Annotated in this window: 94 protein-coding genes, 6 tRNA genes and 2 riboswitches (2 of these 102 cut by a window edge); of the genes, 36 read left to right on the top strand and 64 right to left on the bottom strand. The window is 30.5% G+C overall.

Translation table 11 applies throughout. From position 1 onward, the window contains the following. The 3 genes in view from BLU40_RS03710 to rfbB are tightly spaced (at most 18 nt apart) and all read right to left on the bottom strand, a layout consistent with a single transcriptional unit that may run on beyond the window. Positions 1-133, bottom strand: partial view of a Gfo/Idh/MocA family protein gene (locus tag BLU40_RS03710; protein WP_090119850.1) — the start only. Its footprint begins 836 nt before the window's first position; the window shows 133 of its 969 coding nt (coding positions 1-133); the start codon lies at positions 131-133; the stop codon falls past the left edge of the window. An 18-nt stretch (positions 134-151) separates the two neighbouring features. After that, positions 152-1,432, bottom strand: a complete 1,281-nt coding sequence (locus BLU40_RS03705; protein WP_090119848.1) for a nucleotide sugar dehydrogenase — start codon at positions 1,430-1,432, stop codon at positions 152-154. A gap of 6 nt (positions 1,433-1,438) precedes the next feature. After that, positions 1,439-2,455 (bottom strand): dTDP-glucose 4,6-dehydratase, encoded by a 1,017-nt coding sequence (gene rfbB, locus BLU40_RS03700; RefSeq protein ID WP_090119846.1) that lies wholly within the window; start codon positions 2,453-2,455, stop codon positions 1,439-1,441. Between the two features lie 248 nt (positions 2,456-2,703). On the opposite strand from rfbB, the gene BLU40_RS17515 reads away from it, so the two are divergent. Then, positions 2,704-2,853 (top strand): hypothetical protein, encoded by a 150-nt coding sequence (locus BLU40_RS17515; RefSeq protein ID WP_175454737.1) that lies wholly within the window; start codon positions 2,704-2,706, stop codon positions 2,851-2,853. Positions 2,854-2,919: 66 nt separating this feature from the next. Here the strand turns inward: BLU40_RS17515 and BLU40_RS03695 are convergent. Both BLU40_RS03695 and BLU40_RS03690 read right to left on the bottom strand, forming a co-directional pair. Next, positions 2,920-2,993: transfer RNA gene (locus tag BLU40_RS03695), tRNA-Asp, on the bottom strand. 106 nt (positions 2,994-3,099) lie between these two features. After that, positions 3,100-3,173 (bottom strand) — tRNA-Asp (locus BLU40_RS03690). A 229-nt stretch (positions 3,174-3,402) separates the two neighbouring features. On the opposite strand from BLU40_RS03690, the gene BLU40_RS03685 reads away from it, so the two are divergent. After that, complete coding sequence (locus BLU40_RS03685; RefSeq protein WP_090119844.1) at positions 3,403-6,237, top strand: T9SS type A sorting domain-containing protein; 2,835 nt, start codon at positions 3,403-3,405, stop codon at positions 6,235-6,237. Between the two features lie 206 nt (positions 6,238-6,443). Here the strand turns inward: BLU40_RS03685 and BLU40_RS03680 are convergent. From BLU40_RS03680 to BLU40_RS03670, 3 genes are all read right to left on the bottom strand, one after another. Continuing rightward, a tRNA-Asp gene (locus BLU40_RS03680) sits at positions 6,444-6,517 on the bottom strand. Positions 6,518-6,623: 106 nt separating this feature from the next. Beyond that, positions 6,624-6,697 (bottom strand) — tRNA-Asp (locus tag BLU40_RS03675). 106 nt (positions 6,698-6,803) lie between these two features. Beyond that, positions 6,804-6,877, bottom strand: a tRNA-Asp gene (locus BLU40_RS03670). 229 nt (positions 6,878-7,106) lie between these two features. On the opposite strand from BLU40_RS03670, the gene BLU40_RS03665 reads away from it, so the two are divergent. After that, positions 7,107-9,941, top strand: a complete 2,835-nt coding sequence (locus BLU40_RS03665; RefSeq protein ID WP_090119844.1) for a T9SS type A sorting domain-containing protein — start codon at positions 7,107-7,109, stop codon at positions 9,939-9,941. 206 nt (positions 9,942-10,147) lie between these two features. Here BLU40_RS03665 and BLU40_RS03660 read toward each other — a convergent pair. The 10 genes from BLU40_RS03660 to nirB form a co-directional block, all read right to left on the bottom strand. After that, positions 10,148-10,221 (bottom strand) — tRNA-Asp (locus BLU40_RS03660). A gap of 64 nt (positions 10,222-10,285) precedes the next feature. Continuing rightward, positions 10,286-11,209: a DUF58 domain-containing protein gene (locus BLU40_RS03655; RefSeq protein ID WP_090119841.1), complete on the bottom strand. Its 924-nt coding sequence runs from the start codon at positions 11,207-11,209 to the stop codon at positions 10,286-10,288. Between the two features lie 94 nt (positions 11,210-11,303). Continuing rightward, on the bottom strand, positions 11,304-11,621 hold the full coding sequence (trxA, locus tag BLU40_RS03650) for a thioredoxin (RefSeq protein WP_090119839.1): 318 nt from the start codon (positions 11,619-11,621) through the stop codon (positions 11,304-11,306). 133 nt (positions 11,622-11,754) lie between these two features. After that, the gene (metF, locus tag BLU40_RS03645; protein WP_090119836.1) at positions 11,755-12,711 is read right to left on the bottom strand and encodes a methylenetetrahydrofolate reductase [NAD(P)H]; all 957 of its coding nucleotides are present in this window, start codon (positions 12,709-12,711) and stop codon (positions 11,755-11,757) included. 169 nt (positions 12,712-12,880) lie between these two features. Continuing rightward, complete coding sequence (metH, locus tag BLU40_RS03640; RefSeq protein ID WP_449405319.1) at positions 12,881-15,604, bottom strand: methionine synthase; 2,724 nt, start codon at positions 15,602-15,604, stop codon at positions 12,881-12,883. Between the two features lie 8 nt (positions 15,605-15,612). Next, positions 15,613-16,605, bottom strand: coding sequence for a homocysteine S-methyltransferase family protein (locus tag BLU40_RS03635; RefSeq protein ID WP_090119832.1), 993 nt, complete (start codon positions 16,603-16,605; stop codon positions 15,613-15,615). Positions 16,606-16,648: 43 nt separating this feature from the next. Continuing rightward, positions 16,649-16,752, bottom strand: a riboswitch (SAM riboswitch). 71 nt (positions 16,753-16,823) lie between these two features. Beyond that, the gene (locus BLU40_RS03630; protein WP_090119830.1) at positions 16,824-18,647 is read right to left on the bottom strand and encodes an ATP-binding protein; all 1,824 of its coding nucleotides are present in this window, start codon (positions 18,645-18,647) and stop codon (positions 16,824-16,826) included. A 14-nt stretch (positions 18,648-18,661) separates the two neighbouring features. Beyond that, the gene (locus BLU40_RS03625; protein WP_090119827.1) at positions 18,662-19,246 is read right to left on the bottom strand and encodes a DUF4202 domain-containing protein; all 585 of its coding nucleotides are present in this window, start codon (positions 19,244-19,246) and stop codon (positions 18,662-18,664) included. 24 nt (positions 19,247-19,270) lie between these two features. Then, positions 19,271-19,648 carry a nitrite reductase small subunit NirD gene (nirD, locus tag BLU40_RS03620; RefSeq protein ID WP_090119826.1) on the bottom strand — a complete coding sequence of 126 codons (378 nt, stop codon included), beginning with the start codon at positions 19,646-19,648 and terminating at the stop codon, positions 19,271-19,273. Between the two features lie 19 nt (positions 19,649-19,667). After that, complete coding sequence (nirB, locus tag BLU40_RS03615; protein ID WP_090119823.1) at positions 19,668-22,184, bottom strand: nitrite reductase large subunit NirB; 2,517 nt, start codon at positions 22,182-22,184, stop codon at positions 19,668-19,670. A gap of 125 nt (positions 22,185-22,309) precedes the next feature. Between nirB and cobA (BLU40_RS03610) the strand changes: the two genes are divergently transcribed. The 11 genes from cobA (BLU40_RS03610) (at position 22,310) to BLU40_RS03560 (ending at position 37,235) form a co-directional block, all read left to right on the top strand. Next, complete coding sequence (cobA, locus tag BLU40_RS03610) at positions 22,310-23,086, top strand: uroporphyrinogen-III C-methyltransferase (RefSeq protein WP_090119821.1); 777 nt, start codon at positions 22,310-22,312, stop codon at positions 23,084-23,086. Between the two features lie 54 nt (positions 23,087-23,140). Continuing rightward, positions 23,141-23,854 carry a Crp/Fnr family transcriptional regulator gene (locus BLU40_RS03605; RefSeq protein ID WP_090119819.1) on the top strand — a complete coding sequence of 238 codons (714 nt, stop codon included), beginning with the start codon at positions 23,141-23,143 and terminating at the stop codon, positions 23,852-23,854. A 228-nt stretch (positions 23,855-24,082) separates the two neighbouring features. Continuing rightward, positions 24,083-25,498: an MFS transporter gene (locus BLU40_RS03600; protein ID WP_090119816.1), complete on the top strand. Its 1,416-nt coding sequence runs from the start codon at positions 24,083-24,085 to the stop codon at positions 25,496-25,498. 239 nt (positions 25,499-25,737) lie between these two features. Then, positions 25,738-27,120 (top strand): CmpA/NrtA family ABC transporter substrate-binding protein, encoded by a 1,383-nt coding sequence (locus tag BLU40_RS03595; RefSeq protein WP_090119814.1) that lies wholly within the window; start codon positions 25,738-25,740, stop codon positions 27,118-27,120. A gap of 68 nt (positions 27,121-27,188) precedes the next feature. After that, complete coding sequence (locus BLU40_RS03590) at positions 27,189-28,289, top strand: ABC transporter permease (protein WP_090119812.1); 1,101 nt, start codon at positions 27,189-27,191, stop codon at positions 28,287-28,289. Between the two features lie 10 nt (positions 28,290-28,299). Then, on the top strand, positions 28,300-29,139 hold the full coding sequence (locus tag BLU40_RS03585; RefSeq protein WP_090119809.1) for an ABC transporter ATP-binding protein: 840 nt from the start codon (positions 28,300-28,302) through the stop codon (positions 29,137-29,139). Between the two features lie 32 nt (positions 29,140-29,171). Beyond that, on the top strand, positions 29,172-30,002 hold the full coding sequence (locus tag BLU40_RS03580; protein WP_090119807.1) for an ABC transporter ATP-binding protein: 831 nt from the start codon (positions 29,172-29,174) through the stop codon (positions 30,000-30,002). A 31-nt stretch (positions 30,003-30,033) separates the two neighbouring features. Further along, positions 30,034-31,281, top strand: a complete 1,248-nt coding sequence (locus BLU40_RS03575) for an alginate export family protein (protein WP_090119805.1) — start codon at positions 30,034-30,036, stop codon at positions 31,279-31,281. A gap of 211 nt (positions 31,282-31,492) precedes the next feature. Continuing rightward, positions 31,493-32,173 (top strand): response regulator transcription factor, encoded by a 681-nt coding sequence (locus BLU40_RS03570; RefSeq protein WP_090119802.1) that lies wholly within the window; start codon positions 31,493-31,495, stop codon positions 32,171-32,173. Positions 32,174-32,285: 112 nt separating this feature from the next. After that, the gene (locus tag BLU40_RS03565; protein WP_090119800.1) at positions 32,286-35,804 is read left to right on the top strand and encodes a nitrate reductase; all 3,519 of its coding nucleotides are present in this window, start codon (positions 32,286-32,288) and stop codon (positions 35,802-35,804) included. 9 nt (positions 35,805-35,813) lie between these two features. After that, positions 35,814-37,235, top strand: a complete 1,422-nt coding sequence (locus BLU40_RS03560; protein ID WP_090119798.1) for a rubredoxin domain-containing protein — start codon at positions 35,814-35,816, stop codon at positions 37,233-37,235. A 17-nt stretch (positions 37,236-37,252) separates the two neighbouring features. On the opposite strand, the gene BLU40_RS03555 is transcribed toward BLU40_RS03560, so the two are convergent. The 10 genes from BLU40_RS03555 to BLU40_RS03510 form a co-directional block, all read right to left on the bottom strand. Next, on the bottom strand, positions 37,253-37,831 hold the full coding sequence (locus BLU40_RS03555) for a precorrin-2 dehydrogenase/sirohydrochlorin ferrochelatase family protein (protein ID WP_090119796.1): 579 nt from the start codon (positions 37,829-37,831) through the stop codon (positions 37,253-37,255). Between the two features lie 50 nt (positions 37,832-37,881). Continuing rightward, on the bottom strand, positions 37,882-38,652 hold the full coding sequence (gene cobA, locus BLU40_RS03550; protein ID WP_090119793.1) for a uroporphyrinogen-III C-methyltransferase: 771 nt from the start codon (positions 38,650-38,652) through the stop codon (positions 37,882-37,884). Continuing rightward, entirely contained in the window at positions 38,642-40,732 is a 2,091-nt protein-coding gene (locus BLU40_RS03545; RefSeq protein ID WP_090119790.1) for a HEPN domain-containing protein, read from the bottom strand. Before BLU40_RS03545 ends, cobA (BLU40_RS03550) begins: the two co-directional genes overlap by 11 nt. Positions 40,733-40,829: 97 nt before the next feature. After that, positions 40,830-42,077, bottom strand: a complete 1,248-nt coding sequence (locus BLU40_RS03540; RefSeq protein WP_090119788.1) for a sulfate adenylyltransferase subunit 1 — start codon at positions 42,075-42,077, stop codon at positions 40,830-40,832. 128 nt (positions 42,078-42,205) lie between these two features. Further along, the gene (gene cysD / locus BLU40_RS03535; RefSeq protein WP_090119786.1) at positions 42,206-43,105 is read right to left on the bottom strand and encodes a sulfate adenylyltransferase subunit CysD; all 900 of its coding nucleotides are present in this window, start codon (positions 43,103-43,105) and stop codon (positions 42,206-42,208) included. A gap of 10 nt (positions 43,106-43,115) precedes the next feature. Next, positions 43,116-43,733: a phosphoadenosine phosphosulfate reductase domain-containing protein gene (locus BLU40_RS03530; RefSeq protein WP_245729889.1), complete on the bottom strand. Its 618-nt coding sequence runs from the start codon at positions 43,731-43,733 to the stop codon at positions 43,116-43,118. Continuing rightward, entirely contained in the window at positions 43,733-43,999 is a 267-nt protein-coding gene (locus BLU40_RS03525; protein ID WP_090119782.1) for a DUF2061 domain-containing protein, read from the bottom strand. The genes BLU40_RS03530 and BLU40_RS03525 overlap by 1 nt, the downstream gene beginning before the upstream one ends. Positions 44,000-44,129: 130 nt before the next feature. Continuing rightward, positions 44,130-45,299: a trans-sulfuration enzyme family protein gene (locus BLU40_RS03520; RefSeq protein ID WP_090119780.1), complete on the bottom strand. Its 1,170-nt coding sequence runs from the start codon at positions 45,297-45,299 to the stop codon at positions 44,130-44,132. A 168-nt stretch (positions 45,300-45,467) separates the two neighbouring features. Then, the gene (gene thrA / locus BLU40_RS03515) at positions 45,468-48,860 is read right to left on the bottom strand and encodes a bifunctional aspartate kinase/homoserine dehydrogenase I (protein WP_090119777.1); all 3,393 of its coding nucleotides are present in this window, start codon (positions 48,858-48,860) and stop codon (positions 45,468-45,470) included. A gap of 85 nt (positions 48,861-48,945) precedes the next feature. Further along, positions 48,946-49,046: riboswitch (SAM riboswitch) on the bottom strand. 74 nt (positions 49,047-49,120) lie between these two features. Continuing rightward, the gene (locus BLU40_RS03510; protein WP_090120353.1) at positions 49,121-50,398 is read right to left on the bottom strand and encodes an O-acetylhomoserine aminocarboxypropyltransferase/cysteine synthase family protein; all 1,278 of its coding nucleotides are present in this window, start codon (positions 50,396-50,398) and stop codon (positions 49,121-49,123) included. A gap of 568 nt (positions 50,399-50,966) precedes the next feature. On the opposite strand from BLU40_RS03510, the gene metK reads away from it, so the two are divergent. Continuing rightward, complete coding sequence (metK, locus tag BLU40_RS03505) at positions 50,967-52,226, top strand: methionine adenosyltransferase (RefSeq protein WP_090119775.1); 1,260 nt, start codon at positions 50,967-50,969, stop codon at positions 52,224-52,226. A gap of 57 nt (positions 52,227-52,283) precedes the next feature. Here the strand turns inward: metK and murI are convergent, their stop codons facing one another. From murI to BLU40_RS03465, 8 genes are all read right to left on the bottom strand, one after another. Beyond that, the gene (gene murI / locus BLU40_RS03500; protein WP_090119773.1) at positions 52,284-53,075 is read right to left on the bottom strand and encodes a glutamate racemase; all 792 of its coding nucleotides are present in this window, start codon (positions 53,073-53,075) and stop codon (positions 52,284-52,286) included. A 75-nt stretch (positions 53,076-53,150) separates the two neighbouring features. Next, a complete protein-coding gene (locus BLU40_RS03495) occupies positions 53,151-53,651 on the bottom strand; it encodes an OmpH/Skp family outer membrane protein (RefSeq protein ID WP_090119771.1) in 501 nt (166 codons plus the stop codon). Between the two features lie 24 nt (positions 53,652-53,675). Then, complete coding sequence (locus tag BLU40_RS03490; RefSeq protein WP_090119768.1) at positions 53,676-54,497, bottom strand: OmpH/Skp family outer membrane protein; 822 nt, start codon at positions 54,495-54,497, stop codon at positions 53,676-53,678. A gap of 65 nt (positions 54,498-54,562) precedes the next feature. After that, the gene (bamA, locus tag BLU40_RS03485; protein ID WP_175454736.1) at positions 54,563-57,100 is read right to left on the bottom strand and encodes an outer membrane protein assembly factor BamA; all 2,538 of its coding nucleotides are present in this window, start codon (positions 57,098-57,100) and stop codon (positions 54,563-54,565) included. After that, positions 57,093-57,848: an isoprenyl transferase gene (locus tag BLU40_RS03480; protein ID WP_245729888.1), complete on the bottom strand. Its 756-nt coding sequence runs from the start codon at positions 57,846-57,848 to the stop codon at positions 57,093-57,095. Before BLU40_RS03480 ends, bamA begins: the two co-directional genes overlap by 8 nt. After that, positions 57,848-58,528 carry a type IX secretion system protein PorG gene (gene porG / locus BLU40_RS03475; protein WP_090119759.1) on the bottom strand — a complete coding sequence of 227 codons (681 nt, stop codon included), beginning with the start codon at positions 58,526-58,528 and terminating at the stop codon, positions 57,848-57,850. The genes BLU40_RS03480 and porG overlap by 1 nt, the downstream gene beginning before the upstream one ends. A gap of 113 nt (positions 58,529-58,641) precedes the next feature. Further along, the gene (locus BLU40_RS03470) at positions 58,642-59,523 is read right to left on the bottom strand and encodes an NAD kinase (protein ID WP_090119757.1); all 882 of its coding nucleotides are present in this window, start codon (positions 59,521-59,523) and stop codon (positions 58,642-58,644) included. A gap of 2 nt (positions 59,524-59,525) precedes the next feature. Then, a complete protein-coding gene (locus tag BLU40_RS03465) occupies positions 59,526-60,185 on the bottom strand; it encodes a CBS domain-containing protein (RefSeq protein ID WP_175454735.1) in 660 nt (219 codons plus the stop codon). Between the two features lie 99 nt (positions 60,186-60,284). Between BLU40_RS03465 and BLU40_RS03460 the strand changes: the two genes are divergently transcribed. The 4 genes from BLU40_RS03460 (at position 60,285) to tig (ending at position 63,623) form a co-directional block, all read left to right on the top strand. Beyond that, complete coding sequence (locus tag BLU40_RS03460; protein WP_090119752.1) at positions 60,285-61,016, top strand: pyridoxine 5'-phosphate synthase; 732 nt, start codon at positions 60,285-60,287, stop codon at positions 61,014-61,016. Between the two features lie 16 nt (positions 61,017-61,032). Further along, a complete protein-coding gene (locus tag BLU40_RS03455; RefSeq protein ID WP_090119750.1) occupies positions 61,033-61,797 on the top strand; it encodes an alpha/beta fold hydrolase in 765 nt (254 codons plus the stop codon). Positions 61,798-61,853: 56 nt separating this feature from the next. Continuing rightward, positions 61,854-62,207 (top strand): phage holin family protein, encoded by a 354-nt coding sequence (locus BLU40_RS03450; RefSeq protein ID WP_090119747.1) that lies wholly within the window; start codon positions 61,854-61,856, stop codon positions 62,205-62,207. Between the two features lie 93 nt (positions 62,208-62,300). Then, positions 62,301-63,623, top strand: coding sequence for a trigger factor (gene tig, locus BLU40_RS03445; protein ID WP_090119745.1), 1,323 nt, complete (start codon positions 62,301-62,303; stop codon positions 63,621-63,623). Positions 63,624-63,704: 81 nt separating this feature from the next. Here the strand turns inward: tig and BLU40_RS03440 are convergent, their stop codons facing one another. The 5 genes from BLU40_RS03440 to BLU40_RS03420 all read right to left on the bottom strand — a co-directional run bounded on the left by BLU40_RS03440 (position 63,705) and on the right by BLU40_RS03420 (position 69,859). Next, positions 63,705-64,034 carry a hypothetical protein gene (locus BLU40_RS03440; protein ID WP_090119743.1) on the bottom strand — a complete coding sequence of 110 codons (330 nt, stop codon included), beginning with the start codon at positions 64,032-64,034 and terminating at the stop codon, positions 63,705-63,707. A gap of 276 nt (positions 64,035-64,310) precedes the next feature. Next, complete coding sequence (locus tag BLU40_RS03435) at positions 64,311-66,146, bottom strand: pyruvate kinase (protein ID WP_090119741.1); 1,836 nt, start codon at positions 66,144-66,146, stop codon at positions 64,311-64,313. 66 nt (positions 66,147-66,212) lie between these two features. Then, positions 66,213-67,544, bottom strand: coding sequence for a DEAD/DEAH box helicase (locus BLU40_RS03430; RefSeq protein ID WP_090119739.1), 1,332 nt, complete (start codon positions 67,542-67,544; stop codon positions 66,213-66,215). 149 nt (positions 67,545-67,693) lie between these two features. Then, positions 67,694-68,230: a hypothetical protein gene (locus tag BLU40_RS03425; protein WP_090119737.1), complete on the bottom strand. Its 537-nt coding sequence runs from the start codon at positions 68,228-68,230 to the stop codon at positions 67,694-67,696. 36 nt (positions 68,231-68,266) lie between these two features. Next, positions 68,267-69,859, bottom strand: coding sequence for a M1 family metallopeptidase (locus BLU40_RS03420; RefSeq protein WP_090120350.1), 1,593 nt, complete (start codon positions 69,857-69,859; stop codon positions 68,267-68,269). A gap of 181 nt (positions 69,860-70,040) precedes the next feature. Here BLU40_RS03420 and clpP point away from each other — a divergent pair, with 181 nt between their 5' ends. From clpP to dnaG, 3 genes are all read left to right on the top strand, one after another. Beyond that, entirely contained in the window at positions 70,041-70,700 is a 660-nt protein-coding gene (gene clpP, locus BLU40_RS03415) for an ATP-dependent Clp endopeptidase proteolytic subunit ClpP (RefSeq protein WP_090119734.1), read from the top strand. 33 nt (positions 70,701-70,733) lie between these two features. Further along, positions 70,734-71,975, top strand: coding sequence for an ATP-dependent Clp protease ATP-binding subunit ClpX (gene clpX / locus BLU40_RS03410; protein WP_090119731.1), 1,242 nt, complete (start codon positions 70,734-70,736; stop codon positions 71,973-71,975). A gap of 93 nt (positions 71,976-72,068) precedes the next feature. Next, a complete protein-coding gene (gene dnaG, locus BLU40_RS03405) occupies positions 72,069-74,108 on the top strand; it encodes a DNA primase (protein ID WP_090119729.1) in 2,040 nt (679 codons plus the stop codon). 2 nt (positions 74,109-74,110) lie between these two features. On the opposite strand, the gene nadE is transcribed toward dnaG, so the two are convergent. After that, entirely contained in the window at positions 74,111-74,899 is a 789-nt protein-coding gene (gene nadE / locus BLU40_RS03400) for an NAD(+) synthase (protein ID WP_090119727.1), read from the bottom strand. 59 nt (positions 74,900-74,958) lie between these two features. Between nadE and gldB the strand changes: the two genes are divergently transcribed. Beyond that, on the top strand, positions 74,959-75,912 hold the full coding sequence (gene gldB / locus BLU40_RS03395) for a gliding motility lipoprotein GldB (RefSeq protein WP_090119725.1): 954 nt from the start codon (positions 74,959-74,961) through the stop codon (positions 75,910-75,912). Beyond that, on the top strand, positions 75,912-76,250 hold the full coding sequence (gene gldC, locus BLU40_RS03390) for a gliding motility protein GldC (RefSeq protein WP_090119722.1): 339 nt from the start codon (positions 75,912-75,914) through the stop codon (positions 76,248-76,250). Before gldB ends, gldC begins: the two co-directional genes overlap by 1 nt. Here the strand turns inward: gldC and folK are convergent, their stop codons facing one another. After that, on the bottom strand, positions 76,251-77,375 hold the full coding sequence (gene folK / locus BLU40_RS03385; RefSeq protein ID WP_090119720.1) for a 2-amino-4-hydroxy-6-hydroxymethyldihydropteridine diphosphokinase: 1,125 nt from the start codon (positions 77,373-77,375) through the stop codon (positions 76,251-76,253). Positions 77,376-77,480: 105 nt separating this feature from the next. Here folK and sppA point away from each other — a divergent pair, with 105 nt between their 5' ends. Then, positions 77,481-79,235, top strand: coding sequence for a signal peptide peptidase SppA (gene sppA / locus BLU40_RS03380; protein ID WP_090119718.1), 1,755 nt, complete (start codon positions 77,481-77,483; stop codon positions 79,233-79,235). 261 nt (positions 79,236-79,496) lie between these two features. Here the strand turns inward: sppA and BLU40_RS03375 are convergent, their stop codons facing one another. Then, positions 79,497-80,375, bottom strand: coding sequence for an AraC family transcriptional regulator (locus tag BLU40_RS03375; protein WP_090119715.1), 879 nt, complete (start codon positions 80,373-80,375; stop codon positions 79,497-79,499). A 200-nt stretch (positions 80,376-80,575) separates the two neighbouring features. On the opposite strand from BLU40_RS03375, the gene BLU40_RS03370 reads away from it, so the two are divergent. Continuing rightward, positions 80,576-81,166 carry a hypothetical protein gene (locus BLU40_RS03370; protein ID WP_090119712.1) on the top strand — a complete coding sequence of 197 codons (591 nt, stop codon included), beginning with the start codon at positions 80,576-80,578 and terminating at the stop codon, positions 81,164-81,166. A gap of 41 nt (positions 81,167-81,207) precedes the next feature. Here the strand turns inward: BLU40_RS03370 and BLU40_RS03365 are convergent, their stop codons facing one another. The 8 genes from BLU40_RS03365 to BLU40_RS03330 form a co-directional block, all read right to left on the bottom strand. After that, positions 81,208-81,702, bottom strand: coding sequence for a dihydrofolate reductase (locus BLU40_RS03365; protein ID WP_090119710.1), 495 nt, complete (start codon positions 81,700-81,702; stop codon positions 81,208-81,210). Beyond that, positions 81,702-82,112, bottom strand: coding sequence for a 2TM domain-containing protein (locus tag BLU40_RS03360; RefSeq protein WP_090119708.1), 411 nt, complete (start codon positions 82,110-82,112; stop codon positions 81,702-81,704). The genes BLU40_RS03365 and BLU40_RS03360 overlap by 1 nt, the downstream gene beginning before the upstream one ends. Positions 82,113-82,144: 32 nt before the next feature. Continuing rightward, positions 82,145-83,698 carry a hypothetical protein gene (locus tag BLU40_RS03355; RefSeq protein ID WP_090119705.1) on the bottom strand — a complete coding sequence of 518 codons (1,554 nt, stop codon included), beginning with the start codon at positions 83,696-83,698 and terminating at the stop codon, positions 82,145-82,147. Positions 83,699-83,725: 27 nt separating this feature from the next. After that, on the bottom strand, positions 83,726-84,550 hold the full coding sequence (locus BLU40_RS03350) for a thymidylate synthase (protein ID WP_090119703.1): 825 nt from the start codon (positions 84,548-84,550) through the stop codon (positions 83,726-83,728). 32 nt (positions 84,551-84,582) lie between these two features. Next, positions 84,583-85,977 carry a NupC/NupG family nucleoside CNT transporter gene (locus BLU40_RS03345; RefSeq protein ID WP_090119700.1) on the bottom strand — a complete coding sequence of 465 codons (1,395 nt, stop codon included), beginning with the start codon at positions 85,975-85,977 and terminating at the stop codon, positions 84,583-84,585. Position 85,978: 1 nt separating this feature from the next. Continuing rightward, on the bottom strand, positions 85,979-86,590 hold the full coding sequence (locus BLU40_RS03340; RefSeq protein WP_090119698.1) for a bifunctional nuclease family protein: 612 nt from the start codon (positions 86,588-86,590) through the stop codon (positions 85,979-85,981). 85 nt (positions 86,591-86,675) lie between these two features. Continuing rightward, a complete protein-coding gene (locus BLU40_RS03335) occupies positions 86,676-87,638 on the bottom strand; it encodes an electron transfer flavoprotein subunit alpha/FixB family protein (protein WP_090119695.1) in 963 nt (320 codons plus the stop codon). A 30-nt stretch (positions 87,639-87,668) separates the two neighbouring features. Beyond that, positions 87,669-88,415 (bottom strand): electron transfer flavoprotein subunit beta/FixA family protein, encoded by a 747-nt coding sequence (locus BLU40_RS03330; protein WP_090119693.1) that lies wholly within the window; start codon positions 88,413-88,415, stop codon positions 87,669-87,671. A gap of 180 nt (positions 88,416-88,595) precedes the next feature. On the opposite strand from BLU40_RS03330, the gene BLU40_RS03325 reads away from it, so the two are divergent. The 4 genes from BLU40_RS03325 (at position 88,596) to BLU40_RS03310 (ending at position 95,282) form a co-directional block, all read left to right on the top strand. After that, entirely contained in the window at positions 88,596-89,576 is a 981-nt protein-coding gene (locus BLU40_RS03325) for a pyruvate dehydrogenase complex E1 component subunit beta (protein WP_090119690.1), read from the top strand. Between the two features lie 71 nt (positions 89,577-89,647). Further along, positions 89,648-92,146, top strand: a complete 2,499-nt coding sequence (locus tag BLU40_RS03320) for a DUF5686 and carboxypeptidase-like regulatory domain-containing protein (RefSeq protein WP_090120348.1) — start codon at positions 89,648-89,650, stop codon at positions 92,144-92,146. A gap of 70 nt (positions 92,147-92,216) precedes the next feature. Then, positions 92,217-92,771 carry an inorganic diphosphatase gene (locus BLU40_RS03315; protein ID WP_090119687.1) on the top strand — a complete coding sequence of 185 codons (555 nt, stop codon included), beginning with the start codon at positions 92,217-92,219 and terminating at the stop codon, positions 92,769-92,771. Positions 92,772-92,888: 117 nt separating this feature from the next. Next, positions 92,889-95,282 (top strand): sodium-translocating pyrophosphatase, encoded by a 2,394-nt coding sequence (locus BLU40_RS03310; protein WP_090119685.1) that lies wholly within the window; start codon positions 92,889-92,891, stop codon positions 95,280-95,282. A 74-nt stretch (positions 95,283-95,356) separates the two neighbouring features. Here the strand turns inward: BLU40_RS03310 and BLU40_RS03305 are convergent, their stop codons facing one another. The 3 genes from BLU40_RS03305 to BLU40_RS03295 form a co-directional block, all read right to left on the bottom strand. After that, positions 95,357-95,971, bottom strand: coding sequence for a deoxynucleoside kinase (locus BLU40_RS03305; protein WP_090119682.1), 615 nt, complete (start codon positions 95,969-95,971; stop codon positions 95,357-95,359). A gap of 77 nt (positions 95,972-96,048) precedes the next feature. After that, positions 96,049-96,732 (bottom strand): response regulator transcription factor, encoded by a 684-nt coding sequence (locus tag BLU40_RS03300; RefSeq protein WP_090119680.1) that lies wholly within the window; start codon positions 96,730-96,732, stop codon positions 96,049-96,051. After that, positions 96,725-98,212 (bottom strand): sensor histidine kinase, encoded by a 1,488-nt coding sequence (locus tag BLU40_RS03295; RefSeq protein ID WP_090119677.1) that lies wholly within the window; start codon positions 98,210-98,212, stop codon positions 96,725-96,727. The genes BLU40_RS03300 and BLU40_RS03295 overlap by 8 nt, the downstream gene beginning before the upstream one ends. A gap of 119 nt (positions 98,213-98,331) precedes the next feature. On the opposite strand from BLU40_RS03295, the gene BLU40_RS03290 reads away from it, so the two are divergent. Genes BLU40_RS03290 through BLU40_RS03280 form a run of 3 tightly spaced genes read left to right on the top strand, consistent with a single transcriptional unit; the run spans position 98,332 to position 102,472 of the window. Then, positions 98,332-99,216, top strand: a complete 885-nt coding sequence (locus tag BLU40_RS03290; RefSeq protein ID WP_090119675.1) for a GLPGLI family protein — start codon at positions 98,332-98,334, stop codon at positions 99,214-99,216. 53 nt (positions 99,217-99,269) lie between these two features. Then, entirely contained in the window at positions 99,270-101,945 is a 2,676-nt protein-coding gene (locus BLU40_RS03285) for a TonB-dependent receptor (protein WP_090119672.1), read from the top strand. A gap of 11 nt (positions 101,946-101,956) precedes the next feature. Then, on the top strand, positions 101,957-102,472 hold the full coding sequence (locus tag BLU40_RS03280; protein ID WP_090119670.1) for a PepSY domain-containing protein: 516 nt from the start codon (positions 101,957-101,959) through the stop codon (positions 102,470-102,472). A 152-nt stretch (positions 102,473-102,624) separates the two neighbouring features. On the opposite strand, the gene BLU40_RS03275 is transcribed toward BLU40_RS03280, so the two are convergent. The 4 genes from BLU40_RS03275 to BLU40_RS03260 form a co-directional block, all read right to left on the bottom strand. Further along, positions 102,625-102,876, bottom strand: coding sequence for a hypothetical protein (locus tag BLU40_RS03275; RefSeq protein WP_090119667.1), 252 nt, complete (start codon positions 102,874-102,876; stop codon positions 102,625-102,627). 42 nt (positions 102,877-102,918) lie between these two features. After that, positions 102,919-103,428 (bottom strand): gamma carbonic anhydrase family protein, encoded by a 510-nt coding sequence (locus BLU40_RS03270; protein ID WP_090119663.1) that lies wholly within the window; start codon positions 103,426-103,428, stop codon positions 102,919-102,921. 8 nt (positions 103,429-103,436) lie between these two features. Continuing rightward, positions 103,437-104,171 (bottom strand): LytR/AlgR family response regulator transcription factor, encoded by a 735-nt coding sequence (locus tag BLU40_RS03265; RefSeq protein ID WP_090119661.1) that lies wholly within the window; start codon positions 104,169-104,171, stop codon positions 103,437-103,439. 87 nt (positions 104,172-104,258) lie between these two features. Next, positions 104,259-106,448: a histidine kinase gene (locus tag BLU40_RS03260; RefSeq protein WP_090119659.1), complete on the bottom strand. Its 2,190-nt coding sequence runs from the start codon at positions 106,446-106,448 to the stop codon at positions 104,259-104,261. Between the two features lie 216 nt (positions 106,449-106,664). Here BLU40_RS03260 and BLU40_RS03255 point away from each other — a divergent pair, with 216 nt between their 5' ends. Next, positions 106,665-107,369: an SIMPL domain-containing protein gene (locus tag BLU40_RS03255; RefSeq protein ID WP_090119657.1), complete on the top strand. Its 705-nt coding sequence runs from the start codon at positions 106,665-106,667 to the stop codon at positions 107,367-107,369. A 22-nt stretch (positions 107,370-107,391) separates the two neighbouring features. Further along, complete coding sequence (locus tag BLU40_RS03250; RefSeq protein ID WP_090119655.1) at positions 107,392-108,504, top strand: vWA domain-containing protein; 1,113 nt, start codon at positions 107,392-107,394, stop codon at positions 108,502-108,504. Between the two features lie 66 nt (positions 108,505-108,570). On the opposite strand, the gene BLU40_RS03245 is transcribed toward BLU40_RS03250, so the two are convergent. The 5 genes from BLU40_RS03245 to leuC form a co-directional block, all read right to left on the bottom strand. Continuing rightward, positions 108,571-109,542 (bottom strand): PorP/SprF family type IX secretion system membrane protein, encoded by a 972-nt coding sequence (locus BLU40_RS03245; protein WP_090119652.1) that lies wholly within the window; start codon positions 109,540-109,542, stop codon positions 108,571-108,573. A gap of 165 nt (positions 109,543-109,707) precedes the next feature. Then, positions 109,708-110,763, bottom strand: a complete 1,056-nt coding sequence (gene leuB / locus BLU40_RS03240) for a 3-isopropylmalate dehydrogenase (RefSeq protein ID WP_090119649.1) — start codon at positions 110,761-110,763, stop codon at positions 109,708-109,710. Between the two features lie 102 nt (positions 110,764-110,865). After that, entirely contained in the window at positions 110,866-112,386 is a 1,521-nt protein-coding gene (locus BLU40_RS03235) for an alpha-isopropylmalate synthase regulatory domain-containing protein (RefSeq protein WP_090119647.1), read from the bottom strand. 169 nt (positions 112,387-112,555) lie between these two features. Next, complete coding sequence (leuD, locus tag BLU40_RS03230) at positions 112,556-113,152, bottom strand: 3-isopropylmalate dehydratase small subunit (RefSeq protein WP_090119645.1); 597 nt, start codon at positions 113,150-113,152, stop codon at positions 112,556-112,558. Positions 113,153-113,244: 92 nt separating this feature from the next. Then, complete coding sequence (leuC, locus tag BLU40_RS03225; RefSeq protein WP_090119642.1) at positions 113,245-114,639, bottom strand: 3-isopropylmalate dehydratase large subunit; 1,395 nt, start codon at positions 114,637-114,639, stop codon at positions 113,245-113,247. A 622-nt stretch (positions 114,640-115,261) separates the two neighbouring features. On the opposite strand from leuC, the gene BLU40_RS03220 reads away from it, so the two are divergent. Continuing rightward, positions 115,262-115,343: the 5' end (the start) of a tRNA-dihydrouridine synthase family protein gene (locus BLU40_RS03220; protein ID WP_090119639.1), read on the top strand. Its footprint extends 869 nt past the window's final position; 82 of the gene's 951 nt are visible here — the first part of the coding sequence; its start codon is at positions 115,262-115,264; the stop codon falls past the right edge of the window.

Genomic DNA, 115,343 nt, shown 5'->3' with positions numbered 1-115,343 from the left:
AATAACTATCTATAATTCCGACACTATCATTTTTATCTAAAGCAGCTAACAAATTATTATCGGTTTCTTTAATAGCTTTCATATGTCTTGGCGCTATATAACCACTTGCTCCTATTAAAGCGAAATTTTTCATTTTTTTTCTCTTTCTTTATTATAGTTTTCCTTGCACTTCACAATTTAGAAAACCCTTTACATCATAAATTATACCACTTTTATTTAAAAATTTAGAAAAATCTATTTCTAAATATTCTTTGTGTGAAACTGCCAATACAATTCCATCAAATTTATTTTGAGGCATATTTCTATGTGTTTCTATTTGATACTCTTCAAACACTTCTTTTGGGTTTGCCCAAGGATCAAAAACAGTAACATCAGTACCAAAATCTTTTAAATTATTAATAACATCAACTACTTTTGTATTTCTAACATCTGGACAATTTTCTTTAAACGTAATTCCTAGCACAAGTACTCTTGCATTTTTAATTTCAATATTATTTTTTATAAATAATTTAATTACTTCTGAAGCAACATAATTACCCATACTATCATTCATTCTTCTACCTGCTAAAATAATTTCGGGGTGATAACCAACTTCTTGAGCTTTTTGAGCTAAATAATATGGATCTACACCAATACAATGTCCACCAACTAACCCTGGCTTAAACGGTAAAAAATTCCATTTAGTGCCTGCCGCCTCCAAAACAGCTTCTGTATCTATTTCTAATTTATTAAATATTTTAGCCAACTCATTTACAAAAGCAATATTTATATCTCTTTGCGAGTTCTCTATAACCTTAGCAGCTTCAGCAACTTTAATTGTTGGTGCCAAATGTGTTCCTGCAGAAATAACCGACGCATATAAAGCATCAACGTCTTTTCCTATTTCTATAGTTGAACCAGATGTTACTTTCAATATTTTATCTACTGTATGTTCCTTATCTCCAGGATTTATTCGTTCTGGTGAATAACCAACATAAAAATCTTTATTAAAAACTAAACCAGATTCTTTTTCTAGAATAGGCACACACACTTCTTCTGTAGCTCCTGGATAAACAGTAGATTCATATATTACAATATCTCCTATTTTTAACACACTACCAACAGTTTCGCTTGCTTTTACTAATGGTGTTAGATTCGGTTTATGATTTTTATCTACAGGAGTTGGAACAGTAATTACAAAATAATTACAACTCTCCAATTCTTTTTTTTCTGAAGTTAGAAATAACCCTTTATCATTCAAATCTTTTACAAGAACTTCATTTAATATTTCCTCATCTATTTCTAAAGTACTATCAATCCCTTTATTTAATTCTGAAATTCTATTTTTATCAATATCAAACCCAACAACTGGATATTTTGTTGCAAATAATCTAGCTAACGGTAAACCCACATAGCCTAAACCTATAATTGCTACTTTAATATTTTTTTTCATCTAATATTATTCTTCTACTTTATACTTTTTCAAATACCAATCAATGGTTTTTATAATTCCTGTTTCAAAATTTTCATTGGGCTTCCAATTTAATTTTGATTTAATTTTTGTTGCATCTATAGCATATCTATAATCGTGCCCTGCTCTATCTTCAACAAATATTATTTGGCTTTTATAACTGTTACTTTTATTTAAGCGCTCATCTAATAATTCACAAATTAAATTTACAATATCATTATTATTATGTTCATTTTCTCCTCCTATATTATAGGTTTCTCCTAACTTTCCGTTATGAAATACATTATCTAAACCTAAACAATGATCCATAACAAAAAGCCAATCTCTTACATTGCTTCCATCTCCATAAATTGGTATACTTTCACCTTTTATAGCTTTTCTTACTATTGTTGGAATTAATTTTTCATCATGTTGAAATGGCCCATAATTATTTGAACAATTAGTTATCACTGTATTCAACCCATAAGTATGATGGTAACTTCTCACAATCATATCACTACTTGCTTTTGAAGCACTGTATGGCGAATTTGGAGCATAAGGAGTCTCTTCAGTAAACAAACCTGTTTCACCCAAACTCCCATAAACCTCATCAGTAGACACATGTAAAAATCTAGAATCTTCAAAACCCTGTTTAAATGTAAACGGCTTAGTCATCCAATACTTATAAGCAACATCTAATAAAGTAAAAGTACCTTTTACATTAGTTTCAATAAAAATATCTGGGTTTGTAATTGAATTATCCACATGAGATTCCGCAGCTAAATGCACAACCCCGCTTATATAATAATGTTGAAATATTCTTTCGACCAAACTCCTATCACAAATACTACCTTTTACAAACGTAAAATTTTTAGCGTTTTTAACTGAATTTAAATTTTCTACATTCCCTGCATAGGTCAGTAAATCTAAACATACAAATTTATAATCTGGATACTTTTCTACTAACAACTCCAACAAATTTGAACCTATAAATCCAGCTCCTCCAGTTACTAAAATCGATTTCATAAATATTCTAAATTTAAATTAATCAAATATATTCCCAAAAAACATTCCTTTAAAAAATCACATTTTTTAAACTAATAAAAAAACTTGATTGCTTCTTGCGAATTTAACTATTTAATATTGATTATTCTTTGTTCTAAAAAACATTTAAGACCTCAATATCCTTCATTTGTTTTTTTACAATTTGTTTTGTAAATTTACAGCTATATAACCAATTAAATATCAACCACATAGTTAACCCCAATAGAATTATGAAAACCCTAACGTTAAAAATTCCAGAAACAGCCACCAAAGCTATAAATAAATTTGCGCTAAAAAATTACAAAACATATGTAGCGCATTATGAGTCTCGAAAATTAAAACCAATGTCGCTAGAAGACTTTCTTCAAAACTACAGTTAACAATACCCTCAAAAACACAAAATTTTATACATAAAAAAAAGCATCTCAAAATTGAGATGCTTTTTGCGGTCTGGACGGGACTCGAACCCGCGACCCCCTGCGTGACAGGCAGGTATTCTAACCAGCTGAACTACCAGACCGTTGCTCTTAGCGAATGCAAATATACAAAATGAATTTACATATACACTAAATATTTTATAAATTATTTAAAATAAAAAAAGCATCTCAAAATTGAGATGCTTTTTGCGGTCTGGACGGGACTCGAACCCGCGACCCCCTGCGTGACAGGCAGGTATTCTAACCAGCTGAACTACCAGACCGTTGCTCTTAGCGGATGCTAAATATATAAAATTAACACTAGTATTTTAAAACAACTTTAAACTATTACTCTAAAACTTGAGATATTAAAAATTAAGAAAAACTTGTATAACAAACTTTAAACAAATAACCATTATTAATATTGCTTTACATTTTTTGTGAAATTACCACAAACCTTTTATTAAAAATTACTATCTTTCTGATTCTTATATTTATAATAAACCCCCAATTATGAAAAAGAGCTACATATTTATTTTATCCCTATTCAGTTTCCTTTTTGCGAATTCACAGAATCAAAATTTCATTATAGATAATAGTTATCCATTTGAAATTAATGAAGAATCGCTTGGTAATGCAACCATAGGTGGTGATACTATTTTTGTTTCTTCTACTAGAACAAAACCAATTAAATTTAAATCCTTAACGGGAGATGAAGGCAGTCCAATTGTTATTATAAATAAAGGAGGACAAGTAAAAATTGAAGATTCTGATAGCTATAATTGGGGAGCTATAACTTTTGAAAACTGCAAATACATTAAAATAAGTGGTGCAGGTCATTCTAATTACAAATATGGCTTTGAATTAGTTGCTGATCAATGTGGACTTGCATTTACTGAATTAAGTTCAGATTGTGAAGCTGAATTTATAAAAGTAAATCACGATGGATTTTTCGGAATTTATGCTAAAAAAGATTATAGTGGTGATCCTCCAACTCCACACCCTGTATTTGAGAATCTTGTAATTCACGATTGTTTTATTGAAAATGTTTCTGAAGGAATGTATTTAGGAGAAACTAAGACTCCAGGAATGGAGTTTAAACATGTTAAAATTTACAATAATATTGTAAAGAATACTTTAAGAGAATGTATTCAAATAGCTAACATGGTTGAAGATGTAGAAATTTATAACAATACACTTATAAATGCTGGTTTAGATAATCTTTACGCTCATACTAATGTACTTCAAATAGGTGATAATAGTGTTGTAAATGCTTACAATAATATACTTGTAAATGCACCTTCAAATGGTATAATTGTGTTTGGAAAAGGAGATTGTATATTTACTAATAACTATATTTCATCAACCTCAGGAGTTTTTATAGATGATCGTACTGTAAGTGATACTTTATCTCCTATAACTTTTAATCAAAATTATTTTAAAGCTACAATTGGCAACCAGGTTATAAAAAATTACAATGAAAATAATTTCATAACTGCAAAAGACAATATCTATGATACAGATATTACATTTTTTCTAAATGAATCTGGTAATACTGAGAATATTTCAGTTACAAACAATGCATTGGAGAGTATTCAAGAAATAGAATTTACAGATCCTGATAATAATGATTATTCACTTACAAGTGCAAACCCAATTGAATATGAAAACATAGGTGCTCCAGGCGGCCCTGAGTATATTGAATCAACTCCTAGTCAAATAATAATTACTAGTGATATGGTCACTGATTTGGTTAGTGGAGGAAGTGTTAATTCACCTTTATTGTTATTTGATGAACAAGATACCTCTATTGAAAATGACGAACACCCTACCAGTGCTTCTTGGAAACCGGCATATACAATGAACAGTTCATCGTATCATGTAGTTGTGGATTTAGGTGCTGAATATTATATATCTGAAATAGATTTACACGATATGCATGATGTTCATAATTTTACAGTCGAATATGTTCAAGATGAAAATTGGACAACTCTTTTTGTAGACCCTTGTGATTCTTATATTACTTGGAGTAAAAACGAAGCAGATATTACAACTCGATACCTTCGATTTTCAATGTATGATAATGTATATGCCGCAGTAAACGAAATTTTTATTTATGGCTATTTAAAAGAAACAACAGCAGACAGTCAAATTGTAATAAATTCTGAGATGGTTGTAGATATGGTTGATGGAGGAAGTGTAAATTCTCCAATATTGCTTTTTGATGAACAGGATATTGATATTGATTCTGGCGAAAAACCAACAAGTGACCCTTGGAAACCTTATTATACGAATGCAAATGCACCATATTATGCTATTATAGATTTGGGTAAAGAATATTCTATTTCTGAGATTGACTTACATGATATGAACGACGTGCATGATTTTACAGTAGAATATGGAGAACCTTTAAATTGGACTACATTATTTGTAGATTCATTAGACCTTTATAATACTTGGTCAAAACACAGTGTAAATATTACAACTCGTTATTTGCGTTTAGCTATGTTAGATAGTCCATATGCAGCAGTAAATGAAATTATTATTTACGGTTCACCAATTTTTAATGCTTATGAATTAGATGAGATCGTAGGAGAAGAACATTTAATAATAACTTCAAGCATGGTTACTGATCTAGTTGAGGGTGGAAGTGTAAATTCACCATTATTTTTGTTTGATGAACAAGATTTATATACAGAATCAACGGAACATCCAACAAGTAAATCTTGGAAGCCAGATTACACAATGAAAAATACAGCTTACCATGTAGTTTTAGATTTAGGAAAGACTTATGATATCACAAAAATTAATTTACATGATATGCATAATATTTATGATTTCACTGTTGAATATCGTGATGGAACTAATTGGAAAACTCTTTTTGTTGATCCTTGTGATAGTTATAATACTTGGAGTATTAATGAAGTTGATGTAACAACCAAATACCTACGTTTTTCTATGTATGATAATGTTTATGCGGCTGTAAATGAAATATTTATTTATGGAGAGCCAAGTGTTTCAACATCAGCAAAACCTTCAATAACTAGTAATATAGAAGAGTTTAATTCAACCGAATCTACATTAAATATTAAATCTCTAAGGTTATACCCAAACCCTGTAGCTGAAAAATTAAATATAGAATTTCCATTAGAAATGATGGGCAATAATAGATTGTTTATTAAAAATTTACGAGGAAGAATTATTCATGCTGAAAATTTATTAGTTTCAGAAAACACTTCAACAAAGCAATTAACTAATTACCAACTACCAAAAACTAATGGAGTTTATACAATATCAATAATGCATGAATCTGGAATTCAGAAAAACTTAAAATTTATAAAAAAATAATTACCTCACTACAAGCTGCAGCAACCCCAATAACTTCGCAAAAAAGTATTGGATTCATAAGTTATAAAGTTCTTATTTTATCCTAGGCGTAGTATTAATTTCAAATGTTAAACTAGACCAACTTATTAATCTTATTGGCTGCTTTAAAAAATGAAATCCAAATTATATAAAAATAAAAAAGCATCTCAATTTTGAGATGCTTTTTGCGGTCTGGACGGGACTCGAACCCGCGACCCCCTGCGTGACAGGCAGGTATTCTAACCAGCTGAACTACCAGACCGTTGCTCTTAGCGAATGCAAATATACAAAATGAATTTACATATACACTAAATATTTTATAAATTATTTAAAATAAAAAAAGCATCTCAAAATTGAGATGCTTTTTGCGGTCTGGACGGGACTCGAACCCGCGACCCCCTGCGTGACAGGCAGGTATTCTAACCAGCTGAACTACCAGACCGTTGCTCTTAGCGAATGCAAATATACAAAATGAATTTACATATACACTAAATATTTTATAAATTATTTAAAATAAAAAAAGCATCTCAAAATTGAGATGCTTTTTGCGGTCTGGACGGGACTCGAACCCGCGACCCCCTGCGTGACAGGCAGGTATTCTAACCAGCTGAACTACCAGACCGTTGCTCTTAGCGGATGCTAAATATATAAAATTAACACTAGTATTTTAAAACAACTTTAAACTATTACTCTAAAACTTGAGATATTAAAAATTAAGAAAAACTTGTATAACAAACTTTAAACAAATAACCATTATTAATATTGCTTTACATTTTTTGTGAAATTACCACAAACCTTTTATTAAAAATTACTATCTTTCTGATTCTTATATTTATAATAAACCCCCAATTATGAAAAAGAGCTACATATTTATTTTATCCCTATTCAGTTTCCTTTTTGCGAATTCACAGAATCAAAATTTCATTATAGATAATAGTTATCCATTTGAAATTAATGAAGAATCGCTTGGTAATGCAACCATAGGTGGTGATACTATTTTTGTTTCTTCTACTAGAACAAAACCAATTAAATTTAAATCCTTAACGGGAGATGAAGGCAGTCCAATTGTTATTATAAATAAAGGAGGACAAGTAAAAATTGAAGATTCTGATAGCTATAATTGGGGAGCTATAACTTTTGAAAACTGCAAATACATTAAAATAAGTGGTGCAGGTCATTCTAATTACAAATATGGCTTTGAATTAGTTGCTGATCAATGTGGACTTGCATTTACTGAATTAAGTTCAGATTGTGAAGCTGAATTTATAAAAGTAAATCACGATGGATTTTTCGGAATTTATGCTAAAAAAGATTATAGTGGTGATCCTCCAACTCCACACCCTGTATTTGAGAATCTTGTAATTCACGATTGTTTTATTGAAAATGTTTCTGAAGGAATGTATTTAGGAGAAACTAAGACTCCAGGAATGGAGTTTAAACATGTTAAAATTTACAATAATATTGTAAAGAATACTTTAAGAGAATGTATTCAAATAGCTAACATGGTTGAAGATGTAGAAATTTATAACAATACACTTATAAATGCTGGTTTAGATAATCTTTACGCTCATACTAATGTACTTCAAATAGGTGATAATAGTGTTGTAAATGCTTACAATAATATACTTGTAAATGCACCTTCAAATGGTATAATTGTGTTTGGAAAAGGAGATTGTATATTTACTAATAACTATATTTCATCAACCTCAGGAGTTTTTATAGATGATCGTACTGTAAGTGATACTTTATCTCCTATAACTTTTAATCAAAATTATTTTAAAGCTACAATTGGCAACCAGGTTATAAAAAATTACAATGAAAATAATTTCATAACTGCAAAAGACAATATCTATGATACAGATATTACATTTTTTCTAAATGAATCTGGTAATACTGAGAATATTTCAGTTACAAACAATGCATTGGAGAGTATTCAAGAAATAGAATTTACAGATCCTGATAATAATGATTATTCACTTACAAGTGCAAACCCAATTGAATATGAAAACATAGGTGCTCCAGGCGGCCCTGAGTATATTGAATCAACTCCTAGTCAAATAATAATTACTAGTGATATGGTCACTGATTTGGTTAGTGGAGGAAGTGTTAATTCACCTTTATTGTTATTTGATGAACAAGATACCTCTATTGAAAATGACGAACACCCTACCAGTGCTTCTTGGAAACCGGCATATACAATGAACAGTTCATCGTATCATGTAGTTGTGGATTTAGGTGCTGAATATTATATATCTGAAATAGATTTACACGATATGCATGATGTTCATAATTTTACAGTCGAATATGTTCAAGATGAAAATTGGACAACTCTTTTTGTAGACCCTTGTGATTCTTATATTACTTGGAGTAAAAACGAAGCAGATATTACAACTCGATACCTTCGATTTTCAATGTATGATAATGTATATGCCGCAGTAAACGAAATTTTTATTTATGGCTATTTAAAAGAAACAACAGCAGACAGTCAAATTGTAATAAATTCTGAGATGGTTGTAGATATGGTTGATGGAGGAAGTGTAAATTCTCCAATATTGCTTTTTGATGAACAGGATATTGATATTGATTCTGGCGAAAAACCAACAAGTGACCCTTGGAAACCTTATTATACGAATGCAAATGCACCATATTATGCTATTATAGATTTGGGTAAAGAATATTCTATTTCTGAGATTGACTTACATGATATGAACGACGTGCATGATTTTACAGTAGAATATGGAGAACCTTTAAATTGGACTACATTATTTGTAGATTCATTAGACCTTTATAATACTTGGTCAAAACACAGTGTAAATATTACAACTCGTTATTTGCGTTTAGCTATGTTAGATAGTCCATATGCAGCAGTAAATGAAATTATTATTTACGGTTCACCAATTTTTAATGCTTATGAATTAGATGAGATCGTAGGAGAAGAACATTTAATAATAACTTCAAGCATGGTTACTGATCTAGTTGAGGGTGGAAGTGTAAATTCACCATTATTTTTGTTTGATGAACAAGATTTATATACAGAATCAACGGAACATCCAACAAGTAAATCTTGGAAGCCAGATTACACAATGAAAAATACAGCTTACCATGTAGTTTTAGATTTAGGAAAGACTTATGATATCACAAAAATTAATTTACATGATATGCATAATATTTATGATTTCACTGTTGAATATCGTGATGGAACTAATTGGAAAACTCTTTTTGTTGATCCTTGTGATAGTTATAATACTTGGAGTATTAATGAAGTTGATGTAACAACCAAATACCTACGTTTTTCTATGTATGATAATGTTTATGCGGCTGTAAATGAAATATTTATTTATGGAGAGCCAAGTGTTTCAACATCAGCAAAACCTTCAATAACTAGTAATATAGAAGAGTTTAATTCAACCGAATCTACATTAAATATTAAATCTCTAAGGTTATACCCAAACCCTGTAGCTGAAAAATTAAATATAGAATTTCCATTAGAAATGATGGGCAATAATAGATTGTTTATTAAAAATTTACGAGGAAGAATTATTCATGCTGAAAATTTATTAGTTTCAGAAAACACTTCAACAAAGCAATTAACTAATTACCAACTACCAAAAACTAATGGAGTTTATACAATATCAATAATGCATGAATCTGGAATTCAGAAAAACTTAAAATTTATAAAAAAATAATTACCTCACTACAAGCTGCAGCAACCCCAATAACTTCGCAAAAAAGTATTGGATTCATAAGTTATAAAGTTCTTATTTTATCCTAGGCGTAGTATTAATTTCAAATGTTAAACTAGACCAACTTATTAATCTTATTGGCTGCTTTAAAAAATGAAATCCAAATTATATAAAAATAAAAAAGCATCTCAATTTTGAGATGCTTTTTGCGGTCTGGACGGGACTCGAACCCGCGACCCCCTGCGTGACAGGCAGGTATTCTAACCAGCTGAACTACCAGACCGTTGCTCTTAGCGGATGCAAATATAAGCGTGTTTTTTATATTTGCAAAGCTTTTTAAATAAAAATTACAAATATTTTTTTCTACTTACTAAATACGATATAAGTATTTGATCAAACCCTTTATTTATATCTACAGGAACATAATCTATTTTGTATTGCATACATTTCAATTTCAAGTCTTTAAAATATTTTTCAACCTCTTCTTTGTATTTTTTTTGAACTGAAGATGCAAACAAATTTATTTCTTCACCACTTTCAACATCAACAAACTTTTTTGGAGAATCTTCAAAATCAAAATTTAATTCGCGTTTTCCATCATACGTATGAAACAATACTAGCTCGTGTTTATTATATTTTAAATGCCTTAAAGCTTCAAATAATTCTTCTTCGTCTTTATCTACCTGAAACATATCTGTAAATAAAAATATTAAAGAACGTTTATGAACTTTCTCTGCTATTTCATGAAGCAAACTATAAGTTTTTGTAGTACTCGTAGATTTTTTCTTAAGCAAGCCTTCCAATTGAGCCAACAACACTCTTCTATGTCGCTCACTTCCTTTCGCAGGAGCATAATAATCATTCTTATCACTATAAACACTTAAGCCAACAGCATCGCGCTGTCTCTTTAATATTTCCATTAAAGCAGAAGCAGCTATCGCCGAAAAACTAATTTTAGATAAGTTATTTATAGTCTCATTTTTAACTTGAGGGTAATGCATAGAAGCAGAATTGTCAACAATTAAATGGCAACGCAAATTAGTTTCCTCCTCATATCGTTTTACAAAAAGCTTTTTAGTTTTAGCATACAACTTCCAATCAATATGCCGAGTGCTTTCACCTTTATTATACAACCTATGTTCAGCAAACTCAACAGAGAAACCGTGAAACGGACTTTTATGCATACCTGTAATAAAACCTTCAACAACCTGTTTGGCTAATAATTCTAAATTATTTAATTCTGAAATATGTTTTACCGAAATCGAACTCATTACTATAAATTAGTTGTTGTAAATATAACTATTAAAAAAGAAAAAGGCTTAACAATTAATTGTTAAGCCTTTAATTTCTTATAAAAATCAACTACTATAAGTGAGCGTCAATTTTTTCAGCGTATGTTGTTTTTGGCGCAACACCAACTTGTTTTTCAACAACTTCTCCACCTTTAAAAACTAAAACTGTAGGAATATTTCTTACTCCATATTTAGCTGCAAACTCTTGGTTAGCATCTACATCAACTTTAGCTATAACAGCTTTTCCTTCGTACTCTCCTGTTAATTGATCCATAATTGGAGCAACCATTCTACAAGGACCACACCAAGCTGCCCAAAAATCGACCATTACTGGCTTATCTGATTTTAATACTACTTCATCAAACGTTGCATCTGTTACTTCTAATGCCATATTATTATATTCTTTTAATTAATAATTTCTATTTTACCTGTACAAAAGTAAACAAATATTTATCCAAAACAATTCAACATTTATTACTTTTATTTATTAAACTATCAACAATATAAATACTTATTGTTAACAGTTAAAAAACTGCCTTAGCAATTGCCTTTATATTATCCGATTTTCCCATTGAATAAAAATGAACAACAGGAGCTCCATTAGCTATTAAATCTTTAGATTGTTCAATAGCCCACTCTATTCCAATTTGTCGCACTTGTTTATTATCCTTACAACCTTCAATAGCACTAATCAAATTCTCAGGCAAATCTAATCTAAATATTTGAGGCAAAATTTGTTGATGTCTTTTAACCGCAATTGGTTTTATACCTGGAATTATTGGAACTGTAATACCAATACTTCTAGCTTTTTCAACAAAACTGTAATATTTTTCATTATCAAAAAACATCTGAGTTACCACATAATCCGCACCAGCATCTACTTTCTCTTTTAGCCTACGCAAATCGGTTTCCATACTTGGCGCCTCTAAATGTTTTTCTGGATACCCAGCAACACCAATACAAAAATCTGGTTTATTATTAGTTTCAATAATATTATGTAAATATTTCCCTTCGTTCAAGTTTTTTATTTGCCCCACCAAATCCGAAGCAAAATTATTACCATCTTTTGTTGGTATAAAATATTGCTCGTGCTTCATTGCATCTCCACGCAACGCCATAATATTATCCAACCCTAAATAATGGCAATCAACTAACACATATTCAGTCTCCTCTTTTGTAAAACCTCCGCATAATACATGAGGTATAGCATCCACATCATACTTATATTTTAACGCTGCACAAATACCAACAGTACCAGGGCGCATACGAGTCATTTTTTGTTCCAACAATCCGTTTTCTTTCTTAATATACACATATTCCTCACGCGATGTTGTTACATCAATAAAAGGTGGTTTAAACTCCATTAACGGATCTACATTATTGTATAAATCCTGAATATTCTGACCTTTTTGCGGCGGTACTATTTCAAACGAAAACAATGTTTTACCATTCGCTTTTTTTATATGATCTGTTACTTTCATTTTTCTTAGTTGTTTGTTGTTGGTTTTTAGTTATTGGTAACTTTACAAACTTTCAACTTTTAAACTTATTCTTTTTGGGCGTTTCCTTTCAGGTCGCGCTATCCGTTTTATCTTTTTTTACGTTACTCTTCAAAAAAGGATGCCACTCCTATCGCTAACGCAAATCAACTTATTCAGCTAAATTAGGATTCAGCCATTTTTTAGCTTCCTCTATACTCATACCTTTTCGTACTGCAAAATCTTCAACCTGGTCTTCAGTAATTTTACCAACACCAAAATATTTCGATTTTTCGTTACCAAAATAATATCCCGAAACTGAAGCTGCGGGCCACATTGCTAAACCATCAGTTAATTCAACCCCAATAGTTTCTTTAACACTTAACAATTCCCAAATTGTTAATTTCTCTGTATGGTCTGGACAAGCAGGATAACCTGGAGCAGGACGAATTCCTTTATATTCCTCTTTAATTAATTCGTTATTAGTCAATACTTCACTCGAAGCATAACCCCAATAATCTTTACGTACTTTTTCGTGTAAATATTCAGCAAAAGCTTCAGCCAATCTATCTGCTAAGGCTTTAATCATAATTGAATTATAATCGTCATGATCTTTTTCAAATTCAGCAGCCAATTCAGCAGTACCAAAACCAGTTGAAACACAAAATGCCCCAACATAATCTTCAATTTCACTTTCTTTTGGCGCAATAAAATCTGCCAATGCAATATTAGCAATTCCTTCTTTCTTTTTAGCTTGTTGACGTAAGGTTACAAACTTTGTATTCACCTTATTTCTATCAGAATCTGCAAAAATCTCTACATCATCATTAACACTATTAGCAGGGAAAATTCCAAAAACAGCTTTTGCTGTCAATAATTTTTCATTTAAAATTTGAGCTAACATTATTTTAGCATCAGAAAACAACTTAGTTGCTTCTCCACCTACAACTTTATCGTTTAAAATTGCCGGATATTTACCTGCCAATTCCCAAGTTCTAAAAAACGGAGTCCAATCTATATAATCAACTAATTTAGTTAAATTAAAATCTTCAAACACCTGAATTCCTTCAAAATTAGGTTTTGTAATAGTTACCGCATCCCAATCTATTTTGAATTTATTTTTTCTAGCTTCATCTAAAGAAACATATTCTTTTTTACTTGATCTGTTAGCAAAACCTTCACGAACCTTTACATAATCAGCTTTAATAACTCCAACATATTTTTGATTGGTTCTTTTGTTCAATAAATCTCCCACAACGGTTACAGCTCTTGAAGCATCGTGCACGTGAACTACCGCATTTTTATATTGAGGATCAATTTTTACAGCCGTGTGTGCTTTTGAAGTTGTAGCTCCACCAATTAATAACGGAACTTCAAAATTCTGACGTTCCATTTCCTTAGCCAAATACACCATTTCATCTAAACTTGGTGTAATTAAACCACTCAAACCAATAGCATCTACATTTTCATCTTTTGCCGCCTGAATAATTTTTTCAGGAGCAACCATTACTCCTAAATCTACAATATCATAATTATTACAACCTAAAACTACACCTACAATATTTTTACCAATATCATGCACATCACCTTTAACTGTTGCTAATAATATTTTCCCATTCGATTGACTAGCTCCATCTTTATCTTCTTCAATAAAAGGCAATAAATAAGCTACGGCTTTTTTCATTACACGAGCAGATTTCACCACCTGTGGTAAAAACATTTTACCTGACCCAAACAAATCTCCAACTACATTCATACCAATCATTAAGTTACCTTCAATAACTTCAATTGGTTTTACAGCTTCTAAACGTGCAGCTTCAACATCTTCAACAATAAATTCATCTAATCCTTTTACTAAAGAATGTGTGATACGTTCTTGTAATGGTTTTTCCCTCCAACTTAAATCAACTTTACGCTCTTTTGAAGTGCTTACTACACTTTCAGCAAAATCTAATAATCGTTCAGTTGCATCTTCTCTTCTATCTAAAATAACATCTTCAACATGTTCTAATAAATCTTTCGGAATATCATCATAAACCTCCAACATTGCAGGATTTACAATTCCAATATTCATACCTGCTTTAATGGCATAATATAAAAACACAGAATGCATTGCTTCACGAACCGCATTGTTTCCTCTAAACGAAAACGAAACGTTACTTACACCTCCACTTACATTTGCATTTGGTAAATTTTCTCGAACCCAACGCGTAGCTTCAATAAAATCAATGGCATTTCTTCTATGCTCTTCCATTCCAGTTGCTACCGGAAATATATTTAAATCGAAAATAATATCTTCAGCAGGAAAGTTGACTTCATTTACTAAAATATCATACGAGCGTTTTGAAATTTCAATTCTTCGTTCATAATTATCTGCTTGTCCAACTTCATCAAAAGCCATTACAATAACGGCCGCCCCATACATTTTTATTTTCTTTGCGTGCTCAATAAACTGTGCTTCACCTTCTTTTAAACTAATTGAATTCACAACGCATTTACCTTGAGCAACTTGCAAACCTGCTTCAATAATTTCCCATTTAGAACTATCAATCATTATAGGAACTCGTGCAATATCTGGCTCTGCGGCAATTAAATTCATAAAACGAACCATCGCTTCTTTTCCATCTAACAAACCATCGTCCATATTTATGTCGATAATTTGTGCTCCACCTTCAACTTGATGACGAGCAATTGCTAATGCTTCATCAAATTTTTCTTCTTTTATTAATCGTAAAAACTTACGAGATCCAGCAACATTGGTACGTTCACCAACGTTTATAAAATTACTTTCCGGAGTAATAATTAACGGTTCAAGACCTGATAGTTTTAGGTATTTTTTTTCTGTATTCATTTTATAAGAATGAGATTCTGAAACAAGTTCAGAATGACGTAAAATTAAAACTTTTATTCAACCAATCTTGGTTTATATCCTTCAACAGCCTCAGCAATTGCTTTAATATGACCAGGAGTTGTTCCGCAACAACCACCAATTATATTTATCAAACCTTTATCTAAATATTCTTTGATTTGATCCGCCATTTGGGCTGGAGTTTCATCATACTCTCCAAAAGCATTTGGTAATCCTGCATTTGGATGTGCTGACACACCAAATTGAGCTTTTTGCGATAATACTTCTAAATGTGGTGTTAGTTGTTTTGCACCCAAAGCGCAATTAAACCCAACTGTTAACAATGGAATATGAGACACTGAAATTAAAAACGCTTCAGCTGTTTGCCCTGATAAAGTTCTTCCACTGGCATCTGTAATTGTTCCACTTAGCATAACTGGAATATCAATATTTCTTTCAGCCTTAATTTCTTCAATAGCAAATAATGCTGCCTTAGCGTTTAAGGTATCAAAAACTGTTTCAACCAATAACACATCTACGCCACCATCAATTAAAGCTTCAGCTTGTTGCTTGTATGCAACTCTTAAATCGTCAAATGTTACCGCTCTAAAACCAGGATCATTTACATCTGGAGACATACTTGCTGTACGGTTTGTTGGTCCAATTGAACCTGCTACAAAACGTGGCTTAGTTGGATTTTTTGCCGTAAACTCTTCAGCCACTTCTTTCGCTATTTTTGCGGATTCATAGTTTAATTCATACACATACTCTTCCATTTCATAATCAGCCATTGCAATGGTAGTACTTGAAAAGGTATTTGTTTCAATAATATCAGCTCCTGCTTCTAAATATTTTCCGTGAATTGTTTTAATAGCTTCAGGTTGAGTAATTGAAAGCATATCGTTATTTCCTTTTACCGAAACTTTGAAATCTTTGAATTTTTCACCTCTATAATCTTCTTCAGTAAATTTATACTGTTGAATCATAGTTCCCATAGCGCCGTCAAGCACTAGGATTTTATTTTTTAATATGTTGCGAATGTCTTCCATTTTTAAAATTTTGCATAAACACAAGGAAGTTATTAAGAAGTAATTGTTATCTGTCCAAATTATATGGTAGAACGTAGCACCTTCTTTAGTTTTAAAGGGTTGCTAAGGCTTCAACAGGTCTATTCCCTCTGCCTTTCTTAATAACTAATAAGTATGTTTATGAACTTTGTGCAAATTAACGGCATATTCTTTTGAATAACAAACAACTATTGTTTTATTTAAGAATTATCTAAGTTTATATTAATAGTGATACGAGTACCATTATTTTTTGAAGAATTAATAAAAATTCTCCCATTTATATAACTTATTCGTTCTTTCATAAAAAATAATCCCATTCCTGCTTCACTTTTTTCAGCAAGTAATTTATCTACATCAAATCCTTTTCCATCATCATCAATTACAATACTTAAAACTTGATCTGAATGACTAATTGAAACTAAAATATAATTAGAATTTGCATATTTCAACGCGTTATTAACAGCTTCTTGAACAACTCGATATAAATTAGTTTCAACCAAAGAATCGAAACGGCCTTTAAAATTAGTTTTGTTTTCAAAAAAGATTTGTTTCCCAGTAAACCCAGCTAATTTTTCAGCCAATTTTTGAATGGTTGGTACAATACCATAATCGATTAATTCCGGTGGAGTTAAATTAAACGTTACAGCTCTAACTTCCTTTATTAAACTTCCAAGCAAATCTTTCAACCTATCAACTTTTAAAGCCGTATTCTCAACATTTTCTGTATTAATAGATTCAATATTAAATTTTAATGCGGTTAACATTTGCCCTATTCCATCGTGAATATCTTTTGCTATACGCTTTCTTTCTTCTTCTTGAGCTTCAACAATTTGACTTGCTTGTATTTTTTGACGGTTCACTTGCTCAGCAAATCGCTCTTCATTCAAAATATTTATCTCATTTTGCGAGGTTTTTCGTTTGGTAATATCCGTACATAAAATTAAAGCGCGTTGATTTCCTCCTAACTGATTCATTGGAATAACAGACATTTCGAGCCATAATTTCTCTTCTTTAAGAGTAATTATTTGCAATTCCCCAACCCAAATAGATCTTCTTTTTCCTTTCAACAATTCACCTACAGTTTGATTCTCACTTTCTTCAAACAATAATACATCTTCTAATTGCCCTTTTTCAGAGTTTAAATTATCAACACCTAATAAGTTTTTAAACTTTTTACTTATATGAACAACGGATCCATCTTGAGCAACACTTATAAATAAAGCGGCATTATCCAAGGCATAATTCAATCCTTTTAATTCCTGCATAGAAGCATCTTTAGCCAAATAAAGTTCTTCAATTTTTTCAGCCTTTTTTTGTGTTTCTTTTTTTGTTTGAATTAAATCGCCAATTACATTTTTAATATGAATTGAAATTGGTTTGAACAGAAACAAAATTTCAAAAACTAAGATTAGTAAAGAAATAATTAATAAAATATATTCAATCCGCTTTAATTGTTTTACTTTTTGCTTACTAACTTCATCAAATTTAAATACAATTTCATTCATTTTATTTAAAAATGGTTTTTCAGCATTCTTTAAAATTTGAATATAAGGAAGTAAAATATCATTTGTTGATGATGGGTTGCTACCAACTAATTGAACAATAGAATTACAAGATTCAATAATTTTTGAATGATGAATTTCTATATTTTGAAATAAGCTTTTTAATTCTGGATTATTTTGAGTTAATTCTCCCAACTCATTAAACTCATCTTGCAGGTTTTGATGTGAATTTAAAAAAGTTTCAGAATCACTTTTAATAGCTTCAATGCTTTTTAATTTTTCTGCGCTACTCGAATTCAACAAAAAAAGTGATTCTTTTACTAATTTCTGACTTAACATTCGCTGTCTACCAGCAATATTAATAATCCGTGAATCGTTTACTTGAGAGTTTAAGTGTTTTTGAATTAGTATTTGAGCAACAATAATAATTCCGGCGATTAAGGAAAACGCCAATATATACAACCTTCTAAATTTAAAAAAGGTAGAATTATCTAACGATATACCATTGTTTTTATCACCCATAAAAAGTAAAACTCTTAATTAAGTGCTTTTGTAATAAGTTCTAATGCAGGTTTTGGCAATTCTAATTTTAATGCTGCTTCATGTCCTTTATCTGACATTTTTTTCCAAGTTTTCTGAACAATGTCAATCAATTTTTCTTCTGAATACTTTTTTGAAAACTTCAAAAAGTAAAACTCTAAAAACACCAAACAAACTACATCTTCTAATGTTTGAGTATCGGCATTTTTCTTTAACTGCTTTTTCAGTAATAAAAATTGAACTTGATCTATCAGCTCCTTTTCATAACCTACAGATGTTAATATTCCTGCAGCTTTTTTAGCATGAAAATCTTTTAAATCTTTTCGCCAAGTTAAATAACCAACTCTATTCATTTCGTAAGAATCTCTTGCAATTTCCCATCTACATATATGCTGACAACAAACTGCTAATTGTAATGCTTCAGAAGAATTTGGAGCAAAATCATTTAACTTTTCAGTCATTCTTACTGCGTACAATAATTCCTTTGGAAATTCAGCATCGTTATGAATTTCCATATTTGGATCTAATGAATTTGCTTCATTAAATAATTTAATTGCCTTTTTGAATTTTTCTTGCTGCATAGTTGATTTTATTTAAAATCAAATCTATTCAGAAAATCCGATATACACAAAGTTGCCTTGTATTTTCACAGGATAAGTTGCAATTGCATCCAAATCACCATTTAAATTCTCACCATTTTCCAGTGAAAATGTTTTTTTATGCATTGGGCAAGCAACTTTTGGAATACCATTAGCGTCTCCAATCATTCCTCTAGACAACACCATTTCCATTTTATGCGGACACACATTTTGACAAGCATACCACTCTCCTTTTCTTTCGAAATTAAAAACTGCAATTTGCTTATCTTTATATTTAACACACGCACCTCCATCTTTTGAAAATGAATCTACTGAAGCCGCTTTAAACCAAACTTTTACTTCTTCCTCTTTTACCGATGTGTACTTTGAAAGTAATGAATTCATAAATACTATTTTTTATTCTTTAATTATTCCAGTGTTCTGGCATTTTTTGATCACGTAACGGAACAAACACTAAGTTATCATCCCTTTCTTCTGAATTTACAAAATGAGTAAAACGTTTTTTCGCTTCTTCATTTTCTACTGCTTGTTTCCACTCGCACTCATACGCATTTACTAAACTTTGCATTTCTTTTTCTAAATCTTCAGCAATATTTAAACTATCATCAATTACTACTTTTTTCAATTGATCAATACCACCTTCTAATTTATCAAGCCAAGCAGCAGTTCTCATTAAAGGAGCAGCAGTTTGAATATAGTAAATTAAGTACCTGTCTAAATATTTTATTACTGTTTCATTGTCTATTTTTTCGGCTAATAATTGAGCGTGTTTTGGAGTAGCACCTCCATTTCCACCAACATATAAATTCCATCCACCTTCAACCGCTATTACTCCAAAATCTTTTCCACGAGCTTCAGCACATTCTCTAATACAACCAGAAACTCCACCTTTAATTTTATGTGGCGAACGCAAGCCTTTATACCTATTCTCTAATTCAATAGCAAAAGAAATACTTTCATCCAATCCGTAACGACACCACGTAGAACCAACACAACTTTTTACAGTTCTTAAGGATTTACCATAAGCGTGACCACTTTCAAAACCAGCATCAATTAGTTCTTTCCAAATAGCAGGTAAATCATTTAATTCTGCTCCGAAGAAATCAATACGAGCTCCTCCCGTAATTTTAGTGTATAAATTATATTTTGATCCAATTTTACCAAGCACAATTAAATTTTCTGGTGTAATTTCTCCACCAGCAATTCTTGGAACTACAGAATAAGTTCCATTTCGTTGAATGTTTGCTAAAAATTTATCATTTGTATCTTGCGCAACATCTTCTTTATTTGGAGTATCATTATATAAACTAGCAAAAATAGAAGAAACTAAAGGCTTACAAGTTTCACAACCATCTCCAACACCACAAGTGTCTAATACTTCATTAAAAGAAGTTAATTTTTTAGCTTTTATTATTCCATACAACTCTTGACGACTGTATTCGAAATGTTCACAGATTACATTTTTTACTGTTTTCCCTAAAGATTTTAGTGTTTCGTTTACCAAATCTGTAACCATTGGTTTACAACCTCCACAACTTGTACTCGCTTTAGTTGATGAAATTACACCCGCTAAATCTTCGCAAGAACCATCTTTAATAGCTCCACAAATTTGACCTTTACTAACATTTTCACAAGAACATATTTGAGCTTCATCTGGCAAGTCTAAAGCACTCCCAAATGAAGAACCTCCTTCACTCGCAGGTAAAATCAACTGCGCTGGATCTTCAGGCATTGCCATTCCATTTAAATAAACCTGATGCAACATATTATAATCAGCAGCATCCCCTACAAGAATTCCACCTAGCAACTTTTTACCATCTAAGCTTACATTAATTCTCTTATATAAATACTCTGTTTTATTTTCAAATATAATTGAATGTCCTTTGGATGCAGGCATAAACGGCTCACCAAAACTTGCAACATCTACACCAATTAATTTTAATTTGGTAGACATATCAATATCACTTGGCATTAATATCTCTGCATTACCAATAATTTGTTCAACCGCAACTCCAGCCATATCATAACCTGGAGCAACCAAACCATAAATCATTTCATTATACAAAGCTACTTCACCAATTGCATATATTTCAGGATCTGAAGTTTGCATTTTGTTATTTACAACAATACCTCCGCGCGTTCCCATCGCTAACCCACAAGTATTCCCTAACTCATCTCTTGGTCTAATTCCCGCAGAAATAACCAACATCTCTACATCTAAAACATCATCTTCACCAAACTCCATTCCTGTAATAGCATCTTCTCCTAAAATTTGATTTGTTGCTTTACTTAAATGAATATTTAAACCAATAGATTCTAATTTTAATTGAAGCACCTTACTACTTCTTGAATCTAATTGTCTTGGCATTAACTTAGGGGCAAATTCAACAATATGAGGTTCTAACCCCATATCCATAACAGCTTTCCCTGCTTCTAAACCTAATAAACCTCCACCTAAAACCGCAGCCTTTGCATTTGGATTTTTCTTTTTAAGCTCATTAGCATAACTCATCATCCCTTCCAAATCTTCAATAGTACGATATACAAATACCCCTTTTTTCTCAACTCCCTTTATTGGAGGAACAAAAGCAGAAGACCCAGTAGCTAGTACTAAATAATCATATTCATATTTTTTATCAGAAATAGTTGTTATTGTTTTACTACCTCTATGAATATCCGTAACCCTTCCATTGGTAATTAACTCAATATTATGTTCTTCATACCACGATCTAGGTGCCATTTCTAAAGCCTTAGCATCACTATTTTCAAAAAACTCACTTAAATGCACTCTATCATACGCTGGTCGTGGTTCTTCACCAAAAACTGTAATTTTAAATTCTTCTGAAGTTTCTTTTGCTACAAATTTCTCACAAAACTTATAACCTACCATCCCATTTCCTACAACTAAAATTGATTTCATATTGCTACTATTTTAAGTAATACACGACAAAACTACGTATTTTTACTTAATTAAACTACGTATTCTTATTTTTTTTACGTATTTTCGCAAAGAATAATAATTAACATACTTATATTTACCTTATTATGTCTGTAAAAAATAACAATTCAAAAGTAACTCTAGTAGGAGCTGGACCAGGAGATAAAGATTTAATTACTTTAAAGGGAGTATCTGCTATTGAACAGGCAGATTGTATTTTATATGACGCCTTAGTAAATCCAGAAATTTTAGAATACACCAAAAAAGGAACGCCTTGTATATATGTAGGCAAAAGATTTAACAACCACAGATTAAGTCAAGATGAAATAAACGAATTGTTAGTTTCAAAAGCTTTGGAACTTGGACATGTTGTTAGACTTAAAGGAGGTGACCCATTTGTATTTGGAAGAGGTTCAGAAGAAATAGACTACATAGAATCTTTTAACATTCAAACAGAAATAATCCCTGGTATTAGCAGTTCATTGGCAATTCCTGCAATGCAAGGGATACCACTTACAAAAAGAACTGTAAATGAAAGTTTTTGGGTTATTACCGGAACAACGTCTAATGGAAATATTTCGAAAGACATTCAGTTAGGCGCCCAATCATCGGCAACCCTAGTTATATTAATGGGACTACGTAATTTCTCCTTAATTATGGAAGAAATTAAAAGATACAGACATAAGTATACTCCGTTTGCAATTATCCAAAATGGATCTCTTCCAAATGAAACGATAGTAATTGACACCATAGAAAATTACAAAAACACAATTGAATCAATTGATTATTCCTCTCCTGGAATTATTGTTATTGGAGATGTAGTTGCTGAACACCCTTCATACTTAGATGAAGAAATACAAAGAGTTCTTAATTCATATATGTGATCACATCAAAAATTGATCTCTTATATTAATTATAACAATTAAATCCTACCTATTATGACAACTCAAGTTGGATGCAGTTCTTGTTTAAACACAGATTGCCTAATCAAAAAAAATATCACATCAGAAATAATGCAAGAGTTAGCGCTTGCCAAGAACACTATTATTTGCAAAAAAAACCAACAATTTATACTAGAAGGAACACCTATTAATGGTCTATTTTTTGTTTACAAAGGGAAGGCAAAAGTTCTAAAAACAGGAATTTATGGCAGAGAACAAATTCTTCGCTTTGTAAAAGATGGAGAAATAATTGGACATAGAGGATTTGGGATTCAAAAAAACTACTCAATAGGAGCATCTACTCTGGAGGACACCATATTATGTAACTTCTCCAATGAAACCCTAAATGAAATGCTGCATAAGATACCTAGTTTAACCTTGGATTTTATGAAGTTTTATGCCGAAGAACTAAATAGATCAGAATCTAAAGTTAAAACAATTGCTCAAATGACGGTAAGAGAAAAAGTTGTTGACACCTTATTATATATACACCGTAAATTTGGTGTAAACCACAAAGAATTTCTTAACATACAATTAAAAAGAAAAGAAATAGCAGATTTTGCCGGTACCACAGATGAACAAGTAATTAGAACAATTTCAGCACTAAAAAAAGAAGGGCTTTTAACTATTCAAGGAAAGAAGATTGGAATACCAAACCTCAACCTATTAAGAAAAGAAATTTCAGAACACAACTACTTTTTAGATAGCTAAACTCCATTTTTTTAGAGTTGATTTCGAAAATACGTAGACAATTAATTGTTCTGCGTATTTTTTTATTTAATTGATTTTATGCTTTTTACCTTTTTTCTATGTTTTATCGCAGGTTTTTTTACGCTTATTAATTTGTTTTAAAAAGTGTTTTACCATACTTCATAATGACTCATACCTATATATTTGCATTATCTACGTATTTATACGTATTTATAAAATTTTAAATATATGAGCACTACAGAACTTAAAAAATCGTCGAAACTAGAATTATTAAAATTAAGCAATCCAGCAACAAGAACCTTTTGGATTACATCAATAGCATTTTTCTTATGCTTTTTCGCTTGGTTTGGAATTGTACCATTTATGCCCGATGTTGTTAGAGATTTAGGATTAACTCCAGATCAAAAATGGAATTCAATTATTTTAGCCGTATCAGGAACAGTTTTTGCCCGCTTACTTATAGGTAAACTTACCGATAAATATGGACCACGTTTATGTTATACTTGGCTATTAGTATTAGGAGCTATACCAGTAATAGCAATAGGTTTTGTTCAAACACCATTACAATTTTTAATTTGCAGATTATTTATTGGGTTTATTGGAGCTTCTTTTGTAATCACACAAGTTCATACATCCATTATGTTTTCACCAAGCATAGTAGGAACAGCAAATGCAACTTCCGCAGGTTGGGGAAATTTAGGTGGTGGAGCTAACAGATTAGGAATGCCAATAATTGCCGCAGCAGTGGTTAGCTTTGGAATTGCTGACCAAGCAGATGCTTGGAGATACTCTATGATAATTGCTGGAGTTATATGTTTCGCAATGGGACTAGTATATTACTTCTTTACACAGGATACACTTAACGGAAACTTTAAAGAATTAAGAGCAAAAGGTGAATTTCCAAATACTAAAAAAGACCAAGTAGGATTTTTAGAAGTACTAAAAGATTATAGAGTATGGATTTTATTTGTAGTATATGCAGGCTGTTTTGGAATTGAACTAACAGTATACGGCACCATGGATGATTACCTTCAAAACACATTCCAATTAGAAAGAGCAACAGCAGGAAACATTGTATTATCTTTTGCTTTAATGAATATTTTTGCCCGTACATTAGGTGGATTCTTTGGAGATAGATTTGGAAAAAAATTCGGATTAAGAGGACGTGTTTTATTCTTAGCTGCAATTCTCGCAGTTGAAGGATTAATGCTTGCATCATTCTCAAGTATGTCTGCACTATATGTTGCCATAGGATTTTTAGTTGCATTTAGTCTTTCAGTTCAAATGGCAGAAGGAGCAACATTTTCTGTAGTTCCATTCATCAATAAAAAAGCAATTGGCTCTATTTCAGGAATTGTAGGTGCTGGAGGAAATGTTGGAGCATTTTTTGCTGCCATACTATTGAAATCAAAATCTGCATTTGCAGAAAAAGCTGCTATTGCTGCCAACGAAGGATTAAGCGCCGAAGCCATAGAAGCAGCTCAATCTGCTGCATCCTCAGCAGCCGTATCTAGTGGATATTTTATTATTGGAGCATTGATTGTTGCTATATCATTAATTTCATTAGCAATTAAATTCAACACAGAACAAGAAACTGAAGAAGATGAAATTAGAGAACCAAAACTGGCTTTAGCTGACAAATAGAAACTATAATATATCTTTTTTAAAATACGTAGCACTTTTTAAGTGCTACGTATTTTTTTTGAATACTGATTCTATTATTGTTAATCTGTTTTTATGTTTTTTTGCAGTTTTTACCCTGCTTAAAACGTTACCCAAACCAACTTAATTACATAGTGCAACTCATAACATACGTATATATTTGCAATGAACCTACGTAGTTCTACGTATTTACATTAAAAAACTATTTAAATCTATACATTATGAAAACAACAACATTTAAAACATTGGTTCTTTTCGCATTAGTTCTTATTACAGCTTGCGGAACAGAAACGAAAAAAAAGACTGAAGAAGTAGTAGAAAAAACAATCACAGAAAGCAAAACAAAAAAGTTAGATATAGAAAAACCTCAACTTACCTTTGGTTTTATCAAATTAACTGATATGGCTCCTTTAGCAATTGCTAAAGAAAAAGGGTTCTTTGAAGATGAAGGATTATTTGTTTCTGTTGAAGCACAATCTAACTGGAAAAACATTTTAGACCGAGTAATTGATGGACAATTAGACGGATCACATATGCTAGCAGGTCAACCAATTGCTGCTGGAGCAGGATTTGGAAGACAAGCTGAATTAGTAACAGCATTTTCAATGGACTTAAATGGAAATGGAATTACTGTATCTAATGATGTTTGGAGCAAAATGAAACCAAACATTCCAGTAGATGGTGAAGGAAAACCAATTCACCCGATTAAAGCAGATGCCTTAAAACCGGTAATTGAAGGATACAAAGCTTCAGGAAAAGCATTTAAAATGGGAATGGTATTTCCAGTATCAACTCACAACTATGAAATAAGATATTGGTTAGCAGCAGCAGGTATTCACCCAGGAATTTACACAAAAGAAAATATTCAAGGACAAGTTGATGCTGAAGTATTACTTTCCGTAACACCACCACCACAAATGCCAGCAACATTAGAAGCAGGAACAATTTATGGTTACTGCGTTGGAGAACCTTGGAACCAACAAGCAGTATTTAAAGGAATTGGTGTTCCAGTTGTAACAAATTACGATATATGGAAAAACAATCCAGAGAAAGTTTTTGTTATGACTAAAAAGTTTGTTGAAGAAAATCCTAATACAGCAGTTGCCGTTACAAAAGCACTTATTAGAGCTGGAAAATGGCTAGACACACCGGGAAACAGAGCTGAAGCTGTAAAAATATTATCAATGTCTCAATATGTTGGTGCCGATGAAGTTGTTTTAGCGAACTCAATGACAGGAACTTTTGAATATGAAAAAGGAGACAAAAGAGAAATGCCAGATTTTAACGTTTTCTACAGATATAATGCAACCTACCCATTCTATTCAGATGGTGTTTGGTTCTTAACTCAAATGAGACGTTGGGGACAAATCCCAGAAGCTAAATCAGCAGAATGGTACGACTCTAAAATTAAAGAAATTTACAGACCTGACATCTGGAAAAAGGCTGCAGACTTATTAGTTGCTGAAGGTCAAATTCCCTCAACTGATATTCCAACTACTGACGGATACAAAGCTGTAACTGATGAATTTATTGATGGAAAATCATACAATGCAAAAGACCCAATTGGATACATCAACAGCTTTAAAATAGGAAATAAAGACTAACCAAAATACTTCTCCTCTTGAATAAGGAGGAACTAAAACCCAAATAATTAATCAAGAAACAAATTACAATGAGTGATAAATTAATAAAAATCGTACGGTTTATTGGATTAGGTTTTTTAGAACCAATTATCCGTTTATCAAGAGGAGAAGAAACTAAAAAGAACCTAACGGAGATTCTAAAAAAAATAGTGGCTCCGTTAGCTTCAACACTGCTTTTCATTCTATTATGGCAAAGCGGAGCTACAGCATTATACAACACAGAAGCAGAATACCGAATTGAAAAAGCTTTTAAAGATCAAGGACAAAAAGCAGCTGATGAAATGACGGCATGTATTGAGTCTGGAGAAGTTAACTGTCAGCCGAACACATTACCATCACCATCACAAGTTAAAGCATCATTTAATTCTTTATTAAAAGATCATAAAACTATAAGTGCTGATAAAAAAGCTTTTAAAGAAAAAACGGCAGACTTAAATAAAAAACGAATTGCTGAAGGAAAAGACCCTATTGTTTACACCGGTAGACCTTCATTTGTTGATCAAATTATTACAAGTATAAAAACGGTATTTGCTGGGTTTTTATTGGCTATTTTTATTGCAGTACCTATTGGAGTTGTAATTGGTTTAAGCGAAACTTTACGAAGTTCTATTAACTGGTTAATCCAAATTTTCAAGCCTGTTTCACCTGTAGTTTGGTTATTATTAGTTTTTATGATTGTTAAGACTTTAACTAAAGATTCAGATGCCGACAGTTCATTTATAATCTCATTTATTAGTGTTGGTTTATGTTCTATGTGGGCTACATTAGTAAACACCGTAATGGGAGTTTCAACAGTAGATAAAGACATTCTAAACGTAGCCAAGGTTTTAAAACTTGGACCTTTTCAAAAAGTATTTAAAGTTATTTTACCATCATCATTACCATTAATATTCACTGGTTTAAGAATTACATTATCAGTTGCTTGGATGGTTTTAATTGCTATTGAATTACTGGCACAAAGTCCAGGATTAGGATCATTTGTTTGGGAAGAATTTCAAAATGGAGCAAACGATTCGAATTCAAAAATTATTGTAGCAATGTTTGTAATTGGAATCATCGGTTTCTTACTTGATAGAATTATGTTAACTATTCAAAAATTTGTGTCTTTCAACAAAAACGAAGGAGCGTAAAAAGAAAACTATGGCATATTTAGAATTAAACAACGTAAATAAAACATATGGAAAAGGAGCCAACGCTACCGAAGTATTATCGAATATAAATCTTCACATTGAAGAAGGTGAGTTTGTAGCAATTGTAGGGTTTTCTGGAAGTGGAAAAACAACTCTAGTAAACCTAATAAATGGATTATTACAACCAACCAGCGGTGAAGTTTTATTCAAAGGGAATCCAATTGTTGACACTAGCCACGAAAGAGGTGTTATTTTTCAAAATTACTCTTTACTTCCTTGGCTTACAGTTTATCAAAATATAAGTGTTGCAGTTAAAGAAACCTTTCCAAAAGAAAGCAAACAATTTAGAGATGAACGCGTAAAAGAATATATAGAAATGGTGAGTTTAACTCCTGCAATTAACAAAAGACCAAAAGAATTATCAGGAGGAATGCGTCAAAGAGTTTCTATTGCAAGAGCTTTAGCAATGGATCCAGAAATGATTATTATGGATGAACCTTTAGGAGCACTTGATGCGCTAACAAGAGGAAATTTACAGGATGAAATTTTAAACATTTGGAATAAAGATAAACGCACTGCATTGCTAATTACCAATGATGTTGATGAAGGAATCTATATGGCAGATAGAATTATTCCTTTACGCCCAGGTCCAAACGCAACATTAGGTCCTGAATTTAAAATAAACATAGAAAGACCAAGAGATAAGACATCTTTAAATGATGATCCTGAATTTAAAAAAACAAGAAATGGAATAATTGAGTATTTAATGGAAATTGGAGAAGAAAGATCAACTTCAACAGACGAAACCGAATATGTATTACCAGATCTTGAACCTAAATACTTTGACTAACAGAAGAAATTCACCCGTAAAAACAAAAAACTATGGCCTTACTATCAAAAAATAAAAGACCTGATATCATTACAGAAAACGGTATTGAATATACTTCAAAAGTAATGCTCGATTTACAAGATTTAAAAAAAGTGTACCCAACACCAAAAGGTGATTATGTAGTACTTGAACATTTAAATCTTCAAATAATGAAGGAAGAATTTGTTACCATAATTGGTCATTCTGGCTGTGGAAAAACCACCATGCTTTCAATGATTGCGGGTTTAAACCCAATTTCCGATGGAAGAATTTCAGTATTGAGTAATCCAATAAAAGGACCAGGTCCAGACAGAGGGGTAATATTTCAATCTCCTAGTTTAATGCCTTGGTTAACAACTTTAGAAAATGTAATGCTTGGCGTAAGACAAGTTTTCCCACAAGCAAAAAAGAAACAGCGAGAGGATATTTGCAAATATTATTTAAGCAAAGTTGGACTTGAAGGTTCATTTTACAAAAAAGCAAGTGAACTTTCTCAAGGAATGCAACAGCGTGTTGGAATTGCAAGAGCTTTCGCTATAAAACCAAAAGTACTGCTACTAGACGAACCTTTTGGAATGTTAGATTCGCTTACAAGAGGCGAACTACAAGATGTATTAATTGAAATTTGGAATAAGGAAAAAATTACAGCCGTAATGATTACACATGACGTTGATGAAGCAATATTTTTAGCAGACAGAGTGGTAATGATGACTAGCGGTCCTAGAGCCAAAATTGGAGACATTCTAGACATTGAATTTAAAAGACCAAGGTCTAGAAAAGCCATTATAGAACATAATGATTACTACAAATACAGAAAACACTTGATAGACTTTTTAGAACATTAAACACAACTATTAACTATTTAAATTGAATAAAATGAAAATCAAATTTACACTTTTAACTGCGCTGTTATTAATTACAATAACCGCCACTGCTCAATTCTCTCTAAGTGGAGAATTAAGACCAAGAACCGAATATAGAAGCGGTTTTGGAAATTTAATTGCCGATGATGCAGAACCAGGTTTTGGAATATCCACAAGAGCACGTTTAAATTTTGGATACAAAGCCGAAGGTTACGATCTTTTTGTAAGCTTACAGGATGTGATGGTTTGGGGAGAAAACAGGCAAATTTTACCAGATGATGAAAATAATTCATTTGCTGTATTTCAAGCTTGGGCAAACATTAAGTTAGGAGAAGGTTTTTCAACTAAATTAGGACGTCAAGCAATATCTTATGACGATCAAAGAATATTTGGAGGATTAGACTGGGCACAACAAGGTAGAAACCACGATGCTCTTTTATTAAAGTACAAAAAAGACAAATTTATGTTTGACCTAGGTTTAGCTTTCAATCAAGATTATGACAACCCAACTGGTTTTATTTCTTCAGGAAACACCTACAACACAACAGGGTTTTTCTCTTATAAAACAATGCAATATGCGTACTTAAAAAACAATTGGGAAGCGTTTTCTGGAAGCTTATTAGTTTTAAACAATGGTTTTCAAGAAACTGATGATGTTAGTTATTTACAAACAATTGGAACTCATTTAAATTATAAAAAAGGAAAATTTGGAGCAGCTGCTAACTTATTTTTACAAACAGGTAAAAGACAAGGTGAAGTAGATGTAAAAGGAGCTTATTTAGCTAGTTTAGATTTTACTTTAAAAGCATCTGACAAAATAACTTTAGGTGTTGGATCTGAAATAATAAGTGGAAACGATGCAGACGCTGGTGAAACTGGAGCATTCTTCCCACTATATGGAACCAACCATAAATTCAACGGATTTATGGATTATTTTTATGTAGGAAATCACGCAAACTCAATTGGATTATTTGATATCCATGCAAGTGCAAATTTTAACTTAGGAAAAAAGTCTAGCTTATTAGTAAAAGTATTAAATTTCTCTGGTGAACAAGAATTACCAAGTGGAGATAAAGCTTTAGGAACTGAAATAGATTTGGTATTCTCTAAAGCCTTTAAAGGATACGCATTAAAACTAGGCTACTCACAAATGTTTGCTTCAGACGGAATGTATGAACTAAAAGGCTTAGATGAATCTTTAGCTGCTGGAAGTCAAAATTGGGCTTGGGCAATGCTAGTAATCAAACCTAAGTTTTTATAAAAAATTCTTAATTTTAAAAGCACTATACTGAAATTATTTAATTTCGGTATAGTGCCTTTTCATTTTCTACGTATGTTTTGAAATAAAAATCACAGTCAACTTAAATTTCACCACTTTTCAACCAACCTCTTACTCCCCCTTTTCTTATTTCTACGTATATTTTAAAATTACGTATTTAAACTGTACATTTGTTAAACCTAAAAATGACACTTTGAAAGAAAATATAAACATTGTTTTAGTTGACGACCACACAATAGTAAGAGACGGTATTAAGTATTTATTAGAAGAAGATGAAAATTTAACCATTATTGGTGAAGGCTCAAATGGTTTAGAAGCCATAGAACTAGTTAAAAACTTACAACCAGATATTTTAATAATTGATGTTAGAATGCCTGAAATGAACGGAATTGAAGCCGTTAAATTAATCAACTCAACAACTGTTAAAACAAAGTCCATTGTTTTATCTATGCATGATTCTGAAGAATACATTTTAGAATCTATTGAAGCAAATGCAATGGGTTATTTATTAAAAGACGCTAGTAAAGCAGAAGTTTTAAAAGCAATTCATACTGTTTACAATGGCGAAAAATATTTTAGTGGAGATATAAGCAATATTATTGTAAACAACTTACTTAAAAAATCTACCGCTAACAAAAATAGCACTTCTTCAGAAAAGAAAATTACACCTGTACAAAACAATTTTAATTTAACAAAAAAAGAAATTGAAATTCTTCATTTAGTTCTGGCTGGTAAAACAAATAAAGAAATTTCTGAAGAATTGAACAAAAGCAAACGTACTATTGAAACGCATAGGTTTAACTTAATGAAAAAAATGAATGTTAAAAACCTAATTGAACTTTCAACCAAAGCCAAAAAAAACAACCTTGTTTAATTAAAAACACTTCAAAATTCCTTCAGCAATTAAATAAATACGTATTATATTACGTATATATACGTATTTTTTAATATCTTTGTGTTATAATAACGCTTAGAAATTTAATTGTATGTCGAAATTAAAAGCACATAAAACCATTTGTTCATATTGCGGAGTTGGATGTGGAATTCTAGTTAATCAGGATTCAAACAAAAAAATAAGCGTAGAAGGAGATCCGGATTACCCCGTAAATAAAGGAATGCTTTGCTCTAAAGGAATGAACCTTAATTATGTTGCACAAGAAACCTCAGACAGAATTTTATACCCTGAAATGAGGTGGAGCAAAAACCACCCAATGCAAAGAGTTTCTTGGGACGATGCTTTTACAAGAGCCGCTTCAGTTTTTAAAAGCATTATTGACAAACACGGTTCGGACAGTGTAGGTTTTTACGTATCTGGCCAATGCTTAACCGAAGAGTATTACTTAGTAAACAAATTAACTAAAGGTTTTTTAGGCACCAATAATATAGACACCAATTCAAGACTTTGTATGAGTTCTGCCGTGGTTGGCTACAAAAAATCATTAGGTGATGATATGGTTCCTATATCTTATGAAGACATTGAACTTGCTGATACTTTTTTTATTGCAGGTGCTAACCCTGCTTGGTGTCACCCTATTCTTTTTAGAAGATTAGAAAAGCACAAGCAAGAAAATCCAAATGTTAAAATAGTTGTTGTTGACCCTAGAAAAACTCAAACAAGTTCAATTGCAGATTTACATTTACAAATAAATCCTGGTACAGATGTTGTTTTATACAATGCCATAGCTAGACGTTTATTTGAAAAAAATAGAATTGACAAACAGTTTGTTCAAAAAAACACAATTGGTATTGAAGAATTAAAAGAGTTAGTTTATAAAACTTCATACAGAGATGCAGCAAAAATTTGCGGTGTTGATGCTAGCGACATTAAAAAAGCTGCCAATTATATTGGTAGAGCAAATGCATTTATTAATATGTGGACAATGGGCTTAAACCAAAGCGTTATTGGTGTTGATAAAAATGTTTCGCTTATAAACTTATCGTTAATTACCGGTCATATTGGAAAACCAGGTTCAGGTCCGTTCTCATTAACTGGACAACCAAATGCTATGGGAGGTCGAGAAGTTGGTGGAATGGCAAACTTATTAGCCGCACATAAAAACTTATTAAACGAACAAGACAGAAATGAAGTCGCTAACTTTTGGGGAAGTAAACCAATTTCTCCAAAACCTGGTTTAACTGCCACCGAAATGTTTGATGCATTAGATAACGGAAAACTAAAAGCAATTTGGATTATTTGTACCAACCCAGTAGTAAGCTTACCTGATGCCAAAAAAGTTGAACGAGCTTTAGAGAAAGCGAACTTTGTGGTAGTTCAAGATATTTCTCACAATTCTGAAACCACAAAATATGCTGATTTATTGTTACCTGCTGCTGGCTGGATAGAAAAAGAAGGTACAATGACAAACTCTGAAAGAAGAATTAGTTATTTACCAAAGGTAATTGATGCTCCTGGAGAGGCTTTACCTGACGCAGAAATTTTATGGAAATTCGCTCAAAAAATGAATTTTCAAGGATTTGAATACGAAAATACTAGCGAAGTTTACGATGAACATTGTGCCTTAACCAAAGGCACAAATATGGATATCTCAGGGCTATCTCACAAAAGGTTAATTGAAGAAGGTAGTTTTCAATGGCCAGTTCCTCACGAAACTCATCCTGGAACACCTCGTCTCTTTGAAGACAAAATATTTCAAACTTCAGACCAAAAAGCACATATAAACACACCTGTTAATATTCTAAATAAATCTGAAAAAACTTCAAAAGAGCTACCTCTAATTCTTACAACTGGTAGAATAAGAGATCAATGGCATACCAGAACCAAAACTGGTAAAGTAAATAGATTAACTACACACATTCCTTCTCCTCTATTAGAAATGAATGTTATTGACGCAATGGAAAGAAACATTAAAGAAGGTGACATTGTTGAAATTAAAAACAAAAGAGGCACTGTAAAAGTGAAGGTTAAATTAAACTTTGATATTAAAGAAGGTGTTGTGTTTTTACCAATGCATTGGGGAAAAATTAGAGGAAATGACTTTGGAAGAGCCAATAACTTAACCAATAATTTAATTGACCCTGTTTCTAAAGAGCCAGATTATAAATACTCTGCTGTGCAAGTTAGCAAGCACAAAAAAGAAAAAGAGAAAATTTGTGTAATTGGTGCAGGTGCAGCCGCTTATAGATTTGTTCAAACTTATAGAACATTAAATGCTGAAGATGAAATTTCAATTTTCTCTAAAGAGGAAGATCCGTTTTACAACAGAGTTTTACTACCTGAATATATTAATGAGGATTTAAGCTGGGAACAACTTCAAAAATTAAAAAAAGGAGAGGTTGAAAAACTTAAATTAAGTCTTCATACAAACGTTTCCATTACGCAAGTAAATTCTAAAGAAAAATACATAATAGACAGTAATAATATTAAACACAATTACGATACGCTTATTATGGCTACAGGAAGTAGAGCTTTTGTACCAAAAGATGGACACTTGCACTTACCTGGTAGATTTACAATGCGAACAAAACAAGACGCAGATAGTTTAAAAACCTATTTAGAAAAAACAGGTTTACCAGAAAACGAGCAACACGTTGCCATAGTTGGTGGTGGACTGCTAGGTTTAGAATTAGCAGCTTCATTAAAAAAGAAAAATATAAACATTACCATTATACAACGTGCGCCAAGGTTAATGGAACGCCAATTGGATAGAATTGCAAGTACATTATTAGCTGAAAATGTTCAAGAAAGAGGCATTCAAATATATTTTGATAATGAAGTAAGTACGGTTTTTGAAGATGAAGAAATTCCTAACAAGCTTTCGATTTCATTAAAAACAGGTAAAATTATCCAAGCAAATGCTATCGTTTATGCTATAGGAACTCGCCCAAATATTGAACTTGCCAAAGGTTGCAATATTAATTACCGAAGAGGTGTTATTGTAAATCAATATTTACAAACAAGCGACCCAAAAATATTTGCATTAGGAGAAATTGCTGAATTTGAAAACTCACTATTTGGCATAACCTCAGCAGCAGAACAACAAGCAGATATAGCCGCAAAATTTATTTTAGGAGATTTAAACAGCATATACAAAGGCTCAGTTTTAATGAATATTTTAAAATTTGAAGATTTAGATTTATGCAGTATTGGAATGGTAAATACACCCAAAAACAACCCTAGCTATGAAGAAGTAATTTTGAAAGATGTAAATCAACATTTTTATAAAAAATGCATTATTAAAAATGATTTGTTAGTCGGTGCCATTTTAATGGGAGATAAAAATGAGTTTGCAGAATTTAAACGTTTTATAGAAGAAAAAATAGAGCTTTCAGAAAAAAGAACAGAACTACTTCGAGGTAAAAATGATTCTAAACCTGTTATTGGAAAATTAATTTGCTCGTGCAGTCAGGTTGGTGAAGGTAATTTAATTGAAGAAATTAATAATGGCTGTAAAGATTTTAATGAATTATGCTCAAAATCTGGAGCTGGTTTAGGCTGTGGAAGTTGTAAACCAGAAATTAGCGAACTATTACAAAAAACAAAATAACTCAAAACTATGGAACGTAAACTACAACGAATATTTATTAAAGGTGGTGTTTTATCTCCTGGAGAGTTAAAACAAATTATTAAAATGGCCGAAGATCTTGGATATTCAACCATTAAATTTGGATCTAGACAAGATATTTTAATCCCTTATAAAGACACTAACAAAGAAATTACAGATGTATATCCAACAATTAATATTGAAAAAAACTTAGATCAGGATCGTCAAAACATTGCTTCGTCATATGTTTCAGCAGATATTTTTCCTGCAACTTCTTGGCTAAAAGGTTCTACTTATTTATATATTTTAGAACAATTTAGATTTAATCCTACCCTAAAAATTAATATTGTTGACCCTAAACAACAACTAGTTCCAATTTTTAATGGACAAGTAAATTTTATTGCTTCAGAAAATGAAGATTATTGGTATTTAAACTTAAAACTACCTAACTGGGAAGAAGTTGATTTTCCAGTTCTTGTTTATAGCTGGGACATTCCAAAAATTGCTGAAGCTATTGAAGAGTTTTATGAAGAAACTACTGATATTTCGCTACTATTCGATTTAATAAATGAAAAAATTGAAACCAATAACCGAACTATTGAGAAAAAATTAGAAATTCCATTTCATCCGTTTCCGTATTACGAAGGAATGAACAAAATGGGAGACAACGAATATTGGTTAGGTTTATATTGGCGTAACAACGAATACAATATTAACTTTTTAAAAGTTCTATGCGATTTTTGCTTAGAAAGTAGAGTAGGTAAAATTTGTATTACTCCTTGGAAGTCTTTTATTATTAAAGGAATTAACAGAAAATATAAACTTAACTTGGAAAAACTTTTAGGTAAAAATGGTATTAATGTTAGACATTCTTCTTTAGAGTTAAATTGGCATTTACCTGTTGAAAACAAAGAGGCTTTAGAACTAAAAAAATTTATTGTTCGAAATTTTGATCAAAATGATATTAGCACCTACGGTTTAAATTTTAGTGTTTCAAACATTTCAAAAAACGAAACTTATTTCACTTCAGCAGTAATTGAAAAAAACCAAGTTCCAACTATTATTAAGCAATACAAAGTTCGCCCCACTTTTAATGTGTTGTATTGTAAAAACTTCAATCCAAATACAAAGGAATATATTACCTACGCTCAAGATGTAGATAAAATGGAATTACCTGGTTTACTTATGGAATTAAGTAAATTGTATTTTGAAAAACTTGGAGAAAATGACAATTCAGATGAAAATATGGACATTGATGAAAAGCTAGAAAAAGAAGTCTATCAATGTTCGGAATGCTTAACTGTTTATGATGAAGATTATGGAGATAAAGCTTCCAATATAGAACCAGGAACCTTGTTTAGTGATTTACCAGATAATTATTGCTGCTCTGTTTGCGAAGCAAGTAAAGAAACTTATAAGCTTGTGAAAATTTAGAAACTTTATATTAAAAATTACTTTTTCTCAATAATTCCTTTAGTTAAATCATTTAAAGTATCAACTTTTTCTTGAAAATTACCTTTAATTGTTTTTCTAAAAGCGTTTAAATTATTTGCCAAATCATCAATATTATCTGGAATAACTTCTTCAAAAAATTGACGTAAACGTTTTGCTAACGTTGGCGATTTTCCGTTTGTTGAAATAGCTATTTTAATGTTTCCTTTAGTAACAATTCCACCTAAATAAAAATCGCACAACTTTGGTGTATCGGCAACATTAATTAAAATATTTTCAGATTTAGCATCCAAATAAATTTGCTTATTTACTTGCTCATTATTAGTTGCTGCAATAACAATTTGCTTATTCTTTAGTGCAGATTTACTATATGCTGCAGTTACTGTTGAAACATTAAACTCTTCAGTTAATTCAATTAATTTTTCATCAAAATCTTTTGAAACCACTAAAACCTGAGCATTAGGACTAGATTTTAACAAAAAAGTTAATTTTTCTAATGCTACATTTCCTCCACCAATAATTAATACGTTTAGTTGAGATACTTTTAAAAATATTGGGTACAACTCATTTTGACTCATGACACTCATTTTATTTTAGGCTGTAAAATTAGTAATAAAATATACTTTACCTACTTTGTTAGTTCAGAATGAACATTTTGATAAAAAGAGTGAAATTTCGAACTTTCTTTAACAACTTCACCAATAACTATAATTGCAGGAGAAGATAATTGCTTTTGCTCAACTACTTCTTCAATTGTATTTATAGTTCCTAACCCTAGCTTTTCGTTTACCGTAGTTCCATTCTGAATAATTGCAGTAGGAACTTCAGCTTTATTGTATTTTTTAAATATTTCAACTATTTCACTAAGCTTACTCATTCCCATTAAAATAACAATAGTTGCCGTAGATTGAGCTGCTAAATAAACATCGTTAGATAATTTTCTTTCTGAAGTTGTTCCAGTAATTACCCAAAAACTTTCTGAAACACCACGTTTTGTTAACGAAATTCCTTGACTTGCAGGAACTGCCATAGATGATGATATACCTGAAATAACTTCAGTTTCAATACCAAAAGATTCTATATAATCAACCTCTTCAGATCCTCGTCCAAACACAAAAGGATCACCTCCTTTTAAACGAACAGCATCTCCAAATTCAAAAGCATTTTTTACAATAAGTTCATTAATCTCATCTTGAGAATACCTATGATAACCTTTACGTTTGCCAACAAATATTTTTTTTGCATCTGGAGCGTACTCCAACAATTCTCTATTTATTAACGCGTCATACAAAATAACTTTTGCCTTTTGAAGTGCCTTAACACCTTTAACCGTAATCAAATCCGGGTCACCAGGACCCGCACCGATTAACGTTACTTTAGATTTTTTTTTAAGCTTCATCTGATACAATATTTGCTCTATAAGCATCTACTTTTTTATAAAAAGATTGTGCATCAATTAAATAGCTTTCTGCAAACTCTTTAGTTGGCTCATTCTTTTGTATTTGGAAAATAAATTCTGAAAAAGGAACATCCAATTCTATTTTTGAAGCAAATTCTTCTTCAAATTGAGAAATTATTCCGGCGTGTGTATTCGTCTTTTTTCCTTCTGAAATTAACAATGCCTTTGCCGTATTTACAATACTTAAATAAGCATAATAAATACTATCTGCATATTGCTCTTTTTTTAATGATTCCGAAGCATTTTCTAATTTCTCTTCACTTTCAAATAACAATGTTGCAATTAAATCGATAACTACACCAGCACATTCTCCTACTCCAACAGCTTTTACATACGCTTCATCAGCTCCCCAATCAACAAAATCACTTTGCTCTAAATTGGTTGTATCTGCTAATGGTTTTAATAATGTATAAAAATAACGCTCACCTTGACGATCGTAATAATTTAAGAATGACTCTCCAACTTTTACATTAGATTGGTAATCATTTAAAATTTCACGCAATGCTTGCGGTCCTCTTTTACTAGGTATTTTTAACACCTTATCTGCAATTCTTCCTGCTCCATCACCTAAAACACTTCCACCTAACAACACTTGCAATGCAGGTGCCACTAAGTTTCCAGATTTAATTGACATACCTTGAAACCCAATATGAGCCATTGTATGTTGCCCACAAGAGTTCATACAACCACTAATTTTTATAGTAATTTCTTTATTGTTTGCGTACTGAGGATATTCCGTTTTTAATACTCTCTCTAACTCTGCAGAAACCCCAGTACTACTTGCAATACCTAAATTACAAGTATCTGTTCCTGGACAAGATGTAATATCTAACGTACTTTCGTAACCTACATCAACAAAACCAAGTTTTTGCAATTCAACATAGAAAAATGGCAATAATTCATTTTTTACATGACGAATTAAAATATTTTGACGTAACGATAAACGAATTTCATTACCTGCATATTTTTTAATTAAATCTGCTAAAATTCTAGCCTCTTTAGTATAAAAATCACCTAAATGAACTTTCACACCAATAGCACTTAAACCTTCTTGCTTTTGTTCAATTACATTAATTGCTTTCCAAGTTTCAAAAGCTTGCTGATCTTTAATTTCTACAGAAGGAATTTCTACATGAGAAACATCTACATCTTTATCAAAACCTGCCGTATCGATTGGGAATGTTTTAACAGATAATGCTTTTTGCTCATCTTCAACCAACTTTACAAAAGCTTCAAAACCAATATCTTTAATTAAAAATTTTAACCTTGCTTTTGCTCTTTTAGAACGCTCACCAAACCTGTCAAACACTCGTAAAACAGCCTCAGTAACTGGTATAATTTTATCAGTTTCAATAAATTCAAATAATGTATCGGCTAATCTAGCTTGAGAACCTAATCCACCTGCAACCATTATTTTAAAACCTCTAACTCCATTTTTAGTTTTAGCAATAAAACCTAAATCGTGCATAAAGCTTAATGCAGTATCTTTATCTGTTCCAGAGAATGAAATTTTAAACTTTCGTCCTAATTCCTGACAAATTGGGTTACGCAAAAAGAATTCGAATGTAGCGTGTGCATAAGGCGAAACATCAAAAGGTTCATCTTTATCGATACCTGCAGTTTCACTTGCCGTTACATTTCTAACAGCATTACCACAAGCTTCACGCAAGGTAATATCATCTTTTTCTAATTCAGCCCAAAGTTCAGGTGTTCTATCTAAACTTACATGGTGAATTTGAATATCTTGTCGTGTAGTAATGTGTAATCTTCCTCTAGAATATTCATCAGAAACATTGGCAATTCTATGCAATTGTTCGCTAGTTAATTTACCATAAGGCAATTTAATACGAATCATTTGTACACCAAACTGACGTTGTCCGTAAACACCTCTTGCAAGACGTAAACTTCTAAAACGTTCTTCGTCAATTTCACCTTTATAAAACTGTTGAATCTTTCTTTCTAAGTCAATAATATCCTTCTCGACGATCGGATTTTCGATCTCGCTTCTAAAGCTTTGCATTCTATTTGATTTTTTAGTTAGTAGTAATAGATTCCCTAGTTTATAAGGAATTATGAGCTTTACTTAATTTATATGTAATTGATTTTCTTCTCTTTATCTATTCAATAAACCCTACACCCGAGGTGCTGTTACTTTGTGGATCTATTAAAATAAATGCTCCATTTGTTCTGTGCTCTTTAAAAGCATCAAAAAATATTGGTTTATTTAATTGAAATGAAACTGATGCAATATCATTCATTTTTAATCCTTCTACATCAGTTTCAATTCCTGAATAATCTGGATTAATTTTATTATTTATTGCACTTACTTTTGCCAACACTTTATTTACACCGTGTTGTAAAACGTATTTAGATCCTGGTACTAATTGTTTAGCATCCATCCAAGAAATTGTAGCTGTTAGCCTTTTTTCAACTTTTGGCAATTCATCAGCTTTCACAATCATATCTCCTCTACTTACATTTACATCATTCTCTAATGTTAATGTAACTGAAGATCTACGTGCTGCAGTTTCATATTGTTTATCGTAAAAATAAATTTCTTTTACTTTTGTTTTTGTTTCTGAAGGTAATACAACAACCTCATCGCCAACACTAATAGAACCTCCATAAACTTTACCAGCATACCCTCTGTAATCGTGATATTCTTCAGTTTTTGGTCTAATTACATATTGAACAGGAAAACGAGCTTTACCTCTATTATAAACATCTGCTGTATCAATTTTTTCTAAATGCTCTAATAATGTATCTCCACTATACCAAGACATTACATCTGATTTTTCAACTACATTATCTCCTTTTAAAGCACTTACAGGAATAAACGTAATACTTTGATCTTCATAATCACTTTTTTCAACTAATTGTTGAAACTCAGCTTTAATTTCATTGTATCTTTCTTCAGAAAAATCAACTAAATCCATTTTATTTACTGCAACTATTACATCTTTTACACGCAATAAATTATTGATAAAAAAGTGACGGTAAGTTTGTTCAATTACTCCGTGACGTGCATCAATTAAAATAATTGCTACTTGCGATGTTGAAGCACCTGTAACCATGTTACGTGTATATTCTACGTGACCTGGAGTATCTGCTATAATATAACTTTTTGTAGCTGTTGAAAAATATATATGTGCTACATCAATTGTAATACCTTGCTCTCTTTCTGCAACTAAACCATCAGTAGCTAAAGAAAAATCTAAATAATCGTATCCTTTTTGCTTACTGCTACGTTCTATTGCTTCTAATTTATCTGAAGTTAATGATTTTGTATCATACAATAATCTTCCAATTAAAGTACTTTTTCCATCATCTACACTTCCTGCTGTTGCTATTTTTAAAACTTCCATTTTTTGCTTTTGGTTGTTAGTTGCTAGTGTTAGGTTATTTGATTTCGACTCCGCTCAATCACCTTTTCAATTAACAACTCCTTTTAAACTTTCTACTTTAAAACTTTTTAACTTTATAAACTTCCGGCTTAAAAGTACCCTTGTTGTTTACGTTCTTCCATTGCTGCTTCAGATCTTTTATCATCAATTCTAGCTCCACGTTCTGAAATACTAGAATCTCTAATTTCTGAAACAACTTTACTAATTGTAGTTGCATAAGAATCTACAGCTGCTGTACAACTCATATCTCCTACTGTTCTAAAACGAACCATACGTTCTTCTACAACCTCATCATCATCTCTATACACATGTTCCGAAGCAGACCAAATAAGTCCATCTCTTAAAAACACTTCACGTTTATGAGCAAAATAAATAGATGGAATTTCTAAATTTTCACGTTCTATATAAGTCCAAACATCTAATTCTGTCCAGTTAGAAATTGGAAAAACACGTACATTTTGTCCAAAATCAATTTCACCATTTAACATATCGAATAACTCAGGACGCTGATTTCTTTCATCCCATTGACCAAAATCATCTCTTACAGAGAAAATACGTTCTTTAGCTCTTGCTTTTTCTTCATCTCTTCTTGCACCACCTATACACGCGTCAAACTTAAACTCTTCAATAGCATCTAACAAAGTAGTTGTTTGCAGCATATTTCTACTTGAATATCTACCAGTTTCTTCTTTTACTTTACCTTGGTCTATTGAATCTTGCACGTTACGTACAATTAATTCCAACCCTAATTCTTCAACTAGCCTATCTCTAAATTCAATTGTTTCAGGAAAGTTATGACCTGTGTCAATATGCATTAATGGAAAAGGAATTTTTGCAGGGTGAAATGCTTTTTGAGCTAACCTCACCAATGTAATCGAGTCTTTTCCACCAGAAAATAATAATACTGGCTTTTCAAATTGAGCAGCAACCTCTCTAAAAATATAAATTGCTTCGTTCTCAAGTGCGTTTATTTGAACTGTTTCTGTCATCTTTCTTTTTTTATGAATGCAATCCACATTCTCTATTCGACAATACCTTTGTTGGGTCGAAATATTTAAATTCGTTTGGTAAATTATTTTCTTCTAAATAAGCATCTAATTGCTCATCAGTCCAATTATAAAAAGGACTCACTTTTAAAACACCATCTTTACTTAATGATACTACACTAATACTATCTCTAAAAGCTGTTTGTCCCTTACGTAAATTTGTAAACCAAACATCTGGTTTATGCTCACTCATTGCTCTGTTAAAAGGCTCTAACTTTACTTGCTCTGTAAACAATTTATGTAAAGGATCTTCAATTTGAGGAATACCAATAGTAGCATCTCTATGAGAAGATGTTTGTTGCGGTACATACAAATGAACATTTAATTGCAATGTGTTTATTAACTCATTTGCATGCTTATAGGTTTGTGGTGTATTATAACCTGTATCGCACCAAATTACTTTTAAATTATCATCAACCTGTGTACAAGCATGTAAAATTGCAACTTCATAAGGTCTAAAATTTGTTGTAACTAAAGGTGCTTTGGCTACACTAATAGCCCAAGTAATAATTTCTTGTGGCGACTTACCTTGTAAATCTTTATTTATTTGTTCTATATCTAAATTTTCCATTATTTCCTCCATTTAATAAGGTTCCAAATACGTTCGTGACCATAATAAAGAAGCATCTTAGTAACTACTTCAATAGAGCCTATTGAAATTGCCATTGTTAACTCTCCTGTTATAAAATAAGAGATAATCATGGTGTCCAAAGTCCCTATTATCCTCCAACTAATAGCCTTTACAGCACTACGAATCGGTTTCTCTGAAGTTTTTGCAGACTTTGCACTAACTTCATCCTTACTTTTATTCGGAATAAGTATTTGATCTAATATCATTATTTACAGTTTAAACTATACTTTTTAACGCTGCAAACATACATTTAATTTATTACCCTACCAAATTGGTAGACTTTAAAATTATAAAAAGTCATTTTTTTAACATTTCCTTAAAAAAACCTATAAAAAATTAATTATTTAATGCCTGATTTATGTCTGAAATAATGTCTGATATATTCTCTAAACCTACAGAAATACGCACTAAACCAGGAGTAATTCCAACATTTAAACGCTCTTCTTCACTTAGTTTACTATGCGTTGTAGATGCCGGATGCGTAACAATTGATCTCGTATCACCAAGGTTTGCAGATAGCGAACACATTTTAATCGCATTCAAAAATTTCCTCCCCGACTCTATACCGCCTTTTACTTCAATGGCAATAATATTACCTCCCAATTTCATTTGCTTTTTAGCAATTTTATATTGAGGGTGAGATTTTAAGAATGGATATTTTACTTTTGAAACTTGCTCGTGCCCTTCTAAAAACTCAGCTAGATTTAATGCATTTTCACAATGCCTATCTACTCTAACTGCTAAAGTTTCTAAACTTTTACTCAACACCCAAGCATTGAAAGGCGACAACGCCGGACCAGTATTACGCGAAAACAAATAAATTTCACGAATCAATTCTGTATTCCCAACTACAACTCCGCCTAACACACGACCTTGACCATCCATTAATTTGGTTGCAGAATGTACTACCAAATCCGCCCCATATTTTATTGGTTGTTGAATATAAGGTGTTGCAAAACAGTTATCTATAATTAATAATAAATTATGCTTTTTTGCAATCTTACCTAACAATTCTAAATCTAAAATATCTACACCTGGATTTGTTGGAGTTTCTGCATATAATATTTTTGTTGAAGGCGTAATAAAACTCTCTATTTCTTCTGGTTTATTTATATCGAAATATGAAGTAGTAATATTCCATTTTGGAAAATACTTTGTAAACAACGAATGCGTTGATCCAAAAACCGAACGAGCCGAAACAATATGATCCCCACTTTCTAACAAAGCAGCAAAAGTTGAATAAATTGCCGCCATACCAGTAGCAAAAGCAAAACCATCTTCCGCTCCTTCCATAGCTACAACTTTCTGTAAAAACTCTGTAGTATTTGGGTTGCTATATCGAGAATATATGGTTCTAATTTTTTCTTCCGTAAATGAAGCTCTCATATCCTCAGCATCGTCAAACACAAAACTAGATGTTACATACATTGGTGTAGAATGCTCTTGAAATTGAGAACGCTCTAACTGGTTCCTAATTGCATCTGTTTCAAAATTATAATCGCACATTTTTCAATTCTTAATTACTAATTTGTATTATTTGGGCGTTCCCTTTTAGGTCGCGCTATCCGTTATATCTTTTTTTACGTTACTCTTCAAAAAAGGATGTCACTCCTATCGCTAACGCAATTTTGGCTTTTCGCTTTTTCACTTCGACTCAGCTCGTTGCCCCTAAATTTAATTTTTATCTGCTAAACGTAAAATATCACCAAACACACCACGTGCAGTTACTGCCGCTCCTGCTCCAGCTCCTTGAATTACAATTGGTTTTTCTCCGTAAGACTCTGTAAATATTTCAAAAATTGCATCTGCACCTTGTATTTGTCCTAACGCACTTGATTTTGGAACTGAAACTAATTTTACTTCTAAAACACCCTTGTCTTGTTGTAAATCACCAGATAAATCACCTATATAACGTAACACGTGATCTTCTTTTTGATTGTCTTTTACTTGTTTAAAGTGTGCATTCATTTCTTCTAACTTACCTAAAAACTCTTCCGCAGAACCTTCACGTAAATCTTCTGGAATTAAATTTTCAATTTGAACATCTTCAAATTCATTTTGTAAATCTAACTCACGAGCTAAAATCAATAATTTTCTTCCTACATCATTTCCACATAAATCTTCACGCGGATCTGGTTCTGTATATCCATTTTCAATAGCTTCACTTAAAACTTCACTAAATGGTCTATCTTGAACCGAAAAATTATTAAATAAGTAACTTAATGAACCTGAGAATACACCTCTAATTCCTGTAATATTTTCTCCTGAATCGTGCAATACTTTAATAGTATCAATTAAAGGCAAGCCTGCACCAACGTTAGTTTCATACAAGTATGATTTTCTATGCGCTGCTAATTTTTCACGCAACTCTTTATAAAAATCATAACTTAAGGTATTACCCACTTTATTTGATGAAATTAAATCAAAACCGTTTTCAACTAACTCAATATAATTTTGTACAAATTGAGCACTTGCAGTATTATCAATTGCTATTAAATTTTCTAAATGGTTTTTATCCGCATACTCAATAACATCTTTTACTGTATAATTTTCAAAGCCTTTAGCATTTAAATCATTCTCCCAACTAGAAGAAACTCCATTTTTATTCAACAATACTTTTTTGGAATTACCAACAGCAAAAACATTTAGTTGAATGTTTTTACGTTTTAAAATATTCTGCTCACTCTTTAAAATTTGCTCAATTAGCGTTCCTCCAACTAAACCTTTTCCAAAAACAGCAATATTTATATTTTTTGATACTCCAAAAATTTCACCGTGAACAACATTTACCGCCTTATTAAGTTCTGTTTGTTTCACAACCAAACAAACATTTTCTCCTGTAACCGTATTATTAATCAATACAGGTGTAATGTTATTTTTAATTAAAGCACTATATGGTTGATGGAATGTATTTAATGTTTGTCCAATAATTGAAATAACCGATACATTTTCAGTTACATAAACCTTGCTAACATCTTTACTTTGAAAATCGCTTTTAAACTCATTTTCTAACACATGCTTAGCTTTGTAACCATTTTTAGCATCCACAATAAAACCGATTCCTCTTTCTGAAGAACCTTGAGAAATAATACTAACGCTAATATTTTCTTTTCCTAAAGCTGTAAAAATTCTACCATCAACACCAACTTTACCTAATAAACCTCTACCAACTAAATTAACAAGTGCAACATCTTCTTGAACCGATAAAGATTTAATTCCTCCACCTTGAGTTTCTGGTCCAATTAAAGTTCCTTCATTCTCATTATCAAAAGTATTTAAAATTCTTAGTGGAATATTCTTCTGAATTAACGGAATAACTGTTTTGGCGTGCAAAATATTAGCTCCAAAATTTGCCATTTCATTAGCTTCTTGATACGACAAACGTTCAATTTTTTTAGCTTTTTCGACCAAATCTGGATTTGCAGTATAAATTCCGTTTACGTGTGTGTAGTTTTGAAACTCAGAAGCATTTAAAAAATTAGCAATTAATGCTGCTGAATAATTACTTCCATTTCTACCCAACGTAGTTGTTTCTCCTTTTAAGTTTGAAGCGATAAACCCAGTAATTACTTGAATTTCATCAGTGTCTTGTTTAGAAAAATGAGCAACAACATTATCTTCAGATACACTTTCAAAAGGTTGTGCTTTTCCAAATGCATCATTGGTTTTAATTAGCTGCCTAGAATCAACAAAGTTTGCTTTTAATCCTTTTTTCTTAAGCAAATCCGCAATTACTTTGGCTGATAAAATCTCACCTTGCGCTAATATTTGATCTTTTACTTTTGCACTATAATCTCCTAATAAATTTACTCCTTTAAAAATTTCATCTAAAAGCTTAAACTCTTCAGCAACATTAAAAGATGGATCATTTTTTAGTTGATATTCTTTTAATTCTTGCAATTCTTCTAAATAAGGTAAATTGTTTTTTGCCTTTTCTAAAATAGACTCTAATTGATCCGTAGTTTTTCCTCTAGCTGAAACAACTAAGGCAATTTGCTCTCCATTTTCTACTTTTTTAGCTACTATATTTATAGTACTTTCTAAACCTTTGCCATTAGCTAAAGATTTTCCTCCAAACTTTACTACTTTCATCTTATTACTTTTAGAACTTTGATTAAAAATTGGCTCTATTATTTTACCTAATTGTTTGTATTCTATTAAAAATGCATCGTGCCCATGTACCGAATTTATTTCGTTATATGTAACACTCGGGTTGGTTAATGCTAATTGTTTATGCGTTTCTTTATTCTCTTCAGCTGTAAAAAACAAATCTGAATCTACCCCAATTATATGAATATTGGCTTTTATACTATCTAACACATTTTCGCTTCTACCTTTGGTAACATCAATTGTTTTTAACAACTGATTCATTAATCTATAGGCTGATAGTTGAAAACGCTCTTGTAATTTTTCTCCGTGATGCAACAACCAACTTTCTACATTAAATATTTTAAGCTCCTCATTTTTTGAACGTTGAAACCTTTCTTTAAATGATTCTGGTGTTCTGTAGCACAACATTGCGTGCATACGCGCATCGTGCACTGGATTGCTAGAATTTGATAAAAACTGCTCTTGAATTTGACAGTTAGCAATTAACCAATCTGTTGATTTCCAGTCAGTAGCTATAGTAATTAAATGTTTAGTAACTACAGGATTAATTACAGCCATTTCCCAAGCAATTCCACCACCTAACGAACCTCCAACTAAAGCAAATAATTGTTCAATTTTAAGTAATTTTAAACCTAACAGAAAAATATTAGCAATGTCACGCGCTTCAAAATCTTTATAGTTTTTAATTTCAAAACCATCAAAACCATTACCAGGAATGTTAAATGAAATAACGGTATATGTATTGGTGTCAATAATTTTATTTTCTCCAACTAAATCGCTCCACCAACCATCTTTACCTGCAACATTACTATTGCCAGTTAATGCGTGGTTTACTAAAACAATTGGAGCTGAATGTAACGCTCGCCCAAATTGTTGATACGATAATTTTAATTCAGGATAAATATCACCCTTTTCTGATTTAAAATTAGTTACCGATATGTGTTTTAAATTACTCATTAATAATTATATCTACTATTATATTTTAGTTGATTATTAATTATTGTTAAGAAAAAAATGCAGAAAATTACAGTTGTAATTTTGTTAGTTATCTATCCAAATTGGGTAGAATTTAGCACCTTCTTTAAAGATAAAGGGTTGCTAAGGCTTCACAGGGTCTATTCCCTCTGCCTTTCTTGATAACAATATTCAATAAGCTTATGAACTCGACCGCAAATTAACGCATTAATTTTTTCTCAACCAACACTTTTTAAAATAAATTATTTTAATGAAGCAAAAGCTTCCTCTAAATCAGCTTTTAAATCTTCAATATCTTCAAGCCCTACAGACAGCCTTATTAAATCTTTTGTTACTCCACTCGATTCTTGTTGTTCATCAGTTAATTGTTGATGTGTTGTACTTGCTGGATGAATTATTAGTGATTTTGTATCTCCAATATTTGCTAATAATGAAAATATTTTAGTTGCATCTGTAACTGATTTTGCAGCTTCAAAACCTCCTTTTAATCCAAAAGTTACCAATCCACTTTGACCTTTTGGTAAATATTTTTTAGCTAATGCATTGTACTTACTACTTTCTAATCCTGGATAATTTACCCAAGCAACTTCTTCTTTATTTTCTAACCACTCAGCTAATTCAAGCGCATTTGCACTATGTTGTTTTATACGTACTGGTAATGTTTCTAAACCTTGTATAATTTGAAAAGCATTGAATGGACTTAATGCTCCACCAAAATCACGCAAACCTTCTAATATTAATTTAAAAGTAAAGGCTGCAGCTCCTAAAGCCTCGCTATAAACTAACCCGTGGTAACCTGCTGAAGGCTCTGTAAATTCAGGATAATTCCCATTTGCCCAATCAAAAGTTCCAGCATCAATAATTGCTCCACCTAATGAATTTCCTTGTCCTCCAATATATTTTGTTAATGAGTGTATTACTAAATTTGCCCCATGTTTAATTGGATTTAACAATGCTGGACTTGCCACAGTATTATCTACAATAAAAGGAACTTTAGCCGCTTTAGAATGTTCTGCAATTGCCTCTAGATCTAATACATCTAATTTTGGATTTCCTAAAGATTCAACAAAAAATGCTCTTGTATTGTCTTGTACCGCATCCTTAAAGTTATCCGGATTTGAAGCGTCTACAAACGTAGTTGTAATACCTAATCTTGGCAATGTAACACTTAACAACGTAAATGTACCTCCATATAAACTACTTGAAGCCACAATATGATCTCCAGCTTTTAACAATGTTAATAGCCCTGTTGATATTGCAGAAGTTCCTGAAGCAAAAACTACGGCTCCAACACCACCTTCAATAGCAGCTAAACGTTGTTGTAAAATATCATTTGTTGGGTTATTTAATCTAGTATAAATAAACCCTAATTCTTTCAATGAAAATAAATTTGCTGCGTGCTCTGTATCGTTAAATACATATGATGAAGATTGATAAATTGGAACTGCTCTTGTTCCTGAAGTTGAATTTGTATCGTGTCCTGCGTGTAAAGCTTGTGTTGAAATTTTTTGAGTACTCATAATAATATATTTTAATGTTTTTGATTTTAATTTTAAATAAAAAAGTCTCTCTGGTTTAGGTATTACCAAAGAGACTTAAATCTATAAAAATGATTTTTTAGTTCGTTTAGTTTAGGTAATACCTGCTCATTGCAATGCACATCATTCGCATTAACATAGTTTTACGCATTATATTTAATCTTGAATTCTTCATTTTTTTGTTAAAAAAAAACCTCTGATAATTCAGAGGCTTTATATTTTATATTTTACTAATATTTAAACAATAGCTCTCCTGGTGTAATTTTTACACATCATAGTACGCATATTTTTAAACATTGTATTCATTTTTACTTTTTTTGTTGCGACAAATGTAATGACAAAATTTAAATAACCAAACATTTTCAATAAAAAAATCAATTAAACATTTTTTATATAAATAGAATTTATAAATTTGTACGCTCAAAATCTAAGAGGAAGGATTTGAACTGATTGCAACCTCGTTAAAAAATGCTAAAGCGTAATTTTTTACTTCTTTTAGCGACCAATGCAGTCAACTTATCGTTTCAGTAATAATTAAAATAAATTAAATATGTCGTATTTATTTACATCAGAATCTGTTTCTGAAGGACACCCAGATAAAGTTTCTGATCAAATTTCAGATGCTTTAGTAGATAATTTTTTAGCATTTGATAAAGATTCTAAGGTTGCTTGTGAAACACTAGTAACTACAGGACAAGTTGTATTGGCAGGTGAAGTGAAGTCTAAAACATATTTAGATGTTCAAAAAATAGCTAGAGATGTAATTAACAAAATTGGCTACACAAAAAGCGAATATATGTTCGATGGAAATTCTTGTGGAGTATTTTCTGCAATTCACGAGCAATCTCAAGATATAAATCAAGGTGTTGATAGAGACACTAAAGAAGAACAAGGTGCTGGTGACCAAGGTATGATGTTTGGTTATGCAACCAACGAAACCGAAAACTTTATGCCTTTAGCTTTAGATTTAAGTCATAAAATTTTAGAAGAACTTGCTTTATTAAGAAGAGAAAATAATGAAATAACTTATTTACGCCCAGATTCTAAAAGCCAAGTAACTATTGAGTATACAGATGACAACGTACCTTTTAGAATTAAGGATATTGTTGTTTCTACACAACACGATCAGTTTTTAGAAAATGATGACGAAATGTTAGCTAAAATTAAAAGCGACATTATTAACATTCTTATTCCACGTGTAATTGCTAAATTACCAGCTTCAATTCAAGCTTTATTTAATGATAATATAGTATATCACGTAAATCCAACTGGTAAATTTGTAATTGGTGGACCACACGGTGACACCGGTTTAACCGGAAGAAAAATTATTGTTGATACTTACGGAGGAAAAGGAGCTCACGGTGGTGGCGCTTTTTCAGGAAAAGATCCTAGTAAAGTAGATAGAAGTGCTGCGTATGCTACACGTCATATTGCTAAAAATTTAGTTGCTGCAGGTGTTGCTGATGAAATTTTAATTCAGGTTTCTTACGCTATTGGAGTTGTAGAACCTATGGGGATTTATGTAAACACTTACGGAACTGCTAATGTGGATTTAGCCGATGGAGAAATTGCAGAAATTGTTTCTTCAATATTTGATATGAGACCTTCAGCAATTGAAGAGCGTTTAAAATTACGTCAACCAATGTACTTAGAAAGTGCTGCTTATGGACATATGGGACGTAAAAATGAAATTGTTACCAAGACATTTAAAAATATGAATGGTAATGAAGATAAAACAATTGAAGTTGAATTATTTACTTGGGAAAAATTAGATTATGTTTCTAAAGTAAAAGAAGCTTTTAAATTATAAATAGTATTAAAACTAATAAAAAAGCCCAATTGAAATTTCAATTGGGCTTTTTTAATGCTAAAATTTCAATTCTTCAACCAAATAATTATTTGGAATACCAGCTAACATACCTTCTAGAACATTCTTTTTTATATTAATATAAAACTGATGTAAATTATTTTCTTCGGAAGAAACAGCTTCAATATTAAACTTTTTAAGAATAGCTTTTGTTTGTTTTGCTACTGCTTCACCCGAATCTATAATTCTAACATTATCACCTACAATTTCTCTAATTTGAGGTATTAAATAAGGATAATGTGTACATCCCAAAACCAGATGATCTATATTAAAACTTAACATTGGCTTTAGATACTTTTCTAAAAGCGTTTTTGTTTCTAAAGAAACCAATTTACCGCTTTCAATTAAAGCAACTAAACCCTCACCATTTTGTTCAATAGTTGTTATATTCTTTGTGTACTCTTTTGCTGTTTTTTCAAATAATTTACTACTTAAAGTTCCTTTTGTTGCTAAAATTCCTACAGCTTTTGATTTACTAAATAATGCTGCTGGTTTTATAGCTGGTTCAATACCTATAAAAGGCACTTTATATGTTTTACGTAAATAATCTATTGCATTTGTAGTTGCTGTATTGCAGGCTACAATTATTAGCTTACAACCTTTACTTAATAGCAATTCAGTATTTTTAACACAAAGGGCAACAATTTCATCTTCAGATTTAGCTCCATAAGGTGCATTTTTACTATCTGCTAAATAAATTGTTTTTTCGTTTGGTAACAACTTTACAACTTCTCTCCAAATTGAAGTTCCTCCAATACCTGAATCAAATAAGCCTATTGGTTGATTATTCACTTTTAATCTTTTTTGAAATATAAATGTATAAAAAATCCCGCTATTGCGGGATTTTAATTTTATATAATTAAAGTATTATTGAATACCTAATTTTGCTTTTACTAAAGGTAATAAATCAGTTCCTTTTGCTACTACTAATGTAGAAGCTTCTAAAACATAAGTATAACCATTTGCTGTTGCAACTTCGTCAATAGCTTTTTTAGCTTTTTCTAAAATTGGCTTTAATTTAGCATCACGCTTTTTACCAATATCTTCACGAGCAATTTGAGAAGATTGATATAATTTTTGTTGATCTTGTTGAACTTCAACACTTCTTTGCTTGTTTACTTCATCAGTTTGAGATTTAGCTTCTGCATCATATCTCTTTAATTTAGCTTCTAACTTGTCATTTTCAGCTTTTAACTCTGTTTCGTAAGTTTTACTTAACTTTTCTAATTCAGCGTTTAAAGCTTTAGTTTCAGGCATTAAACTTATTAATAAATCAGTACTAATATGCCCTACTTTTGTTTGAGCTTGAAGTGTGTTAAAACCAAATGCTACAATTGCTATTAATACTAAAATTCTAAATTTTTTCATTTTTTTCCTAGTTATTTAAATTAATTATTGTTCTTCCTTTTTTTGTTCTTCTATTTCCTGAGCTCTTTTAAGCTTTGCAGCTTTAGCATCTTCAATCTCTTTTATACGTTTTAATCTTTTAGCTTCTATTGCTTTTTTAAGTTCTTCACGTTTTTTAATTTGAGCTGCTTTTTTCTCTTCAATTTTTTTCTTCAACTCTAATTGTTTCGCTTCTCTATCTGAAACTTTTTTCTGTAAAGCCTCATTTGGAACTACAACCTTATTCTTTTTGGCTTCAATATCTGCTTTTCTTTTATCTTGTTTACTTTTAATTTCATTTGTTTTTTTAGCTCTAGTAATACTATTAATTACCAAATCGCTAATATCAAAAGATTTATTAGTATAAAGCATTATTAAATCGCTTGACTTATCTAAAACAAAATCGTATTTTCTTTTTTTTGCAATATCTTGTACTGCATTAAAAACTAAATCTTGTATTGGCTGAACTAATTGTTGTCTCAAAAAATAAATATCTCCTTTTGTTCCAAAGTATGCAGATTGTAATTTTTTTAATTCTAATTCTTTAATCTGAATATCTTCTTCTTTTTCGGCAATTAAATCTTTTGTTAACAACGCTTTTTCATTTTCTAGCTCAGCAATTAAACCATCAATTTCTTTTTGTTGTTTTTCAATATTGCTTTGCCAAGTAATACCTTTTGCATTAATTTTAGCTTGAGCCTCGGTATACTCTGGAATATTTTCTAAAATATAATCCATATCAATATAACCGATTCTTTGAGCCTTTTGTGCGTTAACTGCAAACCCCAATATTAAAACTATTGTAATTAAAAGAACTTTCTTTGTCATGACTATTATTTATTTAGAAAAAATCGTGCCAATTTATTTTTGTTTACAAATATAACTCATTTCCATCAAAATTGTTGCCCTATATAGAAATGTGTTTGCCAACCAGATTTTTCTGTAGTTCCAGGCACTGCATCAAACCCGTGAGCAAAATCTATACCTAATAAACCAAAGGCTGGCATAAATATTCTTAAACCTAAACCTGCTGATCTTTTTAATTCAAATGGGTTATATTCATCAAAACCATCATAAGAGTTACCTGCTTCTAAAAATCCTAATGCATAAATAGATGCTGAAGGTTTTAATGTAATTGGGTATCTAACTTCCATTTCGAATTTATTAAACACTTTACCACCATAAACATTAGATAAAGCTCCGTTTTCATAACCTCTTAATCTAATAGTTTCTCTACCATCTAATTGATAGTTTGCCATACCATCACCACCTACATAGTATCTTTCAAAAGGTGTATCACTTAACTCATCGTTATAAAAACCTAAATATCCAAATTCCGCATTTGTCATTAACACCACATCACTTGTTAATGGTGTATACCATTTACCTTTAAAACTTGCTTTGTAATACTCTAACCATTTGTACTTTTCATCATCATCTAAAGTTGAGTAATCTTTATCATTTAATAAAGAGTAAGGGATTGTTAACTTACCACCAATACTAAACTCAGATCCTGATCGTGGAAATATTGGATTTGGTCCAGATGAATTTCTTGAAAATGAAATATTGTATGCCAAGTTGTGAGATTTACCGTCTGAAAACGTAAAAGTTGAAATTGGGTAATCTTTTAAATCGTATAATTTATAACTAATACTTTGTGACAATGTAAAGTAGTTATCTGGCCATTTTAATCTTTCCCCTAACCCTATAGAAGCACCTACAATATTAATACGTTGATCTTTATCTACTCCATTAGTTAAGTAATCATATCTATATTGTGTAGAATTATAAACAGAGAATGAGAATGATCTCGGTTTTTTACCACCTAACCAAGGCTCTGTAAATGAAAAACTAGAAGTAGAATAATATCTACTTTTTTGGTAACGTAAAGAAAGTGTTTGTCCATCACCCATTGGTAATGGTTTGTATGCTTTTTTATTGAATAAATTTCTAATTGAAAAGTTATTAAAAGACAAACCAACAGTACCAATAAATGATCCACCACCGTAACCACCCTGCAATTCTATTTGACTAGAACCTTTTTCGGCAACAGTATAATCAATATCAACTGTTTTATCTTGATAATTTGGTTGTAAATCTGGTGAAACTGCTTCAGCATCAAAATATCCTAACTGACCAATTTCACGAATGGTTCTAATAATATCTTGCTTACTATATAAGTAACCTGGTCTTGTTTTAATTTCTCTATAAACAACGTGGTCATTAGTTCTATCGTTACCGTTAACGCTTACTTTTCTAATCCTTGTAGGTTCGTCTTCAAAAATTCTAATTTCTACATCAATAGAATCTTTATTTACACGTGTTTCAACTGGTAAAACTCTAGAAAATAAATAACCGTTATTTTGGTACACGGTTGAAATATCTTCAGAATCTGGAGTTCCATCACCTGTTACTCTTTCTTTTAATACTTTACCATTATATGTATCCCCTTTTTCAATACGTAAAATACGTTGTAATTGAGCATCGGTATATTTACTGTTTCCTAAAAATTTAATATCTCCGAACAAGTATTTTTTACCTTCTTCAACTTTAATATCTAAGCTTAAAGAATTATCTTCATTAGTAGTTACTTTATGATCTAAGATACGGGCATCTCTATAACCGTTTTCACTATAAAAAGTGATTAAACTTTCTAAATCTTCTTCAAAATCTTTTTCTATATATTTAGACCCTTTCCAAAATCTACCAAGCATTTTTTGCTTAGTATTTTTCATCTTTTTTCTTAATCTTTTTGAGTGTAATTTTTCATTACCTTCAAAATTGATAGATTTAATTTTAACTTTATCTCCTTTATCAATTCTAACCAACATATTCACCGCATTAACTTCTGATGAATCTAACTTGGTATCTACCAATACTTTTGTGTTTAAAAATCCTTTTTCTTGGTATTTCTTTTTGAAATAGTTTTTTGAAGTAATTAGCAAGTTATCTGTTAACATTGCTCCTTTTTTAAGCTCTGCGTCTTTTTGAAGTTCTTTTGCTTTATTTTTTTTAACTCCTTGAATTGAAACTATATTTAATTGAGGAAGTTCTTTTACTTCAAATTCTAAATAAGCAACATCTCCATCTACATTTATAACATAAACATCTACATTACTAAATTGCTTTGTTTCGTATAGTTTTTTAATAGAACTTGTAAGCTTATCACCTGGCAATTTAATTTGCATACCAACTTTTAACCCTGTATAAACTTTAACTGTTTGTTCTTCGAACTTTACCAGCCCTTTAACAGTGATTCCACCAAGCTCGTAAGATTTTTCTTTAACAAACGAAGCCGTTTGCATAGATTTTATGGAATCTTTTACTACTATTTTTTCTTTAACCTGAATTGAATCAGTTTTAACTTCTTGAGCATAAATATTAGCAAGGCTAAAAGCAAAAAGTATAAGAGCTATTTTAAATTTATTCATTGATTTTTTCAATTTGTTCGCTGGTTTTTCCAAATCGTCTTTCTCTTTGTTGATAATTAATAATGGCACTAAAAAGGCTATCTTTATCAAAATCTGGCCAAAGTGTATCTGTAAAGTACAATTCGGCATAAGCCATTTGCCATAATAAAAAATTGCTGATTCTTTGTTCGCCACTTGTACGAATCATTAAATCAACGTCAGGCAAAGAAAATGTATATAAATGATTATTTATAATTTTTTCATCTATTTCTTCACATTTTAAGCTATTATTAACAACTTTTTCTGATATATTTTTGATTGCATTAACAATTTCTTCTCTAGAACCATAACTAAGAGCAAGAGTTAATGTTAATCCTGTATTTTTTTCTGTTTTAATTACAACATCAAAAAGCTCTTTTCGGGCTTTTTCTGGCAATAAATTTACATTTCCAATTGTTTTTAATTGAATGTTGTTTTTTTGAAGATGTGCTAATTCTTTTTTTAAAGAACTAACCAATAAAGCCATTAAAGTTTTTACTTCTAATTTAGGTCTATTCCAATTTTCTGTAGAAAAAGCATATAGTGTTAAACACTCAATACCCAATTCAGCACACCCCTCGATAGAATCTCTAACAGATTTTACTCCGTTTTTATGTCCAAAAACACGTGGTTTTCCTTTTTGCTTAGCCCAACGCCCATTACCATCCATAATAATAGCAACATGCTTTGGCAATTTTGTTTTGTCTATTCTATCTTTAATCTTTGTCATTAATAAGGTGTTGCGTAACATGGTGGTCTACCAAAAGTATAAACTAACGATACTCCTGAAAACATATACCAGTCGTTACTGTTAGGGTTTCCAAAATTTAATGCAGGTATTTTAGTATTGTTATAATCTATATCGTCTTTAAATGTATATCTAGCTCTTACTTCAAAAGCAATAGCAAAATCGTGAATAAGTTTGGTTTTGTAACCTACTCCAAAAGGTATTGCAAATGATGTTTTGTTGGCGTAGTTGTAATTTCCTGGTGAAGATTCACTTTCTATAACTTCGTAATTAAAAGCTGCTAACTCAAACAATAAATAAGGTGTTTGTGTGTGTCTATAATCGTCAATATTATATTCAAAAAAGTTAAACTCCATACCAACAGCCAACTCTTTAATTGAGTTTTTAAATTGTATTCCTCTTAAATTTCTGGCAATATTATTAGAGTCTGCATCATCATCAGAAATTTTAGCATACGTAAAAGTACCTCTAAATGCAACTCTTGGATTCATATTCCACTTATAAATTACCCCTGCCATAATATTATTTGGTTTAATATAAGTTTCAGAACCTATATCTCCAATATAATTACTACCACCAATCATAATCCCAAATTCGTTAATTTGAGCTTTAGAAGTAATTGTTACACAGATAAATGTAAATAATATAATTAACCTTTTCATAAATAAAAATAGCCAGCAAATATAATTAATTCTATTTGCTTTTTGAAGTTAAACAAAGTCTTTTTTGATAAACTGATTAATTACCAATTTATTGTAACCAATTCAACTAATTGTTAATTACGTGTATCTTGCCCCCAAAGTAGTTTTTCACGTAGTGTTTTTAAAAATGTTTGTTTTTTAATTTGAACCATTTTAAGGCTAAAATTTGCTTTTTCAACAAAAACTTGTGTAGTACTATTTATGGTAGTTATACGAGAATCTAACGACAAGAAAAACTCATCTTCTCTACCGCTAACAGTAAATTTAAGCTTTGTTTCATCTGGAATTACCATTGGCCTTGCACTTAAGTTATGCGGTGCAATTGGCGTTAACGCAAAGTTTTTTGCAGAAGGTGTTATAATAGGCCCTCCACAACTTAAAGAATAACCTGTAGAACCGGTTGGTGTTGCAATTATTAAACCATCTGCCCAATATGATGTTAAATACTCATCATCTAAATACGTTTTTATGGTAATCATAGAAGCTGTATTTCTTCTATTTACTGAAACTTCATTTAATGCAAAATTAAAGGGCTGCAAACCATCCATTTCTGGCGATGTTGTTACACTTAGTAACGACCTATGTTTTAATTTAAAGTTTCCACTTACCAGTAATTCAACAGCGCTTAAAATTTCGTCTTTTTGAACTGTTGCTAAAAAACCCAGTCTACCGGTATTTATTCCAACTACTGGAATATTATGATCTCTAATATATGTTACAGCTCTTAAAATTGTACCATCACCTCCAATTGTAAACATAAAATCGAAAGAATCATTTAACTCTTCGTAACAAGAATACGTTTCTATAGTTGCAACATTAACTTCCTCCTTTAAACCATTATAATAGTTTTCTTCAATTAAAAAACTTACATCTTTAGTTTGTAAAATTGTAAATAATTCTTCTATATATTGTTTATCCTCGGTTTTATAATACTGACCGTAAATGGCAACTTTCATAGTTAAATATTTAAATATTTTTGAAGATAATTAGACCTATCTTTTAAATCTTCTAAAAAGGAATCGTCTTTATGGTTAGATAAAACCTGATACTCGTACCTTCTAAAAGATTGGATAATTTCATTAATATTTTGAGAATCAAATTTTACCATTATTTTAACTGATGTTGCTGAAGTTTCAGAAACAAAAACACCTAAAACTTTACCATTATTTGATTCTATTATTTGAGATACTTCGCTAATTGAATAATCTCTTAGTTCCTTTTCTAATAATAAAACAGCTCCATTCGAATTAAAAAATGGCGTTTCGTTATAAGTATGCAACACGTCAATTACATCGTAATAACCAATGTAGTTATTTTTTAAATTTAAAACTGGCATTATCGTAGTTTGGTTCGAAGCAAACTCCTTTAGCACATCTAAAATATTAGCTTCTTCTTCAACAGAAAAAAACTCGAATAAATATTGATAGTAACCTATTTCTTTTTCTTCTTCATTTAAACCTTGAATTTCGGTTTCTGAAATTAGCCCAACCAATTTATCTTTTTCAACAATTGGAAAATGATTAAATGTTGTAGTATTAAAAAACTCTTTAACTTCTTCAATTGTAGAATGAAGTGTAAACGGTTTAAAATCTTTTAAAATGTATGGGGTTATATCCATTACTTTATTATTATACTGCAAATTAATTAAAAATAAAACCAAAAACATATTCTTAGTTTGTAAATTTGTCGCTCGTTTTAAATAAAACCTACTTTAATAATGACAAAATTAAGCGTAAACGTAAACAAAATTGCTACATTAAGAAATTCTAGAGGTGCAGACTTTCCAAATGTTGTAAAAGTTTCTACCGATATAGAATCATTTGGTGCTGAAGGAATTACTATTCACCCAAGACCAGATGAAAGACATATTAGATATAAAGATGCGTACGATTTAAAAAAAATAGTAACTACAGAATTTAACATTGAAGGAAACCCTATTCCTAAATTTATAGACTTAGTATTGGCAACAAAACCAACACAAGTAACTTTGGTACCAGATGCTGTAGATGCTGTTACCTCAAATGCTGGGTGGGATACTATTAAAAATCAAGACTTTTTAAAGGAAGTAATTGCTGAATTTAAAGCTAACGGAATTAGAACATCTGTATTTATTGACACCAACAGTAAGCTTATTGAAGCTGCTGCGACTACTGGTGCAGATAGAATAGAATTATATACTGAAGATTTTGCCACGCAATATGCAAAAGGAAACTTTGAAGGTGTTAAACCTTATACTCAAAGTGCTGTTTTAGCTACCGAATTAGGTTTAGGTATAAATGCAGGTCACGATTTAAGCTTAGATAATATTCAGTATTTTACTGAAAACATTCCAAATTTATTGGAGGTTTCTATTGGACATGCATTAATTGCTGAATCTCTTTACTTAGGTTTAGAAAACGTAGTTAATATGTACAAGCATAAATTAAAAGTTGGTAATTCTAAAAAATAATTTCAACACAAAATAAATGCAAATTTTACACTCAACCATTATAGGTAAAGGAGAACCATTATTAATTTTACACGGTTATTTTGGAATGAGCGACAATTGGAAAACTCTAGGAAATAAGTTTTCCAGTAATTTTGAAGTACACTTAATTGACCAACGTAACCACGGGCGTAGTTTTCATGCCGATGAGTTTGATTACGAATTATTGGTTGAAGATTTACACAGCTACATTCAACACCACAACTTAAAAACCATAAATATTATTGGCCATTCTATGGGTGGTAAAGTAGCCATGTTATTTGCTGTTACCTATCCAGAATTAATGCACAAATTAATTGTTGCAGATATTAGCCCCAAATATTACAAACCACATCACGAAACTATTTTAGCTGCCTTAAACTCTGTTAATTTTTCCATACACAATACTAGAAAAAAAATAGAAGAAGTTTTGCAAATGGATATTAAAGAGCCTGGAATACTTCAATTCCTACTAAAAAACGTATACCGAAAAACTAAAACCGAATTAGCATACAGGTTCAACCTTCAAAGTTTAACCATAAATAATCCAGAAGTTGGTGAGGCATTACCTTCTTTTACATTTTTTGAAGGTGAAACTTTATTTTTAAGAGGAGAAAACTCTAATTATATAACTGAAAACGAACACGGTTTAATTGAAGCCCACTTTCCAAATTCTAATATAATAACTGTCAAAAATGCAGGTCATTGGCTTCATGCAGAGAATGCTACACAGTTTTTTAATGAGGTAATTACATTTTTGGCATAAAAAGTTAATTGGCATAATTATAGTTAACTTTAAACCATAATTATAAAAATTAAACAATGAAATTTATTTTAAAAATATTACTTACCGCATTAGCTGTAGTTGTTTTAGCTACATTTTTACCTGGAGTAACACTTACAAACGGATATACAAGTGCAATTATAGTAGCCTTAGTTTTAGGTATTTTAAGAGTTACTGTAAAACCACTACTTATATTTTTTACACTACCAGCCACTATTGTAACTCTTGGCTTATTTTTATTGGTAATTAATGCAGTAATAATTTTGCTTGCAGACTATTTTGTAGCCGGTTTTGCAGTATCTGGCTTTTGGATAGCTCTACTATTTAGTTTGCTTTTATCCTTGTTCCAATCTATATTATACTCATTATTAAAAGAAAAGAAAGAAAAATAGTTGAATTTGAACGAATTAAATATTTGTTCTCGTGCATAAAAAATAGTACTTTTGCACCCAATTTTTGAATGATTTAAGCTAAAACAGCACAAAATGAATATTACTAAAGAAAATATTGATGCGTTAAACGCAGTAGTGAAGGTTGAAATTTCAGCTGCAGATTACCAAGAAAAAGTAGAAGGAATCTTACAAGATTACCGTAAAAAAGCTGATGTTCCAGGTTTTAGAAAAGGTCATGTACCTGCTGGAATGATTAAAAAGCAATACGGAAAATCTATAATGATTGATGAAGTAAATAAATTATTACAAGAATCATTAAACAATTTTTTAACTGAAGAAAAATTAGACATCTTAGGAAATCCTCTTCCAAAAATGCAAGAAGATTTTAACTGGGACACAGAAGATTTCTCTTTTGAGTTCGAATTAGGATTAGCTCCTGAATTTGATGTTGACTTAAAAGCTAAGAAAAAAATTACTCAGTACAATATTGTTGCTGATGATGAATTATTAGATAAAGAAGTTGAAAACTTACAAAAACGTTTTGGAAAATTAGTTCCTCAAGAAGTTGTTGAAGAAGGTTTTACTGTTGCTGGTACTTTTACAAACGAAGAAAAAGCAATTGAAAACAAAACTACTATTGAACTTAACACTATTAAAGGTAAAGTAAACCTAAAGAAATTTGTAGGTAAAAAAGTAGGTGATGTTATTGAATTAAAATCTAAAGGTTTATTTGATGACGACCATAAATTAATGGCTGCATTAGGTTTAACTCACGATGAAATTCACGGGTTAGAAATTCCTTTAACTTTTACAATTGAAGAAATTAACGTAACTGAGTTAGCTGAAATTAATCAAGAATTATTTGATAAAATATTTGGTGCTGACGTTGTAAAATCTCTTGAAGAGTTAAAAGCAAAAATTAAAGAAGATGCTGAAAAACAATTTTTAGCACAAGCAGACCAACAATTATTAAACGCAGTAACTGAGTATTTGGTTGAAAACACTAAGTTTGATTTACCTGCTGACTTCTTAAAAAAATGGATAGCAACTGCTGGTGAAAATCCATTAACTCCTGAGCAAGCTAACGAAGAGTACGAGAAATCTGAAAAAGGTTTACGTTACCAATTAATTGAAGGAAAAGTTTTAAAAGACAACGAACTTCAAATTAACTTCGATGAGTTAAAAGACTTTACTAAAGGTTTTGTAAAAGCTCAAATGGCTCAATACGGACAATTAAATCCTGAAGAAAAAGAATTGGATGATATTGTACAACGTGTATTAAGCAACCAAGAAGAAGCTAAACGTTTACAAGAGCAATTAGTAAGCAAAAAATTATTAGACTTCTATAAAGAGAACATTACTTTTAAAGTAAAAGAAGTAAACTATGAAAACTTTGTAAAAGAAGTTTACAAATAGTATAACTTATATATTATTAAAAAGCCTTCACAAAATGTGAAGGCTTTTTTTTTATTGAAACAATTTACAACTTAAAAGGTTTTAAGCCTTTTTTACAATTTTTAATGGCATTTTAAAAAATTGAGACCTGTAGTTAGTTGATACAAATACTTTTTGGTAATTCAATTTAGATTTTACATAATCTTCAACCAACGCATTTTTTGAGCTTACATTAATAACAACTATTTCTCCTTTTTTAGTTATTAAAAACTCTACTTCTGCATTTACATCTGCAGACACTCTAAAAGGAGCACTTTCTAATAATTTTACAATTTTTGCTCTTACTTGGTTAGAGTAATTTGTTTTTGGCGAATTAGCAGTCATTACAAAACCACTAAATAAAGCAATAAATAAAATAGATAATTTTTTCATGATTTTTTTGTTTTTGTTATACTCCAAATGTAGGGTAACACACAACTATTTTTCACAAAAAAAGATTAACAAATAGAAAGACTAATGTTAAGTTACCAGCATATTTTGCAGTAGCTAACAAAACATTTAAATACGTAGAAACCAATTAATTTCTGTTAATTATATATAATTTACTATAACAAATACTACATCGATTCAATTTCTTACAACACAAACATCAATTCGATAAATAATTACTCAATAAAAGACAAAATTGACTTATTAGCTTAATGTTTACTACAAGTTTTCGTTATACTCTAATTTTGGTAAAATTGTTCTTTTTTTCTTTTGAATTTTCTCCATTTTACGCAAAATTTTATCCAGCATTTTAACTGCCTTTTCAATATAAGGTCCTTTGTTTAACATTACACATTCTGCACGTTGTGCCATTGCAGCATCCGTAATTTCAGCTCTTGTTGGAATTCCTTTTTTGGCTAAATTTTCTAAAACTTGTGTTGCCCATATATCAGGTAAATGAGCAGCTTCACACAATTGCAGTATTTCTTCTTGAATAATTGCAAAGTTTTTCCAACCAGTTTCAATAGCTAAATCACCACGAGCAATCATAACTCCAACAGGATAATTTTCCATAGCCTTTAAAAGTATACTTGGTAAATTTTTGAAAGACTCTTTGGTTTCAATTTTTAGTATTATACCCAAATTAGCGTTTAATCGTTTAAATTCAGTTAGTAAATCTTCTACATCTTGCTTATTATTTACAAACGAAAAATTTACAGTATCTGCATATTCAGCAACAAACTCAAGATCTAATTTATCTTTAGCTGTTAAACCACTAACTTTTAACTTACTATTTGGTAGGTTAATTCCTTTATCAGCTTTTAATTTTCCACCATTCTTTTTGGTGCTAGTAATTTCAATAATTAAATATTCCGAATCTATTTCCTTTACAACACCTTCTATTTTACCATCATCAAAATAAATTAATTCATTTACTTCTAAATTATTGAAAATCTCTGGCAACGTACAAGATACGTGTGCAATTTCTTTTACAGTACCATCTTCATTATATATTGTTGGCTCGCCTAAAATAGGCTCTTTATCTAATCGTAATAAATCTCCTTCATACAAAAATATAACCTCTTCTAAAGGCAATAGTTCGTGTACACTATGAATTTCTGAAGAAGCTTTTTTTTCTAAAAACACATTTAATAGCGTTCCTGTGGTTACAAAAGCAGAATCTGAACAAGAAGCCCAACGTCCATTACCTTCAACAGCATCAATATTTATTCTACATTTTTTATCTCTCGAATCTTTAAACAAGATGAACGATTTTTCATCTGTTTTTTTCAACCATTTTTTATTAACAGGTATAATTACATCTGCTACTTCACCTTCTGGCGGTAATTTACCATAAGGAGCTAACCAAATTTTTGCTGGTACAGTAACCTGCCCCAATGTATTACGCTGTGGTTTTATACGAACAACTTTATGGCCAGGTTTCATTTTACCGGTACGTAATTTTGGACCACCTAAATCCATCATTATTTTACAAGTATCTTCCTCCTCTTTAATATTAGTTATAATTTGTTTCCAAATTTCCTCATCATCGTGCGCACAATTTACACGTGCACAATTCATTCCTAATTTTAATAAAGATGTTGTAAAATTTTTATCTGAAGCCGCAATTGTTGGTTGTGTAACCAATATACTTGTTTTTCTATTATTTTTTTTAGGGCCAAATAATGCTTTCGAATTAACTTTTAGCAGTTTTTTTGCTTCTTTATTGGTTAAAAACAACTCGTCTACAACTTCTAACTCTTCAATTTTTAATAAACTATTTACAATGGTTCTAAAATTTAATAAATTGTGAAGAATACTTAATTCCGAACCTCCAGAATTTGGAAAGCCAATTTCAGATAGTTTACTTTGAAACTCATCTACATTAAAACTTCGTAAAGCTAAATAATGAATTAGATTTTTTGCGCTTTTAGCGTAATTAGGGTGAACACTTTCTATTTGTGTTTTATACCGAACCTCATACTCTTGCAGTTTTGCAAGTACTAAATCTATATAATTGTGAATTTCTAGTAGTTTATCTTTGGGAAATAGCATAGTCGTAATTTAACTGATAAAGTTACGACAATTAAAACTTAAAATGAATAAAAATAAGTGAAGCTATTACTTTCTTTTTTGCCCTCTAGTTTTAGGCTTTTTATATTTTTTGGCAATTTCTCTACGATAAGAACCTCCTAAGTTTTTCTTTCTATTTTTTTCCTTTTTCTCGTGAAAAGCAGGTCCGCTTGGTTCATCGCTAGATTTTCTAGAATGTGTTTTTTCTGGTTCTACTTTAGGCATTTCTTCATCTATCATTCTCGAAGAAATTTCAATAGTATCTGGCATATCATCTACATCTATTTCTTTGTTCATTAACAATTCAATTTCTCCTAAATATTCTGCTTCTGTTTCATTAAAAAACGAAATTGCAGTTCCTTCTTGCTCTGCTCTACCAGTTCTACCAATTCTATGAATATAATTTTCTGGCTCTATAGGTACATCAAAATTAATTACGTGGGTTACATCAGTTAAATCCAAACCTCGTGCAATAATATCAGTTGCTATAAGTACACTAAATTTCCCTTTTTCAAAGTTTTTTACAGAACGTAATCTATAATTTTGAGTTTTATTAGAGTGAATAACATTCGAAATACTAGGTAATGTTTCTTCTAATTCTTCAAATAAAATATTAGCCCACTTTTTATTTTTTACAAACACCAATACCTTAATAAAAGTATCTTTATCTTGTAATAAATTAACTAAAAAATTAACCTTTGTATAAAAATTTGGAACAGGGTAAGCTAGTTGTTTAATTGTATCCAAAGGACTACCACTACTCGCTACTTCAATTTTTACTGGCGATTTAAAAAAGTCGTCCAACAAGCCATTAACTTCACTTGTTAATGTTGCTGAAAACAAAATATTCTGACGTTTTTTTGGCAATAAATCTAGCAATGTAATTAATTGGGATCTAAAGCCTAAATTCATCATTTCATCCACCTCATCAATTACTAATTTTTGAATAAACTTTAATTTTAAAATTCCATCTAAAGCTAGATCTAACAATCTACCTGGTGTAGCAACTAAAATATCTTGACCAGCATATACCGTTTGTTTTTGTTTATTCAAATTTGTACCACCGTATACACCCGTAAACCGCACATTAATATATGGCGTTAAGTTTTCAATTTCTTTTATTACTTGCACCACTAATTCTCTTGTAGGAACAACAATTAAAACACGTGGGTGTTTTTGTTCAGAAAAAGTTAATTGGCGTAAAATTGGCAATAAATATGCATATGTTTTTCCTGTACCCGTTTGGGCAATTCCAACCATATCTTTACTACTCATAATTACATTAAAAGCTTGTTGTTGAATTGGAGTTGGAGTTTCAACACCCATTTCATTTAAAGCATCTAGTAAAAAACGGTTTAAATTTAAATCAGAAAATTTCATTTGCTTGTAGTTTTTTGCAAATATAAACTATTATTACAGTTCAAAAATTTTCAACCTATTATAATGCCTTCATATCTTTTATTTCTTCATTTTCTGAAGGTAAACATTCAATTTCACCTTAAAAAGATATAAAAACAAGAAAATTAAAACTATTTTTTTATTAAATAATAAAACTCACGCTCTAACTCGTATTTCATTCTTTTAGCACTTCTTCGCATAAAAACATATGGAATACCAAACATAAAAGCTCCATGTATTAAAATAAAAGGCAATGCAAAACCTACTCCATTTCCTTCAATATTATCAGCCATAAAAAAGGCTCCAATAAATATTGTATAAAACACAACTCCAATAATGTAAAAAGGAATCATCATATTGCTAAAACCATTTACTTCAGTTTCTACAATTAGTTTCTCATTTTTTTGTGAGAAATTCCCTTTTGCAATTGCAAAATTCATATTCATATCAAAAAGTCGTTTTCTTCTTTTTATCTTAAAGCCATTGAAGTCAACTTGTCCTTTATATTCATTTTTACTTGAAGAAAAAATATCAAAAGTATCTGAAAATATTCCAGTATCTCCTTCGTCTACATGTTTTTTTAATATTGAAACAAAATCAAATTTCTGAATTTCTAATTCTACAGTAAAATATTCAATTAGTTTTATCTTTTCTAAAAAATCTTTCATAGTGTTTTTTAATAATATCCTGAATAAAACTCCTCTCTACTTTTCTTCTTCAAAAAGAAGTTTTGTATTTGGGTCCAACTCAATGTATTTAACATCTCCTTTTGCTTCAATTTCGTAAGCATACGATTTATTTTGAACTTCAATAGTTTTTATTTCTGAACTTCCATCCTTATAATACAATGCTATTTCTAACGGAAATTCAAAAGGTTTTTCTTGTAACTGCTCTACTGTTAATCTTAATTTTTTTCTGAAATAAATAAAATCAGTTTTTAAAATAGGGTGTCCAACATTAAATAACCATTGATTAAAAAACAACTCTAAACTCTTGCCAGAAACTTGCTCCATAACCTGTTTAAAATCTTTTGTTGAAGCATTTTTAAACTTATAAGTATTATAATATTCTTTAATTCCTTGCCAAAATAATTCATTTCCAATTTTGTCTCGTAACATATGTAAAACCCAAGCTCCTTTTTGGTAGGAGTTTGCGTTTAGCAACTTCATAAAGTCTTTTGTTTTTCCGTCTACAACAGGAGTTTTAGATTGTTTATAAAAGCTTAATACTTTAGATTTCTCTTTACGCAATCTAGTTTTAAAAACTTCATCACCATGCTTTTCTAACATATACAAATCGGTTAAATAGGTTGCAAAACCTTCGCTTAACCATAAATGAGACCAATCTATTTCAGTTGCCGAATTACCAAACCACTGATGTACAATTTCGTGAGCAATTAAGTCTTCGTGCTCTTGTTTACCTGTTACAGATTCTTCAAAATAAAATATATTACCAGCATTTTCCATACCTCCAAAACGAGTTTTAGACTGCACGTTTGCTAATTTTTGATATGGATACTCTCCAATTTTTTCAATAAAAAAATCAAGAACGCTTTTAGCTATTTCAAAATCGTGAAAACCATTTTCTTTAGTTTGTGGATACACCCAAGTAGAAACTGGTACATTTTGAACTTCACCAATATTTTGAATAGCAAATTTAGCAATTCCAACAACCATTACTTTAGTTGGTAGCGGTACTTCGGTTTTAAAATAATACTGCTTTCTTTTTTCAGAAATATTAGTTTCTTCAACCATAAAACCATTTGCAATTGCTTGATAATGATTTGGTGCTTTTATAATATATTCTACCGTAGCTTTATCTGATGGATGATCTACACATGGAAACCAGTTTTTAGCTCTATTTGGCCAGTTATCTCCAAAAAAAGTTCTATCTCCGTGTAAGTTTTTACTTATTACCAAACCATCTTTTGGTTCTCCTTTATACTTAATTTTATAGGTGTATGTTAAATTTGGAAAATTATGTTTTGGATAAATAATTAGTTTATTATTTAATTGTTTAAAATTTACCTCTACATTATTTTGATAAATGGAATCTACCTTCATTCCTTTGCCAGATACAGAATCACGTTCAACCAAATCTAAATAGAATTCGTTGGCTGCTTGTTTAAACTGTAAATTCACATTTATATTAGCATTAATTACATTTGTAGAATCGTTAACCTCTAAAGTTAATTTGTAATGTTCTACATCTATAATTTTGTATTGTGGATTGTTATATTGAGCCTTAAGTATTGAAATACTACCAATAAAAAGAGCTATAAAAAGTTTAAATTTCATTCTAAAAAAGTTTCTAAACGCTAATTTAATCAAATTCATACAAACAAAACATATGTTTTAGCGCTCAAAACTTAAGTTTACGCTAAAAAACAAGGCTAATTTGATACAAAATAATAATTAGCTTTATTTTTAGTTTATACTTCTTATCTTTACACTCTTATTAAAATAAAAAACCTGAGAAATGGATTACGGAAAAGAATTTAAAAAGTTTGCGACTCAACACCATGGTATCAACAGTATGTACTATGATAAAATTGTGAGTAACGTAACGCCATATATTATGGAAGAGCGCCAATTAAACATTACACAAATGGATGTTTTCTCGCGTTTAATGATGGACAGAATTATATTTTTAGGAACAGCAATTGACGATTATGTAGCTAACATAATACAAGCTCAATTGTTATTTTTAGAAAGTGTAGATAACTCTAAAGATATTTCAATTTACATTAATTCTCCTGGAGGAAGTGTTTACGCTGGGTTAGGAATGTATGATACTATGCAGTTTATTAAGCCAGATGTTGCTACAATTTGTACAGGTATGGCAGCTTCTATGGGGGCAGTTTTAATGTGTGCAGGAGAAAAAGGAAAACGTTCTGCGTTGCCACACTCTCGCATTATGATCCACCAACCTTTAGGTGGTGCACAAGGACAAGCTAGTGATATTGAAATTACGGCTCGTGAAATTATAAAATTAAAAGACGAATTATACCAAATTATTTCTAAACATTCTGGTCAAACTATGGAAAAAGTACACGCTGATTCTGATAGAGATTATTGGATGAAGGCTAATGAAGCTAAAGAATACGGTATGATTGATGAAATTTTAATGCGTAAATAATAAACATTAAAATTTTAAACGAATAATAAGATTATGGCAAAAGATGAAGTTTTAGAATGCTCGTTTTGTGGTAGAAAAAAACCAGAAACTGATTTATTAATTGCTGGTTTAGATGCGCATATTTGTGATAAATGTATAGAACAAGCTCACGGTATTGTTGCTGAAGAAATTGCAGGAAAAAGCGATACTTCTTTAGCATCGGAATTGATTGTAAAAAAACCTATGGAAATCAAGGCTTTTTTAGATCAATATATGATTGGGCAAGAAGATGCAAAACGTGTAATGGCGGTTGCCGTATATAACCACTATAAAAGATTGCTTCAACCTAACACAAAGGAAGAAGATGATATTGAAATTGAAAAAAGTAATATAATTGTAGTTGGTGAAACTGGTACAGGTAAAACTTTAATTGCTCGTACAATTGCAAAAATGTTAAATGTTCCTTTTTGTATTGTTGATGCTACTGTTTTAACCGAAGCTGGTTATGTTGGTGAAGATGTTGAAACTATTTTAACACGTTTACTTCAAGCTGCGGATTATGATGTTGCAAAAGCAGAAAGAGGAATTGTTTTTATTGATGAAATAGATAAAATTGCACGTAAAGGTGATAACCCTTCGATTACTAGAGATGTTTCTGGTGAAGGTGTGCAACAGGCTTTATTAAAACTATTAGAAGGTTCTACAGTTAATGTACCACCAAAAGGAGGTAGAAAACACCCAGATCAAAAATTTATTGAAGTAAATACTAAAGACATTTTATTTGTTGCCGGAGGTGCATTTTCTGGTATAGATAGAGTTATTAGTAAACGTTTAAACAGACAAGCTGTTGGTTACGGCGCTTCTATAAAAGTTGATAAAGTAGACGAAGAAAACTTATTACAATATATTATTCCTAGCGATTTAAAATCGTTTGGTTTAATTCCAGAAATAATAGGTCGTTTACCTGTTTTAACACATATGAATCCGTTAGACGCTAATACATTAAGAGCAATTTTAACAGAGCCTAAAAATTCAATTATTAAACAATACCAAAAACTATTTAAAATGGATGGTATTGATTTTTCTATAAATGAAAGTGCTTTAAGTTATATTGTAGACAAAGCCGTTGAGTACAAATTAGGTGCTCGTGGTTTACGTTCTTTGTGTGAAGCAATACTAACTGATGCTATGTTTGAAATGCCTAGTTCAGAAGAAAAATTACTAAAAATAAACAAGAAATATGCTGAAGATAAGATTAATAAATCTACGCTTAAAAAGTTAAAAGCAGTTTCTTAATTCGTTTTAAAATATAAAAAAATCACCTGTTATTTTAATAGGTGATTTTTTATTTAATTTTGTATTTTAGAACACTAAAAATTACCCAATACATTGATTAACAGAAGTACCATAGACAAAGTTTTTGAAACCGCTCGTGTTGAAGAGGTTATTGGTGAATTTGTTCAGCTTAAAAAATCGGGAAGTAGCTTTAAAGGTTTAAGTCCGTTTTCTGAAGAAAGAACACCTTCATTTATGGTATCGCCTGTAAAAGGTATTTGGAAAGATTTTAGTACTGGTAAAGGTGGTAATTCAGTTTCATTTTTAATGGAACACGAACACTACTCCTACCCTGAAGCTATTAGATATTTAGCAAATAAATACAATATTGAAATTGAAGAAACCGAACAAACAGACGAACAAAAGCAACAAGCTGATGAACGTGAAAGTATGTTTATGGTTTCGGAATATGCTAGAGATTATTTTAAGGATATTATTCATAATAATCCGCAAGGAAAAGCTATTGGTTTAAGTTACTTTAAAGAACGTGGTTTTACTGATGAGATTATTGATAAATTTCAATTAGGTTACTCTTTAGACGAATGGGAAGCCTTTACTACGGAAGCTTTAAACAAAGGTTACAATTTAAAATATTTAGAATCTACAGGTTTATCTATTGTAAAAAATGATGGCCCAAGAGCAAAACAATTCGACCGTTTTAAAGGCCGTGTTATGTTCCCGATACATAGTATGAGTGGACGAGTTTTGGGATTTGGTGGTAGAATTTTATCCAACGATAAAAAAGCTGCAAAGTATTTAAACTCGCCAGATAGTGATATTTACCACAAGAGTAATATTTTATATGGTATTTATTACGCAAAGCAAACAATTTCAAAAGAAGACAATTGTTTTTTGGTGGAAGGTTATACTGACGTTATTCAGTTTTATCAAAGTGGTGTTCATAATGTTGTAGCATCTTCTGGTACTGCACTTACCGAGCAACAAATTCGTTTAATAAACAGGTTAACAAAAAACATTACCATACTTTTTGATGGTGATGCTGCTGGAATTAGAGCATCCTTACGTGGTATTGATTTAATTTTGGAACAGGGAATGAACGTTAAAGTTTTAATGTTTCCTGATGGTGAAGACCCAGATAGTTTTGCTAAAAAAGTTTCGAGCGAAGAATTAAAAGAATATTTAAATAACAATGCGCAAGATTTCATCAACTTTAAGGTTTCCTTACTGATGGAAGATGCTAAAAATGATCCTGTTAAAAAAGCAGGCTTAATTAGAGATATTGTTATTAGTATTTCAAAAATTCCAGATAGAATTCAGCAAGAGGTTTACCTTCAAGAATGTTCTAAAATTATGGACATTTCTGAAAGTGTTTTATTTAGTGAACTTGCACAACTAAATAACAAACAGCAGCGCTCTACAAAACCAAAATCTTCTTTTTCAGGACAACAAAACCGAGGTTCAATTAGCGGTAATACGCAAGATCCTAATCAGCCGCCAATAGATGCTCTATACCCTGAAGCTTTTCAAGTACATAAAAACAAACCTATTGAAAAGTTTAACGAACTTAGTAAATACGAAAAAGAAATTATAAAAATATTGTTGTTATACGGCAATAACGAAGTAGATTTTGTAGATTTTATTGCTGGTGACGAAGTAGATGATGAGGAAGTTCAATTATTAAAAAAAATTGAGTTTACCAATGTAATTTCAAAAGAGATTTACTTAAACTTACAACAAGACGAAATTGAATTTACCGATGAGAAATTCAGGCAAATTTATTTTGATATTATTCATCAATTAAATCAAAATGAAACTATTTCTATAGATACGCTTGTAAACCATACAAATATGGAAGTAGCTAATATTGTTACTAATATATTAATGGAAGATGAAAAACATACCATTAGCGATTGGAGTAGAAAAGAAATTGTTGTAAAAAGCAAAGAAAGTAATCTTTCTAAAATGGTACTTGACGCCATATATAACTTGCGCCGAATATTAATAGATCAAAAAATAAAATCTATAATATCTGGTGAAGATGAAGTTATTGAAAGAGAACAAATGTTAGAACAAATAATGAACTACACCAGTCTTAAAAAACAATTAGCCGAACGATTAAATAGAGTTATATAACTCTATTTTAAATCTGCAGGAATTTCACAAACTGGAATTGGATCCATTTTATGTTTATTAGCTCTATTTCTTTGACTATAAATAGTAAAAACTTCTTTTTGTCTTCCTTCAAAATCGTTAATAGTTTTACCTTCATCGGCAACGTTCATAGCCCATTCAAGTTCATCATAACTTGCACCAATTTGGTCTTCATCGGTTCTACTATCTCCAAATAAACCATCTGTTGGTTTTGCCACTTGTATTGAAGCAGGAACTTCTAATACCTTAGCAATTTTATAAACTTCACTTTTCATTAAATCAGCAATTGGGCTTAAATCTACACCACCATCACCATATTTTGTATAAAAACCAACACCAAAATCTTCTACTTTATTACCTGTACCAGCTACTAATAAACCGTGTAAACCTGCTAAGTAATATAAATTTGTCATACGTAAACGAGCTCTTGTATTAGCTAAAGATAAATTTACTGTAGCTTTATCATCCGTTACAGGTATTACCTTTTTATACTCTTCGAACGTGTTTGTTAAATCTATTTCTATTGAAGTTACCTTATAAAAACGCTCTTGTAATTGATTTATATGCTCTTTTGCTCTAGAAACTTGGTTTGCTCCTTGATGTATTGGCATTTCAACACATAAAACAGGAAAACCAGTTTTTGCACATAATGTAGATGTTACTGCAGAGTCAATACCTCCAGAAATTCCAATAACAAAACCATTTACACCAGCATTTGTTGCATAATCTTTTAACCAACCTACAATATGTTCAACCACTTTTTCTGCATTCATAATAAAACTAATTTAGTATTTTTAACGTTTTTAAAATAGAATCGTAAATATAAAAATTAATGAATAAATTTTTAGCCGTAATAATTATTTTATTTTTCGCTATTTCATGTCAAGATAAAGAAAGTAAAGCTATAGACGTTTCGAACATTAATGCAACGGCAAAAGTTGTAAGGTTCGATCAATTGTTTTACAATGCTTCCTCAGAAAATTTAAATGAAGTTAAAAAAAGGTTTCCCTACTTATTTCCAGCTCAAAATAACGACAGTATTTGGTTAAATAAAATTAAAAATGAGCAAGAATTATTTCAACAAGTAAGCAATAAATTTAATAATTTTTCTTCGGAACAAAAGGAATTAGAACAGCTGTTTAAACATATAAAACACTACCAACCTAGCTTTAACGAACCAAAAACTATTACTTTAATTACCAATTTAGATTACCAAAACAAAATTATTTATGCAGATAGTTTATTACTAGTTTCTCTAGATATGTATTTAGGTAGTGAAAACAAAGTTTATAACGATTTTCCAAAATATCTATCAAAAAACTATAATAAAAGTCGCTTAGTAATAGATGTTGCTGAATCCATAGCTTCAAACTATTTAATTAAAGAACGAAACAGAGAATTTATAACAGCTATTATTAACGAAGGAAAAAAAATGTTTTTAATTGATAGTTATTTACCTAACAAAACTGATTTTGAAAAAATTGGTTATACACAAAATGAATTTGAATGGGCTGAAACTAACGAAGCTATGATTTGGAAATATTTTATCGAAAACAAATTGCTTTTTAGTACAAAAACCGATTTAAACGAACGTTTTATAGCAAACGCACCTTTCTCTAAATTTTATATAGATATTGATAAAGAATCTCCTGGCAGAATTGGTGTTTATTTAGGTTGGCAAATTGTAAAAGCATTTTCGAAAAATAATAATGTAACTTTGCACCAGCTTTTAGAAACAAATGCTAACGAAATTTTCAAAAAATCTAAATACAAACCAAAAAAATAATGGCTATATCACAAAAATCTAAAATTGAATTTACAGTAGGCTTAGACGAAAACAAGGTTCCTGAAGAAATGCATTGGTCTGCAGATGACGGAACAATAAAAGATGCTGAAGCAAAAGCTTTAATGATTTCTGTTTGGGATCCGAAAACTAAAGATACTCTTAGAATGGATTTATGGACTAAAGATATGCCTTTAGATGAAATGAAAAAGTTTTACCACCAAACATTGGTTTCTATGGCAAACTCCTTTGAAATGGCAACAAACGACAATAAAATGGGTGCAACTATGCGAGATTTTTGCGACTATTTTGCAGAAAAATTAGAGTTGATAAAAAAATAATTACGCCTTTTTTATTGCGTCAATAATTTCTTTATAATCTTCTGGATTATTTACAAAATCTTTATCTGAAACATCTATAATTAAAGAGTTTAAACTCTCTTGTGTTTTTATAAAGCCTACATAACCGTTATGAATTTTATCTAGATATTCTGCTGCTATGTTTTGCTCATAATCTCTACCTCTTTTCTTAATATTTTCGAGTAATCGAGGAGTGTTTTGGTATAAATAAATGTACAAATCTGGTTTAGAAATCTCCTTATACATAATATCAAACATTCTACGATACAGTAAATACTCTTCTTTAGCTAAGGAAACCTGTGCAAAAATTAACGACTTAAAAATATAATAGTCAGACACAATAAAGTTTTTAAACAAATCGAATTGTCCTAAATCATCAGAAAGTTGCTGATATCTATCTGCTAAAAAACTCATTTCCAACGGAAAAGCATAACGCTCCATATCTTTATAATACTTTGGTAAAAAAGGATTATCAGCAAAACGCTCTAGAATTACCTTCGCATTAAATTGCTCAGAAATCATTTTAGATAATGTGGTTTTACCTGCCCCAATATTTCCTTCTATAGCAATGTAATTGTATTTTTCGGAAATAGATACCGGTTTTTCTAGCTTTAAATCAGTTTTTTCAATCGCAGTATCATCAACACAAGCATTGGCACAAACACTAATTCGTTTATGCTCTATTGGATGTATAAAATTTGGAGCAATTTCTGCTAAAGGAATCATTACAAATTTTCGCTTCAACATTTCTTTATGAGGCACAATTAAATCTTTTGAAAAAATAATTTCATCTTCAAAAAATAAAATATCAATATCTATTGGCCTTGCTTCATATGTTGACTTAGATTTTTTATTTCTACCCAATAAATTTTCAATATTTTGAAGTTTAAGTAGTAAATTTTCAGGATTTAAACTTGTAGAAACTTTAATACAAATATTATAAAAATTGTCACTTTCAAAACCCCAAGATGCAGTTTTATAAACACACGATATTTTTTGAACTAAACCAACAATTTCACCAATATTATCAACGGCTAGTTGTAAGTTTTCAAACTTATTTCCTTGATTACTTCCAAGCGATAAATATGTGGTTCTTAAAATTTGCATAAACGAGGTACAAAGAAAAGAAAAGTATAAGATAAAAACATATCTTTGTTACTCAACTTATAAACATTTGACAAAATATTTGTCTATTCAAAAAGTAAAATTAATATGAAATTTTTAAGAAACTTACTAGCTGCTATTTTTGGTACGTTAATAGCTCTAGGACTTATTTTAGTACTATTTATTGGAATTGCCGCCATATCAGGAAGTTCGGACAAAGTAACCGTAAAAAAGAACTCCATTCTAAATTTAAAAATGAAAACCATTGTTAAGGATTTTGCTCCAAAAAGCGATGATCCTTTTGAACAAATTTTTAAAATGAGTGATAAAAAGGTAGGTTTGAACCAACTACTTAACGCTATTGAAAATGCAAAAACAGACGAAAACATTAAAGGTATAAACATACATACTTTAGGTATAAACGCTGGAGTTGCCCAAACGCAAACTTTGAGAGACAAATTGGTAGACTTTAAAGAATCGGGTAAATTTATTTATGCTTATGCAGATGTTTACGACCAAAAATCTTATTACTTAAGTTCTGTTGCAGATTCTATTTATGTAAATCCAATTGGAGCTGTAGATTTTAAAGGTTTATCTGGAGAAGTACTTTATTACAAAGATTTTCAAGATAAAACAGGTATGAAAATGGAGGTTATTCGCCACGGAAAATACAAAAGTGCTGTTGAACCATATTTGTACAATGAAATGAGTGAAGCAAATAGAGCTCAAACTTTAGCTTTTTTAAACTCAATTTGGAATGAATTGATTGATGATATTGCGGAAAGTAGAAATATTTCAACAGAAAAATTAAATACAATTGCAGATAATTTATTAGGAAGAAATGCAGATTTAGCAATTGAAAACAACTTAGTTGACAAAGCCATTTATTTTGATGAATATGTGAGCACGTTAAAATCTTTAGTTGGTATTGAAAACGACGATACTTTAAACACCATTGATATTGAAAGCTACATATCTACAGGTAAAGGAAGAATTTCTTCAACAGGATCTGATAAAATTGCTGTTATTTATGCACAAGGTGAAATTATTTACGGAAAAGGTGATGAAGAAAAAATTGGACAAGATTTAATTATAAACGCTCTTAAAAAAGCTAGAAAAAACAAAAAGGTAAAAGCTATTGTGTTAAGAGTTAACTCTCCTGGAGGTAGTGCTCTTGCCAGCGAATTAATGTGGCGAGAACTTGAAATTACTTCCGATTCTTTACCACTTGTAGTATCTATGGGTAATGTTGCAGCATCTGGAGGTTATTATATTGCTTGTAATGCAGATAAAATTTTTGCTGAACCAACAACAATTACAGGATCTATTGGTGTTTTTGGTACAATTCCTAATATTAGCGAATTAGCTGGTAATATTGGTATAAATGCAGAACAAGTAAGTACAAATAAATCGCCAAGCTATAGTGTATTTGAACCTATGACCGAAGAATTTAGAGCAGTTACTAAAGAAGGTGTTGAACAAATTTACACTACCTTTTTAACCAGAGTTGCTAATGGTAGAAATATGACTGTTGAAGAAGTTGATGAAATAGCTCAAGGTAGAGTTTGGAGTGGTACCGAAGCTCTAAAAGTTGGCCTTGTTGATGAGTTAGGTAATTTAGATGATGCAATAGCATATGCGGCTGAATTAGCAGAAACAACAGATTATAAAGTAAGAAACTACCCAAGCTACAAAGTAGATTTCGAAGAAAAGTTTAGCTCTTTCCCTTTTTCAAAAGCTAAAGAAGATATTTTAAAAGAAGAACTTGGAGAAGAAAACTATAAGATTTATAAAAACATAAAACAAATTTCAAATTTAAAAGGAGTACAAGCTAGACTTCCTTATATTTTAGAAATTAAGTAGTTAATTTAACAATTTAGTATGTTAAATTAACATTTAATTAACGATAACGTTTTCGTTAATGATAAAATAGAACACAAACCTGTAAATAATGATGAGCTATTATATTTGCTCTTGCCGTACATTTGTAATGTAATAATTGAGGTTAAGATATTTACAATCTTATTAAGTAGCAATTGAGCACTGGTACTTTTTAGATATTTGGTTAACTTAAAAATGAGATCTTTCGATCTCATTTTTTTTTGCGTTATATTTTAAGACTTATTATTTATGCGAAAGCAATTGTTTCATCTCGTTCCTATACTTTAAAGGACTTTTACCTGTAAATTTTTTAAACAACTTGTTAAAATGCGAAAAATTATTAAATCCGCTTTCAAAACAAATATCTGTAATACTTGTTGGGTTTTCTGCTAATAATTTGGTTGCGTGCACAATTCTAAATTCATTTACAAATTGAGTAAATGTTTTTCCCGTTGCTTTTTTAAAGTATCTACAAAATGCAGGAACCGTCATACTAACCTTTTCTGCAATTTCATCTAAAGGAATTGGTTGTTTAAAGTTTTTACTCACATGCCCAAAAACAATATCTATCTTTTTATTGTCTTGCGGTTCTACTTCAAAAGCAAACCCATCTACATTTAATAATGTATAATGTGGTGTTTGAGCTAAATCTTTTAAAACTTCTAAAAACTTAATAATTCGTTCCAATCCTTCGAACTTTTTAAGCTCTACAATTTTTGGCCCAATTACTTTTTTTGCTTCAACAGAAAATAGCAAACCTTTTTTTGCTCGTTCAAATAAGTTTTTAATAGAAAGTAGTTCTGGCTTATTTAAAAACTCTTCACCTAAAAAATCTTCTTTAAATTGTATAATTGTTTCAGATCCATTAGTTGTAAATCTATCTGTAAAACCACTATGGGGTAAATTTGCACCTAATAATAATAACTGACTGTTATTAAAATAAGATAAATGGCTACCTATATGCCTTTTTCCTTTTGCTTTATTTACATATATAAGTTCTAGCTCCGGGTGAAAGTGCCAAAAAGGTAAATCTCCCTCTATTTTTTCAGTATGCTGCCTAACAGCTAAAGAACTTCCAAATTCAGGATTTATTTTTTTAAAAGTTGGTTTCGTATTTTTCATACAATTTATTATTTACAACAAAATTAATAAAAAAATTGATGATTCTATCTGTTTTTTTCATTTTTATGTTCTATTTTAACTTAACGTTAAATTAACATACGTTACAATGGTAATTAAGCATATAAAATAGAAAAAAGAGAGGTATTTTAGAATAAAAATCGCTCTTACATTTGTACCATAATAGTTTAAAAAACAATATTATGAAAGCACTAATTAAAAAAGTAGTACTAATGGCAGTAATGGTTACTGGCTTAGTAGGTAAGGCAAATGAAAGCGATTTTAATGTAAAAGCGACAGAATTAAATTCTAAACTAATTCAATTTACATTAAATAATTATGATGGAGCTATTGAAGTACAAGTCAAAGACATGTTAAACGTTATTTTACATTCAGAAAATTTCCAAGGAACATATTACTCAAAAAAATTCGACTTAAACACACTACCTCTAGGAACTTATAGGTTCGAGGTAACAGGTGAAACTAAAGTTAAATATTTAACTTTTGAAGTAACAGAAGAAAGCGTTGAGTTTAAAAGTGATATAAATACGGTTATTTACAAACCTGTTACTTTAACAAAAGATAAAAACGTTACCATTACAAAACTAGCTTTAAACAACGAACCTTTAAAAATTGAAGTTTATGACGACAAAAGTGAATTACTTCATACTGAAACTCTAAAAGGAGGTATAGATTTAAAACGTATACTAAGTTTTGTTGAAGTACCTAATGGTGATTACAAAATCTATTTAACAACTAACGGAAAAACATTTATTGAAAATATAAAAATATAATTGTTGTATTATTTTAAGTTTAGATAAAATGGGGCTTTTAATTAAGCCTCATTTTTTTTTCTTAAAAAAGTAACAAAACTAAATGCATACTCATTTTTTTCATCTGCATTGTAAAATTCTCTACTACTTTCTTCCCAAACTTGCATATCAATTTCTGGAAAAAAAGCATCAGCATCAAATGTATGATGTACAAAAGTTAAATCTAACTTATCTGCAACTTCTAGGGCTTGCTTATAAATTTCTGCTCCACCCAAAATAAAAGGATTCTCATCAGCCTTGGCTGCTTCAATAGCTTCAGCCAAAGAATGCACAATTACACAACCTTCTGCTTTATATTTTTTATTTCTTGTAATAACTATGTTTACTCTATTTGGTAGTGGTCTACCCAAAGATTCGTAAGTTTTTCTACCCATTATAACATGGTGTTTAGATGTAACTTGTTTAAACCTTTTTAAATCTGCTGGTAAATGCCAAATTAATTTATTGTCTTTACCTAAAGCATTATTATTTGCAATTGCTGCTATAATTGTTATCATTAATTTTCTTTATTAATTTGTGGATTCTCGCTTTCCTTTACTTCTGCAGCAAATTGTTCGCTTTCTGCTTTAATTTGCGCCTCTTTTGCAATAGCTTTTTCCATTTTAGCAATTTTCAATTCTTGTTTTAAAACTAACTTATCTGTTTGAATACGCTCCCACTCTTTACCCATAAACTTATTGGTAACAAATACATTTACAAAATGTAACACCCAAAAGAAAAGCCATAAAATAATTGCCCAAACAAACCAGTCTTTTAATATCAACTCACCAACATTTAATACTTTATTTAATACTATTAAAAATATTGAACCTACTAAAAATAATACAAAATGAAAATACAAACGTTTTTTTTGCTTAACACGTTTTCTTGCATTTTCATATAACTCGTGATGTTCGTTATTTGCCATACTTAATTATTTTATAATGCTAAAATAATAAATTAATATCTTCTTTTATTTATATCATCATTCATTCCTTTAAAAGGATCTTTTTTTGCTCCTTGAGCAACTCTAAAAGCAATTGGCAAAGAATATTTAATACCTACAACATTACCCATATGATAAGCTGGTGCAACAATTTCAATTGTTTTAACAACTCTTATAGCTTCAGCAGTTAATTTTTTATGAGGAGCTCTAGCTTTTACATCTACTATTTCTGCTTTGTGGTTAATTTTAAACATAACATAAATTCGTTTAACTCCTGGAGATAATTTCAGCTCTCTAGCCAAATTTGAATTAAAGTTTCTATTTACATGTGAAGTTATAGCGTCTTGCAAACATTTTTTTAAACTAGTAAAGCTTTTAGATTTTTCACACCCTTTTGCAATAGGAACCAACATATTAGAAATATAATTGCTACATTCTATGCTGTTTTTAAAATCATTAGCAACAATTACAGTAAAACTATACGTGCTTAACTTATGTATAGGTGTTGGAATGTTTAGTTTTTCTACAGGATATTTTTTAAAAACTTTAATTAATTGCTCATTCAATTCTTCATTTTTTGCTGTAGAAGATATACTTTCCATTCTACCTTTTTTATCTAACGAAAAACTAATGCGAACACTACTTCTAAAATCATCAATTTCTTCTTTATCAATTAAAGACTGCGGAATTCTCTCTTTAAAATATTTTGATAAATTATTAGATGGTGAAGTTTTATACAACCACGATTCTAACAATCTTTTTTCAGAAGTATATAACTTATAAGAATAACCAACAGGTTTATTATTAAAAGTTGCGGGTAAAATTTGGCCGTAATTATAACCATTTAAAATGGTATTAATTTCATTTTTTAAAGCGTTATTTTCAGCGTTGTTTGAAGTACTTACTTTTCCATTATTATCAAAATTTAGCTTAATTTCAATTCCTCTATAAGCATTTACTCCACTTTTATTATTGCCTAAAACAGCAAATGGTACATATTGTTCCTCTTTTTTCAAATTTAAATTCGCAAATTTTGCACTATCAATATTTGCCGTTAAGTATTGCAGAAGTTTCTTTTTTATACATTGATTATAGCTTTTAAGATCAATATGTTTATCACAATTTATACAAATTGGAGGTGTTTCATGTAAAACAACGGAACTACATTTTAAAACACCACTATTATTAACATTTTCAATTAGCTGAAGTGAGAATTTATGAAAAGCACTATTCTTTTTAATAGAAACTTTGTTAAAATCTAATTTATTAAATGCATATTTAATCTTGGTTTTTAAAAATTTATTTGAAGCGTTAGTTTCAATATTACCTACTATTCCATCTACCAAGTTAAATTCAACATAAATCTTCTTTTTGGATTTAGATAATTTCTCTTTTGAAATTATTTCAGAAGTTAAATATTTTTTAAAATGATTGTAAAAGTAATTATCAGTTCCTGGGTTAGTATAGGTATCCCATTTATCAACATTATTCAATGCAGACTCTTTATCTACTTGTCCAAAAGAAAATGTAATTGAACAAATAAATAGAAAAGTTAAAATATTTTTCATAGCTAATAAAATTATTATTTTAAAAATCTATACCGATACTTTCCCTTTAATATGTGGGTGTGGGTCGTAGTCTTCTACAGTAAAGTCATCGTAAGTAAAATCGAATATGTTTTTAACATCAGGATTTATTTTCATTGTTGGCAATGATCGTGGCTCTCTAGATAGTTGCAAATTTATTTGATCTATGTGATTGTTATATATGTGTGCATCTCCAAAAGTATGCACAAAATCTCCAGGCTCTAAACCACAAACTTGCGCCATCATCATATTTAATAAAGCGTAAGATGCAATATTAAATGGTACTCCTAAAAATATATCCGCACTGCGTTGGTATAACTGACAAGACAATTTACCATCAGTAACATAAAACTGAAAAAATGCATGACAAGGTGGCAAAGCTGCTTTACCATTTGAAACATTTTCTGAAAACGAAACAGAAGTATCTGGCAACACGCTTGGATTCCAAGCAGTAACAATCATTCTTCTACTATCTGGATTTGTTTTAATAGTCTCAATAACTTCAGTAATTTGGTCTATCCCCTCACTATTCCAATTTCTCCATTGGTGTCCGTATACTGGCCCTAAATCTCCATTTTCATCAGCCCAAGCATCCCAAATTTTTACATTGTTTTCTTTTAAATACTCAATGTTGGTTTCGCCTTTTAAAAACCATAACAACTCGTGAATAATAGATTTTAAATGCAACTTTTTAGTAGTTAACATCGGAAAACCTTCACTTAAATCAAAACGCATTTGATAGCCAAATACACTTTTTGTTCCCGTTCCTGTTCTATCTTCTTTTCCAATACCGTTATCTCTAACGTGTTTTATTAAATCTAAATATTGTTTCATTATGCTATAAACCCTTTATCCTTTACCAATAACTACCCTAAAATCATACCTGCTATTGTAGCAGATAATAACGATGCTAATGAACCACCTAATAAGGCTCTCATTCCAAATTCTGACAATAACTTACGTTTACCAGGCGCTAAAGATCCAATACCTCCAATTTGAATTCCTATAGAAGCAAAGTTTGCAAAACCACATAACATATACGTTGCCATAATTACCGATTTATTATATGTAAAGTGAGATGCACTTGTTACATCTTTTAACCCTGCTAATTGAATATATCCAACAAATTCACTTGCTGCTAATTTTATACCCAGTAATTGCCCCATCATCATTACATCTTCTTTTGCTACACCAATTAACCACATTAATGGCGCAAAAACAATTCCTAAAATAGATTCAATAGAAAATGATTTATATGGAGTGTATTCTGCTAACAAACTGTTTAAACCAGTATAGTAACCAATTTTACCAAAACCGTAATTTATCATTGCTATAAAAGCTATAAAAACAAGTAACATTGCTGCTACGTTTACGGCTAATTTTAAACCTTCTGTTGTTCCGTTAGAAATTGCATCTAATACATTTGATCCTATTTTTTCTTGTGAAACACTTACATCAGTATTTACTTTTTCAGTTTGTGGACATAACATTTTTGAAATTACAATTGCTCCTGGTGCCGCCATTACTGATGCTGCTAATAAATGCTTTGCAAAAACCAATCTTAAAGCAGGATCTTCTCCTCCTAAAAAACCAATATAAGCTGCTAAAACACCACCTGCAACTGTTGCCATTCCACCAATCATTACCAATAAAATTTCAGAACGAGTCATACGTTCCAAGTAGGCTTTAATCATTAATGGAGCTTCAGTTTGCCCTAAAAATATATTTCCAGCAACTGATAAACTTTCAGCACCAGATATTTTTAATAATTTAGTTAATAACCAAGCTAAACCTTGTACAACCTTTTGAATAATCCCTAAATAAAACAGTAACGATGTTAATGCAGAAAAGAAAATTATAGTTGGTAAAACCTGAAAGGCGAAAATAAAACCGTATGATTCTGTATTCATCATTCCTCCTAGTAAAAACTCACTTCCAGCTCTTGTAAAATCTAATATTTTAATAAAAACACCACCAACAAATTCAAAAGTTGCTTGTATAAAAGGTACTTTTAAAACTCCAACAGCTATTAATAATTGAGCTGATAAACCAGCTCCTACAGTTTTCCAATTTATTGCTTTTCTATTACTACTAAATAAATAGGCCACAATCAATAATGAAAACATACCTAAAACCCCTCGCCATAACGATGTTATAGAAAATCCTTGATTAGGTATTATGGTTTGCTGAATTGTTTCTTGGGCGTTAAATGTAAGCGTGCAAAAAAAAAGTAATGCAGATAAACTTATTTTTTTTATCATTTTATGATCGTTTATTTATTTCATCTCTAATTTTAGCAGCCAATTCGTAGTCTTCATTTTGAACTGCTTTTTCTAATTTTTCAGTTAGTTGTTTCAAAGTATCTTTTGAAAACGTACTATCTTCAGCTTCCACCTCTTCATCTTCAATTAAATCATCTAAACTAAATTCTCCTTCGCTTACTTCTTCATCCTCTTCATTTATTTTTAAATAAATCCCTGCTTTATCTAAAATATTCTCGTAAGTAAAAATTGGAGCATCAAACCTTGTAGCCAGAGCAATTGCATCTGATGTTCTAGTATCAATAATTTCTTCAATACCATCACGTTCGCAAATTAGGCTCGAGTAAAAAACACCGTCTACTAACTTATGTATAATAACTTGTTTTATTACAATTTGAAACCTATCTGCAAAGCTTTTAAAAAGATCGTGGGTTAAAGGTCGTGGAGGTTTTATTTCTTTTTCAAGTGCTATTGCTATAGATTGTGCTTCAAAAGCTCCAATAACAATGGGTAAGGTTCTAGAACCATCCACCTCACTTAAAACCAATGCATATGCCCCACTTTGTGTTTGACTGTAAGAAATACCTTTTATGTTAAGTCTAACTAAACTCATAAATTAAAATTAAAAAAAGGCTGTCTGATTAAAGGACAAAGGTCCAATTATCAGACAGCCTTTTAGGAGGCACAATTTAGTAAAATTATGCGTTATTCTCCTTAAAATTTTTCAACTTTTCTATAAGTTTTGGAACTACTTCAAAAGCATCGCCAACAATACCATAATCTGCTGCTTTAAAGAAAGGCGCTTCAGGGTCTGTATTTATAACAACTTTTACTTTAGAAGAGTTTATTCCAGCTAAATGTTGAATTGCTCCAGAAATACCAATTGCTATGTATAAATTCGAAGCTACAGGCTTACCTGTTTGCCCAACGTGCTCACTATGAGACCTCCAACCTAAATCCGAAACTGGTTTAGAACAAGCTGTTGCAGCTCCAAGAACCTCTGCTAACTCTTCTACCATTCCCCAGTTTTCTGGTCCTTTTAATCCTCTACCCCCAGAAACCACAATGTCAGCATCTGCAATGGTAATTTTACCTGTTGTTTGTTCTATTGAAGTAGAGCTAACTCCACTTTCTATTACAGATGGTGAAAACTCTTCAATTGTTCCAGCAACTTCACCTTCAACTAAACCATAAGAATTTTTAGCTAAAGCAATTACTTTAACATCTGTAGTAATTTGTGTGTTATTAAACCCTTTACTTGAAAATGCTTTTCTTTTAACTGTAAATGGTGCTGTACTACTTGGTAAAGCCACAACATTACTAGCAAAACCAGCATTTAAACTCACTGCCACCATTGGTGCAACATACAATCCATTTGCATTTGATTCTACTACAACAACTGCTGCACTTTCTTTTTCTGCGGCTTGCTGAATTACATTTGCATAAATTTTTGCATTAAATGTTTTTAACGCATCGTTAGTTACTGAAAGTACTTTTTCAGCCCCATATGTATATAATTGGTTTGGTTCATTAGCATTAATTGCCAATACAACCATATTTGTTCCTAATTGTTCTGCTACTTTTTTTCCGTATGCTACTACTTCAAACGTAGATTTTTTTAATTTTCCTTCCGAAGATTCGGCTACTACTAAAACTGACATATATTATTTTGATGTTAGATTAGACATTAATTAAATTACTTTGGCTTCGTTATGCAATAAGTTTACTAACTCATCTACATTATCCGCATCAACTATTTTACAAGCCGATTTTGCTGCTGGCTTTTCAAATGAAGTTGTTTCTGTTGAAACAGCTGCTCCAATAGGTTCTGCAACAGTTAATGGTTTTTTACGAGCCATCATAATACCGCGCATATTAGGAATTCGAAGATCTTTTTCTTCTACTAACCCTTTTTGTCCAGCTACTACCAATGGTAAACTCGAAGCTAAAACTTCTTTTCCTCCATCAATTTCTCTAGAAACAGTTGCTGTTTCTCCTTCAATTTCAAGACCAATACAAGCATTTACAAAGTTATAATCAAGTAAAGTTGCTAACATTCCAGGAACCATACCGCCATTATAATCTATAGATTCTTTTCCTGTTAACACTAAATTAAAAGATCCATTTTTTACAATCTCAGCTAGTTCTTTCGCTACTGCTAATCCATCGGTTGCTTCAGCATTAACTCTAATAGCATCATCAGCTCCAATTGCTAATGCTTTTCTTAAAGTAGCTTCTGTTGACGCATTACCAACATTTACTACGGTAACGCTAGCTCCTTGTTTTTCTTTAAACCACATTGCTCTTGTAAGTGCAAATTCATCGTAAGGGTTAATTACAAATTGCACTCCATTAGAATCAAACTTCGTGTCGTTTTCAGTAAAATTAATTTTTGATGTAGTGTCAGGTACGTGACTAATACAAACTAATATTTTCATACTTCGTTAAGTTTAAATTTTTAATAAAATTAAGGTGTTTTTGATTTTTAATCGCTACGAATGTACTAAAAAAAATTAAATTACTATGCGTGCATAGTAAAATAATATCCAATATTCTATATTTTTGATTGTAAAACGCTTGATTATTATGTATTTTCGCAATTCTTAAAATAAAAATAAATGAAGACATTACAATTTAGACAAGCTATTTGTGAGGCAATGAGTGAAGAAATGCGTCGTGATGAATCTATTTTTTTAATAGGTGAAGAAGTTGCAGAATATAATGGTGCCTATAAAGCATCAAAAGGAATGCTTGATGAATTTGGAGCAAAAAGAGTTATTGACTCTCCAATTGCTGAATTAGGTTTCTCTGGAATTTCTGTAGGTGCTGCAATGAATGGTAATAGACCAATTGTTGAATTTATGACCTTTAACTTTGCCCTTGTTGGTATTGACCAGATTATAAATAATGCCGCAAAAATTAGACAAATGTCTGGTGGTCAATTAAATTGTCCTATTGTTTTTAGAGGTCCTACAGGTTCTGCTGGTCAATTAGGAGCTACACACTCTCAAGCTTTTGAAAACTGGTTTGCAAACACACCTGGTTTAAAAGTAGTTATACCTTCTAACCCATATGATGCCAAAGGTTTATTAAAGGCTGCAATTAGAGATGACGATCCAGTTATTTTTATGGAGTCTGAACAAATGTATGGTGACAAAATGGAAGTTCCAGAGGGAGAATACATTATACCATTAGGAGTTGCTGACATAAAAAGAGAAGGAACGGATGTAACAATTGTTTCTTTTGGAAAAATAATTAAAGAAGCTTACAAGGCTGCAGATGAATTAGCGAAAGAAGGAATTTCTTGTGAAATTTTAGATATGCGTACTGTTAGACCAATGGATTTTGAAGCTATATTTACTTCTGTTAAAAAAACAAACAGGTTAGTAGTATTAGAGGAAGCTTGGCCATTTGCTAGTATTTCTTCTGAAATTACATTCCAAGTTCAAGAAAATATATTTGACCATTTAGATGCTCCAGTTAGAAGAATTACAACTGCAGATACACCAGCAGCATATTCTCCTGTACTATTAGAAGAGTGGTTACCAAATTACAACGATGTTATTAAAGCAGTAAAAGACGTGCTTTACATAAAATAAAAGGCATAGTAATTGCGTTATAGATTCCTTTTGAGATTTATTCTCGAAAGGAATTTTTTATTAAAATGAATATGAAAGAAAAATTTATAAAAACCTTACTCCTATTTCTTATAGGATTTGTAGGGTTTTCTCAGGTAAAAGTTAGTGGTACTGTTCTAGACAGCAATCAAGAAAGTGTACCATTTGCTAATGTTGTTTTTGTAGGTTCTACAATTGGAACAGTTTCTGACGAAAATGGAAAGTTTTATTTAGAAGCTGACGAAAACTACAATCAAATTGAAATCTCTTTTTTAGGATTCGAAAACAAAATTTTAGATATTAAAAGTAGGGCCTTCAACTTAAAAATTGAACTAAAAGAAACTTCAGCTCAATTAAAAGAAGTTGTTATTTATTCTGGTAAGGTTAAAAAGAAAGGAAATCCTGCAATTGCTATCTTAAAAAAGATTTGGGCAAAAAAACGCCAAAATGGGGTATACCTTTTTGACCAATATCAATACGAGAAATATGAAAAACTCGAATTTGATATGAATAATATTGATAGCCTTCTAATGAATAGAAAAATATTCAATGGAATGGAGTTTATTTTTAACAGTATCGATACTTCTAGAATTACCGGTAAAGCATTTTTACCAATCTTTATTAATGAATCTGTTTATAAATCTTATGGTAAAAATAAAGGTGGTAAAAAATTAAGAGAAGACTTAGTTGCTAATAAAAACTCTGGGTTTAATTCTAACCAAAATGTAATAGCATTTATAAAAGATTTATATGTAGACTATAATATTTACGATAGCTACATTAAAATATTTGACAAAAGTTTTGTGAGTCCTATCTCAAAAGCTTCTGGAGTTTCTACCTATAATTATGTACTAACAGATAGTGCTTATATAGATAATAAATGGTGTTACAATATTTTGTACTACCCTCGAAGAAAAAGCGAACTTACTTTTAAAGGAGATTTTTGGGTAAACGATACCACATTTGCCGTTAAAGAAATTAACATGCAAGCAACCCGAAGTGCAAATATTAACTGGGTAAAAGATATTTATATTGAACAAGAATTTAACGTGTTAAACGATTCTGTTTTTTTATTAAAACGAGATTACATGTTGTCTGATTTCAGTATAAATAAAAAAGACAAATCAAAAGGTTTATATGGCAAACGTACTACCATGTATAACAACTATAATTTTGACAGCATTAAAAAGGACCACTTTTACTCGAAAGAAATTGATGTTTATGATGAAAAAATTTACAATAAAAAAGATGATTATTGGGCTGCAAGCAGACAAGAAAAATTAAATAAAAACGAAAAGGGTATTTACAAAATGTTAGACACCTTAACTAAGGTACCTAAATTTAAACGTATATATAATTTAATTTCTATACTTGGTTCTGGATACATAGAGTTTAACAATTTTGATTATGGACCAATTTATTCAACAATTGGCAAAAATGATGTTGAAGGATGGAGAGTTCGAGTTGGTGGTAGAACTTATATAGACGGAAATGAGCCTTGGAGAATTCAAGGGTATACCGCATATGGATTTAAAGACCAACAATTTAAATACGGTATTTCTGGTAAATGGATGGTAAACCCTAAAAACAGGTTAACTTTTGGTGGTGGAAATAGAAGAGATATTGAACAAATTGGGGTTAGTTTAACAACTACTAATGATGTATTAGGAAGAAGTTTTGCATCTTCTGCTGTTTTTGCTAGTGGAGATAATAGTAAATTAACCTCTATCAACTTGTCTAGCGCATATATGTCTATTGAACCTAAAAAGAATTTAGAATTAAAATTAGGTGCATCTTATAGAACTTTAAAATCAGCATCACCAAATACATTTAATCTAGATTATTGGGTTGATAAAACAAATGGAATAAAAAAATCTGAATTAGCTCAAACGGAAGTTGATGTTTCATTAAAATATACACCAAACCGAAAAACTATAGGTTACGGAGTAGAACGCAACGAAGTATCGAGTACATATTCTACGCTATTTCTTAATTACACAAAAGGTATTAAAGGTGGTGGTTTAGATAGTGATTTTAGTTATGATAAAATTCAATTATATTATCGTCAACCAATATTAATAGGTGGTTTTGGTAGAATGTTTGCAACTGTTGAAGCTGGTAAAACTTTTGGTGAAGTACCTTTAGGACTATTAAATGTAGTTCCTGGTAACCAATCTTACTTCACAATAGAAAATACATATGCACTATTAGATTATTACGAATTTATTACCGATCAGTATGCAAGTGTACACTTAGAACATAATTTTAATGGTCGCTTATTTTCTAGGCTACCGTTATTAAGAAAATTGAACTTGCGTGAAATTGTAACTGTAAAAGGAGTTTGGGGAGATATTTCTAACGAGAACATAGCTTTAAATGCTTCAACAAACATTAATTACGTTGCCCCAAAAAACGGTTATTATGAGTATGGTGTTGGAATAGGAAATATATTTAAAGTTTTTAGATTAGACTTTACTTGGAGAGGAAGTTATAAAAACATTCCCGGAGCAGATAATTTCGCAATAAAAGGAGCATTTGGGTTCCATTTTTAAAATTTAAGTTTAGATAACATAATAAATGCAACGTTTTTGTATTTTTACTAAAAATAAATCAATATAAAATATGAGTAGTAAAGAAAAAGAAAAAGTATCGGCAAAAAAATCAGACATAACATTCGATGTTTTAATTGAAATTCCTAAAGGAAGTAGAAACAAATATGAATACGATTTTACGCTTCACAAAATTAGGTTTGATAGAATGTTATTTTCTTCAATGATGTATCCTGGAGATTATGGTTTTGTTCCTGAAACTTTGGCTTTAGATCAAGATCCATTAGATGTTTTAGTACTAGGTTCTCAACCAACATACCCAATGGTTGTTATGGAAGTTAGACCAATTGGTGTTTTCCATATGACAGATGAAAAAGGTCCTGATGAAAAAATTATATGTGTTCCTGTGTCTGATCCTATTTGGAGTAACAGGTTAGATATTTACGATATTAACCCTCATAGATTGAAAGAAATTGAACACTTTTTTCAAGTATATAAGGATTTAGAAGAGAAAAAAGTTGATACTGGAGGATGGGGTAACGCTGAAGAAGCTATTAAAATCTACAAAGAATGTGTTGAAAGGTACGAGAATAGTGAACATAAGAAAAAAAGAACGTTTACAATTTAATAAATACTACATTTTTATGAAAAAACTGCATTTTTTTAAATGCAGTTTTTTTATTATGTGATATTGCTTATTTTTACGGTCGCTTAAAATTAATTATTTAAACTAAACTTTACAAACATGGAATTAATTGTAAAATTTCTACCTCTTTTTGGGGTTGTAGCGCTTGCATTTGTATTTATTAAAAATGCTTGGGTTTCTAAACAAGAAGAAGGAGAAGAAAAAATGGCTAGGATAGCCAAAAACATTGCAGAAGGTGCAATGTCATTTTTAAAAGCTGAATACAAAGTATTGGCTATTTTTGTAGCAGCAGTAGCTGTATTACTTTTCTTTAAAGGAACAAATGAAACAGGATCGAACGGAATGGTAGCGGTATCATTTATTGTTGGTGCTATTTGTTCTGCATTAGCTGGATTTATTGGAATGAAAGTTGCTACAAAAGCAAACGTAAGAACTACACAAGCCGCTAGAACTTCATTAGGTAAAGCTTTAGAAGTTGCTTTTGCTGGTGGTGCTGTAATGGGATTAGGTGTTGTAGGACTTGGAGTTCTTGGATTAAGCGGATTATTTATGATTTACCAAGGAATGTGGTCTGGACAAGAAAACTTAGCAATGGTATTAAATGTACTTTCTGGTTTTTCTTTAGGAGCATCATCAATTGCACTTTTTGCACGTGTTGGTGGTGGTATTTATACAAAAGCTGCAGATGTTGGTGCAGATTTAGTTGGTAAGGTTGAAGCTGGTATTCCAGAAGATCACCCATTAAACCCTGCTACAATTGCAGATAACGTTGGTGATAACGTTGGTGATGTTGCCGGAATGGGAGCAGATTTATTTGAATCTTATGTTGGTTCTATTATAGGTACAATGGTTTTAGGAGCTGTATATGCTACTTTACCAGAATTTCAAGCAACTTTTAATGGTTTAGGAGCTGTTTATTTACCTCTAGTACTTGCTGCTGTTGGTATTTTAATGTCTATTTTAGGAACACTATTTGTTCGTGTTAAAGATGGTGGAAACCCTCAAACAGCATTAAATATTGGTGAATTTGGTTCTGCTGGTTTAATGTTAGTTGCCTCTTATTTTATTATTAAAGAAATGCTTCCAACTTCTTGGGTAGATGCTGGAGTTGAATATACTTCAACAGGAGTGTTTATGGCTACAATTGCAGGTTTAGTTGCTGGGTTGTTAGTTGGAAAAATTACAGAGTATTACACAGCTACTGGTAAAAAACCAGTAATGTCAATTGTAAAACAATCTGAAACAGGTTCGGCAACAAATATTATTGCAGGTTTAGGTGTTGGAATGATGTCTACTGCGATTCCAATTATTTTAATTGCTGCTGCAATTATTGTATCACACCATTTTGCTGGTTTATACGGTATTGCAATTGCTGCTGTTGGTATGTTAGCTAACACAGGTATTCAATTAGCTGTAGATGCTTACGGACCAATTTGTGATAATGCTGGTGGTATTGCTGAAATGGCTGAATTACCAAGTGAAGTACGTGAACGTACAGATAAATTAGATGCTGTAGGTAACACAACTGCTGCGGTAGGTAAAGGATTTGCAATTGCATCTGCTGCCTTAACAGCTTTAGCTTTATTTGCTGCATTTATGAAAACTGCAAACGTAACTTCTATCGATGTGTCTCGTCCAAATATTATGGCTGGTTTATTAATTGGTGGTATGTTACCATTTGTATTCTCTGCATTATCTATGAATGCTGTAGGTAGAGCTGCAATGGCAATGATTGAAGAAGTAAGAAGACAATTTAGAGATATTCCTAAATTAAAAGCTGCTTTAGATGTTATGCGTAAATACGATTCAGACATGTCAAAAGCAACTGCAGAAGACAGAGCTATTTTTGACGAAGCTGATGGTATTGCTGACTACGGAAAATGTATTGATATTTCAACAAAAGCATCACTTAGAGAAATGGTATTCCCTGGCTTATTAGCTATTATTGTACCTGTTGCAATTGGTTTTATTGGAGGAGCTGAAATGTTAGGTGGTTTATTAGCTGGTGTTACAACTTGTGGTGTACTTATGGCTATTTTCCAATCTAACGCAGGTGGAGCTTGGGATAATGCTAAAAAAACTATTGAAGAAGAAGGTAGAAAAGGAACAGAAGCTCACAAAGCATCTGTTGTTGGTGATACTGTTGGAGATCCATTTAAAGATACTTCAGGTCCTTCATTAAATATTTTATTAAAATTAATGTCTGTTGTTGCTTTGGTAATTGCTCCAAGTATTGCTTTAGATAGTGAAACAGTTGCTGAATACACTAAAGAAAAAGCAGCTACAGAAATTGTAGCTCAAGAAATTCAGAAAAATATTGAAGTAAAATTAGAAAAACAAGAAGATGCTTCTTACAAAGCTATTGTTACTACAACTACTTCTGAAAACGGAGAAACTCTTATTGAAGAGAACATCTTTACAGGTTCAGAAGAAGAAGTAAAAGCACAAGTTGAAGCGCTTAAAAATGTTGAAGTAAAAGTTAAGAAAGCTTAATTACTTTAGTATATACCATAAAAAAAGCACGCTAATTAGCGTGCTTTTTTTATGGTATATATTTTCAAATTAGATTAAAACAAACCGTTAATTTGGGCATCAATTTTATCTATAATAAACCCTAAATCTTCTGGGTTATCTACAAAATCTAAATTATCTACATCAATAATTAATAATTTCCCCTTGGTATATTTAGTAATCCAAGCTTCGTAACGCTCATTTAACCTACTTAAATAATCAATACTAATAGAGTTTTCATAATCTCTACCTCTTTTATGTATTTGCCCTACCAACGTAGAAATTGAAGCTCTTAAATAAATTAATAAATCTGGTGGAGATACTAAACGCTCCATTAAATCAAATAAAGAATCATAATTACTATAATCTCTATTTGTCATTAAGCCCATTGCGTGTAAGTTTGGCGCAAATATTCTAGCATCTTCGTAAATAGTTCTATCTTGTATAATAGCCTTACCACTTTCTCTAATTTCTAAAATTTGACGAAAACGACTATTTAAAAAATAAACTTGTAAGTTAAAAGACCAACGCTCCATTTCACCATAAAAATCATCTAAATATGGATTTTCATCAACAGATTCGAAATGAGGCTCCCAATTGTAATGTTTGGCTAACAATTTTGTTAAAGTAGTTTTTCCTGCTCCTATATTACCTGCAATAGCTACGTGCATAGATTTATTTTAATGAAATTATAAAGGGCTAAAGGTAAATAATTTTTTTATGATAGAATAGTGCTAAACTAAGACTGTTAATAAGTTAATTTATATCCAAAACCTCTTACATTTAATATTTGAATTGAAGTGTCTTGTTTTAATTTTTTCCGAAGCTTTGTAATAAAAACATCCATACTTCTAGCATTAAAAAAATCATCGCTTCCCCATAGTTTTTTCAGAATAAATGAGCGTTCCAATACTTGGTTTTTATGCTGAATTAAATGCAGTAATAGCTGAGACTCTCTATGGGTTAATTTAATAATTTCGGTATTTAACAGTAATGTTTGTTTTTTAGCATCGAACATATAATTTCCCAATGAAATTGGTTCTTTAGAAGCTACAATTGTTTTTTTACGTTTTAACAATGCATTAATCCTAACAATTAACTCTTCCATACTAAAAGGTTTTTTTAAGTAATCATTACCTCCTAAATTAAAACCTTCTACAACATCTTCGGTTTGAGATTTAGCAGTTAAAAATATAATTGGCACTTCAGTATCTTCAACTCTTATTTTTTTTGCCAATGTAAACCCATCCATTTTTGGCATCATTACATCTAAAACCAATAATTCTGGTTGTTCAGCTTTAAATGTTTTATAAGCCTCTTCTCCATTTTCGCAAAGTAAAACTTCAAAGTTTCTAGTTTCTAAACTTTCTTTTACAATTTGACCTAATGAAGGTTCGTCTTCTGCCAATACTATTTTTATATTCTTAGTCATTTAGCAATTCAATTTTAAATACGGTTTCACCTTTATTATTATAAACTATTGAAATTTTTCCGTTGTGTTTTTCTATAATTTTTTTTGTGTAATACAATCCTATTCCAAACCCTTTTACATTGTGTGTATTTCCTGTTGAAACTCTATAAAACTGCTCAAATACTTTATCTTTTTGGTTTTTTGAAATTCCATCTCCATTATCCCAAATTAATATTTCTACACCTTTATTTGTCTTTTTTTGTTCTGTATATATTTTATCACCACCATATTTTACAGCGTTTTCAATTATATTAGAAATAGCATTTTCAAAATGAAATGCATCTACATTTATGGTAATATCTCCGTTGTTATTATCAAAATTAAACACCTTTTCTGGGTTCAACATTTTATACTTTCCTACAATACTTTCTAACAACTCATTTACAATAAAAGGCTCTTTAGATAATTTTAACTCTTCTTGTTTTAAAGAAGCAGTTTCCAACAACTTTTCAACCATTAAATGTAATTTCTTGGTTTGAGTTGTAGCCATACCCACATACTTTTCCGATTTCTCTTTATCTTCCAACACATTAAAACTTCTCATAGCTTCTAAAACCGTAGAAATTGTAGCTATTGGCGTTTTAAATTCGTGAGTAATATTACTTATTAAATCATTTTTAACTTCGGCTAACTGTTTTTGTTTATTAATAGTACGTAACAAATAAACTATACTAGCAATAACACTTGCAGATAGAAGAAACGATAACAAAATACTAATTAACGATTCTTTTAAAATATCTACAGTACTATTTGTAAAGTACAGTTCTAACTTACTTCTATGCGGTAAAGAATGTGATTTAGTGGTTACCGTTAAATGCTTTTTTGGAAAGTTTTCTAAATTTAACGATTGAGATTTTGTTTCTGGATCTCCGCGGCCAAACCAAGTTTTATACTTTAATTTTAAAGCATACTTTACATGTATATTTTGTCGTTCAAATTCTTTAGAAATATGGTTATTTAGTTTCTCTAAATCTAACGTATCTTTAGAAAACGAAACAATTACTTTAGAAATTATGCTATCAATATTTTTAGTAAAATGCTCTGGTCCCTTAAAATAAGGAAACCTCTTACCTTCATTCTTTCTAGGGCTCGATTCTCCTTTACCAAAAAAGATAACCTTTGTACTATCTTTTTCACTCAATTTCAACAACGTACTATCTATTTTTTGAAACATCAACTTTCTAGATTTTGTACGAAATTTTATAGTATCATTTTTTGCCGTAGAGTTTATAGAGTCGTTAGAAGTAATAATAAAACTAGACTTTGTTATATTGGCAAAATAATCTTCAACAGAAGAATCTAAACTTTGTCTAACCTTACTTATTAAGTGTTTTTTATTTAATTGGTACTCTCGATAATTCCAATACACCTGGACAGCAATAGTTACTACTATTACACTAGCAATTATATATATAATCCATTGGTACCGTTTATTATTCATATCTCAAAGGTAGTTATAGAAAAGTAAATATCACAACTGGTTAACAGACGTTAACACTACTTAACGGTAAAAAATACAACTTCGTTATATATTTGTAATGTAATTTTAAATAATATTCTATGTTTACTCGTGTTTTCAAATTTTCATTATTCCTTATTTCACTTTTAACATTTTCGGTTTCAGCCCAAAATTTTCAAGGTATTGCTACCTACCAAACCAAAACTACTTTAGATATTGATTTTGAAAAATCTGGTATTCCAGCAGATAGAATAAAACATATGAAACAAATGATGAAAAGTAGACTTGAAAAAACGTACAAGTTAACCTTCAACAAATCTGAATCTATTTATAAGGAAGAAAAAAAATTAGACAACGCAACAGGTGGACGCGGTATGCGATTTATGATGTTTGGCGGAGGAGCTTCTGGTAAACACTATAAAAATATTCAGACAAAAAAGAGCTCAAAAGAAAATGAATTTAGTGGAAAAAACTTTTTAATAAAAAATGACTTAACCAAATACGATTGGAAAATGCAACAAGAAACCAAAACTATAGGTAACTATATGTGTTTTCAGGCAACAGCAACTGTAAAAATGCCAGCTCCTAGAGAAATGAAATTTGGTAGAGGAAGACCAGGAGAAAAAAAGAGCGACGAAAAAAGAAAAAAAGAAGAAGACAAAATGTTTAATCCTGATATGGTAGATACCATTGTTACCGCTTGGTACACTTTAGATATTCCTGTAGGTCACGGTCCTGGTGAATATTACGGTTTACCTGGTTTAATTTTAGAATTATCTTATGCAAACACAAATATTTTATGTACTAAAATAGTTATAAACCCTAAAGATAAAATTGAGTTAAAAGAACCTAAAAAAGGAAAAGTAGTTACTCAAAAAGAATACGATAAAATTGTACTAGAAAAAACTCAAGAAATGAGAGAGCGTATGCGTAACGAACGTGAAAAAGGAGGAAATCATGGAGGTAGAATGAGATTTGGAGGATAATAGAATACTTATTATTTAATACAAGTTAGCAAACTCACATTAAAATAAAACAAATGAAAAAATATATTTTAATTTCATTCTTATTTTTAACATCTTTTTTTGGAATTTCACAAAATGTTAAATTAGAAGGTTTTGTAAAAGATACTAAAGGAAAACCGCTTGAAATGGCAAATGTTATTGCCTTTAAAAAAGGAACAAAATTTTTACAATCGTATTCTATTACAGATCATAACGGAAAGTATAAATTAAGCCTTGAAGACACTCAAGAATACACTTTAAAAATTAGTTATTTAGGTTACGATAGTTTAAGTGCAGATATTAAAGTTGACAATTCATCGAACGATATTACTAAAAACTTTGAATTACAACAATCTAGCGAAAAATTAAACGAGGTGGAAATAACCTATGAAATGCCTGTAAAAATTGTTGGCGACACCATTGTTTATAACTCCGACTCGTTTACTAGTGGAAAAGAAAAAAAATTAGAGGATGTTTTAGAAAAATTACCAGGAATTGAAATTGATGACAATGGTGAGGTTGAAGTTGAAGGTAAAAAAGTTCAAAAAGTTTTAGTAGAAGGTAAAGAATTTTTTGATGGTGACTCAAAATTAGCTACTCAAAACATACCTGCAAATGCAATTGATAAAGTACAAGTTTTAAGAAACTATAATGAAGTTTCTGGAATGAAAGGAGTTACTAATAACGAAGACAATATTGCTTTAAACATTAAACTAAAAAAAGGGAAAAATAAATTTTGGTTTGGTGAAATTAATGCTGGAATTGGAGAAAATGACAAACATATAGTAAAACCAAAACTATTTTATTACAGCCCCAATAAAAGTATAAATGTTTTAGGAGACATTAATAATATTGGAGAAACTCCATTTACAATGCGAGACTATTTTAGATTTACAGGTGGTTTGCGCGGATCTATGAATAATAGTGGAACAAGTTTTAACGTATCTGAAGGTGGCTTAGGTTTTACGACCGCACAAAATAATAGAGCTCAAAAAATAGAATCTAAATTTGGTGCAGTAAACTTTAGTTATTCACCTAAAAAAACATTAGATCTAAACGGTTTTGCAATTGTAAACGATTCTGAAACTACAATGCTAACCGATTCCAAAACTACCTACAATAACACTGGTTTAGTTGAAGATAAAGAAACAGCAGCATTACAAGGTAGTAAATTAGGTATGATTAAATTTAGTACCACATATCGTCCAAATACAAATGTGCATTTAGATTATGACATATTTGGTAAAATATCTGAACAAACGGAATTAAACGATGTTACTTCTTCTAATAGAGGTGCTGTAGACACCTATTTAGAAGAACAGCCAGCTTCTTTAAATCAAAACTTTAACTTGTATTATACTATAGATGATAAAAATATTTTTGCTGCGGAAGTACAACATTTATATCAAAAAGACCAACCGTTGTATAATTCAATTGCGTCTACACAACCTTTTGAATTATTACCGTCTGTACAAGAAGATCCAACAGATTTAATTAACTTATTTCAAAACTCTACAACAACAACTAGTAAGTTTGATGCTAAATTTGATTATTACTATTTACTAAACGAAAAAAGCAATATTAATTTAACATTAGGAAGTACTTTTAGCAAACAAAACTTTGAATCGGATATTGAACAAGAGCTTGAAAATGGTACTACTGAAAATTTTAATGAAACTGAATTAATTAATGATGTAGATTATAATTTTACAGATCTATTTTTAGGAGTAACCTATAAAGCTGTTTTAGGAGATTTTACTATAAATCCGGGTGTAACACTGCACCAATACACAACAAATGATAAACAGTTAGGTACTAAAAACAAAAACAATTTAACTAAAGTATTACCTAGTTTTTATGCTAAATACGATTTTAACTCATCGTCTAACTTACGTTTTAATTATGCTATAACTACTCAGTTTTCTGATATTGAAAAAGTTGCTGAAGGCTATTTTTTAGATAGATATAATGCAATTTCAAAAGGAAATAGAGATATAGAAAACTCATTAAGACACAGATATTCTCTAAGCTTTTTTAGCTTTAGTATGTTTTCATTTACTAATATTCATGCAAATGTTAGTTATTCTAAAAATGTAAATACTGTAAAAAATAATACCGAGTTAATAGGCATAGACAGAATATCGTACCCTATAAATTCAATATTTGCTGATGAATCTGTTTCTGGAAATTTTAGATACGACAAAACATACAGTAAATTGAAAACACGATTTAAAACTAGTGTTTCTCATAATATTTACAACAACTTTGTAAACAATCAAGCTGTAAAATCAAAATCTTTAACCCATAGTTATACAGCTAGTGTTGCTACTAAATTTAAAGATGCTCCAAATTTTGAAATTGGATACCAAAAATCGTTTACAGATTATTCTAATACTGGAAGCACAACCGATAAGCCTTTTGCAAATATGGAAATTGGTTTCTTAAAAAACTTTATTTTAACTGCAGATTATAGTTATTATAACTATGAAAATGATGAAAAAACAGTAACAAATAACTATTCGTTTTTAAATGCTAATTTATACTACCAACAACCAAATAGTAAATGGGAGTTTCAAATATCTGCAGATAATTTAACTAATAATTCTTCAATAAACAGAGATAGTTTAAACCAAATTGTAGATAGCAATACAACATCATTATATTTTATTCAACCAAGAATCTGGATGTTTAAAGTTAAATATAACATATAAATCAATTTTAAATGAATAAAAAAAAATCAACAACAGCATTAATTAGAATAGTGCACCGCTATTTAGGTTTCTTTCTAGCAGGAATTATGACCGTATACGCATTAAGTGGAGTAATTTTAATTTATAGAGATACTGATTTTTTAAAAATCGAAAAAATAGTAGAAAAAAAATTAAAGCCAAATACTAAAACAAATGAATTAGGAAAGGCTTTAAGAATGCGAAATTTTAAAGTAACTAAAGAAGAAGGCAGCGTAATTTACTTTAAAAATGGAACTTACAATAAAGAAACCGGTATTGCTAAATACACTTCTAAACAATTGCCTTTTATATTAGATAAATTTGTTCATTTACATAAAGCAACAACAAACTCGCCTGTATATTGGCTTAATGTTTTCTTTGGAATTTCATTATTGTTTTTTGCAATTTCATCGTTTTTTATGTTTTTACCAAAGTCTAAACTATTAAAAAAAGGATTGTATTTTGCTTTTGGTGGATTTGCTTTAACTATTATTTTATTATTTATATAAACTACAAAACCGCTCCATTCCAAATGCTAATGCGTTAAGGATGGAGCGGTTTGTTTGAGCTCTTTTTTGGATTTAAACTCTGCTCAATTTCCAAAAAAAGCGAGTAGCGAGAGCCTGACCCGAAGGGAAACGCCCAAGAGTTGAGAATAAAATTATTTTTTGTTATATTTTTTATGCTCAATATTCTTTTTTTCTAAGATTGCATAAAATTTTCGAGATGAAATTTTTAGGTCTTTTGTAATATCACTCACTTTTTTCTTTCCCTGTTTGTAGAGCTTTAAATTTGCGTTTACTTTTTTATTGAAGTAATGACTTTTCAATTTTTCAACAATTTGCAATTCTGTTAAATTTGATGTACTTGCATAAGTATCAATCTCGTTTTTAATGTTTGATAAATTACTCATATGTTTTATTTTAAAAGTTAAACCTTAATGAAATTTGAACTATTATTTATACCAACCTGAATATTTTACGTAGTTATTGGCAATTCTATCAATTTCTCCAGAAATTAATTCTTGACTAATATCTTTTACTTTTTTTGCTGGAATACCTGCATATATGGTTCCTGATTCGATATGAGTTCCTTTTGTAACCACAGCTCCGGCAGCAATAATTGAGTTACTTTCTACCACACAATCGTCCATTACTATAGATCCCATACCAATTAAAACATTGTCGTGAATTGTGCAACCGTGTACCATTGCATTGTGACCTATTGAAACATTGTTTCCAATATTTGTTGGGTATTTTTGGTAGGTTGCGTGTATAACTGCACCGTCTTGCACGTTTACCTTATCTCCCATTTTTATGTAGTGTACATCGCCTCTAATTACAGCATTGTACCAAATACTACATTGCTTACCCATTTCTACCTGACCAATAATTACACAGTTTTCTGCCAAAAAGCAATCATCTCCAAATTGAGGTTTAACTCCGTTTAATTCTTTTATAATCATTATATATTTTATTTAAAAAAAGCTAATAATTCTCCTTTTTTAGATGAAGAAACTGAAAGCTCTTTACCATTTGTAAGTGTTACGCTTCCACCCTTTCCTTTTTTATAGTTTGTAACATAATTAATGTTTACCAAATAGGATTTGTGGATACGAGCAAAGCTACTTTCTTTTAAAATTTCTTCAAAATATTTTAACGTTTTACTTACTAATTTTTTGTGTTCGTTTTGTAAATATATATGCGTGTAATTATCATCTGCTTTGCAATACAATATATCTTTAATTTCTAACACTTCAAAACCATCTTGCGTTGGAATGGTAATTTTTTTGGTGTTAGAATTGGTTTTTGGAATTAACACTGTGTTTTGCAAATCGTTTTCTTTAGATTTTACTTCAACTACATAATCTACCGCTTTTATTAACTCGTCTATAGAAATTGGTTTAAGTAAATAATACGATGCGTGTTTGTTTAAAGCTTCAATTGCGTATTGATTGTATGCGGTTACAAAAATTGTTTCAAAAGTATGATTACCTACTTTCTCTAATAAATCGAATGCGTTACCATACGGCATTTCAACATCTAAAAAAACCAAGTCTAACTCGTTACTTTTTATTAAAACAAGCGCTTCGTCTATATTCTCAGCTTCGCCCAAAATGGTAATTTGCGGGCAATATTTGGTAACATAATTTTTAAGTATTACTCTACTGGCTTGTTCGTCTTCAACAATTATAGCTCTTAATTTCATGTGTATTTATTATTTTTTTTAGCGGTTACCTGCTGTTCGCTATTAATCATTTAACTGAGTATAAACTTTTGAATATGCTCGTTTTATTTAATCTTTTTTTAGCGTTAATACCACTTTTGTTCCTGCATTGTTTTTGTATAAATCTTCAATAAAAACATCAACCTTATCGCTGTACATTTCGTTTAAAATGGCAACACGTTTTTTAATATTATCCATTCCTTTAGATTTTTGTTTTTGTTGATTCTCTGTTTTTAACTCCTTAGATTTTTTACGCCCAATACCATCATCTGAAATTTCAATGCAAATACTTTCTGCGTCTTTTTGGTAAAATGCTACTTTTAAAAATCCTTTCTCTTGCTTGTAACGTAAACCGTGCCACACAGCATTTTCTATATAAGGTTGCAATAACATTGGTGGAATTTGATATTCGCTAATTTTTAAATTTGGATCTATTTCAACTTTATAATCAAACTTATCTGTAAAGCGTGAATGTTCCAATTTCATATACAACTCTAACAACTCAATTTCTTTAGAAAGCGGTATAAAATCTTCTTCAGAATTGTTTAATACGTTGCGCATTAGCGTAGAAAAATCGGTTAAATATCTATTAGCTGTACGCTCATCATTTTGAGCAATAAATCCGTTTACTGAATTTAATGCATTAAAAATAAAGTGAGGGTTCATTTGACTTCTCAACGATTTTAATGCCAATAAATTATTTGCCAATCTACGTTGTTTATTACTTTTATACATAAAATAAACAGCTACTAACAACAACAATAATCCGCCAATTAACGAATAAATTATTAAACGTTGGCGCTTATAATTTTCAATTGTAATTTGTTGTTCGCTCTCGTATAACTTGTAACTACTTTCAGTTAATTCTCTATCTTTTTCTAAACTATTTATTCTGTTTTGTTTTTCGGCTAAGCTTTTATTTATAGCAACAACATCTTCAATCTCTTTCTCTTTCTTTTTATATAAAATATCTACTAAACTTACATATTCTTGGTAATTACTTAGCGCTTTTTTATAGTCACCTACGTTTTTATAAATTTCTGAAAGTTGCTCAACTGCTTCTTTTTTTGTTTCAATATCTAAAACTTTGGTTGCATCGTTCTTACTTTTTTCTAAATAACCAATTGCTTTGTTATATGATTTCTTTTTGGCATATGCATTTCCAATATCTAAGTTTAATTGCTGAACTGAAATTTTTTCTTCGGAATCATCTTCGGTAATAACTTCATTTAACTCAGCATCTTCTAATTCTTGAAGTGTTTGCTTTTTCAGCTCAATTTCTTTGTCAAAATTTTGTTGATCTCTATATTGGTTTGCAACAGTATTTGTAATTACAGCACGCTTATTTAAAGTTGCCTTTTTTGATACTTTAATACTGTTTTCTAAATATTTTTTAGCTTCAGTAACTTTCCCTTGCAAACGAGCAACTTCTGCCAATTTAGAACCTATTGCTGTTACTTTTTCATTAAAATTATTGGTATTTGAAAATTCTAATGCATTATTAAAATACTCTTTTGCTTTACTGTAATTTTTTAGCTGAAAATAGTTATTACCTAAAGTTTCATACACTTCAATTTTTTGAAAAGAAGTCATTTTCTTATTCAATATTGAAGTTAATATTTTTGTGCTTTCCTCATTCTTATTTTCAAAAGAAAGTGCTTTTGCCAACTTCAATTTTAGAGTTGTAGAACTTTTACTACCTAATGCTGTTTTATAATTTTTTGAAGCTAAATCGTGCTGTTTTAAATTCATATAAACATCTCCTAAAACTTCATAAGCACTAGAAATATTTGTTGAATTACCTCTTTTTGAAGTTTGAGATTTTAATGCTTTTTCTATAAACTCAATACTTTTAAACGGATTGTTTTTTTTATAATACTGTGCCGAATCTAAAAACACAGGAAACTGATCTGCTATTCTACTTTTAAATTTAGATTGAATTTTGCTTTTACCAGAATTATCTTCAATTTGATATTCGCTACTTCCGTCGTACACATAGGTATTAATAAGCAAACCGTCTTTACTTAATTCAATAACATCACCTTCTTTTGCTTCAATAGTAAACTCGCCATTAATATTTGTTTTTGTTGTTCTGTTAGAACCTTGAACTCTAACTGTTATATCATTCAGTCTATTTCCGTTTTCATCGGCAACAAAATCGGAATAATAGTTAGAATTAGATTTACTATTCTTTACTTGAGCATTTACCTGAAATGTAAATACAATAAAAAACAATAGTAATGTAGATTTTAGTTTCATGTATATATAATTGTTCTGTAAAGCTACACACTTTAAAGCATTAAATAAAACGTAGTTCTTATAAAAATAGCCGTAAACAGGTATTTAAACAGCCTAAAATACACTTTCACTCATTAATAAGTACTGTTTACTCAATTATAAAATAGCGTTGCTCATTCTTTGTTTTTTAACCTAAAAGTTACACTTACTTTTACCTTGAATTTAAACCAATACATTATGAAAAAGCTACTTTTTTGTTTACTACTAATACAAACTGTAATTGTAAATGCCCAATTTCAAAAAAACTTTATAGATGAAAATTATATTGAATTAAACGGCTCATCTCAATTAGAAATTACACCCAACGAAATTTACTTAACTATTGTAATTAATGAAGCTAATAAAAAGCTAAAACTCTCTGTTGAAAAACAAGAGGCTTTAATGATTAACGAATTGAATAAAAACAATATAAAACTTGAAGAAAATTTTAAAGTAAAAGATTTTACTAGTAGTTATAAATATTACTTTTTTAAACAAACTGATATTCATAAATCTAAAACCTACGAACTAAAAGTTAGCACTGCAATAGAACTAGGAAAAGTTTATGAAAGCCTTGAAAAAATTGGAATTTCAAATATTTCTGTTGCGAGAGTAGATCATTCTGAAATTGAAGAATTTAAACTTCAAACTAAAGTAAACGCTATAAAAATGGCCAAAACCAAAGCTAAAAAATATACTGAAGCTATTGGACAAACCATTGGTAAAGCCATACATATTCAAGAACAAGCTATTAATACTACACAAAACTTTAATCAATTGAACGAAGTGGTTGTTGTTGGATATGGCTCAAGATCAAAAAGCAACAAATTCAATTTTGAAAACCTTGAATTTAGAAACATTATAATTTCTGCTGAAGTTCACGTAAAATTTCAAATAAAATAATTAATCTTTAAAACCAATACATATGAAAACGCTTTTAAAATTATTAATCATCACACTAACCATCTCAACTTTTACTTGTAATGCTAATAATCCAAAAGCAAAACAACAAATTAAAGTAGCTTTATTACTTGATACGAGTAATAGTATGGACGGACTTATTAACCAAGCTAAAACACAGCTTTGGGAAATTGTAAACGAATTATCGTATGCTAAATGTGGAACCAATCAACCAGATTTACAAATTGCTTTGTATGAATATGGAAATGATGACTTAGAACAATCTGATGGCTTTATACGACAAGTTTTAAACTTTAGCGAAGATTTAGATGAAATTTCAGAAAAACTGTTTGCTTTAAAAACTAATGGTGGAAGTGAATACTGTGGACAAGTGATAAATACTTCATTAAAAAACCTAAAATGGGGAACTAATAAAGATGATTTAAAAATTATTTTTATTGCCGGAAACGAACCTTTTACACAAGGAAAACTGAGTTATAAAGAAGCAGCTTCTTTAGCAAATGAAAAAGACGTAACTGTTAATACTATTTTTTGTGGAAATTATGAAAATGGCATTTCTGGAAAATGGCAAGAAGGTGCACATTTAACAAAAGGTGATTATATGACAATAGACCACAACGAAAAAATTGTACATATTAAAACACCTTATGACAGAATTATTATTGAACAAAATAACCGATTAAACAAAACCTACATTAGTTATGGCGCTATAGGAAAAAGTAAACAAAAATTACAATACGAGCAAGACTCTAAAGCTGAAGAATTAGATGAAGAAGTTGTTGTAAAAAGAGCTGTTAGTAAAAGTAGCAGAATGTACAAAAATGCAAGTTGGGATTTAGTTGATGCTGTAAAAGATAAAAAAGTAGATTATGCCAAATTGAACAAAAAAAGTTTACCTAAACACCTTCAAAATAAATCTACAGCAGAATTAAAAAAATATGTTGAAGCTAAACAAAAAGAAAGAAAAGAAATTCAACAAAAAATTCAAGAATTAAATAATCTTAGAAAAAAATATGTTGCTACAAAAACTAAAACTTCAAAAAATAAAAATTTAGAAAATGCCTTAATTGGTTCAATAAAAAAACAAGCAATGAAAAAGAATTTTAGTTGGAGGTAGTTGCTATGCTATTTGATTGAAAAAAAAGAAGTTTACTTAAAAGTAAACTTCTTTTTTAATTTTTTATTAAAATGATGCGTTTATATTAGGACATCCACTTCGCCTTGGTTCTCTACAGCCAAAATTAAATCCTAATGAAATTTGATGATAACCAGCATCATCAAACAAAATATCTCCAGATTGTTTTGTGTATGTATAAGACATCATCATATTTCTAAAATTTATACCAACAATTGGAGTTAAATAACTAAGTTCCTCTGTATTTGCATTATCAAAACCTTGTCTGTAAGAAATTGCTGCCCAAATTTGAGATTCTGCAACTTGCTTGTAAGCTTTTAAGTTAAAATCTACAAACTTTTCTCCTGTTCTTTCAATAGACTGTGCCATAACAGATGGCTCTAATTGAAAACTTTTTCCTTGACCGAAATAATAACCTAATGTTACTAAGTATCTTCTTAAGTTTAAAGATTCAAATCTATCATTATACAAACTTCTAGCACTTAGCATAATATTTTTTGCTGTAAAATAAGAGAAAAACCCTTTATTATGGTATGCCATACTAAAGTCTGCATTAAAATAACTTTCACTTCTAATAATTTGAGAAATAACAGGATCTGAAATTACAAACGTTCTTTCATCTACACTGTTATTAACCGCCATTAAACTCATACCAAATGATAATTGATTTATTTCATCTGGTCGAGCTAAATCAATATGGTAAGCATATGTTGCTTGAACACCTTGTTGAGAGTGATAACCATTCTTATCGTTAAAAAGTATTAACCCAACACCTGCATTGGTACCAACTCTTGTATGCGCACTTAATGTTTGTAAACTTGGTGCATCATCTATACCTGCCCATTGGCTACGTGCAGTTAATCGAATTTTACCACAATTTCCAATACCAGCAGCAGAAGGATGTACTAAATACACATTATCTGATAAATAATCTGAATATATTGGTAATGTTTCTTGAGCCTTTAAAAATAAAGGAGCAATTAACATAAAACAAACAATAATTAGCTTAAACTTTTTCATTTCTTAAATTATAATTCCCAAATATAAAATATTTATACTTATTAACTTATTTATCAATGATAATATTATTAATTAAGTATAAAAATTAACTTTAATTCATTTTTTATTAAATAAAAAAGCCATTTTCAATTAAGAAAATGGCTTTAAAAATTTTATTAAAGTTTATTATACGTTAGCTGCTAACCAATCACCTACTTCGCTTGTTCCGTAAGCTTTTCCACCTTCAGCTAAATCTTCAGTAACAACACCTTCATTTAAAGCTTTGTTTACTGCTTCTCTAATTGCTTTACCTTCTTCTTGTAAACCAAAGTTTTCAAACATCATTGCTGCAGATAAAACTGTTGCCATTGGGTTTGCAATGTTTTTTCCTGTTGCTTGTGGGTATGAACCGTGAATTGGCTCAAATAAACCAATATCAGAACCTAAAGATGCCGATGGCATTAATCCCATAGAACCTGAAATTACAGAAGCTTCATCAGTTAAAATATCTCCAAATAAATTTTCAGTAATTAAAACATCGTAACTATTTGGCCATTGAACTAAACGCATTGCAACTGCATCTACAAATTCATAAGAAACCTCAACTTCCGGATAATCTTTTTCCATTGCTTGTACAGTTTCTCTCCATAAACGTGAAGTTTCTAATACATTTGCTTTATCAACACAACATAATTTTTTAGAACGTGTCATTGCTAATTCAAAACCTTTTTTAGCCAAACGTTGTACTTCTTCTCTTGTATAAACACAGTTATCAAAAGCAGTTTCTCCGCCGTCTCTTCTACCCTTTTCACCAAAGTAAATTCCTCCAGTTAATTCACGTAAAAAAACTAAATCTGTACCTTCAATACGCTCTCTTTTTAAAGGAGATTTTTCTAATAATGAAGGAAATGTAAATGTTGGACGAACGTTTGCAAATAAACCTAAAGCTTTACGCATTTTTAACAATCCTTGTTCTGGACGAACTTTAGCTGAAGGATCATTATCAAAGCGAGGATGTCCAATTGCACCGAATAAAACAGCATCTGAATTTTTACAAATTTCGTGAGTTTCATCTGGATAAGGTTCACCAACTGCATCAATAGCTGCAGCACCAGTTAAAGCTGGCTTCCAAGTAATTTCATGATTAAATTTTGTTGCTACAACATCACAAACTTTCACAGCCTGATCTATCACTTCTGGTCCAATTCCGTCTCCTGCTAAAAGTGCTATATTTAATTTCATTATTCTTTAATTTTAATTTTTTGTTTGTTCTTTATTTCTAATTTCAAAAGGTTTATAAATTTAAATTTTCAGCTTCGACATAGCTCAGCCACCACTTTAAACTTATCTAATATTTAACATTTTTTGAGTTGCTTTAATTGCAGATACCGTTTGATCGCAATCCAAACCACGTGTTATAAATTTATTTGAATCACTCTCCCAAGTAATAATAGTTTCGCAAAGTGCTGCGGAAGTACTTCCTGGAGGAATACGAACTGCATAATCTACTAAGCTAGGCATTGTCATATTTTTCTTTTTGTACAATTTTCTCAACGCATTCATAAAAGCATCAAACTGTCCATCACCTTGCGCGTGTTCCTCATACAAATCGCCGTCAATCTTAACAGCAACTGTTGTAGATGGTTTTAAACCTTTTGAATGGGTTAACACGTACGATTCAACTGTAATTCGCTCTTCATACAAACTACTATCCAATACATCAGAAATAATGTATGGTAAATCTTCTTTGGTAACTAATTCTTTTTTATCTCCAAGCTCAATAATTCGCTCTGTTACTTTTAACAAATCAACCTGATCTAACTCTAAACCAAGTTCTTGTAAATTCTTTTCAATATTAGCTTTTCCAGAAGTTTTACCTAATGCATATTTACGTTTTCTACCAAAACGCTCTGGCATTAAATCGTTAAAATACAAGTTATTTTTATTATCACCATCTGCGTGAATTCCAGCAGTTTGTGTAAAAACATTATCTCCAACAATTGGCTTGTTTGAAGGAATTCTAATTCCTGAAAAAGTTTCAATAATTTTACTTACTGAGTATAACGAAGTTTCTTTAACTTGAATTTCAACTTCATCTTTAAAAAAATCGTTTATAACAGCAATTACACTAGCCATTGGTGCGTTTCCAGCACGCTCACCCATTCCGTTTACAGTTAAATGTAAACCGCTAGCTCCAGCTTTTATAGATTCCATAACATTTGCCACACCCAAATCATAATCGTTATGAGCGTGAAAATCGAAATGTGTATTTGGATATTTAGCTGTTATTTTTGAAAAATAATCAAAGGTTTCATTGTGTGTTAATACTCCTAAAGTATCTGGCAATAAAATTCTTTCTAAAGAAAGTGTTTCTAAAAAATCTAAAAATTGAAAAACATACTCAGGTGAATTGTGCATTCCATTACTCCAATCTTCTAAATAAACATTGGTTTTAATTCCAGCATTTTGAGCCAATTCTACAACATTTTTTATTTCAGCAAAATGTTGTTCTGGAGTTTTTTTTAGTTGATGTGTTAAATGATTTAATGAACCTTTAGTTAATAAATTCTGAACTTTTGCTCCAGCTTTGTCCATCCATTCAATAGATCTTCCACCATCAACAAAAGTTAACATTTCAATTCTATTGATATATCCATTTTCATTTGCCCAATCTGTTATTGCTTTAACAGCCTGAAACTCACCTTCAGAAACTCTGGCAGATGCTACTTCAATTCTATCAACATTTAACTCTTCCAATAACAATTTTGCTATGGTAAGTTTTTCTGCTGAAGGAAATGACACTCCTGATGTTTGTTCACCATCACGGAGTGTAGTATCCATTATTTCAATTTTTCTTTTTGACATTTATTATATCGTATAATAGATTCCTGCCTTCGCAGGAATGACAAATTTCGTTTTTGCTTCTAAAAAATAAATCTCATCAACCTATACTTAATTCAGGTTATCACATTATTTGTTACCTAATAATGATGAGATGCTGAAACAAGTTCAGCCTAACGATTTAAAAAACCTTTTAGAATGGTCTTTTATCAGCAAAGTCTTTTATTTCATCTTTCATTTTTGTTAAATAGTCAATATCATCAAAACCATTTAACATATTCTCTTTCTTGTACCCATTAATATCAAAAGATTCTTGCTCACCAGTAACTAATAAAGTAATAGTTTGTTTTGGTAAATCAATTTCTAATTCTGTATTAGGGTCTGCTTCAATTGCTTTAAATATTTTATCTAAAAATTCAGCACTTACCTGAACTGGTAAAACACCAATATTTAAACAGTTTCCTCTAAAAATATCAGCAAAGAAACTAGATACTACACAACGAAATCCATAATCGTATACTGCCCAAGCTGCGTGCTCTCTAGATGAACCTGAACCGAAGTTTTTACCACCAACTAATATTTTCCCTGAATATGTTGGGTTGTTTAAAACAAATTGTTCTTTTGGTGTATTATCTGGATTGTATCTCCAATCTCTAAATAAGTTATCTCCAAATCCTTTACGCTCTGTTGCTTTTAAGAAACGAGCTGGAATTATTTGGTCTGTGTCTACGTTTTCTATTGGTAATGGAACCGCAGAACTTTTTAATATTTCGAATTTATCGTAAGCCATTTTGTTTAGTTTTTAGTTCTTGGTTTTTAGTTGTTAGTTTTATTAAACAAGAAAAACCTAAACATTTAATTTTTTAATTTTCAATCTTTCAATTACAACAATGTTCTTGGATCAGTTACAACTCCTGTTACAGCTGTAGCAGCAGCAACTAGTGGACTTGCTAATAATGTTTTTGATCCTGGTCCTTGACGTCCTTCAAAGTTTCTGTTTGAAGTACTTACTGCAACTTTTCCTGCAGGAACCTTATCATCGTTCATTGCTAAACAAGCAGAACATCCTGGTTCACGCAATACAAATCCAGCTTCGTGGAAAATATCTAATAAACCTTCTTCTTTTATTTTTGCTTCAACAATATGAGAACCTGGCACTAACCAAGCTGTTATATTATCTGCTTTCTTTTTTCCTTTTACTATAGATGCAAACGCTCTAAAATCTTCAATTCTACCATTGGTACAACTTCCAATAAATACGTAATCTACGTGTTTACCAATCATAGCTTCACCTTCAGCATACCCCATATAATCTAACGATTTTTTGTAAGTAGCTTCTCCACCTTCAACCTGATCTGCACTTGGAATATTGTTTGAAATACCTGTTCCCATACCCGGATTTGTACCGTAAGTAATCATAGGTTCAATATCACTTGCACTAAAAGTCAACTCTTTGTCAAACACAGCATCTTCATCTGTTGTTAACGTTTCCCAATAAGTCATTGCTTTATCCCAATCTGCACCTTTTGGAGCTAACGGACGACCTTTTACATACTCAAATGTTTTTTCATCTGGAGCAATAATACCTCCACGAGCACCCATTTCAATACTTAAATTACAAACAGTCATACGGCCTTCCATAGACATTTGTTTGAATACATCACCTGCATATTCAACAAAATAACCAGTAGCACCAGATGTAGTTAATTTAGATATAATGAATAATGCAACATCCTTTGGAGTAACTCCTAAACCAAGTTCACCAGTAATGTTAATTCTCATTTTTTTAGGTTTTGGCTGCATAATACATTGTGAAGTCAATACCATTTCAACTTCTGAAGTACCAATACCAAAAGCAATTGCACCAAAAGCACCGTGTGTAGATGTATGTGAATCTCCACAAACAATTGTTGCTCCAGGTAGTGTAATTCCATTTTCTGGCCCTACAACGTGAACAATACCATTATTTTGGTGACCTAATCCCCAATGAGAAATTCCCCACTCTGCAGAGTTTTCTTCTAAGGCTTTTAATTGATTAGCCGATAACGGATCTTCAACTGGTAAATGTTGGTTAATTGTTGGGGTATTATGATCTGCTGTAGCAAATGTACGACCTGAAAATAATACTGAATTGTTTCTTTCTTTTAACCCTAAAAAGGCTACAGGGCTTGTAACTTCGTGAATTAAATGTCTATCAATAAAAAACACATCTGGTCCGTCTTTAATTTTACGAACAACATGCGAATCCCATACTTTATCAAATAATGTAGTACTCATTAATCTTAATTTTAATTTTATGTATAAATACAACCATAGATAGTTCTATAGTTAAAACAATGGCAGCAAATTTAAAAAAAACTATAGTCTTCTCAATTTAATTATTATTTATATACGATACCCAAAGAAGTTTTTCACATATTCTTAGTTATTATTACATTTTAATGTTTTTTACAAAATATTATTATTCGTATTTACTCAACAATTCTAATTTTTCACAACCAAAAATTCAATATATTTCTACTTTAAACATATTACATAAAAGAGCTAAAAACATTTCAATATTTTAAAAAAAGCACAAAAATATTACAGCTTTTTAACATTTTAACAACTACATATAACTTCTTTAGTTTTTCTATTTATAAAAACAAAATGAATATGATGATTACTTACAAAAGAAATCAATGTTTTTTATTTGTGTTTTACCTATAAAAAATATACGATATCCAAAATAATTTAGAGTTTATTAAAAATTGAATCAGCAATTAAATTTTGACAATAAGGTTTCATCAACTTTCTAATATTAAATAATCAATTTCATGTGCTGTTAAGCAATAGATTCTATATGCTTTTTTTTGGTTAATTTTGAACTTTTCCAAAACGATGGAGAATTTCAACAACAATGAGCTACAAATTATTATCATCTCCTTTACAAGGTTTTACAGATTTTAAATTTAGAAATACCCAAAATAAAATTTTTGGAG

It is taken from the genome of Lutibacter oricola (assembly GCF_900106565.1).
Lineage (GTDB): Bacteria > Bacteroidota > Bacteroidia > Flavobacteriales > Flavobacteriaceae > Lutibacter > Lutibacter oricola.
The sequence above is the reverse complement of the archived record's forward strand: the minus strand, read 5'-3'. Positions and strand labels throughout refer to the sequence as shown.

Excerpts from the sequence above, each read along its gene's own strand:
- gldC (WP_090119722.1), top strand. The coding sequence starts at position 75,912 with ATGGCTATATCACAAAAATCTAAAATTGAATTTACAGTAGGCTTAGAC.
- cobA (WP_090119793.1), bottom strand. The coding sequence starts at position 38,652 with ATGAAGCTTAAAAAAAAATCTAAAGTAACGTTAATCGGTGCGGGTCCT.
- BLU40_RS03355 (WP_090119705.1), bottom strand. The coding sequence starts at position 83,698 with ATGAAAAATATTTTAACTTTTCTATTTATTTGTTCAATTACATTTTCT.
- BLU40_RS03545 (WP_090119790.1), bottom strand. The coding sequence starts at position 40,732 with ATGCAAAGCTTTAGAAGCGAGATCGAAAATCCGATCGTCGAGAAGGAT.
- BLU40_RS03330 (WP_090119693.1), bottom strand. The coding sequence starts at position 88,415 with ATGAAAATATTAGTTTGTATTAGTCACGTACCTGACACTACATCAAAA.
- BLU40_RS03275 (WP_090119667.1), bottom strand. The coding sequence starts at position 102,876 with ATGAGTAATTTATCAAACATTAAAAACGAGATTGATACTTATGCAAGT.
- BLU40_RS03375 (WP_090119715.1), bottom strand. The coding sequence starts at position 80,375 with ATGAAAAATACGAAACCAACTTTTAAAAAAATAAATCCTGAATTTGGA.
- leuB (WP_090119649.1), bottom strand. The coding sequence starts at position 110,763 with ATGAAATTAAATATAGCACTTTTAGCAGGAGACGGAATTGGACCAGAA.
- BLU40_RS03665 (WP_090119844.1), top strand. The coding sequence starts at position 7,107 with ATGAAAAAGAGCTACATATTTATTTTATCCCTATTCAGTTTCCTTTTT.
- BLU40_RS03300 (WP_090119680.1), bottom strand. The coding sequence starts at position 96,732 with ATGACTAAGAATATAAAAATAGTATTGGCAGAAGACGAACCTTCATTA.
- BLU40_RS03630 (WP_090119830.1), bottom strand. The coding sequence starts at position 18,647 with ATGGGTGATAAAAACAATGGTATATCGTTAGATAATTCTACCTTTTTT.
- BLU40_RS03465 (WP_175454735.1), bottom strand. The coding sequence starts at position 60,185 with ATGGATATAACCCCATACATTTTAAAAGATTTTAAACCGTTTACACTT.
- BLU40_RS03705 (WP_090119848.1), bottom strand. The coding sequence starts at position 1,432 with ATGAAAAAAAATATTAAAGTAGCAATTATAGGTTTAGGCTATGTGGGT.
- BLU40_RS03585 (WP_090119809.1), top strand. The coding sequence starts at position 28,300 with ATGGCATATTTAGAATTAAACAACGTAAATAAAACATATGGAAAAGGA.
- BLU40_RS03325 (WP_090119690.1), top strand. The coding sequence starts at position 88,596 with ATGAAGACATTACAATTTAGACAAGCTATTTGTGAGGCAATGAGTGAA.
- BLU40_RS03490 (WP_090119768.1), bottom strand. The coding sequence starts at position 54,497 with ATGACAAAGAAAGTTCTTTTAATTACAATAGTTTTAATATTGGGGTTT.
- BLU40_RS03625 (WP_090119827.1), bottom strand. The coding sequence starts at position 19,246 with ATGCAGCAAGAAAAATTCAAAAAGGCAATTAAATTATTTAATGAAGCA.
- BLU40_RS03430 (WP_090119739.1), bottom strand. The coding sequence starts at position 67,544 with ATGAAATTTTCTGATTTAAATTTAAACCGTTTTTTACTAGATGCTTTA.
- cobA (WP_090119821.1), top strand. The coding sequence starts at position 22,310 with ATGTCTGTAAAAAATAACAATTCAAAAGTAACTCTAGTAGGAGCTGGA.
- BLU40_RS03285 (WP_090119672.1), top strand. The coding sequence starts at position 99,270 with ATGAAAAAATATATTTTAATTTCATTCTTATTTTTAACATCTTTTTTT.
- BLU40_RS03555 (WP_090119796.1), bottom strand. The coding sequence starts at position 37,831 with ATGAGTCAAAATGAGTTGTACCCAATATTTTTAAAAGTATCTCAACTA.
- BLU40_RS03655 (WP_090119841.1), bottom strand. The coding sequence starts at position 11,209 with ATGAGTTCGATTTCGGTAAAACATATTTCAGAATTAAATAATTTAGAA.
- BLU40_RS03435 (WP_090119741.1), bottom strand. The coding sequence starts at position 66,146 with ATGCTATTTCCCAAAGATAAACTACTAGAAATTCACAATTATATAGAT.
- rfbB (WP_090119846.1), bottom strand. The coding sequence starts at position 2,455 with ATGAAATCGATTTTAGTAACTGGAGGAGCTGGATTTATAGGTTCAAAT.
- thrA (WP_090119777.1), bottom strand. The coding sequence starts at position 48,860 with ATGAGTAATTTAAAACACATATCGGTAACTAATTTTAAATCAGAAAAG.
- leuD (WP_090119645.1), bottom strand. The coding sequence starts at position 113,152 with ATGGCTTACGATAAATTCGAAATATTAAAAAGTTCTGCGGTTCCATTA.
- BLU40_RS03560 (WP_090119798.1), top strand. The coding sequence starts at position 35,814 with ATGGAACGTAAACTACAACGAATATTTATTAAAGGTGGTGTTTTATCT.
- folK (WP_090119720.1), bottom strand. The coding sequence starts at position 77,375 with ATGCAAATTTTAAGAACCACATATTTATCGCTTGGAAGTAATCAAGGA.
- BLU40_RS03315 (WP_090119687.1), top strand. The coding sequence starts at position 92,217 with ATGAGTAGTAAAGAAAAAGAAAAAGTATCGGCAAAAAAATCAGACATA.
- BLU40_RS03345 (WP_090119700.1), bottom strand. The coding sequence starts at position 85,977 with ATGATAAAAAAAATAAGTTTATCTGCATTACTTTTTTTTTGCACGCTT.
- BLU40_RS03320 (WP_090120348.1), top strand. The coding sequence starts at position 89,648 with ATGAAAGAAAAATTTATAAAAACCTTACTCCTATTTCTTATAGGATTT.
- BLU40_RS03495 (WP_090119771.1), bottom strand. The coding sequence starts at position 53,651 with ATGAAAAAATTTAGAATTTTAGTATTAATAGCAATTGTAGCATTTGGT.
- sppA (WP_090119718.1), top strand. The coding sequence starts at position 77,481 with ATGAAATTTTTAAGAAACTTACTAGCTGCTATTTTTGGTACGTTAATA.
- BLU40_RS03540 (WP_090119788.1), bottom strand. The coding sequence starts at position 42,077 with ATGGAAGTTTTAAAAATAGCAACAGCAGGAAGTGTAGATGATGGAAAA.
- BLU40_RS03280 (WP_090119670.1), top strand. The coding sequence starts at position 101,957 with ATGAATAAAAAAAAATCAACAACAGCATTAATTAGAATAGTGCACCGC.
- tig (WP_090119745.1), top strand. The coding sequence starts at position 62,301 with ATGAATATTACTAAAGAAAATATTGATGCGTTAAACGCAGTAGTGAAG.
- BLU40_RS03360 (WP_090119708.1), bottom strand. The coding sequence starts at position 82,112 with ATGGCAAATAACGAACATCACGAGTTATATGAAAATGCAAGAAAACGT.
- cysD (WP_090119786.1), bottom strand. The coding sequence starts at position 43,105 with ATGACAGAAACAGTTCAAATAAACGCACTTGAGAACGAAGCAATTTAT.
- BLU40_RS03580 (WP_090119807.1), top strand. The coding sequence starts at position 29,172 with ATGGCCTTACTATCAAAAAATAAAAGACCTGATATCATTACAGAAAAC.
- metF (WP_090119836.1), bottom strand. The coding sequence starts at position 12,711 with ATGAAAGTAACAGATCATATAAAAAAAGCGAATGGTAAAACATTGTTT.
- BLU40_RS03305 (WP_090119682.1), bottom strand. The coding sequence starts at position 95,971 with ATGCACGTAGCTATTGCAGGTAATATAGGAGCAGGAAAAACTACTTTA.
- BLU40_RS03340 (WP_090119698.1), bottom strand. The coding sequence starts at position 86,590 with ATGAGTTTAGTTAGACTTAACATAAAAGGTATTTCTTACAGTCAAACA.
- BLU40_RS03235 (WP_090119647.1), bottom strand. The coding sequence starts at position 112,386 with ATGTCAAAAAGAAAAATTGAAATAATGGATACTACACTCCGTGATGGT.
- BLU40_RS03530 (WP_245729889.1), bottom strand. The coding sequence starts at position 43,733 with ATGGAAAATTTAGATATAGAACAAATAAATAAAGATTTACAAGGTAAG.
- BLU40_RS03290 (WP_090119675.1), top strand. The coding sequence starts at position 98,332 with ATGTTTACTCGTGTTTTCAAATTTTCATTATTCCTTATTTCACTTTTA.
- BLU40_RS03420 (WP_090120350.1), bottom strand. The coding sequence starts at position 69,859 with ATGAAATTTAAACTTTTTATAGCTCTTTTTATTGGTAGTATTTCAATA.
- BLU40_RS03365 (WP_090119710.1), bottom strand. The coding sequence starts at position 81,702 with ATGATAACAATTATAGCAGCAATTGCAAATAATAATGCTTTAGGTAAA.
- BLU40_RS03250 (WP_090119655.1), top strand. The coding sequence starts at position 107,392 with ATGAAAACGCTTTTAAAATTATTAATCATCACACTAACCATCTCAACT.
- BLU40_RS03335 (WP_090119695.1), bottom strand. The coding sequence starts at position 87,638 with ATGTCAGTTTTAGTAGTAGCCGAATCTTCGGAAGGAAAATTAAAAAAA.
- trxA (WP_090119839.1), bottom strand. The coding sequence starts at position 11,621 with ATGGCATTAGAAGTAACAGATGCAACGTTTGATGAAGTAGTATTAAAA.
- BLU40_RS03480 (WP_245729888.1), bottom strand. The coding sequence starts at position 57,848 with ATGACAAAGATTAAAGATAGAATAGACAAAACAAAATTGCCAAAGCAT.
- BLU40_RS03460 (WP_090119752.1), top strand. The coding sequence starts at position 60,285 with ATGACAAAATTAAGCGTAAACGTAAACAAAATTGCTACATTAAGAAAT.
- BLU40_RS03350 (WP_090119703.1), bottom strand. The coding sequence starts at position 84,550 with ATGAAACAATATTTAGATTTAATAAAACACGTTAGAGATAACGGTATT.
- BLU40_RS17515 (WP_175454737.1), top strand. The coding sequence starts at position 2,704 with ATGAAAACCCTAACGTTAAAAATTCCAGAAACAGCCACCAAAGCTATA.
- BLU40_RS03370 (WP_090119712.1), top strand. The coding sequence starts at position 80,576 with ATGAAAGCACTAATTAAAAAAGTAGTACTAATGGCAGTAATGGTTACT.
- BLU40_RS03245 (WP_090119652.1), bottom strand. The coding sequence starts at position 109,542 with ATGAAAAAGTTTAAGCTAATTATTGTTTGTTTTATGTTAATTGCTCCT.
- BLU40_RS03295 (WP_090119677.1), bottom strand. The coding sequence starts at position 98,212 with ATGAATAATAAACGGTACCAATGGATTATATATATAATTGCTAGTGTA.
- BLU40_RS03310 (WP_090119685.1), top strand. The coding sequence starts at position 92,889 with ATGGAATTAATTGTAAAATTTCTACCTCTTTTTGGGGTTGTAGCGCTT.
- porG (WP_090119759.1), bottom strand. The coding sequence starts at position 58,528 with ATGAAAAGGTTAATTATATTATTTACATTTATCTGTGTAACAATTACT.
- BLU40_RS03605 (WP_090119819.1), top strand. The coding sequence starts at position 23,141 with ATGACAACTCAAGTTGGATGCAGTTCTTGTTTAAACACAGATTGCCTA.
- BLU40_RS03635 (WP_090119832.1), bottom strand. The coding sequence starts at position 16,605 with ATGGAAGACATTCGCAACATATTAAAAAATAAAATCCTAGTGCTTGAC.
- clpP (WP_090119734.1), top strand. The coding sequence starts at position 70,041 with ATGGATTACGGAAAAGAATTTAAAAAGTTTGCGACTCAACACCATGGT.
- BLU40_RS03255 (WP_090119657.1), top strand. The coding sequence starts at position 106,665 with ATGAAAAAGCTACTTTTTTGTTTACTACTAATACAAACTGTAATTGTA.
- bamA (WP_175454736.1), bottom strand. The coding sequence starts at position 57,100 with ATGAATAAATTTAAAATAGCTCTTATACTTTTTGCTTTTAGCCTTGCT.
- clpX (WP_090119731.1), top strand. The coding sequence starts at position 70,734 with ATGGCAAAAGATGAAGTTTTAGAATGCTCGTTTTGTGGTAGAAAAAAA.
- nirD (WP_090119826.1), bottom strand. The coding sequence starts at position 19,648 with ATGAATTCATTACTTTCAAAGTACACATCGGTAAAAGAGGAAGAAGTA.
- nadE (WP_090119727.1), bottom strand. The coding sequence starts at position 74,899 with ATGAATGCAGAAAAAGTGGTTGAACATATTGTAGGTTGGTTAAAAGAT.
- BLU40_RS03455 (WP_090119750.1), top strand. The coding sequence starts at position 61,033 with ATGCAAATTTTACACTCAACCATTATAGGTAAAGGAGAACCATTATTA.
- BLU40_RS03265 (WP_090119661.1), bottom strand. The coding sequence starts at position 104,171 with ATGAAATTAAGAGCTATAATTGTTGAAGACGAACAAGCCAGTAGAGTA.
- BLU40_RS03575 (WP_090119805.1), top strand. The coding sequence starts at position 30,034 with ATGAAAATCAAATTTACACTTTTAACTGCGCTGTTATTAATTACAATA.
- BLU40_RS03520 (WP_090119780.1), bottom strand. The coding sequence starts at position 45,299 with ATGTGCGATTATAATTTTGAAACAGATGCAATTAGGAACCAGTTAGAG.
- BLU40_RS03525 (WP_090119782.1), bottom strand. The coding sequence starts at position 43,999 with ATGATATTAGATCAAATACTTATTCCGAATAAAAGTAAGGATGAAGTT.
- metK (WP_090119775.1), top strand. The coding sequence starts at position 50,967 with ATGTCGTATTTATTTACATCAGAATCTGTTTCTGAAGGACACCCAGAT.
- nirB (WP_090119823.1), bottom strand. The coding sequence starts at position 22,184 with ATGAAATCAATTTTAGTTGTAGGAAATGGGATGGTAGGTTATAAGTTT.
- gldB (WP_090119725.1), top strand. The coding sequence starts at position 74,959 with ATGAATAAATTTTTAGCCGTAATAATTATTTTATTTTTCGCTATTTCA.
- BLU40_RS03450 (WP_090119747.1), top strand. The coding sequence starts at position 61,854 with ATGAAATTTATTTTAAAAATATTACTTACCGCATTAGCTGTAGTTGTT.
- BLU40_RS03470 (WP_090119757.1), bottom strand. The coding sequence starts at position 59,523 with ATGAAAGTTGCCATTTACGGTCAGTATTATAAAACCGAGGATAAACAA.
- BLU40_RS03260 (WP_090119659.1), bottom strand. The coding sequence starts at position 106,448 with ATGAAACTAAAATCTACATTACTATTGTTTTTTATTGTATTTACATTT.
- BLU40_RS03600 (WP_090119816.1), top strand. The coding sequence starts at position 24,083 with ATGAGCACTACAGAACTTAAAAAATCGTCGAAACTAGAATTATTAAAA.
- BLU40_RS03440 (WP_090119743.1), bottom strand. The coding sequence starts at position 64,034 with ATGAAAAAATTATCTATTTTATTTATTGCTTTATTTAGTGGTTTTGTA.
- BLU40_RS03685 (WP_090119844.1), top strand. The coding sequence starts at position 3,403 with ATGAAAAAGAGCTACATATTTATTTTATCCCTATTCAGTTTCCTTTTT.
- BLU40_RS03595 (WP_090119814.1), top strand. The coding sequence starts at position 25,738 with ATGAAAACAACAACATTTAAAACATTGGTTCTTTTCGCATTAGTTCTT.
- BLU40_RS03510 (WP_090120353.1), bottom strand. The coding sequence starts at position 50,398 with ATGAGTACTCAAAAAATTTCAACACAAGCTTTACACGCAGGACACGAT.
- BLU40_RS03270 (WP_090119663.1), bottom strand. The coding sequence starts at position 103,428 with ATGATTATAAAAGAATTAAACGGAGTTAAACCTCAATTTGGAGATGAT.
- BLU40_RS03565 (WP_090119800.1), top strand. The coding sequence starts at position 32,286 with ATGTCGAAATTAAAAGCACATAAAACCATTTGTTCATATTGCGGAGTT.
- BLU40_RS03590 (WP_090119812.1), top strand. The coding sequence starts at position 27,189 with ATGAGTGATAAATTAATAAAAATCGTACGGTTTATTGGATTAGGTTTT.
- BLU40_RS03425 (WP_090119737.1), bottom strand. The coding sequence starts at position 68,230 with ATGAAAGATTTTTTAGAAAAGATAAAACTAATTGAATATTTTACTGTA.
- leuC (WP_090119642.1), bottom strand. The coding sequence starts at position 114,639 with ATGAGTACTACATTATTTGATAAAGTATGGGATTCGCATGTTGTTCGT.